Origin of the sequence: Mycobacterium hippophais (genome assembly GCF_027529605.1) — a bacterium.
Taxonomy (GTDB): domain Bacteria; phylum Actinomycetota; class Actinomycetes; order Mycobacteriales; family Mycobacteriaceae; genus Mycobacterium; species Mycobacterium arseniciresistens.
The window spans coordinates 57,672-171,823 of record NZ_JAPZPY010000006.1; the positions used below are offsets into that span (position 1 = coordinate 57,672).

Below are 114,152 nucleotides of genomic sequence, written 5' to 3' on the forward strand. Positions count from 1 at the left end.
GCGTCGTCGTCGGCGGTGCCGGTCTGTTCGAGCGTGACGTAGGCGATCAGGTGGGCGCCGGTGTCGCTGTGGTGCACGGTGGCGGCGGCCTGGGCGACCTGCGGGCAGGCCAGCAGGGTGTTCTCGATCTCGCCGAGTTCGATGCGTTGTCCGCGTAGTTTGACCTGGGTGTCGGCACGGCCGAGGTAGTCCAGCGCGCCCTCGGCGGTCCAGCGCACCAGGTCGCCGGTGCGGTACATGCGCTCGCCCGCGCCCCCGAAGGGGTTGGCCACGAAACGTTCCGAGGTGAGTTCGGTCCGGCCGACATAGCCGTGCGCCAGGGCGGGCCCGGTCAGGTACAGCTCGCCGACGACGCCGACGGCCGCCGGGTTCAGCCAGGTGTCGAGCACCAGCGCGCGCACCCCGGGGATGGGGGCGCCGATCCGGATCGGCTGTCCCGCCGCGAGCGGCGCACACGTCACCCAGATGGTCGTCTCGCTGGGTCCGTATCCGTTGAACATCCGCCTGCCCGGCGCCCAGGCGGCCACCAGTTCGTCGAGGCAGGCCTCGCCGACGGCGATCAGGGTGTCCAGCCGGTCCAGCCGGGACCGGTCCAGCGACCACAGCACGGTCGGCGTCAGGATGGCGGCGGTGACCTGGTGCCGCTCCAGCAGTGTCGTCAGCGCCTCGCCGGCGTACTCCTGCGACGGCGCAACCACCAGGGCCGCGCCCGCTTCCGCGGCCAGCAGGAGCTCACCGACCGACGCGTCGAAGGTCGGCGCGGCCACCATCAGCACCCGCGCGTCGGCGCCCAGGAGGAACGTACTGCCCTGTGCGGCAGCCCAACCGAGCATCCCGGCGTGGCTGACGGTGACCCCCTTGGGGGTGCCGGTGGATCCGGAGGTGAAGATGACGTAGGCGGTGTCGTCGGGCCGCAGCGGCGCGAGCCGATCGGCGTCGGTGATCGGTTCGCGGGAACGCTCGGACACGTCGGGACCGTCGACACGGACGACCGGCCGCGAGGCCGCCGCGGCGACGGGGTCGCTGCCTGCCACCAGCATGCACTGTGCGCCGACCGCGTCCAGCACGCTGGTGATCCGCTCGACCGGGTGGGCCAGGTCGACCGGCACATAGAATCCCCCGGCCTTGACCACCGCCCACCAGGCGACGACCAGTTCCAGGGAACGTTCCATCGCCACGCCCACCGCGCGCTCCGGCCCCACGCCGGCGTCGATCAGGGCCCGGGCCACCCGCGTGGACCACTCGTCGAGTTCCCGGTAGGACACCTGCCGCCCGCCGTCGATCACAGCCGTCGCTTCCGGGTCGGTGGCGACGGCCGCGGTCAACAGGTGCGGGGCCACGCCCACCGGCGCCGTCACACCGGCGCCGGACAGCCCGGACAGCACGAGGTCACGCTCACCGCGGTCGAGCAGATCGATCGACGACAGCCGCCGCGCCGGGTCCGCGGTCATCGCCGCGAGCACCCGCTGGAGGCGGTCGATGATCGCCTCGACGCGGGTCGCGTCGAACAGGTCGGTGTCGTACTCGACGCGCATGCCGATCTCGCGGCCCGGCATCGCCTCCACCGTCAGTGGGTAGTGGTTGTACTCACGGTTCGCGAATTCGGTGATCGTCCAGTCGTGTTCGCCCGCGAGCGCACTGGTGTCGATCGGATAGTTCTCGTAGACGAACAGCGTGTCGAAGAGCCGGTCGTGACCGGTGGCCCGGTGGATGTCGGTCAGCGCCAGGTGCTGGTGGTCGAGCAGGTCGTTGTGCGTGTTCTGCAGCTGGTCGAGCAGGTCCGCGGTGGTGGTCGACGCCGTGATGGTGGCACGCACCGGCACCGTGTTGATCAGCAGGCCGACCATCGCGTCGGCGTCGGCGATGTCGGCTTGGCCGACACGTGAGCGCGGGGTGCCGAAGGCGACGTCGGGATGGCCGGTCAGGGACGTCAGCAGCAGTGCCCATGCGCCCTGCAGGACGGTGCTGACGGTGGTGTGGCGGGCGCGCGCGAGCTCGCCCAGCGCGCCGGTGATCTGCTCGGGCACACCGAACGTGGCGACGCCGCGCCGCCCCACCCCGAACCGGTCCTGGGTGCCGACCAAGGTGGGGGTCTCGAAGCCGGACAGCGCCTTTCGCCACGCCTCGCGGGCGCCATCGAGGTCGCGATCGGCCAGCCAGGTGAGGAACCGGCGGTAGGAGCCGGGCGCCGACAGCGGATGCCCGTGGTAGATCGCGAAGATCTCACCCAGCAGGATGGGCAGCGACCAGCCGTCCACCACGATGTGGTGGAAGGTCAGCACCAACCGGTGCCGCTGCGGCCCGACCCGGATCAGCGCCACCCGGAACGCCGACTGATCGGCCAGGTCGCACACCGCGACGCGTTCGGCGGCGCACAGCCGGTCACCCTCCTCGGCATCCGCGTCCGTGAGATCCTCGTAGTGCCAGGCGGTCTCCGGATCACGGAGGATGACCTGCACCGGCTCGTCGAACTGGTCGCAGAACCGGGCCGCGAGGTGGGGGTGGCGGTTGACGACCCTGCCGACCGCGTCGCGCAACCGCTGCGGGTCCACCGGCCCCGCCACGGAGAAATCGAGTTGCACCGCGTACATGTCGTCGTTGGCGTGTGCGGAGTCGGCATGGAAGAGCAGGCCCTGCTGCAGCGGGGTCAGCGGCAGGATGTCGGCGACCTCGTACCTGCGCTGCACCTCGTCGAGTTCGTGCTGGGTCAACCGGGCAGGCGCGATGTCCGAGGGAGTGAGTCCGCCGCCGCCGCGTCGCACGTGTGCGCAGATGCCGGCCAGGGCCTCGAACCACAGTCGGCTCAGGCGCTCGATCAGCGCATGGTCGACCACCGACGGCGCCCATGTCCACGCCGCACGCAGACACGGGCCGTCATCGGTGTCCGTGGTCACGGCGTTCAATTCGACGGTGTGGGCCAGCGGTATCCCGATGGCGGCCGCGACCTCGGTCAGCGGCAGACTGTCCTGGCCGATGCGCCACAGCTCCTCGGACAGGGTGGCCGCTCCGGCCCCGAGGCGGCCGAGGTAGTTGAACCCGATGGCCGGGTCGGCGCCCGGGAGGGCAGCGTCCGGATTGAGGTACCGCAGCAGGCCGTAGGACAGACCGTCGGGCAGGGCACGCAGCTGTTCCTTGGCGTCCTTGACGATCGCGCCCAGCGCCGCGTCACCGGAGCTCACCTGTGCCCAGGACAGTCCGCCCATCGCGAGCGACACCGGGTACTTCGTGGTGAACCAGCCCACCGTGCGCGACAGGTCGACGTCGGCGCCCAACTCCTCGGCGCGGCCATGGCCCTCGACGTCGATGCCGACCGGCCCGGTGTCGGTGCCGAGCAACTCGGCGACCGCCAGACCGAAGGCGATGAGCAGGATGTCCTGCGCTCCGGCGTGGAATGCCGTCGGCACCTCACCCAGCAACCGGCGGGTGGTGTCGGCATCCAGGGTCGCCGTCAGGTGTCCGGCTGTGGCGTAGGTGTCGCGCACGGGATCCACCGCGGGCAACGCCGGCGGAATCGACGCCACCTGCCGCCAGGCGTCGAGCTGCTCCACGACCTCGGGCGCCACCGCATGCGCCTCGAGCCGCCTGGCCCACCGCGCGAACGACGTGCCGCCTGCGGGCAGCGCGACGGGCTGACCGCGGTGATGCTGCGCCCAGGCGATGTTGAGGTCTTCCAGCAGGATTCGCCACGACACACCGTCGACGACCAGGTGGTGGACGATCATCGCCAGCCGGCCGGTGCCGGGCGCCCACAGTGCACGCAGCGTCTCCCCGGTCGCCGGGTTCAGCCGCCGCCGCGCCTCCCGCACCGCGTCATCGGTCAGGTGGTCCACTGCCTGCAGGCAGTCACGGGCACGCACCGATCCCGGTTCGGGCACCAAGAGGGACCACTCGCCGGCTTCCCGAGTGCCCCACATCCGGAGCGCGGCATGGTGATCCAGCAGTGCCTGCAGCACGATCTCGACATCGTCGCGGGTGACCCCGGGCGGGGACTGCAGCACCATCGCCTGGTTGAACTGTTCGACCGGGCCGTCGACACCCGCCAACCACCGCATGATCGGGGTGGCGACCACCGGCCCGGTGCCCTCGTCGACCTCCCCGATCTCGTCGTCGGCGACCCGGGCGACCCTGGCCAGCCTGGCCACGGTCTGTTCGACGAAGACGTCGCGCGGCCGGCACACCACTCCTGCGGTCCGCGCGCGGGCCACCACCTGCATCGACAGGATGCTGTCGCCGCCCAGTTCGAAGAACGCGTCGTCGACACCGACCCGTTCGAGCCCGAGGACCTGTGCGTAGATGTCGGCGAGCACCTGCTCGACCGGGTCGGCCGGCGCGCGGTAGGACTCGGTGGCGTAGGCGGGTGCGGGCAGGCTACGGGTGTCCAGCTTTCCGTTCACCGTCAGCGGAACGGCGTCGATCACCACGATCGCGGCCGGCACCATGTAGCCCGGCAGCCGCTGGGCCAGTTGCGCCCGCAACTCGGTCGGATCAATGTCGCCGGAACGGGTTTCGGTGACGTAGCCGACGAGGCGCTTGTCGCCGGGACGGTCCTCGCGGGCGATCACCGCCGCCTGTCCGACACCGTCGAGGTCGGCCAGCGCCGCCTGGATCTCGCCGAGTTCGATGCGGTAGCCGCGGATCTTGACCTGCTCGTCGGAGCGGCCCACGTAGCGCAGTTGCCCGTCGTCACCCCAGCGCACCAGGTCGCCGGTGCGGTACATCCTCGAGCCCGGCGCCCCGAACGGGCACGCGATGAACCGCGATCCGGTCAGGGCGGTGCGGCCCACATACCCCATTCCGACACCGGAGCCGGCGACGTACAGTTCCCCGACCACGCCGGCGGGCACCGGCCGCAGCCAGTCGTCGCAGACGAACAGCGCCGCCCCTGCCGCCGGCGCGCCGATGGGCGCCGCACCCGATCCCGCCGTCAGCGGCCTGCTCATCGACGCGTAGATGGTGGTCTCGGTCGGGCCGTAGGCGTTGACCATCACCCGGCCCGGCGCCCACCGGTCCACCACCTCCGCCGGACATGCCTCACCGCCGACGAACAGCGCCGTCGACCCCACCGCCCGGGGCGAGAGCATTCCCGCCGCCGACGGGGTCTGGGTGAGCACGGTGACGTGCTCGGCCAGCAGGAGTGCCTCGAATTCCTGCGGTGACGCGGCGACCTCCTCGGGCACCACCACGAGCCGGCCACCGCCGAGCAGCGCACCCCAGATCTCCCAGACGGAGAAGTCGAAAGCGTACGAATGGCATTGCGACCACACCTGTCCGGGCGGCAGGCCGGCCTCCAGTGAGCCCACCAGCTGGGCGACGTTGGCGTGGGTGATCGCAACCCCCTTGGGCGTGCCCGTCGTACCGGAGGTGTAGATCACGTAGGCGACGTCGTCGGTCGCGGGCGCCGCAGGCGCTGTCTCCGTGACGTTTTCGGCAGCGGCTTCGTCGATGTCGATGACCTGCACAGCACAGCCGGCGATCCGGCCGGCGAGTTGCGAGGTGGTGAGAACCGCGATCGGACCGGCATCGCCGAGCACGAACGCGATGCGCGCGTCGGGGTGCATCGGGTCCATCGGGACATAGGCCGCGCCGGTCTTGAGTACCGCCACGATCGCCACGACCGCCTCGGCCGACCGCGGGAGCAGCAGCGCCACCGAACCGCCGGGTCCGACGCCTCGCCCGGCGAGGGCCCGAGCCAGACGGTCCGACTCCGCCTCGAGATCTCGATAGGACAGCCGGCGCTCACCGCAGCTGACCGCCACCGCATCCGGTGTCCGGTGGACCTGCGCGCTCAGCAGGTCCGGGACCGATACGGCCACAGGCGCCGGGCCGGCGGCCACGTCGCGCCGGCCCACCTCGTCCAGGTGCGCGGCTTCGCCGGCCCGCAACACGTCCATCGCGGACAACTGCAGGTCCGGGTCGTGGGACATCGCGACCAACATCCGCTGCATCCGCTCCGCAAGGTCTGCGACCTCGAAGTCGGCGAACGGTTGGCCGGCGCCCACGGTGCTGAGGTACTGCTGATCCCCGAAGCCGAGCAGGAAGAGCCCGAAGTGGCCGACCGGACCGAACGTCGTGTAACTCGCTGTCGCCGTCGCCCCGGCGAAGTCCATCGTGAGGCGGGCGGGGACGAAGTTGACGACCACCCGGTTGCGCGCCTGCCGGGAGTCGGCGTCACCGGCCAGCGTCTCCACGGGGAACTGCTGATGACGCAGCAGTTCCCGGGTGCGCGTGTCGACCTGCCTGCAGAAGTCGGCGACGGTGCTTCCGGGTGCCGTCTTCAGCACCAGCGGCACGATGCCGGCGAGCATGCCCGGTAGAAGCTTGGACTCGGGGCGCACGCGCCTGCTGACCGGGAAGTCCAGCACCAGCTCGTCGGAGTCGCCGCCGCCGAGCCCACGCACGAGGAGTGCGCACACCGCGGTCATGATCGACGAGCGGCGGACGCCGTACTGCTTCGCCAGTGTCTTGATCCGGCCGACGACGGCGGGGTCCATCTGTACCGGCGCCGACGGCCAGTACGTCTCGCTCTCGGTCTCCAGCGGCACCCCGAGATCCGGACCGCTGCCCGAGGGAAGGTTCTGACTCCAGTACTGCCGGTCGTCCTCGAACCCGGCGGACGCTTCGTAGGCCGATTCCCCGTCGACCAGGTCGCGCAGCGAGGCGAAGTAGGCCGGTGGAACGGAGCGGCCGGTGGCCAGCGCGGTGTAGATGGCGGCGATCCGTCGGCCGATCAGCGAGAGGCCGAGCCCGTCAAGGATGATGTGGTGACAGCAGGTGTACCAGATGTACTCGTCGGGACCCGTCTGCAGCAGTGAGAAGTTGATCAACGGGCCGTCCAGCGGCATCGGCGTCCGCTGGATCGCGGTCGCCAGCGCGCGGGCTTCCTGCTCGGGCTCCTTCGCGCCGGTGAAGTCGTGCCGGCGCAGCCGGGTGTCCGGGTCGTCGGCCACCCGCTGGAACACCTGGCCGTCCACCTCGAAGAAGTGGGCCCGCAGCGCGTCGGCTTCCAGCACCACCTGCCGCACCGCCTGCTCGAAGAGGTCGGTGTCGATCCCGCCCTCGATGTGCACGAGAACTCCGAGTTGCCACTCGGTGCTCTGCCGGCCGGTTTGCTGCGCCAGCCAGATGTCCATCTGGACGCGCGTCAACGGCAAGGCCCTGTCGTCCGGCTCCATGGAATTCACCGAGACCCCCCTGAACGTTCATGTCACATGTGTGGGACGCCGAGCCCTTTGCCGACTCGACGGAGCGCCTTCGGCCGGACATCGACGCACTTCTGATCGATCACGTCCAGGCCCCGGGTGCTGTCGTCCCCGCCGACGACAAAGTGCGAGGCGGCAGGCACGCCGGCGAGGGGAATCCGCGGACCGCGCTGAATCCTGATATTGACGTCAGCGAAATAACTGACCGGGCCGATCTTGGACCAATTCGTGGCCATGGCAGTAGCTGTAACACGCCTTATGTGTTGATCGCAAGGCTTTGCGAAATAAAAGCCATTAGTTGTCGTTAGTTAACGACTATCGCGGCTCGGGTGGCAGGCTTAATTTGCGAGTGCAACTATTTGCGGGAAGCTTCACGGCTGACGTTACAGCAGGCTCGAATGCTTTTTGTTGTTATACAACACCTTTAACGCATGAACGAACAGACGTCGGTCAAGCTTCAATCATTACCATCCCGGCTACCGATTTATCGTCCGTCCGACGGTGCAAATCGTAGAGGCGAACGAGCACTGCGTGTCGGTTTTGCCAAGGACACGCGTCGAGTTTCGGGGAACCAGCGGAAGACGACCGCGAGCCACGCTGCGCCGTCATTTGCTGTTCTTCGCCGTCGCTACGAAATGTCGAGAAGTTTTTGGTTGCAAGAAATGCTCGATGTCCGGCCGCGACCCGTACCGAGGGGCGCCCGTGGGACCCGTCCACACCCCGGCACCGGCGCCGAGGCGCAGGATCTCTCCGGTGGTCTGGTCGCCGGACGGGTTCCGCTAGGTATTGCTGCGACCCTTCGCGACTCCGTCTGTCCGCCGAAGCGGCTCTTGGGCGCCGACAGCCTGTCGCGCGCGGGACGCTGGCGTCACAGCGATCGACCGCCGATGATGCCACTTGGCGGTGGCGTTGCGGAGGTGTGTTTCGCCAGGTGATCGAAGGGCTTCAGTCGCTCCTCGGCCTGGCCTTGCGGCCCGTCGTCGACTGTCGGGCGTCGACAGCCGCGCCGAGCAGGATCTCGGCCAACCGGGCGGTCGCCGGGGTGCCGCGATCCACCGGCGGCGCTGCGAGGTACACCTTCCACGACACGGCGTCGGCCAGGTCGACGGCATGCAGATGTGTGAACTGCTGCGCCTCCGACAACGGCATGAAAGCCGTGCCCAGCCCGCTGCCCACCAGTTCGGCCATGGCGGTGAACCCGGCGGGGACCTCGTAGGACGTCCGCGCGGAGACGCCGGCAGCGTGGCAGGCGTCGTCCATCAGGCCGCGGACCCCGAATCCCGGCGGAAAGCCGACGAGGTCCTCCCCCGACACGTCTGCGAGGTGGAGTCGTCGGCGCCCGGCCATGGGATGGTCACGACGACACACGAAGACCATCGGATCCTCGAAGAGCAATCGCATGTCGAGTTGCGGTGGGAACCGGTTGGGCACCGACACCAGCGCGAGGTCAAGCGAGCCCTCCATGAGCGCAGCGAGGTACGCAGATGAGCCGGTTTGGCTGAGCCGCAGTCGAAGTCGCACGAACGGGTGTGCGCGATGGAACTCGCCGAGCGCACCGGGGACGTCCACCGGACCGTAGGAGACGAGTGATCCGAACTCGATGGTGCCGGCGAGTGCGCCGCGGTACTCGGCGACCGAATCGGTGGCGGCGCGGGTGACCTGCATGACGGCGTGCGCGTGTACACGGAACCGTTCACCGGCCGGGGTGAGGCTGATCCGCTGCCGTGTCCTGTCGAAGAGCTCGACCCCGAGCTCGCGTTCCAGCTTCGCGATCGACGTCGACAGTGCCGACTGCACGACGTGGACTCGCGCTGACGCCCGCGTGAAGCTCAACTCGGCGGCGACAGCGAGGAAGTGCTCGACCTGGCGCAACTCCACGCGGATCATCGTATCTGTTTGATAGATGTCATCAATTCATGACAATCGTTGGACGCGATGGCCGCCGTGGGGTCGGATGGTTCACATGAACGCTCTGAACAGACGGCACTTCGGTCGCCTCGCGACATTGGCCGCCGGGGCGACCGCGCTCGCGGCATGCACGTCCGCGCCGGCCGAGCCCGGTCCCCCAACTGCGCCGGCGCACCGGCTCGGCCCGGTCAAGCAGATCGACGCCGGCGATCTCGACATCGGATACGCCGAGGCCGGCCCTCCGGACGGGCGCCCCGTGATCCTGCTGCACGGCTGGCCGTACGACATCAACAGCTACGCCGACGTCTCCGCCCTGCTCGCCGGCCAAGGCTTCCGGGTCATCGTGCCGTACCTGCGCGGCTTCGGAAGCACCCGCTTCCTGTCCGCGGATACCGTTCGCAACGGTCAGCAGGCCGCGCTCGCGCACGACGTGATCAGCCTGATGGACGCCCTAGAGATTCCCGCCGCGATCCTCGGCGGCTACGACTGGGGCGGCCGCACCGCCAACGTCGTCGCGACGCTGTGGCCGCAACGGTGTGCGGGGCTCGTCGCCGTCAGCGGCTACATCACAGTGAATCTGGCGACGAACCGTGAACCGCTGCCGCCGAAGGCGGAGTACGGCTGGTGGTATCAGTACTACTTCGCGACACCTCGCGGAGAAGCCGGCTACCGCGAGAACGCCCACGACTTCAACAAGTTGATCTGGCAGCTCGCATCGCCGGAGTGGAAGTTCACCGACGCCACCTTCGACCTGTCCGCGGCCGCGTTCGACAATCCCGACCACGCCGACATCGTCATCCACAACTACCGCTGGCGGCTGAGCCTCGCACCCGGCGAGTCCCGGTTCGACGCCGACGAGTTCCGGCTGGCCGGCCGTCCTGCGGTCACGGTCCCGACCATCACCATCGCCAGCGACTTCGACGGCGCGGCCAAGGACGGCGCCGCCTATCGGGCGCTCTACACCGGCTGGTACCAGCACCGCATCCTCGACGGCATCGGCCACAACGTGCCCCAGGAGGCGCCGGAGGAGTTCGCCTCGGCGATTGCCGAGGTGGCCGGACAGCCCCGGTGAGACCCGGTCAACCGGCGACCGCCAGGTCTCGCCGCTGTGGCCGAACCGTGATCAATGCTTGACCGAATCATCAACGCGCGCCGCAATGTTCGACCGTTGACGCGCCCGTAAGATGGCAGCGTTCAAGATCGCGCGTGACGTCAGGGGTTCGAGTAGATGCGGGCAGTCGTCCAACTTGTCCTACCGGTGGTGGTGGCCGGCACGGCCGTGCTCGGGGGCACACCCGACGTCGAAACCGCAGCGATCAGTCTGCCCATGTCCAGTGCTGTCGAATCCGTCGCGCCGACCCGTGGCGCGCGCGTCGGAGTCGCGCACCCGGTGGTGGTGACCTTCGGTGGGCCGATCGCCGACCGCGCTGCCGCCGAGCGAGCACTGCGAATCACGTCGACGCCCGCCATGACCGGCAGGTTCGAGTGGCTCGACGACCATGTGGTGCAGTGGGTTCCAGAGCGGTTCTGGCCGGCACACAGCACGGTCGCCCTGTCGGTGAACGGGAAGCTGACCCAGTTCGAGACCGGTCCCGCCGTCGTCGGAGTCGCCGACCTCTCGGATCACACGTTCACCGTGACCGTCGACGGCTTGGCGGCGGGATCACCCATCGCACTGCCCGCGCCGCACCACCTGCCCCGCCTCGGCGAGGAGGGCGTGTTGCTGGCGACCATGGGCCGTCCGGAATACCCGACGCCGGTCGGCACCTACAGCGTGCTGGCCAAGGACGACGTGGTGGTCATGGACTCGAGCAGCGTCGGCATCCCCGTCACCGCTCCCGACGGCTACCTGCTCGAGGTGGAGGACGCCGTACGCTTCACCCGCCGCGGCCTTTTCGTGCACTCCGCGCCGTGGGCCGTCGCATCGTTGGGGCTGGAGAACGTCAGTCACGGCTGCATCAGCCTGGCGCCGGCTGCCGCGCAGTGGTACTTCGACACCGTCAACATCGGTGACCCGGTGATCGTGCAGGAGTAGCAATCCCGGGTCGGGGCGCCCGAACGTTCACATGCACAACGGAATCCGGGCCACATGGCGTGCACAGCACACCATGTGACCCGGGAGTGGGCGCGGCGACGCCGCGCTACCTGACGAGGACGGCCTTGTCCACAGGTGCTGCCTGGATCGGCGCACTCGCGGCGGTTTTTCCGGTAGGCACGCCCTTTCCGCCGAGACCGCCCATTTCGGTGAGCGGAGCGCCTCCGACCGCAGGTGCGGCGATCGGGGCGCCTGCCGGCACGGGCGGCACGACCGGCACCGGCGGAACCAGCGGGACGGGCGGGACCGGCGGAGCGACCGGAACGGGCGGGATGACCGGCGGTGCGACCGGCACCGGCGGAACGACGGGCACCGGCGGCGCCAACGGCGCGGCGGCCCCTGCGGCTTGAACCGCGGCAGCACTGCACACCGGCGCCGCGCCGGCAGCCGCCGGTGCTCCGGGTGCGCCGGCGGCCTGGTCCACACACTGATAACCGCCCGTCTTCAACGGGGCGGCTGCCGCGTGCGGGCTCAACGCCGCGGCCGCCACACATAGGCCTGCACCGGCAACTACTCTCACAGCAATCCGACCAAAGGTGCTCATCGCCGGGACTCCTTCAACTATGCTCAAAAATGACTGCGACGAAAATTTCCTGTGGCGCAACCGTAGAGCACACCGTAATGCCCGTCTACACAAGGCCAGAAGTGGTTGCGAGGTTGACGCCCAAGCGAGCTTCGCTTGTGACGGAGCCGTATCCGTGTCGTGATTCAGGCCAGCGGCCCGCCGATGTCCACACGGACACAGCTAACACATTTGCCCCGCTCAGCCGGTCGGGAGCGCCTCGGCCGCGGCCCGCCGGAACTCGCTCGGATTGACGCCGCGGACCCGTTTGAAGGCTGCGCTGAACCCGAACGGATCGGAGTACCCGACGGTGCCGGCGATGTCGGAGACGGTCGCCCCTCTCCGCTCGATCAGCAGGTCGGCCGCGAGCGTCATGCGCCAGCGGGTGAGGTAGGTCAACGGCGGCTCGCCCACCAGCTCGGCGAAGCGCTTGGCCAGCGTCGAGCGTGACACCCCGACACGGTCGGCCAGCGTGGCGACCGTCCACGGCGCGGCCGGGTCGGCATGCAGCAGGCGCAGCGCTTCGCCGGCCACCGGATCGCGCTGGGCCGCCCACCACGCCGGCGGCTCGCCGCCGGGCCGGTCGAACCACTCGCGCAGCGTGCACACCAGCATCCAGTCCAGCAGGCGGTCCAGCACCACCTGCTGGCCGGGGGCGTCGACGGCGACCTCCGCGGCGAGGTGATCCAGCACCGGGTCTCCCGTGCCGCCGGCCTCCACCCGCAGCACGACGGGCAGTGCGTCGAGAAGCCGCCGGCTGATCTCGCCGCGCACCGGATAGGCGCCGACGATCAGGGTCGTGCCGCCGTCGTCGCGGTTGTCGGACCAGCCGAGGCGGTGCCGGGTCCCGCCCTGTTCGGGCGTCGCGCAGTGCTCGCCGCACGCGATCGGCTCCGCCCCGGTGTCCAGCTCGTCGACGAACGTGAACGTTCCGGGACCCCGCACGACGACCGTCTCGTAGGCGTGGAGCGGCTCGGGCCGGCCGTCCTCGGGCACGATCCACCCCTGACCACCCAGGACGGTGCACAGGGTGAGCGGCGCGCCGTCCACGAAGTGCAGCGCCCATGGCGGCGACAGAGTGCTGCTGCCGAACAGGGACCCATGGGCCCGTACGCCGCGGAACAGGTCACCGAACGCGTCCATGATCGCGAGGTTAGACGATTGGACATGTATCTCGGCTTCGCACCCATGGAAGTGTCCGGCCGAGCGCCGTTCAATGGGCCACATGAGCATCGACACCACCCTCGTCCTCGGTGGAACCGGCAAGACCGGCCGGCGCATCGCCGCCCGGCTACGGTTGCGCGGCGCGCCCGTCCGTCCCGTGGCGAGGTCCACCGAGATCCCGTTCGACTGGTCCGACCCCGGCACCTGGGAAGCGGCCCTGCAGGGAGTGGCTGCCGCCTACATCGTCGCGCCGCCACTGCCGGACGGCGCTCCGGGACCCGCGCACGACTTCGTGGCCCGTGCCGAGGACGCAGGCGTGCAGCGCCTCGTTCTGCTGTCGGGTCGCGGCGCCGACAGCTGGGGCGACTCCACATTCGGGCTGGACATGCGCGACGCGGAGGACGCCGTGCGTGGTTCGTCGCTCGAGTGGACCGTGCTGCGACCCAACAACTTCGCCCAGAATTTCGACGAGGAGCTCTGGCACGCACCGCTTCTCACCGGCACCCTGGCGCTGCCGGCCGGCGAGGTGCCCGAGCCGTTCATCGACCTCGAGGACGTCGCCGACGCCGCAACCACGGTGTTGACCGAGCCGGGGCGGCACGCCGGACGGATCTACGAGCTCACGGGTCCGCGGTCGATCACCTTCGACGAGGCCGTGCAGATGATCTCCCGGGCGGCGGGTCTGCCGATCTCCTACAAGCAGATCTCCGCCGACGAGTACGCGGCGGGTCTGCTGGCAGAGGGCGTGAGCGAGGACGACGCCCACCACGTCGCCGAGATGTTCGTGCTGATGCAACGCGGCCTCCTCGCCGAGACGACGGACGGCGTCGCCACCGTGCTCGGCCGCCCGCCCCGCACCTTCGAGGACTACGTATTGCGAACGGCGGTGGCGGGGGCGTGGCGGCGATGAGCGCCGACAGGTTGACCATCGAGGATCGCGAGTTCCTCCGGCGCCCGCTCTACGGCTTCCTGTCGGTGGCCGCGGGACCGCGCCCACCCCAGCCTCGTCCGGTGTGGTTCGACGTCACCGACGACGGCACCGTGCAGCTGTTCACCGGACCCGACACCGCGAAGATGCGCCGACTGCAGGAGGATTCGCGCGCGTCGCTCGTCGTCGCCGCACCGGTGGGTGAGCGCGAACGTTGGGTGTCGGTCGCCGGCCCGGTCACGGTGGAGCCCGACGGAGCGCACGACCTCGCCGCCCGACTCGCCGCCCGTTACTGGGATCTCGAGGACGCCGGCCGGGCGGCCGACCTCGCCGAGATCCTCGCGCAGGACCAGGTGCGCCTCGTCATCCACCCGCAGAAGGTGAGTCGCTACTCGATGTGACCGCCACCGGCGACGGCGCCGGGCGGGTGAGGAGCACCCGGCCGGCCTCGTTCAGGGCTGCGGGCCCACGCGGTTGTTCGAAGAACACCTCGGCACGCCGGCCATCTGCCTCCATGGTGGCGATGGTGTTGCCGAACAGCGGCCCGCAGGTGTTCGTCCAGCTCACCGGGAGGTCCGGTAGGTCGCGGTGCCGGGCCCATCGCCGGGTGAGCCGGGCCACCGGCCGCGACCACCCGAGACGGAATCCCGGCTTCACCGCCGCGGGCACGTAGTTGTGCACCGGTGAGCAGACCAGTTGGTGCACGGTGGCGCCTCGCCCCGCCGGCAGGCCGGCCAGCTGTGCGCGCGCGGCGTAGCTGTGGTGGACATCGCCGGAGAGCACACTCACCGTCGCCGGCCCGGCGGGATCGCCGGCCACCCGTGTGATCAGCCCGGTCAGGCGCAGGAACGACTTCAGGAACGCCGCCCAGTGCTCGAGATCACCGGCACGGCGGATCTTCTCGGCGAGGGCGCCGCGTCTGCCAGGGCGGTTGGCGGCCTGCTCGTTCACCATCTGCAGATCGCTGATGACCGGCGGCAGCAGCCACGGCAGCGACGAAGCGATCAACAGGTGATCGACGTCGTCGAGGCGGTCGGTGGCTTCGCCCTCGAGCCAAGCGAATTCCCGTTCACCGATCATCATGCGGTTGCCCGACTCGAGGATCCGTCCGTTTCGCGAGTCGACCATGATCAAACGGGTGCGACCGAGATCCCACCGGTAACTGAAACGGACGCCTTTGCTGTCGTCGACCTCCTCGTCGGCACGGTCGGCGAGATCGGTCAGGAGCGGCCAGGTGTCGCCGTCCGCCGCGACCAGCTGCTGGTAGTCCGCATTGTCGGCGAGGTCGGCGGGGCTGAGATTGCCGAGGTGCTGGTACACCCAGTACGAGGCCAGCCCGGCGCGTATCCGGTCGCGCCACCAGGGCTTCTTCTTGATATCCGCCCGCCATGCCTCGGATGTGTTCCAGTCGTCGCGGATGTCGTGATCGTCGAAGATCATCGCGGTGGGCACGGTCGACATGAGCCAGCGGATCTCGGGGTCACCCCACGAATGGCGGTACAGCCGTTCGTATTCGGCGAAGCTCACGACTTCGTCTGGAGGGCGCTGGCCGTTCGACCTGCGCCGGGTGCGCTTGCCCGCCAGGTGTTGCCGCGATTCCGGCGTGAGCTCGTCGGCGTAGAGCTGATCGCCCAGCAGGATCAAGGCATCCGGCCAGGTCTCGATCGATTGTCCGGCCATGCGGGTCGCGTACGAGTCGAGGGCGTCGCGACCCAGCTTGGAGTCGACCTTGTCGTCCTCGGTCTTCGGGTACCGGCACGATCCGAAGATCGCGCGCACCCGCGGCGCGGATTCGGGGCCTCGCGTCCGGATGACGCTCGTCGGATACGGCGCGTCGTCGACCGGCCACACCTGCCGGCCGTCCACGTGTACCCGGTACTCGGTGACCGAGTCGGGGGTCAGGCCGGTCACCTGGACGAGGGCGTAGTGGTAGCCCTGCACGTTGAACGTCGGCGCCGAGCAGCCGAGGACGGTGACGGTGGCCGCATGCTCGGTCTGCACCCACACCGATGCGGTCGTCTCACCGACATGGCGGAGCGCGGGACCGAGCACGAGAGACACTCCTTCACCCTACGGACCGGCGGACCTCCGTCACATCGCTTGCGCACATCGGAAGCTGCGCGCGCAGAACTCCTCGAAGGTGCGCGCGGGGCGGCCGGTGACGTCCTCGACGGTGCAAGTGACGCGGTCTTCGGCGCCACCGGCGATGTCGACGTCGAGCGCGGAGAGTAACCGGGCGAATTCCAGCGGTATCCCGCTGGCGGCGACGTGTCCGGTGTGCTCCTCCGCCGACACCGATCGGTGCCGCACCGGGCGGCCGAGGTGTCGAGCGACGATCATCGCCGCCTCCTCGTAGCCCAGCGCCCGCGGGCCGGTGAGGATGTGTTCGGTGTTGTGCGCGACCGGGTCGGTGAGTGCGTGGGCGGCGACGGCCGCGATGTCGTCGGCATCGATGAACGCCACCCGGCCGTCGCCGGTGGCGGTCACGATCTCGCCGTCGCGCACTCCCTGCGCGACGAGGTGATCACCGGTGAAGTTCTGCATGAACCACGACGGGCGCAGGACGGCCCACTCGGGCATCGTCGATCGGACGAGTCGGTGCACCTCTCCCAGGCCGGGCGCTCCTTCGGGCAGCGCGGACGAACTGAGTTGCACGACGCGGCGCACGCCGCGCCTGCGCGCCTCCTCCAGGAACGGCTCGACCAGGGGCGCCGGATCGGCTTCGCCCGGCGGCGCGACCAGATACACGAGCCGGCGCCGTCGAGCGCCGACGCGTGAGTGGCGCGGTCGCCCCACTCGAATCGCACCTGACCCGGCGACGTCGGCGTCCGCGTCGCCGACCGGACGGGGACGCCGCGCGCTGTCAGGACGGCCGCCACCCGGCGACCGGTCGTCCCGCTCGCACCCAGTACCAGCACGTCGTTCATCGCCGCACGCCGCCGAATGACTCCAACTGTTCCGTGCCGCCCATCGCCTCGGCGGCGGCCAGTGGGCTCCAGTAGTCGCGGTAGCTCAGGATCCGGCCGTCGCGCACGGTGATCACGGCGATGTAGCGCATCCGGTACGGCGCCCCGGACGCGACGACGATGCCCGCCGCCTCGAACTCCACGATCACCACCGCTGGATCGACGGTCTCGTGGACGACCTTGTGCGGGAAGCCCTCGATCCGGAGCAGATCCGGATATCCGCGCATGTACTCCGCGACGGCTTCTCGGCCGACCACGCGCTCGGGATAGCCCGGCGCGGCGAAGGGGAATTCGATCACGCCGTCGTCGGCCCACAGGTCGGCGAAGCCGGCCATGTCCTGCTTCACCAGCAGGTCGAGTGCGCGTTCGACGAGTTCGACGGGTTGCATGTCAGACCTCCTCGGTATGGACGATACGGTACCGTCCCGACGCTTACGCTAGTCGGGACGGGACGGTATCGTCCAGTCCATGTCACGTCGCCCGCCCACCGGAGCCGCGGTGCTCCAGCCGACGGTCACCGCGTCGATCACCGAGGCCGTGCTGGACGAGCTGGCCGACCTCGGGTACGCGCGGTTGTCGATGGAGGCGGTCGCGAAACGGGCAGGTGTCGGGAAGAGCGCGCTGTACCGGCGGTGGTCGTCCAAGCAGGAGATGGCGCTGGCGGTGCTGGCCGAGTTCAGCATCGACCAGGCCCCGGCGCCCGACACCGGGTCGCTGCGCGGGGATCTCAGGGAGTCCCTCGACGCGGTGGCCCGCTGGCTGTCACACCCCCGCTTCTCCCGGATCCTGCCCGACCTGGTCGCCGAGATGGCCCGCAATCCGGAACTGAGCGACCTGGTGGAGGGCATGATCGGCCGGCCTCGCCGGGACCGCGGCGCGGTCATGCTGCAGCGGGCGATGCGCCGCGGTGAGCTGGCGCCCGACACCGACCTGGACATCGCCCTGGATCTGATCGGCGCCCCGGTGTACTGGCGGTTGACCGTCCGCGACGCCGACGCCGAGCCCGGTTACCTCGACAAGCTCGCCGACATGCTCGTGCGCGCACTCGCCGGGCCGTCCTGACCCCGCGCGCCGACGCCATCGGGCGTTAACGTCCACGGCGTCGGTCGTCCACGCGCGACTGCCACAATGCGGCAACCCCGCCAGCCACGACGAAGCCCGCACAGGAGCGCGATGACCGACCTCGTTCACACCCCGCAGCCGACTCCCACGTATAGCGTGCGCACCGGGATGGACGTGGATGCGCTCAAACAGTCTGTGCAGGACCACCTGCGGTACTCGATCGGCCGGCCGGCCGCCGCGCTGAAGCCGGAGCACTACTACCGGGCCCTGGCCCTGGCGGTGCGCGACCGCATGCAGGACAACCGCGTGGCCTCCACCCAGACGTCGATGGATCTCGGCAGGAAGGTGACGTGCTACCTGTCGGCCGAGTTCCTGATGGGTCCCCAGCTGGGCAGCAACCTGCTCAACCTCGGGATCGAGGAGGCGGCACGCGAGGCGCTGGGCATCCTGGGGCAGGACATCGACGAGGTGCTGGCATGCGAGGAGGAGCCCGGTCTCGGCAACGGCGGCCTGGGTCGGCTCGCCGCGTGCTACCTCGATTCGCTGGCCACCCTGGAGCGCCCGGCGATCGGCTACGGCATCCGCTACGAGTTCGGCATCTTCGACCAGGAGATCCACGACGGCTGGCAGGTCGAGAAGACCGACAACTGGCTCGTCAACGGAAACCCATGGGAGATCGCCAAACCCGACGTGAACTACCGGGTGAACTGGGGCGGGCACACCGAGCACTACACCGACGACGCGGGCCGCCACCGGGTGCGCTGGCTGCCGGACCGCGTGATCAAGGGCGTCGCCTACGACACACCCGTCCAGGGCCATGCGGTGAACACCTGCAATGTGCTCACGCTGTGGAGCGCGCGCGCTGTCGAGTCGTTCGCTCTGGAGGCGTTCAACACCGGCGACTACTACCGGGCGGTCGAGGAAGAGGTGACCTCCGAGACCGTCACCAAGATCCTCTACCCCAACGACGAGCCGGACATCGGCAAGCGGCTGCGACTGCTGCAGCAGTACTTCTTCGTGTCGTGCTCACTGCAGCACATCGTGCACATCGTCGAGGACCTCAGTGACCGCTCCGTGCACGACCTGCCGCAGCAGTTCGCCGTGCAGCTCAACGACACCCATCCGTCCATCGGAGTCGCCGAGCTCATGCGCATCCTGGTCGACGAACGACATCTCGACTGGGACGAGGCATGGGCGATCACCGTGGCCACCTTCGGCTACACGAACCACACGCTGCTCCCCGAGGCGCTGGAGACCTGGCCGCTGGCGCTGTTCGGCGAATCACTGCCCCGGCACCTGGAGATCATCTACGAGATCAACCACCGCTTCCTCGACGAAGTGCGCCTGCGCTTCCCCGGCGACGGTGACCGCGTCCGCCGGATGTCGCTGATCGACGAGGACGGCGGCAAGCGTGTGCGGATGGCTCACCTCGCCACGGTCGGCAGCCACGCCGTCAACGGTGTCGCGGCGCTGCACTCCGATCTGCTCAAGGCCAGTGTGCTGAAGGACTTCTACGAGCTCTGGCCGGAGCGGTTCACCAACGTCACCAACGGTGTGACACCGAGGCGGTTCCTTGCGCTCGCCAACCCGGGACTGCGCCGGCTGCTCGACGACACGATCGGCGCCGGCTGGATGTCGGACCTGAGCAGGCTGACCGAGGTGGAGCGCCACGTCGACGATCCGGCGTTCCAGCAGCGGTGGCGGGACATCAAGCGTGCGAACAAGTCCCGGCTCGCCGACTACATCAGGTCGACCTCCGGCGTGGACCTCGACCCGGGCTGGTTGTTCGACATCCAGGTCAAGCGGATCCACGAGTACAAGCGCCAGCACCTCAACGTGCTGCACATCGTCGCGCTGTACCACCGGCTCAAGCAGAATCCCGGCCTCGACATCGCCCCGCGCGCCTTCATCTTCGGCGGCAAGGCCGCGCCCGGTTACTTCATCGCGAAGCGGATCGTCAAGCTCATCAACGCCGTCGGCGAGATCGTGAACAACGACCCCGACGTCAACGACCACATCAAGGTGGCGTTCGTGCCGAACTTCAACGTCCAGAACGCCCACCTGATCTATCCGGCGGCCGACCTGTCGGAGCAGATCTCCACGGCGGGCAAGGAAGCGTCGGGCACCGGGAACATGAAGTTCATGATCAACGGTGCGTTGACCATCGGCACACTCGACGGCGCCAACGTCGAGATCCGCGAGGAGGCTGGGCCGGAGAACTTCTTCCTGTTCGGCTTGACGGTCGAGGAGGTGGAACGCGTCAAGGCGCAGGGATACCGGCCGGCAGACCACATCGAGGCCGACGAGGAGCTCCGGGCGGTCCTCTCACTGATCTCGAGTGGACACTTCTCGCACGGAGACACCGACGTGTTCCGGCCGCTGGTGGACTCACTGACCTACAGCGACCCGTTCCTCGTGCTGGCGGACTACGCGGCGTACGCGCAGTGCCAGCAGCGGGTGAGCGAGGCGTGGCAGGACACCGACGCATGGACGCGGATGTCGATCCTGAACTCGGCTCGCAGCGGAAAGTTCTCGTCGGACCGCGCCATCGCCCAGTACTGCGACGACATCTGGAACGTGGCGCCGGTGACCGTTCGGGTCTGACGCGCTACAGCCGGTCGACGATGTCCTTGGCGTCCTTGAGTCCCATACCGGTCTCGTCGACGAGGGCTTTGATCGCTTCGAGCTTCTTGCCGTCCATCGCGAGCTGGCGCACCTTCGGGCTGACCTGCGCCTCCGACGGCGCCCCTTCGTATGCGACGGGGATCGGGATGCCGTAGCCGCGTACCGCCCGCTCCAGCAACGCAACGCGATGCTCCAGTTGCGTGATGCGATCCCGCATTTCGTCGCCGCCGTCAGATGAGGAGAACATGCCCATGGCGACAGTCTGTCCTACCGGTAGCGCCTTGGGACAGTCCAGGGACGGCCGAACTCCAGGTCGAACGATTCGGGATCGAACGGGCTGTCACCTCCCGCGGGGAAGCTGGTGAGCTCACCGAAGACGATCCGCCCGTCGACGTCGTACACATCGACACGGACGAAGTCGGTACCGGCGCCCAGCCTTTCGGACAGATCGATCATCTCCGCCAGGCAGTCGGGCGCAACGGGCTCGGGATGTGCCCACGGCGGTCCGCCGCGCAACGATAGGTGCTGCCAGTCAGGTCGGAAGAAGTCCATCGTCCGCGAGCCGAACCGCCCGCCGTCGACCTGGACGAAGGCGCAGCGGCCGTGGAAGACGAAGAACTTGTAGTCGTCCGGGATGGCGCCGTCGGCGCCTGCGAGCATCTCCTCGACGATGATCCGCGGGGTGATCCGCCCGTACACCCATTCGCGGTTCGGACCCTGACCGTAGAGCTGTGCCACCCAGCCCTTCGCGATCCGGATGATGTGTTCCCGAGCCGCGGCCTCGGGCCTGACGTGGCGGTACACCCAACTCCCCGGCTCGGTCGGCAGACGCGCCTCGACAGGAGCGCTTCCGGAGACGACGACGGCGGCGCCGCTACCGTGCGTCGGCTTGACCACGTATGCGTCGGGCAGATCGAGGTCCCGTAACGCGGCCGGGTCGTCGACGATCGCGTACACCCGCGGAAGGTACCGCTCGCCCACGATCGACGCGACGTGGTCGCGTACCGCCGCCTTGTCCGCGAAGGTGACCACGAGCGCGCGGTGGTCGCGCAGCATCTTGTAGCGCACCTTCTCCCGGAAGGTCTGCGGGTTGCGGGTGCGCCAAAGACGCATCGCACGAACAAGTCTGCTGCGTTCGCGCCACCGGACGCCCTGGCGCCCCTCGAGGGGCTGCGGCACCGGCATCACCAGCTCAGGCTACGGCTGCGCGCAGGCCCTTCGCGCGGCGGACCACGCTCGTGACCGCGTGAGGCCATTTAGATCGCGCGATCTGATATCAGATCACCCCTTCTAATTCCGATTCGCGCGATCTACGGTCGGTACATGTCAACCGCTGCGCGGCCGGAGTCCTTCACCAGAACGGCGCGCAGGGCACAGATCGTCGGCTGCGCGATCGAGGTGATCGCCGAGGTCGGATATCCGCAGGCGTCGATCCGCAAGATCGCCGATCGGGTCGGGATCGCGATGAGCGCGGTCCTCTACCACTTCGGCAGCAAGGACAACCTCGTCGACGCCATCGTCGAGCACATGTACCGCACGATGCTCGCGATCGTCGTTCCGGCGGTGGATGCGGAATCCACGGCTGCGGGCAAGCTCGACGCTTACATCCGTTCCACCATCGGGTATTTCAGGACACACCGGGTGGCGCTCGTGGCGCTGACCTCCACGGCGACGAGCTTTCAGCCCGGTGACGGGCGCCGCGTCGAGGAGCTGGGGCTCAACGACGAGCTCGCCGAGCAGTTGGCCCGGCTGGACCCACTGTCGATCCTGCAGGCGGGTCAGCGGGCCGGCGAGTTCGGCGAGTTCCCCGCCGAGTCGATGGCGATCGCGCTGCGGGGCGCCGTCAACGCCGCCGTCGAGAAGATCCTGCGCGACCCCGGGTACGACGCCCGCGGATACGGCGAAGACCTGGTCGAGATCTTCGGCCGCGCCGTCGGCGGCTCGCGGTGAGCACTGTCGCGATCGCCGCGGTCGGCAGCCGGGGCGACGTCGCGCCCCTCACCGGTGTGGGGGTGCGCCTGCGGGCCGCCGGCCACCGAGTCGTGGTGTCCGCGTACACACCGTTCGCGGAGCTGGTCACCGGCTGCGGGCTGGAATTCCGCGAACTGCCCGCCGACTTCACCCCCGGCGCCGACCACGCCGACGCCACCTCGAGGGAGACCTTCGCCGCGGTGTTCGGACGGCGCGGGGTGCGGGACACGGGCCGGCTCGTCCTCGACGCCCTCGGCGACGTGCCGGCCGACATCCTGCTGCTCCCGCCGCTGGCCGAGTTGGCGGGCCATCCCCTCGCCGAGGCGAAGGGAATTCCGGCACTGGGAGTGCGACTGCAGCCGTTGTCGGCCACCGCGGCCTACCCGCCATCCGTGCTTGGCGCCTGGTCGGCGGGAAGACGAGGCAACCGGTTCGCCGCCGATGCCGGCGCGTGGGTGGTCGACCGCCTCTACGGCGGAGTCGTCACCGGGTTCCGCCGCGACCTCGGGCTGCCCGACATCGCGGCGCGGTCACTTCGACGCCACCGCACCGACACGCGATGGCCTGTGCTGCACGGTTATTCACCCACCGTTCTGCCACGGCCCGCCGACTGGCGACCCGGCCTGGAAACGGTGGGGTACTGGTGGCCGCCGCTCGATCCGGGCTGGCAGCCACCGCAGGCGCTCACCGACTTCCTGTCCGCGGGCCCGGCCCCGGTGTTCGTCGGCCTGGGCAGCACGGTGGTGACCGCGCCTCGCGCCCGAGAACTTGCCGAGATCATCACGCGCGCGCTGCGACAGGCAGGTGTGCGCGGCGTCGTCCAGTCCGGCTGGGCGGGTCTCGCGGTGCACGGCGACGATGTCCTGACGATCGGTGAAGCGCCCCACGAATGGCTCTTCCCGCAGATGAGAGCCGTCGTCCAGCACTGCGGCGCAGGAACCACCGCGGCCGCGCTCCGAGCAGGCGTTCCCACGATCGCCGTGCCGGGCCCCGTCGGCGATCAGCCGTTCTGGGCACGGCGGCTGGCCGAACTCGGCGCCAGCGCCGCGACGATCCCGCAGCGCACACTCACCGCGGACAACCTCGCTGCGGCGATCCGGATGGCTGTGAACGACCACGAATTGCGTGGCACCACAGCGCGACTCGCTGATCGCATCGCCGGCGAGGATGGCGCGGCGCGCGTGGTCTCTGTCGTCGAATCCCTGCTCGACCCGTCCACTCACCAGGAGAACACATGGCCGCAGACCCGGAACTCGTCCGAGCGATCATCACCGCGGGAGCACTCGCCGGAGGCGGGATCATGATGGCCGGCGGCGCCATCGGGGCCGGCATCGGCGACGGCATGGCGGGTGCGCAACTCGTCGCGGGCGTCGCACGCCAACCCGAAGCGCAGTCACGGATGTTCACGCCGTTCCTGATCACCGTCGGACTCGTGGAGGCCGCGTTCTTCATCAACGTCGCGTTCATGGCGCTGTTCGTATTCGCCACTCCGGGACTGTAGGCCGCGCAGCGACCTAGTTGGTCGACGGTGGTGGTTGGGGTTGGAATGGTGGGTACCACCACCAGTCGGCGCGTTCACCGGTGGGCCCGGGACAGGGTGCAACCCCCGGTGGGGATTTCGTGGGTGGGCGAGCCAGCGACGCCGAACTCAGTTGACGCCCATCGCAATCGGTGACGACCAGCTTGTCGGCGGGTCCGGTGATGGTGATGCCGCCTCGGTGATGCATCCGGTGGTGGTACGGGCAGACCAGGACGAGGTTGTCGAGTTCGGTGGCGCCGCCGTCTTCCCAGTGCCGGATGTGGTGGGCGTGCAGGCCGCGGGTGGCGCCGCATCCGGGGACCACGCAGCAGCGGTCGCGGTGTTCGAGCGCCCGGCGCAGCCGGCGGCTGATCTGGCGGGTGTCGCGCCCGGACCCGATGACCTGTCCGTGGCGTTCGAGCCACACCTCGAAGGTGGCGTCGCACAGCAGGAATCGGCGATCGGCGTCGACGAGTATCGGACCGAGGTGCAAAGAAGCCACCTGTTCCTTGACGTCCACGTGGGCGATCACGGTGGTGCGGTGTCCGTGCGGGCGCCGCGCCACCTCGGTATCCCAACCGGCATCCACGAGACTCATGAACGCATCGACCGTTGTGGGCATCGGCGGCGCCTGACCTGCAACGGCGTCGCCGGCCGCGTCGGCGTGGTCGTGTTTCCAGTCGGCGACCATCCCGTCGAGATGTGACTGTACGGCGGCGTCGAGTCTGGCCGCCTCCAGTCGCGGCAGGAAGATCCGATAGGTAGTGCCCTTGTCGTCGGTGGTCTTGCTGAACGACGGTGCGGGTTCCGGTTTGGGGTCGGGTTGCGGTTGCGGTGACGGTGGGGGTTCGAGCTTGATCGCGGTGCGTAACTGGTTCACCGTCGCGGCGGTGATCAACTGGGCGTAGTGCGCATCAGAGCCCGGCCCGGCCTTCTCGGCGATCACCCCGACCTGATCGAGTGACACCCGACCGTCGCGCAAGAGTTGGGTGCAGCGCGGCAATTCCTCCCACCGCTGCGCGACGGCGGTAACGACTTCAGCGTTCCTCGGCGACGAGCCGGTCTTCCACGCCACCATCGCCGCCACCGACCGCGCGCCCGTCATGCCCCACAACCCGTCGCGGTCGATCTCGGCGACGATCTCCACCAGCCGCCCGTCGATCGCATTGCGCTGACCGCACAGCTCCGCGATCTCATCGAACAACACCGCCAGCCGATCCTTCGGCCTCACCGAAGAAGCGAAAGCTGTTGCGCTCGACGACATGACCCCATCATCGCAGAGGGGTCCGACACGTCAGCCCGACAAGTCTCGGACTGCGCGGGTCTGCTGCGACCTAGTCGTCGCGCGCTTTCGACGGCGGGCCGGCAGATTCATCGTCCGCGGTCTGCGGTCGCTGTGCCAGCGCGCCCGGCGCGCCGAACGGGCCGGGCCGTCGGGGCGCAGCGTGACCGTGAACGCCTTCGGCATAGGCAGTTTCAGCGTGCTGAGACAGGTCGACGCCGGACGTCTCGTCCTCGGCGCTGATGCGGAAGCCCATCAATCGGTCGATCAGCTTGGCCAGCACGTAGGAGGCCACGAACGCATACACCGCGACCACCACGACGGCCATCGCCTGCTTCCCGAGCTGAGACAGACCGCCTCCGTAGAAGAGGCCGCGCGGACCACCGGTCATCACGTCGGTCGCGAGCAGACCGATCAGCAGCACACCGACCACACCGCCGACGAAGTGCACGCCCACGACGTCGAGTGAGTCGTCGTAGCCGAGGCGGAACTTGAGGCCGATCGCGAACGAGCACACGATGCCGGCGACCAAGCCGACCACGGCAGCACCGACGGTGTTCACCGTGCCGCAGGACGGAGTGATCGCGACCAGACCGGCGACCACCCCGGAGGCCGCTCCGAACGTGGTGGGCCTGCCGTCGCGGACCTGTTCCACCGTCAGCCAGCCCAGCATGCCCAGGCAGCCGGCGACCAGGGTGTTCAAGAAGACCGCGGCGGCCGTCCCGTTCGCGGCCAGCGCCGAGCCTGCATTGAATCCGAACCACCCGAACCACAGCAGTCCGACGCCGAGCAGCACGAACGGCAGGTTGTGCGGGCGCATCGCGTCCTTCTTGAAGCCGATCCGCGGCCCCAGCACCAGCGCCAGCGCCAGCGCGGACGCTCCCGAGACGATCTCCACGACGAGCCCGCCCGCGTAGTCGAGCACGCCGAGCTGGAACAGCCAGCCGTTCGGCGACCACACCCAGTGCGCCACAACGGCGTACACCACCACCGCCCATACCGGCACGAACACCGCCCAGGCGGCGAATTTCGCCCGATCGGCGATCGCGCCGCTGACCAGGGCCGCGGTGATGACCGCGAAGCTCAGCTGGAAGGTGACGAACAACAGCTCGGGGACCTGGCCGTGCAGGGTGTCCGGCCCGATGCCGCTCAGCCCGATGTGCGACAGGCCGCCGATCAGACCACCGGGGCCGTCACCGGTGAACGCCAGCGTGTAGCCGAACAGCAGCCACGACACCGTGACCAGCGGGATGGCGATGAAGCTCATCATGATCATGTTGAGCACACCGGTGGCGCGGACCATGCCGCCGTAGAAGATCGCCAGTCCCGGCGTCATCAGCAGTACGAGGGCGGTGCTGGCCAACAACCAGGCGGTTGCGGCGGGGTCGATCTGGTCCACTGTCCGGCTCCTTCGACGGTTCCGGACGAGAATGTCCGCCGCGCGTTTCATACAGGCGACGGCGATGTTTCCGGCGTGTTTCGGCAGGCGCGAAATCGTGCGCCCGCAGCGCGGCGGACGTGCTTCGCCTCAGCGGGTGAGACGCACCACCGCACTCCACGGCCTGTTGCCGGGCGGACGGTGAGGGTCGGGCTGGGGCAGGCGGGCCACCAGCCGAAGGAACCACGGCAGCCGGCGAAGCCGGTGCGCGACGACGAACACCGACTCGACCGCGCCCACCCGCCAACCGCGGGCCTCGAAGTAACCGATCCCCTCGGGCGGGGCGAACTTGAACGGCGCGTTGCGCAGCAGACCGCGGCTGTTCTCGTTCATCGCCTTCTTCAGCCCTGGGCCCGCGAGGTCGAGCATCCACCACGCGACCTCGGGGCGGGTCAAGGCCCGGGACAGGTCGTCCACGTCGGCCGGTTCGAGGTACATGAGCAGGCCCTCGGTGAGCACCAGTGCCTTCGTCGCGCCCGCCAGCGCCTCGATCAGGAACCGGTCCCGGGCTTCGGGGTCGGCGAGGTCCACGGGGTACCGCGTCAGATGGCACCTCGGCGTCTCACCGGCGAGCAGTTGCTCCTTCTCGGCGACCAGGCCCGGCAGATCGGCCTCGATCCACCGGAACTCGGCGGGCAGATCCAACCGGTAGGGCCGGGTGTCCAGCCCGGCGGCGAGATTGAGCACGCGGTCGCAACCGGCTCCAATCGCGTCGAAGATCAGGTCGTCGATGGTCTTGGTGCGCGCGACCATCCACCAACCCGAACGCATCATCCAGGGCACCGACGCGACGATCTGGCGTCCCCGCTCACCGGCGAGCCGATCGGCATGGGGGTCGTCGAACACCGCATCGGGGCGCGCCGACTCGACGGCGCGATACACGGCCACCCAGCGTGCGGTGTCGGAGACGTTCGAGACCGGTGTCGCCGATGCCCCGCCGAATTCGTCAGTGCCCACGTCGTCCGCCTCCCGGAGGTGTCGCCCTCCTCGTCCAGGAGCGTAATGGCGGCCGTACGATTCGCGCACCGCCGTTCGTACCTGCTCGAACCGGACACGAAAGAGGCAACCCGAGGCGTGAAGAACTCGTCCTATCCGCTCATCGCGTCGGGCGCCGCGCTCATCGCCTGCTGTTACGGGCTCGCACGCTTCGGATACGGATTGTTCACGCCGGTGCTCACCGACGAATTCGGTCTGACGTCGACCACGGTCGGCGTGATCGCGGCGGGAAGCTACGTCGGTTACTGCGCGGCGATCGCCGCGAGCGCCGCTGTCACCAACCGTGTCGGTCCGCGGCTGGTAGCGGTCGCCGCCGGTGTCGTCGCCACAGCCGGGATGTCGATGGTGGCGCTCGCGCCGTCGGCATGGGTCCTGGCCGCCGGCGTCCTCATCGCCGGGACCAGCACGGGTATCGCATCGCCCCCGCTGGCGGCCGCGGTGTCGCAACGCATCCACGGCGACGCCGGTGACCGCGCGCAAACCATCGTCAACGCCGGAACCGGTGTCGGCGTCGTCGTCTCCGGCCCCATCGCCTTCGCCTTGTTCGACCACTGGCGATTCGCGTGGGGCGTCTACGCCGTCATCGCCGCGGTCGTGACGCTGTGGGTGGCCGTCACCGTCCGTGGCACTCCGGACTCGGACACCGGCCCGGCCGTTCGCCGATGGCGCACCGGCAGCTGGGGTCTGGTGGCGGCGTCGTTGCTCACCGGCCTCGGCAGCATCGCGGTGTGGAGTTTCGGTCGCGACCTGATCAGCACGACCGGTTCGGCGAGCGTCGCCGTCGCGTCGATCGCGTGGACGGTCCTGGGCGCCGCAGGCATCGTCGGAGCGCTCGGCGGCGATGCCGCTCAGCGCATCGGCCTCCGGCGCGCGTGGGTGGTGACCACGCTGGCGATGTCGGTGGCGACGGTCGTCCTCGCGCTCGCACCGTCGAGCATCGCCGCCGTCATGGTCGCCGTCGCGGTCTTCGGGGCGGCCTACATCGGCCTCACCGGGCTCGTCCTGGTCTGGAGCACCCGCGTCTATCCAGATTCGACGTCCTTCGGCGTCGGCCTGGCGTTCTTCATGATCGCGTTCGGCCAGGCGCTCGGCGCTCCCGCCGCGGGAGCGCTGATCGAGGCATTCGGAGCCGCGAACACATTCGTCCTGATGGCCGTGCTGGGATCCGCCGCGGCGCTCGTCCGTCCCGCGACGGCTCCGGCGACGCACGATGCGCCAACTCGACGATCGTGATCCCTCCGGTCAGCGGACAGCGGTTCCATCGCGGGGCCTTTCGCGCGAAGATCGAGAACCATGACCGACATCAGCCGCCTACACCGTGAGCTCATCGCCCGCGTGCTCGGCAGCGACGCGACGGCGCCGCTCGAACTCCGCCGGGCTGCGTTCGACAACACGGGCCTGGAGGAACCGATGCGCTCGTTGGTCGACAAAGTGGCCGTGCACTCCGACGCGGTGACCGACGAGGACGTCTCCGCTGTCTGTGCCGCCGGACTGAGCGAGGACCAGGTCTTCGAGATCGTGGTGTGCGCGGCGATCGGCCAGGCGGACCGCCACTACAGCTGTGCTCTTGCCGCGCTCGCCGAGGCGACCGGTGAAGGAAGGGGCGGGCGATGAGACTCGAGATCCTCGATCGCGGACACCCATTCGGCACGAAGGCGCTGCTGGCGATGATCCGGCTGGTGTCGCGTCATCCGGTGGTCGACGCCGTCAAGCTGGCGCTGTACCGAAAGGATTTCTACGGAGCCGGGGATCTCACGCACGAGGCGATGCGGGGCACCTCGTCGTGGTCGATCGGGGATCGTGAGCTGATGGCCGCGGTCGTCGCCCAGGCCAATGCCTCCCCGTTCTGCGTCGCGGCGCACTCCACCACGTCGGGCATCTGGTTCGGCGATCCGGCGAGGGTCAGCGCCGTCCTGGCCGATCTGGACACGGCGCCGATAGAGGAGCCGCTGCGGGCGACGCTTCGCATGCTCGACAAGCTCGCTCGCGAGCACACCGTTGACGCGGACGACGTCCGAAAAGTGTTGGCGGCCGGGGTATCCGCGGAGCAGATCGAGGATGCGCTGGCGGTGTGTCTGGCGTTCGACATCACCGCCCGGCTGGCCAACGCGTTCGACTTCGCGATCGCACCGCCCGACGCCATGACGGCCGGTGCACGACATCTGCTCAAGCGCGGATACCGCTGAGCGCCTCGTCGAGAGTTCGGTGAACGCGGACGACGGCGTCCACTCCGGTGAGCGTCAGCGGCCGGCGGGTGGCGGGACCGTCGGCGACCACCGCGAAAGGTGTCGACGGTGGCATACCGCGATGGGTGACCAGGAGCAGATTCATTCCCGCCACCGCCAGGAAGTGCACTTCGGACAGGTCCACGATCAGGGCGTCGGGCGATTCGCGCAACGCGACGTCGATCGCCTCGCTCAGCGCCGGCGCGGTGAGCAAGTCCAGGTCTCCCGAAACGGTGATCACCGCGATGTGTTCGATCCACTCGCTGGTGAGGCCGAATCCGGCGCGTACAGCGTGCTGGCGGATCATGATTCCCCTTTCGACACGCTGATGGGTGTGCTCGTGCAGGTGCCGGGCACGCGAGATGCGAAGCGGCAGAGGCCGACCCCGGTCGCACCGGAGCCGGCCTCTTCGCCGGACTCAGTGCCTAGCGGTGGCTGACGGACTTGCGTCCGCCGACGCGCAGCCAGATCACCAGAACGATGACGGCGCCGATGACGGAGCCGATGAGGCCGGCCGGCTGCAGGAATCCGTCTGAACCGTCCTTGTGGAACAGCAGATACCCGAGGAATCCGCCGACGAACGAGCCGACGACGCCGAGCAGGATGGTCATCGGGATCGACAGGTTCTGCTTGCCCGGCACGAGCAGGCGCGCGAGGGCGCCCGCGATGAGTCCGATGACGACGACGGTGATGATGAGTCCGATCATGGCTGTCAGCCTTTCTGTTTCAGCGCGGTGCGCTGGGATCGGGCGGTCGGGCGGCTGCCTGACACTGCACTCAGTCGAACACCCCTAGGGGTGATGCAGATACACCCCTAGGTAGGTAATCTCAGGCTCATGGCATCGCCGTCGAAGTCACCGATCACCGTCGCGCTGGTCGACGACTACGACGTGGTGCTGATGGGGGTGGCCAACATGTTCGACCGGTACCGCGACCGAGTCGTCGTCGCCGAGATCGACGCGAACATGGGCCTGGAGGACGCCGTCGACATCGTGCTCTACGACTCCTTCGCCCAGCCCGAGTCCGACCACGAGGAGATCGGCCACCTGGTGGCGAATCCGCGTGCGCGCCGGGTCGTGGTCTACACCTGGAACTTTCACCCCGCCCTCATCGCGAGCGCCCGGGAACACGGCGCACACGGCTATCTCTCCAAGACCCTGCCCGCACGGGAACTCGTGGCCGCCCTCGAGGCGGTGCACGCCGGTGAGACGATCATCAGCGATCCCCCACCGCGGGTCCGGAGCGCGCCCGGGCTCGACTGGCCGGGCCGCGGCGAGGGGCTCAGCGACCGGGAGGCCGAGATCCTCGCGCTCATCACCCAGGGCAAGAGCAACGCCGACGTCGCGGCGCTGACCTATCTCAGCCCGAACACCATCAAGTCCTACATCCGCACGATCTACCGCAAGCTCGGCGTGGCCAGCCGCACCCAGGCGGTGCTGTGGGGGGTCAAACACGGCTTCACCCCGGACCACAACCGCATCGAACACTGGAAGGGCGGCCCCTGAAACGCGGGCCGGCTCCCCGCCGGCCTAGCGGCCCGCGTTGCTGGCCAGGTCGATCGCGAACTGGTTGACGAAGGTCCCGGCGCTCGGTGCGCCGCGGCACGAGCCGTCGGACTCACCGGGCCGTTTGACCCACAGGAAGGCATCGACCTGTGGATTGCCGGTCGCCGTGGTGGGCGGGACGCCCAACGCGCGGCCGCTGGGGTTGCACCAGTACAGATCGTCACCCTCCACCGGCCCGGCGCCGTTGCGTGAGGTGTCGATGACGAAGGGCTTGCCGCCCGTCATCCCCGAGATCGCTCCGCCGTACCCGAGGTTCTCCTCGGTGGTGAAGAAATTTGCGGTGTTGAGGCTGAAGCCCCGCGCCTTGGCCACCCCGACGTCGTTCAGCCGGGCGGCCATGACGTCGGCCGCCACCCAGCGCGGGTGACCGGCGTCCACGTACACCGCCGTGGCGGGGTTGCGGGTCAGCGTGTCGACGGCGTAGCGGATCAGGTCGTAGCGCTCCTGCTGCTGGTCGGGCGACAGGCAGTCGGCCATGGCGAGCGCGTCGGGTTCGAGGATCACCGCGGCCGGTCCGGATCCCACGGCGGCGGCGACGCCGTCGATCCAACCACGGTAGGAATCGGCGGATCCGAACCCGCCCGCGGCGAAGCTCCCGCAGTCGCGGTTCGGGATGCCGTAGAGCGCCAGAACCGGCACGGTGCCCGCGGCCTGCGCGGTGGCGATGTACTTGGCGTCCACCGAAGGGGTCGACAGATGATCCATCCAGTACGCCGTCGGCGTGTCGGCGATGGCGTTGAGCTGGGGGTTGGGCGGATCGACGCCGTCGGCGGCGCGTCTGGCCTTCGACGCCGGGTTGACGTAGAAGGCCTTCCCGCCCAGCGGGTTCGCATCACTGACCAGGCGCACCGCCAGCGCGGGCCCCACCGGTGCCGGGTCGGCGACCAGAGCCATCCCGGCGACGGCCGCCACTGCCAGGAAGGGGGTGAACCACCGCGCGAGCGCGCCAACAGCTGAGGACATCACTCCTGGGAAATTAGTGGTTCGAAACACTCAGCGCCAATCTCCCGTGCGCGGGCAGGCGGACGGCCTCGACGGGCCGTCGATAATGGTTCAGGTGACCGTTGCGCTGCTGATCGTGATCGCGCTCGAGACCGCCGGCCTGATCGCGCTCGGAATCGTGCTGATCGTGTCGCGGCGCAGCCTGTCAACGACGCGTCGGGCTCTTCGAGACCGGCAGCGGGAGGACGAGGCGCCCCGCCGCAGGAGCAAACCGGTGGGCGTCGGCCCCCTGGCGGTCAGGGCGGTGACGAACACGGTGCAGACCGCCGACGCGCTCCTCCGCAGAGGCATCGGGGGCCAGGTGCGCAGCTCGATCGAGGACCTCGCCGGCTGGGCGCGCGTCGAGCGACCCGAACTCGCGAAGATCACCGCCTCGGGGACGGTCGTCCTGGTGTTCTCCGACATCGAGGGCTCCACCCGGCGCAACGAGTCGATGGGCGACCGCGCGTGGGTGCAACTGCTCGAACGGCACAACAGGCTGATCGGAGGACTGGTCACCGACCACGGCGGCTACGTCGTCAAGAACCAGGGCGACGGGTTCATGATCGCCTTCGCCGAACCGGTCGACGCGGTGCGGTGCTGCATCGCCGTCCAGAAGGCCCTGACGCAGGACGGCCGGCGATGGGACGGCATCCGGGTGCGGATGGGCGCGCACGTCGGCACATCGGTGCGGCGCGGCGAGGACCTCTTCGGCCTCGACGTCGCCGTGGCGGCGCGCGTCGCCGATCTCGCCGACGGCGGCCAGATCCTGGTGACCGCCGCGCTGCAGGAGTCGGTCGGCGGAGCCGAGGGCTTCGAGTTCGGCGCGCCGCAGGAGGTGGAGTTCAAGGGAATCCGCGGCATGCAGACGGTCTATGCGGTGCGTCCCGCGGAGCAGGAACCGCGGCTCCTGCAGCGGTGAGCCGACCTCAGTGGCCCTTCGGGAAGTGGGGACGCAGCGCAGAGACGAGGACACGGTCGAGCGCGCGGTCGGGCAGGAACCGCACCATGCGGGTGATCAGCGCGGCGTCACGGCCGACGGTGTAGCGGGTGCGCGGCCTGCGCGCGGTCACTGCCTTCGCGATCACGCCGGCCGCCACACTCGCGGGCAGGCCGGACTCGGTCGACGAGGAGGCCTGTGCGTTGACGGCGTGCACCAGCCCGCCGTAGCGCCCGCGCTGCTCGGGCGTCATCGCCGACACCAGCTCGGCCGCGGTCTCGATCGCCCGGCCGAGCATCTCCGTGCGCACGGCGCCCGGTTCGACCACCACCACCCGGACGCCGGACGGGGCGAGTTCGCGCCGTAGGGAGTCACTGACCGCTTCGAGCGCGAACTTCGTTCCGGCGTACGGACCGTAGGTGGGCATCGCGACCCTGCCACCCACCGAGCTGATGTTGACCACGCGTCCCTTGCTGCGCAGGAGGGCGGGCAGCAGCGCCTGGGTCACCGCGACCTGACCGAAGAGGTTGACCTCGAACATGCGCCGCCACTCGTCGAGGGGGAACGCCTCGATCGGCACGTTGGCCTGGACCGCGGCGTTGTTCACCAGCGCCCGTAGCGTCCGGCGCTGCGGGTCGTCGCGCACCCGGGCCACCAGAGCCTGGATGTGCTCCGGGTCGGTGACGTCGATGATCACCGGCTCGACGCCCGGCGCCCGGATCGCGTCGGCGTCCCGCTCGCGCCGCACTCCGGCGAGGACGTGGAACCCTCGCCGTCCCATCTCGCGTGCCGTGGCCGCGCCGATGCCGGTGGACGCACCGGTGACGACGACGAGCTCGCCAACTTCAGATGACATTGTCATCTCAAGAACGTACCCGTCCAGATGACAATGTCAACATAAGCTGGGCGCACCATGAAGCGCGCCGAATCAGCCGCCGCCACGCGCCGCGCCCTCCTCGACGATGCCGCCGCACTGCTCGACGCCGGAGGCCCCGCCGCCGTGACACTGCGCGAGGTGGGCGCCCGCGCCGGCCTCAGCCGCGGTGCGCCCTACCGGCACTTCGCCGACAAGGAGAGCCTGCTGACCGCGGTCGCCGTCGAGGGCTGGGAGCACATCGGCGCCCACATGCACGCGCTGCGGAACGACCGGGGCCTCTCACCCGCCGACAGGCTGCGCGCCGCGCTCGTCGGCGTGATCACGCTCAGTCGTGAACATCCGCACCTGTATCGACTGATGTTCCGCCCGCCGGCCGGCGACCCCGCCGCGACGGCCCGCGCCGCGCAACGCATGTGCGAGGAGTTCCTCGCGATCGTCGCCGCGGTCGTCGGCGACGAGAATCCTCACCGGTACGCGGCCATCTTCCTCACCGGCGCACACGGCGCCGCCGGCCTCGACGGGAGTGGCCTCCTCAGCACGGACATGTGGCACACCTCCGCCGAGGAACTCGTCGACGCCCTCCTGGACATGGCGGCACAGGCCGGTCGTCCGGGCTGACCGGCCGGCGGTTGGTCACCTGACGAAATCCCGCAACGCTTCTGCCATCGCCTCGGGCTGGTCTTCGGGGATGAGTGTCCAGGAGTCGTCGACGATCACCTTGGTCGCGTCGGGGTACAGCTCGACCAGCCGGTCCGCATGCTCGAGCGGCATCATCAGGTCCTCGCGGGCCCAGACCACGAGCACCGGCCGCGTGAATGCCCGCATCTGCTCCGACATCTCGAGCAGACGCCGGCGCGAAGGAGCGCCCGTCGCGAACTTGACGAGGTCGCGCCTGATCGCGGCGTTCTGCACGACGGGGCGGAACCACTCGTCGTACAGCGCGTCGGGCAGTCCCTTCTTGCTCAGGGCGCCGTAGGCACGCCGGCTGTGCCGGAAGAAGCTGGTGCCGAACATCCTGCTGAGGACCCATCCGCCGCCGGGGAACCGGCACAGCATCGCGGCCGGGCGCGCCGGCTTTGGCGGGTAGTTGTCGAACGCCGTGCACGAGGCCAGCACGAGCCTGCCCACGCGCTTGTCCCGGCCTTCCGAAATGATGAATTGTCCTCCGCCCCAGTCATTGAGGACCAGGGTCACGTCGTCGAGGTCGAGGGCGTCGAGGAAGTCGGCGAGGATGCGGGCCATCCCGTCCTCGGTCAGCACCGCGTCGTCGTTCATCGGCGTCGTATGGGCGCCCATGGGAAGCGTGGGCGTGATGCAGCGGTAACCGGGAAGCAGTGGCAGCACCTTGCGCCACTGCCGGCCGTCCATGAGCAGGCCGTGGCAGAAGACCAGGACGGGACCCTGCCCACCGGTGTCTTCGTACGCGATGGGTCCGGCCGGTACGTCGACTGTGGGCATCCAGGGCCTCCTAGATAGATCGTTCTACTCAGGCCGACGATATGCTGTGCTCGGACGCTTGCGCAAGGAGGAGTTGTGATGGCCGATCTCGGCACCCGCGACCGGATACTGGAGGCGACGGCGGAGCTGTACCGGCGCCAGGGCATGTCGGCGACCGGCCTCAAGCAGATCTCCGGCGCGGCACGGGCGCCGTTCGGCTCGATCTACCACCACTTCCCCGGCGGCAAGGAATCGATCAGCGCCGAAGTCATTCGCAGCGAAGGGGTTCGGTACGGCGAATTCGTCGGCGCGCAGTTGGCGCAGACCGAACCGGCGACCGGCATCCCGCAGTTGTTCATCAACGCCGGACGACTCCTGCAGGCCCAGGACTACAGCGAGGCCTGCTCGATCGAGACCATCGCCCTGGAGGTGGCGAGCACCAACGAGCGGCTACGCCTGGAGGCCGCCGAGGTGTTCGAGAGCTGGCTGGCCGGGCTCGCGGACTGGTTCGGCCAACTCGACATCACCGGCGAACAGAGCAGGCGGTTCGCGCTCGTGACACTGACGGCCCTCGAAGGAGCATTCGTGCTGTGCCGCACCCTGCGCTCGATCGAACCGATGATCGCCGCGGGCGACGGGGTGCAGGCCGCCGTGAGTGCGGCACTCACGGAGGTGAGCGCGTAGGGATCGCCTGCACCGTCAGGTGGGCTTCGCTCCTGAGAGCTGGCGGATCACCCGGATCTCCTCCTCGTCATGGGGCCGCCCGTCGGGATAGAGCAGGTCGCTGAACCACCGCTCCGGGGGCTCGGCGTAGGGCTTCTTCCAGGAATCCCACGGCAAGTACGTCTGCGTCCGCCCGGCGATGAAACCCCAGTTGTAGGCGGCGACGTTGCGCCGCTTCGCGACCGGCAGCACACCTTCGACGGTACTGCCCAGGCCCCTCGCGAGGTATTCGGTGCACAGGATCGGCCGTCCGAGCGGCGCGAGTTCGTCGATGCGGGCCTCGAACTCGGCGGGATCGCCGTAGCTGTGGAAGCTGATGACGTCGGAGTGCTCGAGCTGGATGCTGCAGATCTTGCTGCGGCTGCCGGGATCCCTCCAGTGCCCCTGCCAGACGCCGCTGGTCAGCGGCTGCACCGGGTTGACGGCGCGGGTCCACTGGAACACGTGCGGGAGGAACGCGGCCACCAGTTCCTGCTTGTCCTGGTGTTCGACCTTGCGGTAGTCGCGGGCCGGATTGTCCGGCTCGTTCCACACGTCCCAGCCCAGCACGCGGGGATCGTTGGCGAACATGCCGACCACGCCGGTGACGTAGCTCTGCAGCACGCGGGTGTAGGCGGGGTCCCGCAGACGATGCGCCCCAGGACCCTGCACCCAGCCGGAGTTGTGCACGCCGGTGAGCGGCGGCCGCTGCTTACCCGGCTTGGGCAGCGGATCCCAGCACGAGTCGAACAGCACGAAGAGCGGCTTGATGCCGTTACTCGCCGCGATCCCGACGAACTGCGTCAGCCGGCGCTTGAACCCCTCCCGGTCGGTGGCCCACAGCTGATCGTGCAGGAACACCCGGACGGTGTTGAATCCGATGCGCTGCGCCAGCCGGAGTTCGGCGTTGATGCGGGTCGGATCGTAGGTGCCGGCCTGGAACATCTCGATCTGGTTCACGGCGGTCGAGGTGACGTAGTTGGCGCCGAGTAGCCAGCCCTGGGCTGCGTACCAGGCGTTGGCGCGATCAGCCGACCATCGAGGAGCCTCAGCAGAAGCGAGAGGCACTCTGGTCAGCGTCGCAGCTGCTGCGAGGTACAGCGGGAGCTTGAGAGCAGTTCGCCGTTGCACGTCGTGACTCTAGTGTTCGGCTCGGCGCCGACGGCCGCCAGAATGCGTCCTGCAACACAACGGATTTCGAATCGTTATCCATCTCCGTCCGGAGGCGGTCCGCGACCGCCGCTAGCCGGGTCGGATCATCGTGAAGACGCTGTCGGGGCCGATCTCGGAGTAGGCGGCCGGTCCGCCGGCCCGCAGGATCGGCCGCGGACCGGGTGTGTCGTAGATCCCGTCGACCAACCACTGCTGGTCGATGTGCACGGCAACCACCTGCCCGAGCACCAGCCATGTCTCGACCGCATCGCCCTCGGTGTCCTGGAGCTGGACGAGCTGTGTCAGGCGGCACTCGAAGTTGACCGGGCTCTCCAACACCCGCGGCGACGCGACGAGGGTCGACGACACCGGTGTCAGCCCGCTCCGGGTGAACTCGTCCTGGTCGGACGGCAGCGTGGCGGAGGTCTCGTTCATCGCGGCCGCCAGTTCGCGGGTCGCCAGGTTCCACACGAGCTCGCCGGTGGCGTCGATGTTGGAGACGCTGTCCTTCCAGCCGATCGAGGCGAACCCGACGATCGGGGGATGGTAGTTGAACCCGTTGAAGAAGCTGTACGGCGCGAGGTTGCGCACGCCGTGCGCATCCTGGGTGGAGATCCAGCCGATCGGGCGCGGTCCGACGATGGCGTTGAACGGATCGTGCGGCAGCCCCGTTCCGTCGGCGGTCCGGTAGTAGTGGGCTCCTGTCCCGGCCATGACACCTCATTCTGATCGCACGACTTCTGATCGCACGTCGTTGTCGAGGAGCGTCAGACTGCCACGCTGCCGTCACCGGCGCAGCGCAGCGGTGTGAACGGCGCCGGACCCGGCGCGTTAGTGTGCTGTGTCGGCCTCAGCGACCAAGCCGATGGAAGAGTTGAGCACATTCATGACCGCAGCAGCAGAACCTTCGCCGCTCGAGGCGCGGGTCGGCCACTACTACCAGATGGACGGCACCTACCTGGTGGGCCGCGAGACGTTACGCGACTACGCCCGCGCGGTGCAGGACTATCACCCCGCGCACTGGGACGTCGCCGCCGCCGAGAAGCTCGGTTATCCCGACCTGGTGGCGCCGCTGACCTTCACCTCGACTCCGGGCATGAAGTGCAATCGCCACATGTTCGAGCAGGTCGTCGTCGGTTACGACACCTACATGCAGACCGAAGAGGTCTTCGAGCAGCACCGGCCCATCGTGGCCGGAGACGAGCTGCACATCGACGTCGAATTGACCTCGGTGCGCAGGATCGCCGGTAGGGACCTCATCACCGTGACCAACACGTTCACCGACGCGGCCGGCGAGCGGGTGCACACGCTGCACACCACCGTCGTTGGCGTCACCGCCGAGGATCTCAACCCGGAGATCAAGTCCGCGGTCAACAACGCGATGATGCACGACGTCAACATCTTCGGGGTCGGCGAAGAGGAGTACCGCAAGACCGTGCGCCCCGACGGCGAGGTCCGGATCTCCACCCGCGACGCCGACCGCACGCCCGGGACACCCTCCTTCGACGACGTCAAGGTCGGCGACGAGCTCCCGGTGCAGCACGCCCGGCTGTCGCGCGGTGATCTGGTGAACTACGCGGGTGTGGCCGGGGACGCCAACCCGATCCACTGGGACGAGGCCATCGCAAAGCTGGCAGGGCTCCCCGACGTGATCGCCCACGGGATGCTGACCATGGGACTGGGGGCCGGCTTCGCCTCCGCGTGGTCGGGCGATCCGGGCGCGGTCACCCGCTATGCGATCCGGCTGTCCGCACCCGCGGTCGTGTCGGCCGCAGAAGGCGCGGACATCGAGTTCAGCGGCCGGGTCAAGTCACTGGACCCGGCGACCCGCTCAGGCACCGTCATCGTCGGCGCGAAATCGGGCGGCCGGAAGATCTTCGGTCTGGCGACCTTGGACGTCCGCTTTCGCTGAGACGGTGATCCCCGCGATTTCGGCGTGATTGCGCGCGCTGACCGCGCGTGATCACGCCGAAATCACCAGATGGTCAGGTGTTGAAGTCGGGTGGGGTGGCGACGGGTTGCTCGGGCGGGTCCTGCGTCTGGGTGTCCTCGTCGAGCGCCTGCTGCTGGACTTCCGCGGCGTGACGCAGATTGTCTCCGGTGTTCTCCGCGTGGTCGGGCGTGCTCATAGGGGGTTCCTTCCCGTCGAACCCATGGCTTACCCGGATGGCGGCAGGCTTCACACCTCCGTGACCCGGCCGCCGTCCACCCGCCACGACCGGTCCAGCCGGACGTTCTGAAGCATCCGGCGGTCGTGGGTCACCAGCAACAGCGCACCGTCGAAGGTGTCGAGCGCCTGCTCCAGCTGCTCGATGGCCGCGAGGTCGAGATGATTGGTCGGCTCATCGAGCACCAGCACGTTCGTGCAACATGCCTGCAGCAGCGCGAGGCCGGCGCGGGTCCGCTCTCCGGGCGAGAGCGCGTCGACCGGGCGTTCCACGTGATCGGCGCGCAGCCCGAACTTCGCGAGCAACGTCCGCACGTCGGCGGTCGACCATGAGGGCACCCGCTCCTCGAAGCGGTCGACGAGTCGCCCGGATCCGGTGAAATCTGCTCGCGCCTGGTCGATCTCGCCGACCGCGACGTTGGCGCCGAGACTCGCACGGCCCTGATCGGGACGCCGCCGACCGAGAAGCAGTCGCAACAACGTCGATTTCCCCGCGCCGTTGGGGCCGGTGATACCGATCCGCTCACCGGCATCGACCTGTAGCGACACCGGCCCGAGCACGAAATCGCCCTGCCGCACCACGGCTTCGTCGAGTGTCGCCACGACCGAACTCGACCGCGGCGCAGCGCCGATGGTGAACTCGAGCGTCCACTCCTTGCGGGGCTCGGCGACCTCCTCGAGGCGTGCGATCCGGCTCTCCATCTGGCGGACCTTCTGCGCCTGCTTCTCGCTGGACTCGGTGGCGGCGCGGCGCCGGTTCTTGTCGTTGTCGGGGGCCTTGCGCATCGCGTTGCGTACACCTTGGCTCGACCACTCCCGCTGAATGCGTGCGCGCGCCACCAGATCGGCCTTCTTGTCCGCGAACTCGTCGTACTGCTCGCGCCGGTGCCTGCGGGCGACCTCACGCTCCTCGAGGTAGCTCTCGTAGCCACCGCCGAAGACGGTGGTGGTGTTCTGCGCCAGATCCAGCTCCAGGACGCGGGTCACCGTGCGGGCGAGGAACTCCCGGTCATGACTCACCAGCACCACACCGCCGCGAAGATCACGGACGAACTGCTCGAGGCGGGCCAGCCCGTCCAGGTCGAGATCGTTGGTCGGCTCGTCGAGCAGGACGACGTCGAAACGCGACAGCATCAGCGCCGCGAGCCCCACCCGCGCCGCCTGCCCGCCGGACAGTGCGGTCATCGGTGTCGTCTCGGGTCGCACCGCGTCGGAGTCGAGCCCGAGGTCGGCCAGCACGGCAGGCACCCGCTCGTCGAGGTCCGCGGCGCCGGTGACGAGCCAATGATCCAGCGCCGCAGAGTAGACAGCGGCCGGATCGGCGTGCGCAGGGTCCGGATCCGCCAGGGCCGCGGCCGCCTCCTCCATGGCCCGCGTGGCGTCGGTGCAGCCGGTACGGCGCGCGATGTACCCGGCGACCGTCTCCCCCGGGACCCGCTCGTGCTCCTGCGGCAGCCACCCGACGAACGCGTCGGCCGGGGCGATGCTCACCGCACCGTCGAGCGGTTCGAGATCGCCGGCCAGGATCCTCAGGAGCGTGCTCTTCCCGGCACCGTTGGCGCCGACGACTCCGACGACGTCACCGGGAGCGACGGTGACATCGAGCCCCTCGAAGAGGGTGCGATGGGCGAATCCGCCCGCCACGTTCTTCGCGACGAGCGTTGCGGTCATGGGGTCCATCGTTGCATCACCGGGTCGCGGGATTGGCGCGCAACCGAATCGACCCCCAACGCGCACCATGCGATCGGGTGGCATGTGTCGCCGGTCACGTTCGGGGGTATTCCGTGCGCCATGGCAAACCGAATCGTCGTCGCGGCGGCCCTGCTGGCGGCACCCCTCGCTGTGCTCGGCGGATGCCGCTCAGCCGATCAGACCGATGAGAACGCGACCGATCCGGCGCCCGCCGGGACCGAGAGATTGACCACGCAGCTGAGGACGGCCGACGGAACGGCGGTCGCCAACGCGACCCTCGACTTCGCGAACGGCTTCGCGAGGATCACCGTGGAGACCGTCGAGAGCGGGATCTTGAGCGCCGGCTTCCACGGAATGCACATCCATTCCGTCGGCAAATGCGAAGCCGATTCGGTGGCCCCCACCGGCGGAGACCCGGGCGACTTCCTCTCCGCGGGCGGCCACTTTCAGGCTCCGGGCCACACGGGGCATCCCGCGAGCGGGGATCTGACCTCGCTCGAGGTGCGCTCGGACGGCTCGGCCGAGCTCGTCACGACCACCGACGCGTTCACCGCCCAGGATCTCCTGGACGGAGCGGGCACCGCGTTGATGATCCACGAGGACGAGGACAACTTTGGGCACATCCCGGATCGCTACAGCCAACCGGACGGGACCGCGGGCCCGGATCAGAACACGCTCGCCACCGGCGATGCGGGCGGACGCATCGCCTGCGGCGTGATCGAGGCGGTGTCGGACACGACATCGACCACGACCACCACCACGACCACGACGACCACCACCACTCCGAGTACCGTCACCGAGACGACGGTGATCAACCCGACGGTGATCGTGCCGCCGCCGGTCACCGAGACGGTGATCCCGAGCACCACCACCACCGTCACGACGCCGGCCACGACGACTGTGACGACGACTCAGACACTGCCGCCGCCTGGCTAGAGCGGCCTGAGTGCCGCGAAGCACCGGTCACATGCGCTTCACCGCGCGGACACCCAGTGGTCCGTTAGAGGTGCTACACATCGTCGCTGTGCGCATCCGTCACGTCACCGCCCTGCTCGCCGTCCCTGTGTTCGTCGCCGCCACCGCGACGTCGTGTTCGTCACCCAGCGGCACCGATGACGGCTCCGGCGGTCCCGAGCTCTCGACGAGTGCAGGGCAGCAGTTGACCCTCTCGCCTGCCCAACTGCTGGCCGCGACCGGCGGCAAGACCCCGGTCGCCTACGCCGAGCCGGCGCACGGACGCCTCGAGTACGCCGCGGGCGGCGCCGTGACCTACACACCGGACGAGGGATTCACCGGCACCGACGAGTTCACGGTGACCACCACCGACGCGGTCAAGACCTACGCCGCCGACAGTCCGCCGATCACCACCGTCGGCGACATCGCGGTACAGAGCAGCGCCTACGGCTCGGCCATCGCCGCCGTTCCCGGAGACGCCGACGCGGTCTACGGCCTCACCGATCGCGGACCCAACGTCGACGGACGCACCGACGACGAAAAGGTACTGCCGAAGCCGGACTTCCACCCGCAGATCGGACTCCTGCGCCTGCGCGACGGCACCGCCACACTCGAGAAGTCGATCACGCTGGCCGGACGCGACGGTGAGCCGCTGGTGGGTCTCGTCGATCCCACGGCCAATACCGGCGAGAAGCTGGTGACGATCGACGGCGCACCACTTCCGACCTCCGACCACGGGTTGGACACCGAGGGATTGGTCGCGCTGCCCGACGGCACTTTCTGGGTGTCAGATGAGTACGGACCGTTCGTCGTTCACTTCGATGCGAACGGCAAGGAGTTGGAACGGCTGTCACCCTTCGACGGCACCTTGCCACGCGAGCTGTCGCTGCGCGGCCCAAATCAGGGCATGGAGGGCCTGACCGTCACGCCCGACGGTTCGACACTCGTCGGCATCATGCAGTCGGCGATCAAGACGCCGGGGTTGCAGGGGCCGGCGAAATCCGTCCCGGTCACCCGAATCGTCGCTATCGACCTGGCGACCAAGGCTGTGAGGGAGTACCTCTACCCGTTGGCGAATCCGGGTGAAACCAAGGTGGCGGTCTCCGAAATCACCGCGCTCAGCAACACGACTTTCCTGATCGACGAACGAGACGGGGAGCTGCAACCGGGCGGCGACAAGAAGATCTACATCGCCGACATCGCGAGGGCCACCGACGTCGGCCCGGCCGCGAAGGTCGCCGGCGCCACGTATCTCGCCGACGCCGGCGGTCTGCAGATCGACGGGAAGGCCATCGAAACGGCCGTCGGTGTCACCGACGACGCGGCCGCTGTCGCGAAACTGGCGTCCCTGGGCATCACGCCGGCGAGCAAGGAGCTCGAGCTCGACATCGGTGAGCTGGTCACCTCCCTCAATGACAAGGGCGAATTCTTCGGCCACGACAAGATCGAAGGAATCGCCACACCCGACGGCGGGACGACACTGATCATCGCCAATGACAGCGACTTCGGACTCGCCGGAATCGATTCCGGGCAGCCGCCGCTCAAACTCAAGGCGAAGACGCTGGCCAACGGCCGACCGGACACCGGCGAACTCCTCGTCGTCGACACCTCGAAACTGCCCGCGACGACGAGCCAGACCACCGTGTCCATTCGGGTGGGCTCGTCCTGAGACGGTGCGCGACTACGAGTCGGATGCGTACGACGCTCGCGGCACGTCGTCGTGCGGTTCCTCCCCCGCAGGACCGAACTTCGACCCCGTCTTGCGCAGCCGGCGTTCGAACAGTCGCTGCAGCGGGGTGGCGAGGAACGTGGTGATGATCGTCATCAGCGCCAGGATCGTGTAGAGCTTCCCCGAGATCAATCCGGCTTCGAGACCGATGTTGAGCAGGATGAGTTCCATCAGACCTCGGGCGTTGGCCAGGGCTCCCATCGAACCGGCCTCGTACCAGCTCATCCCCTGCGAGCGCGCCGCCAGGCCGATGGCACCGAACTTGGCGGCGAAGGACACCACCAGCACGAGTCCCGCCATCAGCAGCGTCGAGGGGTCGAGGATCAGGGTGAGCTGCGTGTTCAGCCCCGAATAGATGAAGAACGCGGGCAACAGCAGGTATCCCACCAGCGGCTCGAAGCGCTCCCGGATCGTGTCGAGCAGCGCACCGCGCGGCATGACGGCGCCGGCCACGAAAGCGCCGAACACGGAATAGATCCCGACCACGTCGGTGAACCAGCTGGCCATCAGCACGACGATGAGAATGATGCTCAACTGGGCGATCGGCAGCCCGCCGGTGCGTTCGACGTCACCGCGGGGCGGCGTCCACGTCTCCAGTTTCGCGAGCAGTGGGCGGCCCAGATAGGCCATGAACAGCAGATAGGCCAGCCCGCCGCCGATGGCGAGGAACGCGCCGAACAGGCTTCCCTTGGTCGTCGCCACGACGGTCGCCAGCAGCACCCAGGCGCACGCGTCGTCGACCGCGGCGCAGGACAGCGCCATCGTCCCGAGCCTGGTGTTGAGCAGGCCGGAGTCGTAGATGATCCACGCCAGCATCGGGAACGCGGTGATGGCGACGGCGGCCGCGACGAACAGACCGCCCTGCCAGTGCACCACCTTGTCGGTGAAGTATCCGCCGAGGCCGACCATCCACCATCCGACGAGCCCGCCGAGAACCAGCGGGACGCCGATGCCCGCGGCCGCGGTGACACCCGCCTGCCGCACGTGTGCGCCGAGGATGTCCAGCTTGAACGACGCCCCGACCAGGAACATGTAGAGCACGAGCCCGAGTTGGCCGACAACATAGATGGCGGTGAGGTTCGGGTGGGTGAACGTCTCGGCCCCGATGGTGAGCTTGGTCGGGAAGAGCCACTGCTGCGCGGCGGGCCACAGCCAGCCCAGAACCGAGGGGCCGAGCAGGAATCCGGCCACCATGATCGCGACCACCTGCACCTGGGCGAGTCGGCGGAACAGCGGCCAGAGCAGGCGGTAGGTCAGCAGGATGACGGCGACCTGCAGGAAGAAGTGGGCGGTGATCGAGAGCAGAGAGGGCAACGGGGTTCCTAACGCCGATCCGACCAACGGAACACGGACAGGCACGCGAGTAGACCGGCGATGCTCCACGCCGCGAGCACCAGGAAGATTCGCCCGTGTTCCCAGTTGCCTGCGGGCTCGAAGGCGACCATGTCAGGAGGCAGCAGCACCGACCGGAATCCCTGCGCCATCCACTTGACGGGGAAAATCGATCCGGCGATCAACATCCAGGTCGGCAACACCATGAGCGGTACGTAGGTCCCTGACAGGAACTGCAGGCCGACAGCCGGGCCGTTGGTCATCACAGCAGCCGAGAGGGCGTTGTTGACGAGGTTGCTGACGAAGATGCCCAGCAGTGAGCAGCTGATGATGCCGAGGACGAAGACCCATGCCAGGGTGAGCCACCCGGACACGTCGGCGGGAAGGTGGAGTCCGAAGACCAGTACTCCCACCGCCAACAGGATCACGGCCTCGGCGAGGCTCACGATGGCGACGAGCATGATCTTCCCGACGAAGTACGACGACGCGGTGGCCGGTGTGCCGCGCAGTCGCCGCAAGGCTCCCGTCTCACGATCGGCGGCGATGCCGACGCCCAGGTTGACGAACGATGTCGAGAGGATTCCGTAGGCGAGCATGCTGGCCGCGATGACGGCGCCCGTACTCGTCTGCGTGCCGGGCAATTTCGCCGTGAAGATCGATCCCAGCAGCAGGCAGATCACCGCAGGCATCGAGAACGTCAGGACCACTTGTTCGGGCCTGCGGTAGAACATCTTCAATTCGGGCACCACACGTGAGAATCCGATGCGCACCGCCGAGGGCAGCGCCGGCTCCGGGTTCGTCGCGCGGTGGCGCGGCGGTGTGGTCCCGGTCATGTGCTCGAGGGACATCACGCGTGGCCGATCAGATGCAGGTAGGCGTCTTCCAGCGTCGGCCGGGTGATGGTCAGCTGGGCCAGCTCCACCCCGTCCGCACTGTGCCGCCGGACCAGTTCGGTCGGGAAATCCGTTGTCTCTTCCCGGAGCTCGCCGTCCTCCACCCACCGGACCGTCGCCGCCGAGCTGACGTGCTCGGTCAGCATCACCGGCGAGTCGACGGCCACCACCCTGCCGCCCGCGATCACCGCGACACGATCCGCGAGCGCGGCGGCCTCCTCGAGATAGTGGGTGGTCAGCAGGACGGTGGTGCCGTCGGCCGCTAGAAGCTTGATGAGTTGCCAGAATTGGCGTCGCGCCTCCGGGTCGAATCCGGTCGTCGGCTCGTCCAGAAACAGGAGCTCGGGCCTGCCGATGATGCCGAGGGCGACGTCGAGGCGGCGGCGTTGCCCGCCGGAGAGCGCCCGCACCCGTGAACCGGCGACGGCGCCGAGGCCGACGAGTTCGAGCACCTCTGCGGGGTCGCGCGCGGTGCCGTAACAGCTCGTGAACATGCGGACGGTTTCGATCACCGTGAGCATCCCGGCGTCGCTGACCTCCTGCAGCACGATGCCGATCCTGGCCCGCCAGCTCCGGCCCGCGGTTTCCGGGTCCACCCCGAGCACGCGGACGGCACCCGAATCGCGGGTTCGGTTGCCCTCCATGATCTCGATGGTCGTGGACTTCCCGGCGCCGTTGGGGCCGAGGATGGCGAAGACCTCGCCGTAGCCGACGTCGAGATCCAGGTCCCGCACCGCCTGGGTGCGTCCGTAGGCCTTGGACAGCCCACGGACGTGTATCGCGGTCGCGTTCGCCGCTGTCACGGGGCGGCGCCACCCTCGAGTTCGGCCAGCAGTTCGCGCAGTTCGGCGTCCGACAGCTCGTCGAGCAGCCGGTTGACGTCATCGTCCGTCGACGTCTCCGACGGAGCTTCGGTGGCCGCCGTGGGTGTTTCACCCGCCGCGGTTGCCGCGGGCGCCTCGCCGTGGATCGACCGCAGCTCGGCGAGCACGCGATCGGCCAGTGAATAGACACTCACCCCCTTGAGGATCTCGAGCACCGGGAGGTCGATCGAGAACGTGGTGTTGATCCTGACCCTGAAGTCCATGGCCATCATCGAGTCCAGGCCGATGTCGTCGAGCATGTCGTCGTTCTCGAAGTCGGTGACCGCACAGTCGAACACGGCGGCGACGAGGCGCTCGACCTGGCCGACGACCACCCCGAGGCGCTCGGGCTCCGGCGTGCTCGCGAGCACGTCGAGTATCGAGCCGTCCGATCCGGTGTGCCCGGCGGAGGCGATGGCGGCGTCGAGGTCGGCGAACATCTTCGGCAGGTGTCCGCCCAGGAGTTGCCGTGCCCGGCTCCAGTCCGCGCTGATCGCGATGATGTTCGGTGTCGCCTGGTTGATGAGGCGGTCGAGGATCCGGGCGCCCGCCGAGGGCGTGATCAGCTCGATCCCCCGCATGGCGTAGACGTTCTCGAGGTTGAGCTCTTCGACCATGCCCACCGACCACGGTCCCCACCCGATGGTGAGCGCAGGCAGGCCGTTGGCCTGCCGCTGGTGGGCGAAGGCGTCGAGGAAGGCGTTGGCGGCGGCGTAGTTGCCCTGGCCGGGCGAGGCGACCACCGATCCGGCGGACCCGAACATCACGAAGAAGTCGAGGTCGTGCTCGGCGAACGCGGAGTGCAGCGCCCGGGTTCCGGTGATCTTGGGAGCCAGCACCTTGAGGAAGTCGTCTTCGCTCACGTTGACGAGGAGCTGGTCGTGCACCGATCCCGCGGCGTGGATGACTCCGCGGACCGGCCTGCCGCCCTCGCGGTCGAGCTCGGTGAGCCAGGTGTTCAGCTCGTCGGCGTCGGTGATGTCGACGCCGGCGATGCTCACCGTCGCACCGAGACGTTCGATCGCCCTGATGGTGTCGACGGTGGCGAAGTGCCGGTCGCCCTGGGTCAGGTCGGGCCAGCGATCCCGCGGCGGGAGCCCGCTGCGGCTGAGCAGCGCGATGTGTCTCGCGCCGCGTTCGGCGAGGAAGGTGGCGACGGTGCGGCCGAGCGCTCCGGTGCCGCCGGTGACGACATAGGTCGCGTCCGGGGAGAGCTTGGTGGGGAACGGCTTCGTCAGTGTTGTGCTGACGCGCAGTCGGGGGACGAGCGTGACCTCGCCGCGGATCGCGACCTGGTCCTCGGATTCGGGGTCGAGGATGTGCCGGCAGACGCGTGTCGCGGTGTCGTCGAGGTCGTCGGCGACGTCGATGTCGACGAGTCCGCCCCAGCGTTCCACGAACTCCTGATGGCCGATGACCCGGCCGAGCCCCCAGACCGCGGCCTGGTCGACGGCCAGCGGTTCGGTTGCCGGTGCCGGTTGAGCGTTGGCGGTGATCAGGTATAGCCGCGGTGTGACGGTGTCGTGTGCGGCGAGGGCCTTGGTCAGGCGCAGAACCGTGAGGACCCCCAACTGGTGGCTCATCTCGGGGGTGTCGGCGTCGACGTCCACCGGCCAGCAGTCGACGACGCCGCCGAGGCCGCCCTCGCGCTCGAGGTGCAGGTCGAACAGCCGGGCCAGCTGCTCGGGACTGCGCGGGTCGATCGCGTAGCCGCCGTCGATCTCGGTGAGCGCCTCGACATTCCGGTGTGCGACGGTGTGCACGCGGTGGCCGCTGCGCCGCAGTCGGTCGGCGATGCCCGCGCCGACGTCGAGGCCGTCGACGAACACCAGCCAGGACGCCGGCTCGACCGGGTCGGGGTGCTCGGGACTCTCGGGCAGCGGTTCCCACTGCAGTTCGTAGAGACCCTTGTCGATGCGCTCGGGCGACATGCGGGACGAGGCGCTCAGCGATGCCACCGTGAAGCCCTCGAAGACGGCGACCAACTCGCCGCGGTGGTCGCAGATCGTGATGTCGCTCGCGATCTCCTCCGCGGTCGCCGACACCACGCGCAGATGCACGGTCATGTCGCCCGTGGCCGGGCCGTACACGGCGCTGTGCCGGATCCGGCTGGGCAGGTAGGTGCTGCCGTCGGCGTCGCGGCCGGGAAGCGGTGTGCCGAAGAGTGTCTGGAAGGCGGCGTCGACGAGCGTGGGATGGAGCCGGTAGTCGTCGACTTCGCCCGCGACAGCCGGCGGAATGCTGATGTCGGCGACCGCCCAGCCGTCGCCGGCGGTGAGTCCCGTGATCGACCGGAACGCGTCGCCGTAGTCGAATCCGACCGCCCGGGTGAGGGCGTAGAAGTCGTCGCCGCTCATGGTGCTCGCCGGCTGCCCGCCGGTCCCGAGATCGCGGCGACGCGCAGATCTAGGGAGCGTGTTGAGTTCCGCGGTCGCGGTGATCGTCCACTTGAGTTCGCCGTCGGCCGTCGCGGTGAACGCGGCCAATTCCAGGCCGCCGGTGTCCTGGTTGAGGGTCGTCCGCAGGATGGGGTCGCACGTGTCGTCGAGGATGAGCGCCCGGTGCAGCACGAGGTCGTCGACGCCGAGGTCGGTGCCGTAGGTCTCCCGCGCCGCGGCCATCGCCATCTCGATGTACACCGCCGCGGGCACGACGACGCTGCCCTGCACCCGGTGATCGGCGAGGAACGGGATGAGGCGCGTACTCAACTCGACTTCCCAGGTCGGATGCACGGCGCTCACCGGCTGCCCCAGCAGCGGGTGAACGGGGTGGTAGTGCAGAGATTCGGCCGCTTCCTGGGTCTCGTTCCAGAACCGGCGGGACTGCCAGGGGTAGGACGGCAGCTTGAGCAGCCGTGCGTCGGTGCGCGGATGCAGTGCTGCCCAATCGATCTCGTGGCCGTGGTCGTGCAGCGCGCCGACCCCGGCCAGGAACGTGCGCACGTCGTCGTCGTTGCGCCGCTGGGTCGCCAGCACCACGGCCTTCTCGCTTCCGGCGATCTCGAAGATCGACGCCGCGAGCACCGGATGCGGGCCCAGTTCGATGAAGTGGGTGTAGCCGTCCTCCATCATGGCGCGCATCGCCGGCTCGAAAAGCACTGTGGCGCGGGTGTTCTGCCACCAGTAGGCGGCGCCGGCGTCGTACTTGTCCAGGCGTTCGCCGGTGACTGTCGAGTACAGCGGGACGGTCGCCGGGTCCGAGGACATCCCCTCGAAGGCGTCGTACAGGTCTTCCTTGATCGCCTCCATGTAATGGGTGTGGTACGGCACCTTGCCGGTGAGGAACCGGTTGAAGATCTCGTTCTCGTCGAGGCGGCGGGCGATGTCGTCGAGGACCTCGCCGTCGCCGGCGATGGTCACCGCGGACGGGCTGTTGATCGCCGCCACGGACACCCGCCGGCCGAACTCCTCGCGTGTCCTGTCATCGAGTGCCGCCAAAAGGGATTCGGCGTCGAGACCGACGGCGAGCATCCGCCCGAGGCCGCTGGTGCGCTGCTGGAGCCTGCTGCGGTGATAGATCACCTCGACGGACTGCTCGAAGTTCAGCAGGCCCGAGAGGTGGTGGGCGGCCACTTCTCCGGCACTGTGGCCGATGATCGCGTCGGGTGTGATCCCGACCTGCTCGAGTTGCGCGGCGAGCGCGACCTGGACGGCGAAGTTGGCGGGTTGTGCGAACTCGGTCTCGCCCATGCGGGAGGTGGTTTCGTCGCGGCGGAGCTCCTCGAGCAGCGACCAGTCGGCGTAGCGAGCGAGTTCGCGGTCGGTTCTGGCGATGCTGTCGGCGAAGGCCGGCAGGACGTCGAGCAGGTCGCGGCACATCCGCCACCACTGGGGTCCCATCCCGGTGCAGACGAACGCCAGCTTGGGCGTCGCGGAAGCTGCTCGCGCCGAGGCGATCTGCCCGCCATCGGCGAGCGCCCGGAGTTGTTCTCGAGCGTCGGAGACGTCGGACGCGACCAGGGTGTGGCGGTGGTTGAGGTGGGCGCGTCGTTGCGACAGCGTGTAGCCGAGATCGTGCAGTGTGACGTCGCTGTGCGCGCTCAGGTGGTCGGCCAACTGGCGGGATGTCGCCACCAGGGCCTCCTCGCTGCGCGCCGAGATCGGCAGCAGGGTGAGCGGGAGGCCGTGGAGGGGCTTCGAGGGGGGCGCAACGAGGGGCGCGGGCGGTTCGGCGAGCACGACGTGGGCGTTGGTGCCGCCGAAACCGAACGAGTTGACCCCGGCGATGCGTCGTTCCCGGCTGGGGAAGGGGCGGCCCGTTCGTGGTACGTCGAGCCTGAGCTCCGTGAGGGAGACCTGGCTGCTCGGATTCTGCAGGTTCAGGTGGGCCGGGATGTAGCCGTGCTTGAGCACCAGCGCCGTCTTGATCAACCCGGCCACCCCGGCGCCCGCCTCCAGGTGGCCGATGTTGGTCTTGACCGATCCGATCAGCAGCGGGTCGGTCGGGGCCCGGTCCGAGGTCAGCGCGGCGGCGAGTGCCCGCATCTCCACCGGGTCGCCGACGGGCGTTCCGGTGCCGTGCGCCTCCACGTAGCCGACGTCGCCGGCGTGGACGCCCGCCCGCCGCAGCGCCGACCCGATCGCGGCGGCCTGCGCCTCGGCGCGGGGCACGGTGATGCCGTCGGTGCGGCCGTCCTGTGACACCGCGGTCCCGAGGATCTGCGCGTAGATGTCGTCGCCGTCGCGGAGCGCCTGCTCGAGTGGCTTGATGACAACGACCGCGCCGCCCTCTCCCCGCGCGTACCCGTCGGCGGACTCGTCGAACGCCTTGCAACGGCCGTCCGGGCTGAGGAATCCGCTCTTGGACTCCGCGATCGCCGTGTTCGGCCCGATCATGATGTTCACGCCGCCGGCCAGGGCGAGGTCGCTTTCGCCGTTCCAGATGCTCTGCGCCGCCAGGTGCACGGCCACCAACGAACTCGAGCACGCCGTGTCGACGGTCATGCTCGGTCCGCGGAAGTCGAAGGCGAACGAGATCCGGTTCGCCAGCATCGTCATCATCATCCCGGCGGCGGAATGGGTCTTGAACTGGTAGCGACTGCTGCGGCCCTGGTTCTGCAGGAGTTGGTAGTCGAGGGTGAAGCCGCCGATGAACACCCCGACGTCGGTTCCGGCCAGCCGGTCGGGAGGTATCCCCGCGTCTTCGAGCGACTCCCACGTGGTCTGCAGCATCAGCCGCTGCTGCGGGTCGATCGAGTGCGCCTCGCGCGGCGAGATCCCGAAGAACTGAGGATCGAATTGGTCGATGTCGGCGAGGAAGCCACCTCGCCGGGTGACCATCTTGCCGACCTTCGCCGGATTCGGGTCGTGGAAACGTGCGGCGTTCCACCGTGATTCGGGAACATCACCGGTGGCGTCGGTGCCACTGGTCAGCAGGCTCCAGTAGCCGTCCGGGGAATCGGCGCCACCGGGTAGGCGGCACCCGATTCCGACCACCGCCAACGGCGCCGGCGTCCCTCGGTCACTGAGCATCTCCATGCGTGCCCTCCACGCCTCGTCGTGAAACACGGTGGACGCGCCGATGCGAGCCGCGACTCAACTCGGTCGGAGCTCGGGGACGGCGGTGTGGATCCACTCCGTGCTGATCGGGTTCTCCTGTTGTTCGCGGCGGTAGACGGAGCGCAGTTCCCGCAGCAGGGAGTCGCGCTGCCACGCCTGCACCTGCGCGACCGCGGCGTCGTCGGTGAACACCCCGGACTTGGCCGCGAGGACGGTCTCGACGAGCTGGCCTGCCATCTGACGCAGCAGCCGGCCGTTGGCGTCGAACTGCTGGGCGAAATTCTGAGCCGTTCCCATCATGGCCGTGTGCAACGCCACCATGAAGTTCAGCGGCGCGTACAGGTCGACGAACTGCACCGGCGACCCGCCGCCCTCCACCGCAGCCCATTCACGGAAGAACCGTTGGACCCGGTTGCTGAGTGCGATCAGGCCTTCGAGGTGGGGCACCACCGCGGGATCGTCGGCGACAGAGACGAACCGGCCGTTCTGGTAGAGCAGGCCGACGAATCCCCAGTAGAAGGCGACATCCCAGATGATCTTCGCCGACATCACCGTCGGCGTGCCCATCAGCGTGTACTGATCCTGATACACCGCGAGCCACATGTCGGTGAGTGACCGGAACAGGGAGTCGCTGATCCCCGACCTCGCGACGACGTCCTCGCCGTCGAGGTCGCGGGTGATCATGTCGGTGATGAGGCCGTTGCCGATCGCGACCAGATCCAGTCCGGATGAGTACAGCGGGTCGAGGAAGATCGCCGCGTCCCCGGTGATGCCCCAGCGCTCCCGGCCGTCGAACACCTTGGTGGCGCCGTGGCTGTAGTGCTTCATCACCCTGAAGTCCTTGATCAGGTCGTCGTGCTTGGCGAGTTCGTCGGCGCACTGCGGCTCGTGTTCGCGGATCCAGGCCTTGGCCTTGGCGAGGGTGTTGAAGTCGTCGAAGGCGTGGAACCGGGGGTCGGCGACGATGCCGACGCTGGTGGCACCGGAGGCGAGACGGATGAGCCAGACCCAGTAGCCCTCGCCCATGAGGTGGTTCGTGGACATCGCCCGGTCACCCTCGACCAGGCGCGACTGCCAGCTCGGGTCGTCGCTCCACTTGCCGACGTCGAGCTCGACCGCGACCCGGAACCAGGCGGCGTTGCAGTGGTGCTCGGTGGCCCGTTTCAGGTCCAGCTGCCGCGGCAGTGTCCGGTTCCGTCCCGAGGCGTCGACCACCCAGCGTGCGGTGGTGCGGGCGGTCTGGTCGCCGTCCTGGAAGGTGACCGTGTGCGGGCGGCCGTCGCCGCCGAACTCGACGTTGCGGACCCGGCCGCGGGCGATGTCGACCCCGGCCGCCAGGCAGCGGCGGGCGAGTTCGTTCTCCAACCTGCCGCGGTCGATCTGGTAGGTCACCTGCGGCACGAACGAGGAGCTGCCCAGCTCCACCCGGCGCGCGATGTCGGTGTTCCCGTCGTGTGAGAAGAACATCCGCAGCCCCATCTTGCGGAGCTGCGCGGTGCTGAGGTGGTCGCCCAGACCGAGCCGGTCGCGCAGGTAGTGCGCGGAGACCTCGACGGTCGACTCGCCCACGGTGTGGGTGATCTCGGGGACGGGATGCGCGGACGGCTCGATGATCCGGATCCGTGTCCTGGGACGCGCGGAGCGGATCTCCAGCGCCAGCGTGAGCGCTGCGACGCCGCCTCCGACGATGACGAGATCGTGGTCGGCGGCGGTGTCGCCGTCATCGGACAGCTGAGACCGGATCCGGCGGGCCAGTGCCGCCCGTGTCTCGGAGTCCAGCCGCGACAGCTGCGCTCGCACCTCCACGCGTCACCTTCCTTTCGCCGCCGGAGGAGAAGAGTTACCCCACCGTCAGCGACGCTACACAGCAATTCTCGGTCGAAAAGCCTGGTGAGCGGCTTCGTCACGAAGACGTCAGTTCCTCGCGCGGCAGCACAGTGGGCTCCCCCGACTGCCGGCCGACGGGCCTCCTACGTCCGCGTCGGGCTCTGCAGGACCGCGCCGATGAGGCCGGTCAGCGCGTCGACCGCGGCGGCGACCGAGGTCCCCCCTCGGTTCATCTCGGCGGCGATCGCCTCGGCTGCCCCCAGGATGCCCACGCAGCGCAGGCGAAGCGCACCGGGCCGAAGGCTCGAGTGCGGTTTCAGTGCGCTGACCATCAGGTCCGTGTAGCTGTCGAGCATGTCGTGCTGCAAGGCCTCCATCTCCGGGTCGCCCTTCAGCGCGGCGGAGATCACGGTGAACTCCGGCGCCTCGGTGGCGCAGGAGAAGTACGCGGTGCTCATCACCCGTGCGATCTCGCCGGGACTGTCTCCGGCGTCCTGCAGCGCCCGCTGCGTCGCGGCTCGGTGTCGTTCGTCGAGCTCGCGGTACAGCGCGAGCAGGAGGCCGGGGCGGGTCTCGAAGTGCAGGTAGACGATGGGCCTGCTCACCCCGGCTGCCTGCGCGAGGGTCAGCAGCGTCAGGTCGTCGGTCCCGCGGTCCCGCACGATCGCCAGCGCCGTGTCGAGCAGCTGTCGCCGCCTCTCCTGCTTCGACAGCCGGCCGGTCATCGACGGCGCTCCTTCCCTCTACCTACACTTTGTAACTTACAGAGTGTAACTTCCCGTAGGACGCATCGCACCACCGAACACTCAGGAGAGACACATGAAGATGGCGTGGTACATAAAGCCCGGCAACAAGGTGATCGTGGCCCTGTCGCGACTCGGATTGAGCTTCGGCGACAAGGGTCCGGTGGTGCTGACGGTGACCGGGCGCAAATCGGGGGCGGCACGTTCGACGCCGGTGACACCGATGACCGTCGACGGGAAACGGTACGTCGCCGGCGTCCCGGGAGCCGACTGGATCGCCAACGCGCGTGCGGCGGGCCGGGCCACGCTGCAGCGCGGTCGCCGAACCGAGCAGGTCCGGGTCGTCGAGCTCGCCGAGCAGGAGGCTCGACCGCTGCTCCGGCAGCTGCCGGAGTTGGTGCCGGGCTGGGTCGGGTTTCTTCGCAAGGGAGGCCTCGTCACCGACGGAACCCCCGATGAGTTCGAGGCTCTGGTCGGCGCCATGCCGATCTTCCGCCTCGACCCGCTGCCGTGACGGGTCGGTGACACTCCGTCGTGCTCACGGCATGCCGGGCATCGCACTGAATTGACGAAACCGCAATGCTTTTCACGCATCCCGCATAGCATCCGGCCCGGGTCACATTCGGTCGGAGGGGGATTCATGAGGCGGGTTTCGGCATGGGTGGGGGCCGGCGTGTTGACAGCCGGCGTCTCGGCGGCGATGTTCGCCGGGGCGGGCGCGGCGAACGCCGACGAAGGCGGATCGGATCCCAAGGACACCGCGACCTCGGCGACCAGCGACGCCCCATCGGAGACGACGGCTTCGGCCGAACACCGGAAACGCCCCGTCCTCGGTGAACGGGATTCCGGCGCAGCGAAGGAGCCGCGCCGCGCCGGCCACCTCCGGCGTGGCGAGGCTTTGGCCCGCGACAGAGTTCGCGGTGATCGCGACCAGGGTGCCGATGAAGCCGTATCCGCCGATCGGGAGACCGCCCGGACAGCCGGAATCGACAAGAAGCGCCGCGGCGTCGTCGAGCCCGACGCACGGGCCGCCACCGAATCCGGCATCGAGTCCGTGACGACACCGAGCGTCACGACGAAGGAGCCGGCCACCCGCACCGGACTTTCCGACATCCGCCGCGAGATCACTGCGCGCCTGACGCCGCGCATCCCGGACCGGGCGGCCGCCGATCCGGACAAGATCGTCGACGCCGGGCCGGTGACCGACGCCGTGACGACGCTGCAGGCTCCCGCGCCCATCGCCGCCGAGGACACCGCACCGGCCGACGCGCCGCGCAAGATCCCGGTGATCGGCGACATCCTCGGGCCGGACCAACCGAATTACCCGCCGCTGGTCAGGGCCGTCGGTTCGGCGATCTTCAACCTGCTCGGCGCCGTGGTGCAGGCCGTCGACGGCCCGCCCCAGGTGCCGCAGGAGTTGCGGGACTCGGTCCAGGTCAGCAGCTCAATGCTGGTCGTCTCGCCCGGAAACGAGATCGCGGCCGACTGGTACTTCCCCGCCGAGGCCGATCCGGCGAAACCTCCGCAACGGATCATCTACCTCCAGCACGGCATCCTCGCGAGCGGACCGATGTACAGCCACACCGCGTCCTATCTGGCGCAGCGCACCAACAGCGTCGTCGTCGTGACCACGGTGACGTCGAACCCGTTCGCCGACGACGGCATGTGGCTGGGCGGCGACAACATGCACAAGGCCGTCGCCCAGCTGTTCCTCGACGACGACCGTGCGGCGCTGAACGCGAGCCTGACGACGGCCACGCTCAAGGCCGACGCTCCGATAATGACCGTGCCCAAGGACTTCGTGCTCGTCGGTCACTCGCTCGGCGGCGGCTTCGTGCCGGGCGTCGCCGGTCACTACGCCGAGGGCCTGGTGACCCGCCGCGACGACCCGGCGAACGCCGAGGACGAGGTTAATCACCTGGCCGGAGTAGTGATGCTCGACGCGGTGCCGTTCCACCCGATCATGCCGCGGGCGATGGACCGCCTGAAAACCCTTGAGTCCAGCGGTGATCCCGCCGACTACGTGCCGATGTACGAGATCGGTGCGCCGACCAACCTGTTGAACGCGTTCAGTTCGGTGAACGACGAACTCACCGAGGCACGGCCCGGGAAGTTCAACGGCGTGGTCATCAACGGCGGTGTCCACATGGACGGGATGCTCGGCGGGAACCCGCTGATCCAGGCGGCGGCCTATCTCGTCGCCGGCATCCCGCAACCGCAGAATCCGCCGGCTGTGCAGTGGCTGATGGCCGGGTGGGTCAACGACATGTTCGAGGGCACTGTCGACCCGACGACAGGTCGTTGCCTCGGCGACGACTGCCACGGCATCTACGGGGATGTCGGCAGCACGATCCGGATCCCGACCGAGAAGGGTGAGGCGTCGGCCGTGGTGATCGACTCCGGCGAGCTGCATGCCGACGCGCGGCTGACCGACCGTTTCGAGCCGCGGGACGCGTCCTCGGCGGATGTGCCGCGGGGCCGGCAGTACTGGATTCCCCTGCACATCGCGGCCTGATGGCCGCCGGCATCACGGTCTCCTGAGGCGCCAGCCCACGTAGGTCACGCCGATGCCCACGGCCGCGATCAGCGGCCCGGCGATCGACCACGTCGTCGTGTTGCTCATCGGACTGCCGCCCACCAACCCGATCCCCTGCAGGGTGAACAACACACCCGCCAGGGTCACCAGGATTCCGACCGCCACCAGCAAGACGCTTCTCACCAGGCCACCGTATCCCGTCGATGCTCTCGACCGGGTTGGGCTCCGCGTAGCCACGCGCACCCGGACCGTGCTCGATTTGTGACGCCCCCGTCAGTTCAGCCATGCCAACTCGATTCCTGACCTAGTGTTCAAAAGATGCCGACCGGCACGTTCGTGTCGCACGGCCGAGGCTGGCCCGAGCCGCAGTGCACCCTCTCGCCGCCCCGCATACCGGCAGAAGTTGACCCGCCGTCAGGACCGCGTCTTCACCGTGACGCGAGCTCGACCAAAGAGAAGAGAGCCCGGTCATGACATCGACACCATTCGAAGGCGTCATCAAGCTCGACGTCCGGGACTCCGTACCCGACTGGACGCCTTACATCCCCACCCAGGCGCCCGCTGGCGCACCCAATGTCCTGTTCGTGCTGTATGACGACACAGGTCTGGCCGCGTGGTCCCCTTACGGTGGACGTATCAACATGCCGACCCTGCAGAGGTTGGCGGACAACGGCTTGATGTATTCGCAGTGGCACACGGCCGCGCTCTGCTCACCCACCCGTTCGATGCTCCTGACCGGACGCAACCACCACCTGAACGGCATGGCCAGCATCACCGAGGGTGCACAGGGCTTTCCCGGCCAACACGCCCGCATCCCTGACGAATGCGCCACCATCGGTCAACTCCTCCAGGACGGTGGCTGGAGCACTTTCTGGGTGGGCAAGAACCACAACGTCCCCGAGACCGACCTCGCTTCGGGAGCGAGCAAGAAGCAGTGGCCGCTGCAGAAGGGCTTCGACCGCTTCTACGGGTTCATCGGCGGCGAGACCAACCAGTGGTATCCCGATCTGGTCGAGGACAATCGGTACATCGAGCCGCCCGCCACCCCGGAAGAGGGCTATCACCTCTCCAAGGACATGGCGGATCAGGCCCTGCAGATGATCAAGGACCAGAAGGCGGGCAACCCGTCCAAGCCCTGGTATATGTGGTTCTGCCCCGGCGCCAACCATGCACCACACCACGCACCACAGGAATACATCGACAAGTACAAGGGCATGTTCGACGATGGCTACGAGGCCTACCGGGAATGGGTCCTGCCCCGCATGATCGAGAGGGGCGTGCTGCCCGAAGGCACTACTCTCACCCCGCTGAATCCGATGTCGGAAGCCATGGCGAACGCCGGCGACTTCGTTCGTCCCTGGGATTCACTCAACGCCGATGAGAAGAAGCTGTTCTCACGCCTGATGGAGGTGTATGCCGGGTTCTCCGAATACACAGACGCCCAAGTCGGCCGCATCGTGGACTACCTGGAGAAAACCGGGCAACTGGAGAACACGATCATCTTGTACGCCGCCGACAACGGCGCCTCCGGCGAGGGCAGCCCCAACGGATCGGTGAACGAGAACAAATTCTTCAACGGCTACCCGGATGAGCTGTCCGAGAACATGAAACTCATCGACCGGCTCGGCTCGCCGGACACCTACGAGCACTTCCCGACCGGATGGGCAGCGGCGACATCAGCGCCGTTCAAGATGTTCAAACGCTACGCCGAATATGCGGGCGGAACGTGCGACCCGATGGTGATCTCCTGGCCTGAGGGCATCAAGGCCCGGGGTGAGGTCCGCAACCAGTACCACCACTGCACCGACGTCGTCCCGACCCTCCTGGAGATCTGCGGTCTGCAGATGCCCGAGGTCTACAAGGGCGTCGCGCAGTACCCGCTGTCCGGGGTGTCGATGCGCTACAGCTTCGACGCACAGCCGGACGCGCCCACTCAGAAGAAGCGCCAGTACTACGCGATGCTCGGCACCCGCGGCATTTGGGAGGACGGTTGGAAAGCAGCGGCCGTCCACGCCCCGCTCACCGGCAAGGGCCACTTCGACAAGGACGAGTGGGAGCTCTACAACGTCGACGTCGACCGCGCCGAGATGACCAACCTGGCCGCTGATCACCCCGAGAGGCTCGAGTCGCTGATCAGCGCCTGGTTCGAGGAGGCGGAGACGAATCTCGTACTTCCCCTTGATGATCGCAGCGCCATGGAACAGGCCAACATCGAGCGGCCCTCCGAGGAACCGCCCCGGGAGCGGTATGTCTACTATCCCGGCACCGCGGCGGTGCCCGAGAGCGTTGCCGTGAACGTGCGCGGACGTTCCTACAAGATCCTCGCCGACGTCGAAATCCTCGAACCCGACTGTGCCGGTGTCATCTTCGCCCACGGCTCACGCTTCGGCGGCCACACCTTGTTCATCAAGGACAAGAAGCTGTACTACGTCTACAACTTCCTGGGAATCAAGCCCGAACAGAAATTCGTCTCCCCGGAGCTCTCTCCCGGAAAGTACACCCTGGGTGTGGACTTCAGCCGGGAGAGCGCGGGGCCGCACCTCGAGTCCATCGGCACGACAAAGCTGTACGTCGACGACGAGGCAGTTGCCGAAGGGCCGATGCGTGCACAGGTCGGCAAGTTCACGCTGTGTGGCGACGGCCTCTGTGTCGGCTACGACAGCGCCGACGCCGTGAGTGAGGAGTATCAAGGATCCTCACCGTTCACCGGCGGGACGATTCTCGGCGTCGCCGTATCGGTTGAGGAGGCTCAGTATCTCGACCTCGAGATGCTGGCGAGAGCGGCGTTCGCCGTCGACTGATCGCGACTCGGTAGAGCTGTCGCGGCATGTCCATTGATCCGCGCCACTAGCCGCCGGCGCCGATCGCTCCGCCGGCAAGGACGATCGCCCCGGCCAGCAGTGCGTTGCCCATGAGTTCGTCAGTGGCCATCCCACACCTCCTGCGTTGGTCGAGCGTCCAGTTGTGCCGCGATGATCCCGACGGCGGTGGCGGCGCCGTCCTCGTCGGCGAGTAGCCGCGAAAGGTGCTGTGCCTTCTGGCGGTACGTCGCCGACCTCGTCGCCGCGGTGATCGTCGCGGCGAGATCCTCAGCGGTGAGCGCATTCCGGCGCAATGGCCGCGTGGCGGCGCCGAGGTGGTGCAGGCGGTGCGACCAGAACGGCTGGTCGACGATCCCGGCCACCGATACCGACGGCACTCCGGCGCGCAGGGCGGCAGCAGTCGTGCCTGCGCCACCGTGATGGACGACCGCGGCCATCCGGGGAAACAGCCAGGCGTGCGGGACGTCCTCGATGGTGAGGATGTCCTCGCCGGCGCAGTGCAGCCGCGCCCACCCGGACTGCACCACGCCCCGCACCCCCGCGGTGCGCAGCGCCTGCGAGATCGTCCGGGACAGTGCGTCGCCGTGAGCGGTCGCGGTACTGCCGAATCCCACGTAAACCGGAGGCGGCCCGGCTTCGAGGAAGTCGACCAGCTGGGCCGGCGGCCGCCAGCCCGGGCTGTCCGCCGGCCACCAATAGCCGGTGACGTCCAGGCCCGGTCGCCAGTCCCGCGGCCGCGGCACCACGTGTGCGCTGAACCCGTAGAGGATCGGCCACCGTGCTGCGCGTTGCGCCTGATACGCACGCCGCGGCCGTCGCGGAACACCGAGGGCCCGCCGCAGGTCGTCGATCAGCGGTGTGTAGACCTTCTCGCCGACGCCGGCCATGTGCCACGCCAATCGATTGCCCACTCGCCCGAAGGATCGGGCCGTCAACGGTGGAGGGGCGAAGTCTGATGTCGCACTGGCGGGCTGGAAGAAGACGCCCAGGCTCGGAACATCCAGCGCCTCCGCGACGTGATAGCCGAGCAGGGACCCGACAGGTCCGCCGAGGAGCAGCAGGTCGGCGTCGCGGCCGGCGTCCGCCATCGCCTCCCCCACGCCGGAGAGATCGTCGCGCATCGCCGCCAGCATCTCCTTCGACGGGCGCATGCGTGCGCCGTCGACGAGCGCCTGCCCGTAACCGGATGTCCGGGTGGCGTGTTCGGTGTCCCTGGGGAGCCACCGGAACTCCAGACCGGCGTCGGTGACCATGTCCTCATAGGGTCGCTGCGCGGCGATCGCCACGTCGACCCCGAGGTCGTCGCGCAACCGGGCGCCGAGGCCGGTGAGCGGCGCAACGTCACCACGTGTGCCGAACGCCTCGATCACGATTCGCGTCATCTCCGCGCCCTCGTTGCCAGTTCGAACACAGTCACGAGCTCCTCGCCGTAGGCGACGACGTCGTAGTCCGGGTCGCGCGCGGCCTCCCACACCGCTCCGTCCAGCGCTGCGCGCAACGCGTTCTTCATGAACATCACTGACAGCTCCCGAAACTCACCGCTGCCCACTCCTTCGGCGAAGATCGCCGCCGGATCGAGCAGCGCCAGATCGGCGGTGGGCGGATCGTCGCCGGCCGGCTTCGCGGCAGCCTGGTCGAACCGCAAGCCGTCACTCGACCGATAACTGGTGACGATGTCGAGCATCGCGACCGCCGGGATGCGGTTCGCGGCGATGAATGCGGCGTTCGCCCGGATGTACGCGGCGAGCTTGCCCGTCGCGGTGTGTTCGGTGCGCACGGCGGAGACGATCGCGGTGGCGGCCTGCGTCATCACGGTCGCCACCGCTGCCTCGATGATGTCGGACTTCGTTGTGAAGTGGTACAGCACAACACTTTTTGCGATACCGATGTGGTCGGCGATCTTGGCCACGGACGCCTGCCCGTAGCCGCCCGCCGCGATGATCTCGAGCGCCGCGGCGACGATCTGATCCCGCCGCGCGCGCTCGGTGAACGTCGACTCGCCGTTAGACCGCATGGTCAGATATTAGACCGATCGGTCAGATGCCCGCAAGCGCCCGGACCCGGGCGTGCGTTACTCACGGTGCGCGACTTCTACCGCACTGCGCGACCGCACACACCCGAGTCGTCGTGACACATGCAGTCGAGCGTCACCCGGCGAGCTTGAGGACCTTCCGCCAGCTCCACCCCGTCATCCCACGGACCACAGCACCAGGCTGATCGCGAACGCGCTGAGCCCGAGGGTCGTCTCCAGCACGGTCCAGGTCTTGAACGTCGTCTTGACGTCCATCTCGAAAAATCGGCTGACCAACCAGAAGCCCGAGTCGTTGACGTGGGAGAGCACCGTCGCGCCTGCGGCGATGGCGAAGACCAGCGCGCTGAGTTGCAGATTGCTGAGGTCGGCCTCGGCGACCGCCGCGGCCAGTAGACCGGCGGTGGTCGTCAACGCCACCGTGGCCGATCCCTGCGCGACGCGGAGCAACGTCGAGATCAGGAACGCCTGCAGGATCAGCGAGATCCCGAGGCTGGAGAGCGAGCCGCTCAGCGCGTCGCCGATGCCACTGAGACGCAGCACGCCGCCGAACATGCCGCCGGCGCCGGTGATCAGGATGATCGCGCAGATCGGTCCGAGGGCCTTGTCGAGGATGGTGGTGACGTCGGCCATCGAGCCTTCGCGCCTGCCCAGTACGAAGATGGCGACGATGACGGTGATCAGCAGCGCGACGCTCGTGTTGCCGAGCAACCGCAGGAACTGCGCCCAGGTGGCGTCTTCGCTGATCACCTTTGCGGTCATCAGCGTGTTGAGGACGGTGTTGAACGAGATGAGGACGAACGGCAACATCAGCACGCCCAGGACGACGCCGAAGGACGGTGCGGTGCGGGCTTTCGTCTGGGTCACCGAACCGCCACCTGGCGCCCCACCAGTCGCACCGGCGTCGCCGACGGCGGTGTCCTCCGTCGTGCCGCCATTGTTGATCTCGCCGAACAATGCAGTCGGGACGTCGACGTAGAACCGGCGGCCGAGGAACTGAGAGATGAGGAACGCTCCGAGATACCACGCCACGAACGCAACCGGGACGCCGACGAGCAAGGTGAGCCCGATGCTCGCGCCGAGCGCTTCAGCGGCTGCAACCGGTCCGGGATGTGGCGGCACCAGCGCGTGCATGGAAGCGAAGGCGCCGGCAGCGGGCAGCGCGTAGAGCAGGACCGATCCTCCGAAGCGGCGGGCGACCGTCATGATGATCGGCAGGAACACGACCAGACCCGCGTCGAAGAAGATCGGGAAGCCGAAGATCAACGCCGCGATACCGAGAGCGAATGGGGCCCGCTTCTCACCGAAGCGGCCGATGAGCGTGTCGGCGAGCACCTGCGCACCACCGGTGACCTCCAGGAGCCGGCCGATCATCACGCCGAAACCGACGAGGAGGGCCACCGAGCCGAGGGTGTTGGAGAACCCGTACGACAGCGCATCGGGGATGTCGCCGATGGGGATGCCTGCGGCCAGCGCCGTCAACGCGCTCACCAAGACCAGGGCGATGAAGGCATGCAACTTGACCTTCATGATCAAGAACAGCAGGACCGCAACGGCCACCGCTGCGATCAGCAGCAGGATGCCGGAGCTGTATACCGGCTCGATTGCTTCCACGATGCCTCCGAATTGTCAGCGCCGGCTCGGGCCGGACGTCTCTGGTTACTCAGAACTTGGTGCTCGGGTCACGCCCACCCCCGGCCTCAACGGTTCTCCGCCTCGGCGTCCGGATCGGTTGCGGCGATGAATGTCTCGATGATGGAGTCGATGTCCTGGCCGACATCGATGGCGATTCCGCGCTCGTCGGGATCCAGCGGTTCGAGCGTGCTGAATTGAGATGCCAGGAGCGTTGCCGGCATGAAGTGACCGGGTCGGCTGGCTTGCCGCCGGCCGATGACCTCGGGCGACCCGGCCAGATGTAAGAACTCGACGTCGGCGCGGTGCCGGCGCATCTGGTCCCGGTACCGGCGTTTGAGCGCCGAGCAACTCATCACTCCACCGGCCTGCCGCGCAGCGAGCCACTCCCCGATGGCCTCGAGCCAGGGATAGCGGTCGTCGTCGTCGAGTGGATGCCCGGCGGTCATCTTGGCGATATTGGCCGGCGGATGGAAATCATCGGCATCGGCGAACGGGACCCGCAGCCGTTGCGCGAGTGCAGCTCCGACCGTCGACTTGCCGGACCCCGAAACTCCCATGACGACGATGGGTGCCACCATCTGCCTCACCTATCCGTTGTGCTGAACATCACACACCATGCCGAATTAGGCTTACGATTGCAAGCAGATGTCCGGAAGATATGACTACTCGCGCCAGATCTCCGTTATGTCAGGATGAGTCCATGTCGGATCGGCGAAACGTCGGTGCCCTGCACGGCAGTTTGCTCGCGGCATTGGGCAGGGCCATTGTCTCCGGCACGCACCGGCCCGGTGACGTGCTGACTCTCGACGCGGTGAGCGTCGAGCACGGCGTGTCCCGCAGCGTCGCCCGCGAGGCGATCCGCGTCTTGGAATCGATGGGCATGGTGGGGTCCAGGCGCCGGGTGGGCATCACGATCCGGCCCGCGGATGAATGGAACGTCTTCGATCCCCTACTGGTCCGCTGGCGGCTCGACTCCGGGGACCGTGCCGCTCAACTGGCTTCGCTGTCGGAACTGCGACAGGGGATCGAGCCGGCCGCGGCAGCTCTGGCTGCGCAGCGGGCGGACGCACACCAGTGCCGGATCATGGCGGCCGCCGTATCGGACATGGTGGTACACGGACGGTCGGGCGACCTCGACGCGTACCTGCAGGCGGACAAGGTGTTTCACCGGACTCTGCTGGAAGCCAGCGGCAACGAGATGTTCCGGGCCCTGAATGTCATCGTCGCCGAAGTGCTCACCGGCCGAACCCAACACGGCATGATGCCCGCGACACCGAATCCGGCCGCCATCGCGTTGCACGACGACGTCGCGCGCGCCATCAGGACGGGTGATGAAGCGGGCGCCGAGCGAGCGATGCGCGCGATCATCGACGAATCCGCATCGGCAATGAACGACGTTCCCGTCCAGGACAATTCATGACGTGAACCGCGCACACGTCGGTCAGGGATCTCGCAGCACGGGCTGATCGATCTGTTCGCGGAGGATGTCGCCGTGACCGGCATGCCGGGCGAACTCTTCGATCATCGAAAGCAGCGTCCATCGCATGCTGACCGTTCCCTCGAGGGGATTGTCCTTGGTGTCGTCGAGGTCGAAGCGGGCGGCGATCTGACGTGATCGCGCACTGGCGCGCTCGAACTCGGCGATGACGTCGGCCACCGACTCGTCGTCGGCCACCGCGAAGGTGCCCTCGTCCCGGTTCGAGTATCCGTCGCATTCGGAAGCGTCCAGTTCCGCCCAGAATCGCTGGAACCAGATCCGTTCGGCGGCGGCGGCGTGCTTGATCAGCGAGATCGGTGTGGTCAACGACGCCACGAGTCGCCGGCGGGCGTCCGCGTCGGACAGTCCCTGCGCGGTCGCGCTGAGCGCAAGGCGGTTGCGGTCGAGCATGTTCTCGATCAGCGTTCGCTCGGCACCGCTGGTGATTCTGTCGATGGGCATGTTTCTTCGCTCCGATCCGTTGCAGTTGGGCCACGCCACAGGTCGCGGTGATTGTGTAGGCGGCTGAGAGGCCGAACCAGGAAGATGGCGACGCATCACGCGCCGCGGGACGGGCGGCGATCGCCGCTCCGGCCGGTCAGGGACGACTGCCCCCCCGAGGAGACTATGTCACGGGTTTCGGTGCCTCACGCCGTGATGCGCATCTCGGCACCCGGGTGCGAGCTGAGCGTGATCACCACCGTGCCGCTGCCCGTTCCGAACGTGGTGTTGGCATAGCCGATGAAACCGTAGTGCCCGTCGATCGTCGACACCGCGGTGATCGGAGCGCTTCCGGCGGCCCCCGTGTCGAGATTCTCCCAACGGGCGGTGACGGTGAGCGCACAACGTCCGTCGTAGACGCCGGCGTCGTAGTGGATCGCGACGCGGACACCGTCCTCTACCCGACCGTCGACCTGCACCGACGCCACCTGAGCCTCGGCGCGGACGTTCCCGGCACAGGTCGGAGACGCCACCACGGGGACCCGATCGAGTTGGGCGAAGGGCTCGGCCTGCGCGGCAGCCACCGACCACCAGGGCGCAGCGAGCGCGACGGCGAGCACGCCGGCAGTGCGGAGCGGGGTCATGCCTTTGTATCGGCAGCCGTGGCGACGGCGTTAGCACTGGTCGACGAAACAGGTCCGCATGCACGACGGATGAACCACAATGTGTCTCTCAGCCGGCCCACGAACAACCTGGCAGGACCAGCGTGGCACGTGACGTGATCGCCTTCGACACGACGCTGGGTCACTCATGCCCGGATATCTGGCGAATCCTGCAGGAACCCGACTGGTACCCGCGGTTCTTCCACGGCGTCGGTTCGTGCGAGCAGCTTCCCGGCGCTGCCCGCGACTTCGAGGTTCGGCTGTCCACTCCCCGCGGCGCCGTCGTCGTGCACGGGATGCGTCAGACCGTCCGGCGGTCGGGCCTGGAGGTGCGGCTGGAGTCGACACAGGTCAGTCGCAGCTTCGTCTCGATCCGGTTGAACCCCGAGGGGGACGGCACCCGGATCGCGGTGCGGATCTTCGCGGTCGCTCTGCTGCACCCCGACATCGCGAAAGCCAGTGACAGCGCGGTCCAGAACTGGGTCCGGGAAGGTCTGGCGCGCATCTCGGACTTCCTCGATCGCAAGCCGTCATCGTTGCTGGCCAACATGGGTGACGGCCGTTCGCTGCACCTGAGCATCGTCAAGACGATGCTCGTGAGCGGAGTGGTCCGCGCGTCCCGGCCCGATCGTGGCGTACGACAGCTCAATTCACTCGCCCGATGGGGATTCACCCTCGCCGGCGGCCTCGGGGCGGCTGCGGCGCGGTCACCGCAGAACACGGCGTCGATCGACCGGTACGGGAGGTCGACCTACGAGGACATGGCCCGGCGGACCACATGCCTGGTGTCGGGCCTCGTCGGTGAGGGCTTCACCAAGGACAGCAAGTTCGCGGTGCTCGCGCGCAATCACTCGGCGATGGTCGAGTGCATGGTCGCGGCAAGCAAGTTGGGCGCCGACCTGGTGTTGCTCAACACGGGCCTGGCGGCGCGCACGATCGAAGACATCGTCCGTGACCACGCGGTCGACGCCATTTTCGTCGACGACGACTTCGATCCGCAGGTGCGCTACCTCCCCCCGGAGATCTCACGAATCTCGACACACCGCGACTCTGTTGTGCCGCAGCGACGCTCGATCGAGGAGCTCATCACCGCCGGCGCCGGTGCGAAACCGGTGGCGCCACCGAAGCAACCCGGCAGACTCATCGTCCTCACCTCCGGCACCACCGGCACACCCAAGGGCGCACGGCGCCCGACCCCACCCGGTTTCGGCGCCATCGCCGCGATGTTGTCGCGGATGCCGCTGCGTCGCGACGAGGTGATGTTGCTGGCCGCGCCGCTGTTTCACGCATGGGGTCTCGCCGCCCTACAGGTGAGTACTCCTCTGCTCGCCACGGTGGTGTTGATGGAACGCTTCGACGCAGAGGAGTGCCTGAGGAACATCGAGCAGCACCGCTGCACCGCCATGGTCCTGGTGCCGGTGATGTTGCAACGCATACTCGAGTTGCCGGCCGCCGTGCTCGACCGATACAACACGTCGTCGCTGAAGGTGGTCGCGAGCAGCGGCTCACCGATCCCCGGTGCGGCCGCCGTCAAGTTCATGGACACCTTCGGCGATGTTCTGTACAACTTCTACGGATCCACCGAGGTGTCGTGGGCGACGATCGCCGATCCCACGGATCTGCGACTCGCTCCGACCACGGCCGGTCGACCACCGCTCGGTACCCGGATCGCCATCCTCGATCAGCGCGGTGTTCCATTGCCGGTCGGCGCCGTGGGACGCATCTTCGTCGGCAACGACATGTTGTTCGAGGGCTACACCAACGCGGATTCCCCGGCCGTCGAAGATCAGCTGATGGACACCGGCGATCTGGGTTACCTCGATGCCGGCGGGCGGCTCTTCGTCGCCGGCCGCGACGACGACATGATCATCTCCGGCGGTGAGAACGTTTTCCCGCGGCCGGTGGAAGAAGCGCTCGCCGTCCTGCCGCAGATCGCCGACGTGGCCGTCGTCGGCGTCCCGGATCCGGAGTTCGGTCAACGCCTCTCCGCGTTCGTCGTCCGCGCCGAGGGGGCGTCACTGGACGAGGAGATGGTCAAGACCTACGTCCGGAATCGCCTGAGCCGCTTCTCGATTCCACGCGACGTCAGGTTCGTCGCTCAGCTCCCGCGCACCACGACGGGGAAGGTGATGAAGCGCCATCTGGTCGACGGACAGTTCCCGCTGGGGACGGATTGGCCGGGCGGCTAGCGGCCGGCCCGGTCTTCGCGACGCAACCACTGCTGCGAGCCTGCGCCTACCAGGAACGAGCCAACTCGTCCTGCGGACCCGGACTTCCACGCACCCCCACGGCGTTCCGATGAGCATGGTCGAGAGAAGGAACAGAACCATGACACCCACACAGTCGGACGCAGACCCGGTCATCCGCGCCGTCATGGACGAGTGGCAGTCCGCCATCGACGCCCATGACGCGTCCCGGGTCGCCGCCGTGTTCACCGAAGACGCCGTCTTCCAGGGGCTGCGCCCCTACGGAGTGGGCCGCGACGCCGTCGCTGCGTACTACGAGTCGCAGCCTGCCGGCATGGCTGTCACCTATCGCATCCTCGAAACGCGCAGTCCATCGGCGGATGTCGTGCTGGGCTATCTGGTCGCGACCTTCACCTACCCCGACCGGCCTTCGGCGGAGCTGGCCATCGGCGTGGTGCTCACCCGCGACAGCCGGCGGTGGCAGGTTGCGCAGTACCAGGCGTCCAGGCTGTAGAGCGACGCGGCAACGAGACGTGCGCTGCCGATGAGTTTGGGCGCGGCTTCCCGTCTGTATCGGTAGGCAGCCGAAACACACCCACTCGAGGAGAGCCGTGACCGCCACTTACACCTTTGACGTCTTCTCCAGCCTCGACGGCTTCGGCGGCGTCAGCAGCGGCGACTGGGGCGGTTACTGGGGCAAGCAGGGCCCCGAACTGCTCGACCACCGCCTCGCGCTGTATCGGCCGGAGCAGCGAATGGTTATCGGACGCACCACTTATCAGATGTTCGCGGAAATGCTGGCCTCGGGCACCGAGCAGGCGGTGCTCGACCCATGGGTGACACGAATGAGGAATCTGCCGGCGACGGTGGTGTCGACCACCCTGGTCGGGCCTCTCGACTGGCCGGACGCGACCATCGTGAGCGGTGACGCGGTCGACGTCGTCACCCGCCTCAAACAGGAGTCCGCGGTGCCGTTGCGCTCGCACGGCAGCCTGTCGATGAACCGGGCGCTGATGGCCGCCGGCTTGGTCGACCGGCTCCAGGTGACGATCTTCCCCGTGATCACCGGTCAGACCGGCGACGATCCGATCTTTGCGGGCGCGGCGGACTTCGACCTGGAACTCATCGAAAGCCGGACGCTGGACGGCGGCATCCAGGAGCTCATCTACCGGCCAACCCTGCATGCCTCGATATCGTCGTCGGACGAGCACTGAGGGCGCCCGCGATGCGGACGCCCTCATGGCGAAGTGATCGATCAGTTGCGCACGGAGGTGTCGACGTGCGGCACTTTCACCGACGGGTACAGCTGATCGAGCCAGGGGTAATAGTCATCGCGGTCGTACCCGAAGTGATAACCGCGGTCACCGTGATGTCCATTGAATCCGTGGTCGTGGTCGTCGGCCTGCGCCGGACCGGCGAAACCGATCACGGCTGCAGACAACGCGCCTGCGACAATTCCTGCCAGTCCGAATTTCTTCATCGGTCCCGCCTTCTTCCCTCTGTACAGCTCCGTCGACGGGCCGAACGCCCGGGACTCTCTTTGTAACGGCAGGATCCGACCGTTGATTCCATCGGCCGATCGCCACCGGCATGCCAGACCTTGGTGAATGTTCCGTGAACGCCTGGTGACTGATCCATGACCACAAAGGACACAACGTTGACCGTTCAAACGAGCTGGATGCAGGATGAATGCATGACTCAGTTGAGCGAACAGCAAGTCATCGATCAGATCACCGACCGGTTGACCGGCAGGTATGCGGCCGTTCCAGTCGAGACGGTCACCAAGGTGGTACACGACAAGCACGTCCAGTTCGACGGGCGGCCGATCCGCGATTTCGTCCCCCTCCTGGTGGAGCGGCACGCCCTCGCTGAACTCTCCAAGCTCGGCGAATAGACCGGCGTCACGGCGCTTGTGCGACGGCTCGAAGATTCCTTCGCGCGCCGCACGCGTCGGTCAGTCCTCGTCCTCGGCCTTCTCGACGACGTCACTGTCTTCGGCGTGTACGCCGAAGCCCGGAGCGCTCGGCACGCCCTGTCCCGGGTCGGCGGCGGCGGGAGATGGATCCTCGTTCATCGGTCCTGTCATGTCGCTCGAATACCCTGCTTTCCGCTCGCTACGCCGCGGCCGTCTCAACCTGCCGGACGCCCGTCTTCTGCGCGCAGTCCGTGGGGTGCGCTAGTTTCGCAATGACGATCGGGTCGACTGACCGTTCGACACTGCGAAGGGACCACCATGGCGTCTTCGTCCTCCCGTCCGGTTCACGGCGGGCGCGGCCGCACACCATCCGATTCCGTTGTCCCGAGGGCGGCGTCGGCGGGCGCAGCGGTTCTCGGTGTCGCCGGATTCCTTCTGCACACCGCGCCGGTGTACGGCGGCGGCGCCGCGGCGGCGCTGGCCGCGCAACCGGCCACGACGTGGGTCGGTGCGGGCGGCTTCGCGCTGTTGCTGGGCGGTCTTCTCGCCGCCGCCTCGCTGATGAGGGCCGTACGGCTGCACCGTGATCACGCCGCGGTGTTCTCGGTGCTCGGAACCCTGGCTGTGGTGGTCGGACTGCTCGATCCGCCAGTGGGTACGACAGCGGGCTGGGCGCTGATCGTCATCACGGTGCTGGCCGTCCTGCAAAGTGTGCTGGCGATCGTGGCAGTGCTGCGACCGGAACCGGAAGCCGTTCAGGATCAAGATGTTCGGCGACCGGTTCAGCAGCCGCCGGCACCGCCGGCCCCCCAGACGATCCCCGCCGGACGGGTAGTCGACACAGCCGACGTCGCAGCGCAGGGCCACGGCCAGGCCACTGCCGCTGGTCACGCAGCCGGCATCAACCAGGCGCACCACACAGCGCCGCCATGGGTGGAACAGCCGCGCCATGCCGAACCCGCGGACCGGCCCACTGCACCGGTGTATGTTCCCTCAGCGTCGCCGGCCGCCACGGGTGCGCAACCGATCGCAGCGTCCGGCGCCGCCGGCCCTGCCGGCGCATGGGGCGTGCGGGCACAGCAGGCGGGCGAGCAGCGGGCCGGCGGCTCCGGCCACGCTCCGGAAGGATTCACACCCGGGCGTCAGTGACGCCCCGTCAGCGCGCTGATACCGGTGCGATGAATCTCATCTCGTCGTCGGTGGCCACCATCGTGACGACGGCGGACACCGACCGCGTGGTGACCTCCACCGATGTCGTGTCCTCCCGGCGTTGCCGCAGCGTGACGTCTGCAGGGCCCGACACCGCCGCACCGGGCGCGGTGACCACGATGGCCGTCATGCCGACCCGCGTGGTCGATTCGGGCACCCCGTCGAACACCATGACCGAGAAGTTGCGGTCGGATCCGGCCTGCAGTGCCCCGCGGTTGAAGTCGGCCACCCACAGCAGCCGGCTGTCGTCGACGTTGGTGACCAAATCGCGCCAGCGCGCTGAACGGTTGGTGTGAACCAGGATCCGGGCCCCGATGGCCAGCGCGCGAAGAACCACCTGCTGCACGAGCTGCAGCGATCCGGCGATCTCGACCCGGTCGATCTGCGGACCGAACACCGGCAATGCGACCGCACGACCGTGCGCGTCGGCGCCGATCACCTGGCCGCATCCGGCGGCGGGGATGTGGATGCCGGCGAAGTCGGCGCTGTCACCGGCGTAGAACCAGGGTGTGAGATCTCGGGCGGGCCGAGGGAAGGGCAGGCTCGCCAGGATCGCGCGGAACTGCCGCCCGGGCAGCGCGGACAACCCTGACAGGCGATCCGGGTCGATCTCCCCGAAGGTGTCGAACCGGGCGACACCGGTGACGGCGATGGAGCCCGTCCCGCCATTGCGCATCGTCAGGGCGATGGTCGTCGAGTAACTCGGCACCGTCCACACTCGGCCCAGCGCGTGAGTGCTCAGCATGGTGCCGTCGAGGGCAAAGCTCGTCAGCCGGAAGTTGCCGTCGGCGCAGTGTGTCCATTCCTCACGCAGATTCGACAGGTTGACCCCGTCGCACAGCTGACCGACCGCACGGCCGATGTCGGCGGCGGACAACACCTGCACCCGGAGTCCGGACTCGGTGAGTCGGTTCGCCACCCGCCGCGTGGCCACCATCGCGGTGCGCACGAGGCCGGCCCTGCCACCGCCACGCAGCGCGACCGCGCGCGGGCACCGAGACGGGTCCAGTCGCACCACCACCCGCACCGTGCGATGCGCGATCGCCGGAAGCGGACCGAGCACCGCGTCGTAGACCGCGGCCACCGGCGTGTGTCCGTGGGACCTTGCCCCGTGGCTGATCAGGTCGATCGAATCGAGGTCGATGTCGAACTGGGTGAGGCAGTCGGCGAGGATGTCCAAGGGCACCATCGCCCCGGACACGGTCTTGCCGGCGTCCAGGATCGTCAGGTCGTCGGGGACGTCGTCGATCTCGAGGACGGTGAGCAGCGTCCGGCCGTCCCAGCGGAACCCATAGCGCTGCTCGTCTGATCCGAAGTGGTCGAAGGCGTGGGGTACGTCGAGCTGATCGCGGCGCCGACGACGCTGCCGCCGATGATCGAGCCGGGCGGCGACCGCACCAGGCAGCGTGGTTCCGTGCCATCTGCCGACCGTGGCCACGCACCCGACGACGACGCCCAGCGCGCACGCCCACCACGGCCAACCGCTGCGCTGCCACACCACCAAGCCGGCGGTCGCCAGCACCTGCGTGACCAGCAGATGGCTCAGCGGCAGCCGGCGCTGCGGCCCGATCCGGCGTGATGCGCGCAGTGGCGGCGGGGTGTCGGGGGTCGTCGGCCGAGCGGAAGGCGCGACTGCGGTTGCCACCGTCTGAGTGTAAAGTCGTTGCGCAAGCGAGTAATTGACGGGGGGCAGTCGAGTGCCGGCGCCGATCACCACGCGCGCCCAGGTCAACGGGTATCGATTCCTGTTGCGGCGCCTGGAACATGCGTTGATCCGGGGTGACTCCCGGATGATCCACGACCCGATGCGCGGCCAGAAACGTTCACTTCTCGTTGGTCTGGTGTTGGGGATCGTCATCGTCGGCGCCTGCGCCATCCTCGCGTTCTTCAAACCGCAGCCCTCGGTGGGCGATGCACAGATCCTGTTGAGCGAGTCGAACGGCGCGCTCTTCGTGCGAATCGGCGATCGGGCACATCCCGCACTGAATCTGGCGTCGGCCCGATTGATCGCAGGGAGCAGCGACAAACCCGCCGCAGTGGACGACAGGAAACTCAGTGCCCTCGAGCGCGGTCCGCTCGTCGGCATCGTGGGCGCACCGACCACGATCGCCGGCGGCGACGACATGGCGACATCGCACTGGACGGTGTGTGACACCACGACGTCGCCGGCGGCGGTCGACAGCACGGGCAGCCGCGCGATGTCCACCACGGTGCTGGCCAATCCTCCGGTGCTGTCGGGCGAGGTACACGCGGCCGGTGACGAGGAGGCCGTGCTGGTCGAGGCCGATGGTGCGGCCTACCTGCTGTACGGCGGCGTGCGTGCCCCGGTCGACCTCGCCGATCCTGTTCTCGTCGCGGCATTGCACCTCACCGGGGCCGAACCCCGATCCATCTCACCCGGATTGCTCAACGCCTTCTCGTTGGTGCCGCCGGTGACGGCGGTCACCGTGCCCGGCGCAGGCGCTCCTGCGCCGGCGCCGCTGCCCGAGTCGGTGCGGGTGGGATCGGTGATCCGGACCACCGAGACCTCGGGCGAACGGCTGTTCGTGGTACTCGCCGACGGGATCCAGCCGGTGACACCAGCGACGGCGGACATCATCCGCTACGGCGATCCGACGGCCGAGGACGAGCCGGAAGCGGTGTCGCCGGCCCTGTTGACCGGATTGCCCCAGGTGTCTGGCCTTGCGGTGGCGCACTATCCGGAACGGACCCCCGAGCTGGCCGCCGTCGACGCCGCACCGGTGGTGTGCTTCGGATGGGCGCGGGGCAACACCGAGGGCACGGCAAGGGCCGCCCTGCTGGTGGGACGCCGATTGCCGATCCCCGACCGGGCCACCACCGTGCCGCTGGCTACGGGCGACGGAAGCGGCCCGGCAACCGACGCGGTGTATCTGAAGGCGGGAACGGGCGAGTACATCCGTGCCGTCGGTGGTGAACCGGACGCCGGTGCGATGGGCCAGCTCTTCTACGTCACCGACACCGGCCAGCGTTACCACATCAGGGACGCCGGCGCCGCGAAATCTCTTGGAGTGCAGGGCGTCGCCGACCCCACAGCGCCTCCAGGCGATGCCACACTGCCCCAGCTCGCGCCCTGGCCGGTGCTCTCGCTGCTACCGCCGGGACCCGAGCTGTCCCAGCAGGCGGCCCTGATCGCCCACGACGGCATCGCGGCCGACCCGCGCGGACGCGGGCTCAACCCGCCGTCGAACTGAGCCGCTCGCGTCAGAGCCGCAGGCCGCGCATGTACGCGTACAGCCCCACGATCCAGAAACAGAGCGGGAAAACCAGCCCGATCGCCAGCCACTCCAGGATCTCCACCCAGCGTCGCATCACCGGGGAGAATTCGCGGCGGGGCGCCACCAGTCCGCACAGCAACGCGACAACCACCAGCGAGACGAGGACCAGCGCGGAACGGATCGGCCACCCGTGCACCGAAGCCGCCACCTCGACCACCGAGACGATCGCTATGCACAGCCCCGCACCGATCATCGTGGCCGACTGGACGAGGTCGTGATGGCTGCGTCCGCGCAGGCACAGCACGGCCGCGGTGACCACCGCGAAGAGCGAACCCTGCCAGTAGAACCCCTCGGAGGTGTCGACCGCGAGATGGCAGCCGACTACCGCCGTCACCGCGACGGCCGCCAGGATCCCGGTGAGGTACTGGTTGGCTCGCCGAACCCGGTGCAGAAGGCCCTCTTCGGTGGGGATCACCTGCAGGCCGACCGCGCCGACCCCCTCGACCGTGGTGCCGCCGTCCATCTCGATGTCGTCGAGTGGTTCACCGGCCGTCGGGACGCGCGGCACGGGCAGCTTGGCCATCATGATGGTCGCGCGCGGGGCGAGGTAAAGCACGATCACCGACACGGTGGCCAACACCGCACCGACGGCACGCTCGCGCGGCTCCCACCAGTTCACCGACGCTGCCGTGAGACCACCGAGCGCCGAGATCACGAACACGAAGGTGTGCCAGGCGTGCCCGGTGCGACTGATCTGAAGAGTCAACTGCGCCGACAGGGCGAGCACCGCGAAGGCCATCGAAAGCGACGCCGAGTCAACGTTATTGGGAATCACCGTCAACGCTCCGGTGAACATCAGGGGAACTGACAGCACCGACAGCGCCACTGACGTCACCTGACCGTGGCGGCCACGTGACGACAGGCATGCCGCCGCGGCCGCCACCGCCCCCACCGCCAATGTCGCCGCCGCGGCGGCTGTTCCGGCGAAGTGCCGCGGCATCAGCCACGCCCAGCCAAGTGCGGCGGCCACCGCTACGGCGAACGCGGCGACGGCGACCTGGTGAGCCGACCACCAACGCGACCCCGGTGAGACGCTCGCGGCGCCGACGTCGTCGAACAGGATCGGCACCACCGGGGCGCTGCTCGGCGCCATCACCAGCACGTCTCCGTCGTACACGCCGGCCGCCGAGAGCGTGGCGCCGACGTCGAGCGTCACACCTCCCAACGTCGCGAGAGTCCACCGGTCCCCGGTGGTGTCGAATCGGGTGTGCACACGGTCTGCGGCGAGCTGAGCGTTCGCGATGTCGAGCAACTCGCCGACGTAGGAGCCGATTTCGGTGTCCCCAGGCAGCGCGACGTCGAGTCGCAGACCGTCGAGGAGCACGGAGACCCGGGTCAGGCCCGGGTCGTTTCCGGAGGGGGTTTCGAGATCCTGGAGCGAAGGAGGCAAGGTCATCGTCGGCAGGCACCCATCAGTAAGGTGATGTACGAAAAGCTATCAGCCGTCGGGACGGCGGCGGCTGTCGGGGGAACTCGAGGGGAACGCCAGTGGGCACGCAGGGCTTCGTCCGGCGGACACGCGTTGCAGCACCCAGAATGCCGGGCGGCGAGGTGAATCTCCAGGCGCCGCCCGAGGTGCCGCGCGTGATCCCCGCCAATCTGATGATCCGGTTGATGCCGGTGGTGATGGTCATCGCGGTCGTCGGGATGATCGCGTTGATGGTCACCGTCGGCGGCCGCAACATGGCCAGCAATCCGATGATGATGATGTTCCCGATGATGCTGCTGATGTCGATGGGCGGGATGCTGATCGGTGGCGGCGGGCGGTCCGGCAAGGCGGCGGCCGAGCTCAACGAGGAACGCAAGGACTATTTCCGGTACCTGGCCGATCTGCGGGACGACGCCGAACGCACCGGCGACAGTCAACGCGCCGCGCTGGAGTGGAGTCATCCCGACCCGCGGGTGCTCGCCGATGTCGTCGGCACCCGACGGATGTGGGAACGCCGGCCAACCGACGGCGACTTCTGTCACGTCCGCGTCGGCGTCGGCACGCACCGGTTGGCCACCCGCCTGCTGGCGCCCGAGACGGGGCCCGCCGAGGACCTGGAACCGGTGTCCACCGTGGCGCTGCGACGGTTCGTGCACACCCATTCGGTGGCCCACGCCATGCCGACCGCGGTCTCACTGCGCGCATTCCCCAGCATCGACTTCGACGGTGACCCGGCTCGTGTCCGCCAACTGGTGCGCTCGATGCTGCTGGAACTGGCGGTCTTCCACGGACCCGACCACCTGCAGATCGCGGTGGTGACGCGCAACCCCGACGGCCCGGAGTGGTCCTGGCTGAAGTGGCTGCCGCAGGTTCAGCACCCGGGCGCAGTCGACGGTGTCGGCCACACGCGGATGATCTTCTCGTCACTGCGCGACCTCGAGGCGGACCTCGCCGCCGAACTCGGCCGGCGTGGCGGCTACACCCGCGGCCTGCCCGTCAGCCAGGGCGTGGCGCATCTGGTCGTCGTCCTCGACGACGGCTACATCGCAGGTGACGAACGGCTGGCGACGGAATCCGGGGTCGAGAACACCACGCTGCTCGACCTGGACGCGCCGGCGGAGCGGCTCGCCGCGCGGAACGGCCTGCACCTGGTGGTCAGCGGCGAGTCGATCGCGGCACGCACCGCCGTCGGACACGAACGCTTCGCCACCCCCGATTCGTTGTCGATCGCCGAGGCCGAGGCGGCCGCGCGTCGCATCGGCCGTTACCGGCCGGCCAACGCCGCCCACATCGTCAGCCTCGAAGCCGAGAGCCGGGCCACCGATCCCGGCCTGATGAACCTGCTGAAGATCCCGGATGCGGCCGAGATCGTGCCCGAGGAGATCTGGCGCAGGCGCTCCCCCAGGGAACGCCTTCGGGTGCCGATCGGCTACACCCCGAACGGCCTGCCACTCGAACTCGACATCAAGGAGTCCGCCGAGGGCGGGATGGGCCCGCACGGACTGTGCATCGGCGCCACCGGATCCGGCAAGTCGGAGTTCCTGCGCACACTGGTGCTGTCGCTGGTCACCACGCATTCACCCGAGGCGCTCAACCTGGTGCTGGTCGACTTCAAGGGCGGTGCCACGTTCCTGGGCCTCGATTCCGCGCCGCACGTCGCGGCGGTGATCACCAACCTCGAGGACGAGCTCACCCTGGTCGACCGCATGCAGGACGCACTGGCCGGCGAGATGAACCGGCGCCAGGAGTTGCTGCGTGCCGCGGGCAATTTCCCCAACGTCACCGAGTACGAACGCGCCCGCGCGAACGGCGCCGACCTGGACCCGCTGCCCGCGCTGTTCATCGTCGTCGACGAGTTCTCCGAGCTGCTCTCGCAGAAGCCGGATTTCGCAGAGCTGTTCGTGATGATCGGCCGGCTGGGCCGCTCGCTGCACATCCACCTGCTGCTCGCCTCGCAGCGCCTCGAGGAGGGCAAGCTGCGCGGCCTCGATTCGCACCTGTCCTACCGCATCGGTCTGAAGACCTTCTCGGCCGGCGAATCCCGCAGTGTGCTCGGCGTTCCCGACGCCTACCACCTGCCGAACGTCCCGGGTTCGGCATACCTGAAGTGCGACGCCGACGAGCCGACCCGGTTCAACACCTGCTACGTGTCGGGTGAGTACGTGAAGCCGCGCGGACCGGGGCGCAGTGTGGTGACCCTCAGGGCCGGCGCACGCCCGAAGCTGTTCACCGCCGCGCCGATCGCCAAGGATCCGGATCCACCCGCCACGTTCGCCGATCTCCCTTCGGAGGAGACGTCCGACGAGGCGCCCACCGCATCGGCGACGCTGCTCGACGTCGTCGTCGGCCGGCTGACCGGCCACGGCAGGCCGGCCCACGAGGTGTGGCTGCCACCGCTGGGCGAGAGTCCGGCGGTCAACGAGTTGCTGCCCGCCGGCGGGTGGCAGATGCCGGGCGGTCCGAGCGGCGACCTGACCATGCCGCTGGGTGTGGTGGACCGGCCCTACGATCAGCGGCGCGACGTGCTCACCGTCGATCTGGCCGGCGCAGAGGGCAATTTCGTCGTGGTCGGCGGTCCCCAGTCGGGCAAGTCGACAACCCTGCGCACCCTGGTGATGGCGGGCGCCGCCACGCACACCCCCGAGCAGTTGCAGTTCTACTGCCTCGACTTCGGTGGCGGCACGCTGGGCAGCCTCGGCCGACTGCCGCATGTCGGATCGGTGGCCGGCCGGATGGACTCCGACCGGGTCCGGCGCACCGTTGCCGAGGTCGCCGGCCTGTTGCGGCGGCGCGAGGTGCTCTTCCGGGAGGCCGGCGTCGAGTCGATGCGGGAATTCCGCCGCCGCAAGGCGACGTTGGCGACACTGCCGCAGGCCGAGGCGGCCGCAGACCCACTGTCCGAGGACCCGTTCGGTGACGTGGTGCTGGTCATCGACGGCTGGAGCTCCATCCGCAGCGATTTCGAGGCGCTCGAGCCGGCGTTGCAGTCGATCGCGGTGCAGGGGCTGTCCTACGGCATCCACCTCGCGGTGTCGGCGACGCGCTGGATGGAGATGCGCCCCGCGGTGAAGGACATGCTCGGGACCCGGGTGGAGCTGCGGCTCGGTGATCCCGTCGACAGCGAGATGGGCCGCAAGGTCGCCGAACTCGTCCCGATGCGGTCCCCGGGCCGGGGCATCGGGCGGGAGAAGCTGCATCTGATGATCGCACTGCCGCGGCTCGACTCGCGGTCCACCGTGGACGATCTTCCCGACGGCGTCGTGCAGGCCGCCGCCATGTTGAGCGAGCACTACGGTGACCGCGCCGCCCCGGCGGTGCGGATGTTGCCATTCGAACTGGACCGCGACGTCACGGTGGCCGCCGCCCGGGAGCGCGGTCTGCTCGGCCGTTCCCGGGTCGCCATCGGTATCGACGAGGCCGAATTGGCGCCTGTTGTGGTCGATTTCGGTGTTCAGCCACATTTCGTGGCGCTCGCCGACGTCGAGGGCGGCAAAACGAACTTCCTGCGCGTCGTCGCCGCCGGGGTGATCGAGAACCACACCCCCGACGAGGCGCAGGTGTTCCTGGTGGATTACCGCCGCTCGCTGCTCGGCGCGGTGGAGACCGGCCACCTCGGTGGCTACGCGACCTCGGCCCAGTCCTGTGGCGAGATGCTGATGCAGGTCGCACGCACGCTCCACGAGCGGCTTCCACCTCCCGACGTCACCCAGCAGCAGCTGCGGGACAGGTCGTGGTGGTCGGGGCCCGACCTGTACGTGCTGATCGACGATTACGACCTCGTTGCGGTGGGCACGATGAACAATCCGCTCGCACCGATCGTCGAATTCCTCACCCAGGCGCGCGACGTCGGTCTGCGGGTCGTCGTCACCCGGCGCACCGGCGGTGCCGGCCGTGCCATCTTCGACCCGTTCATCGGCCGGCTCAAGGATCTGGCCTGCAATGCACTGGTGATGAGCGGTTCGCGGGAGGAAGGCGCACTGTTCGGCGGGGTGAAGGCCGCGTCGATGCCGCCGGGCCGCGGGTACCTGGTGTCACGCACCATGTCCGACGGGGTGATCCAACTGGCGAAGGCTCCCGGACTGTGACCGCCGCTCCGACGACGCAAGCGGTCCAACCGCGCACCGAGCCGACGGGCGTGCGCGAGCTCAGCGCACCGCGGGTGAGCTCCCCGGTGCCCGAGCGCTTCCGCGTCTCAGTGATCGGCGGGGACATCCAGATGGACGTCTCGCTGCCCGGCGACGCCCTGGTCGCGGATCTGCTGCCTTACCTCGCCGGCTTGATCGCCCAGCGGGAGAGCGAAGGGCAGGACCCCGCGACGCTGCGCGGGGAGTCCACTGAGCGTCACCTGTTGACCCGTGAGCGCGACGGCGAACGTCTGGCGCCGGAGCGGTCGCTGCGGGCCGCGGGTGTCCGCTCGGGCGACCTGCTCCATGTGCACACCGAGCGGACGCTGCGCCCGCCCACCCGCTACGACGACGTGGTGGACGCGGCGGCGCAACTCAACCGCACCGCGTATGCGGGGTGGAGTCCGGCGTCGGCCGCGGTGATGTCCTGCGTGGCGCTGTATGCCGGGGTGGCGGTGCTGATCTGGATGGCGTTGGACGGGCGGTTCGCCGGCGACCGCACCGCCGTCGTCGGCATCCAGGCGGGCGTCGTGGTGGCACTGCTGTCGGCGGCCACCGCGGCGAGCAGGTTTCAGGGCGCGCGCCGCGCCGCTGCGATGTTCGCCTGGGCGGCAATGCCGTTGATCGCCGCGATCGCATGGGTCGTCCTGTCGCCGTGGCGGCCGTGGGGAGCCGTGGTGGCCTGCGTGGTCGTCGTCGCGGCGAGTCATGCGGCGTACCGACTGGTGGGTGCCGCACGCTGGGGATTCCTGGCGGTCGCGGTACTGGCGGGTGCTCTCGGCATCATGGCCCTCGGCCTCGCAGCGGGTCTCGATGCCGGGTCGGTGGCGGCGGTCTCGACGACGGTGCTGATCCTGGCGACGGGACTGGTGCCACGCCACCGGGTTCGACGGCCACGGGCGGGCCGGGATCATGACCGTGGGCCGGACACCGGGCGTGACGACGTGTTCACCGACCCGTTCGGCACCGCCCGCGACGAACCCCCGCCCGACGTGCGCTCCACCCTGCCCACCGCGGAGCGTGTGCTGGCGCAGACCCGCGCCGCGGCCACGGTGCGGTCCGCGCTGCACTCCGGACTGAGCGCGGCGGTGGTGGCCGGCATCGTGCTGCTCCTGCGGTCGGGGCCGGAACCGGCGTGGGTGGACCTCGCCTTCGCCGTCTGCTGCGGAGCCGCGCTCGGTCTGCGGACGCGGTTCTGCCGCAGCGTCATCGAACGGGCCGCTCCGATGACCGGTGCCGTCGCGGTCGTCATGTCGGCCTGCGCTGCGGCGCTGTCCGGGCCGACGCCGGTTGCGGCCGCCGGTGCGGGCGTGCTGTTGCTCATGGCGCTGGGCGCCGTCCGGATCGGCCTCGCCCCGGCCGCTCGCCGGGACGCCGGTGTCCGCCACGCACTGCTCGACTACGCGGACTACATCGCCGTCGGCGCGCTGATCCCGTTGACGCTCGGGGTGATCGGGCTCTACGCGCACCTCGACGGCATCCGATGACTTGGCGCTGGGCCGCGCGGTCGACCATGTGTCTGGCAGCGGCGGCGGCGTTGACCTGCGGGCCGGCCACGGCGCCTGCGGCCGCCGTCGAGCCGCCCGCGGTGCCGCCGGGGCCGCCGCCTGCCGGTCCCGTCGCCCCGCCCGATCCGACCGAGCAGAAGACGGTGTGCGCTGTGCCCGGCGTCCGCCCTGGCACCGACTTCACCATCGCGCCGGTCGCCGCGCAGATGCTGCGGTACCAGGACGCCTGGGCTTATTCCCGGGGCGCGGGACAGAAGATCGCCGTGATCGACACCGGTGTGAACCGCAATGCGCGGTTGCCCGCCCTCGAGCCCGGCGGTGACTACGTGTCGGGCACCGACGGGCTCAGTGACTGTGACGCGCACGGGACCCTGGTGGCCGGCATCCTGGCCGCGCAACCGTCCCCGGACGACGCGTTCGCCGGGGTGGCGCCGGATGCCGCGATCCTGTCGATCCGGCAGAACAGCCTGTCGTTCGCGGTGAAGGGTGGATCTGCGCAGTGGGATCCGAACGCCGTCTCCTCCGGTGCCGGTCCGGCCGGGTACGGCAGCACGCGAACACTGGCGCTGGCCGTGGTGCGGGCGGTCGACCTGGGTGCGACGGTGCTCAACCTGTCCGAGTTGGCCTGCGCGCCGGTTTCCGTCGGTATCGACGACGCCGAACTCGGCCGCGCGGTGCGCTACGCGTTCGAGCGCAACGTGGTGGTGGTGGCCGCGGCGGGCAATGTCGACGAGCGGGGCGCCTGCCGTGTGCAGAACGTGTCCGCCGACCCCAATCTCCCCGCCGAAACCGCGTGGTCCACCGTGCAGACACTGGCCAGCCCCGCGTGGTTCGACGACTATGTGCTGACTGTCGGCGCGCTGTCCCCGCACGGTGAGCCTTCGGACTTCAGCCTGCGCGGGCCGTGGGTCGACGTCGCGGCGCCCGGTGAGCACGCGGTGTCGCTCAGCCCGGACGGTGTGGGTCTGGTCAACGGGATCCAGGGCCAGCAGGGTCTGGCGCCGGTCAACGGAACAAGCTACGCCGCACCGTATGTGGCGGGGCTGGCGGCACTGGTGCGGGCCCGCTTCCCGGAACTGACCGCTGCGCAGGTGATGGAGCGCATCGAGCGGACCGCGCGGACGCCGGAGTCGGGTCCGAACATCGCCACCGGCCATGGCGCCATCGATCCGGTGGCCGCGCTGACGGCGACGCTGCCCGGCGAACCCGCGGCGCGCGGCGCCGGTACTCCGATCGCCCCGCCGCCCGCGCCCGACCCGGCGAGCACCGCTGCGCGCGACACCGCCTTCGCCGTGGCGGGCGCGTGTGTGGCTGCGATGGTGTTCGGCGGGGCGATGACGGCGGCCTACCGACGACGGAACACACTGCCGCGGAACGAGTCCTGATCACACAGCGGGGCGCCCGGAACCCTGTGTCCCGGACGCCCCGCCGTGCGTGTCGCGCCCGTCAGAACTCGGCGGCGTTGGCGCGGTCCATCGCGGCCATCGTCTCCTGCTGTTCCCTGGCCCTGCGGTTGACGTCGGACATGTCGGAGACCGCGATGTCCATCAGGTCGGCGATGTTCTGGTGCGCGGCCTGCAGCGCCAGCGCGCCGTCACCCTCGTAGACGCTGTACAGGATCTTGAACACGTTGTTCACCTCGGCCTGCAGCGCCAATGCGTCGTTGAGACCGCTGTCGAGGGTGTCCAGGAACTGGTGGTTCGAATTGAAGTCGTACTTGATGGTGCTGCCGTCGAAACTGCCCATGATTGTTCCTTCCTAGCCTTCGTCGGTGGTCGAGATGCGCTGGATGTGGGTCTTGCCCTTCTCGGCGACGTCGGTGAGCGTCTGGATCAGGACGTTGTAGTCGTCGTGGTTGGCGGTCTGCGTGTTGCCGAACTTGCCGGCCGAGACGCCGTGCCAGCTGGAGCCGAGCATGGTGTCGGTCTCGCTCTGCAGCTTGGCGACGAGACTGCGGGCGCGAGCCATGCTCTCGTCGATCGCCACGATCTTGGCGGCCGCTTCCTGCGGTGTGAGCTGTAGTGCCATGGTGGATCTACTCCTCGTGGATGGCGAATTCTTGGATGTCGTCGATGAAGTCGTCGTTGGTGTCGCTGGTTCCCACTCCGGCTACTGGATGCCCTCCTCCCATCCCTTCGGCGCGAATTCGGCGAGTTGCGAGACGGCCTGCGCGACGCGGTGATCCGAGCCCGGCTTGAGGGTGGTCCACAATTGGCCGGCCGGTGACATGCTCGGGGCGGCCACCAAACGACCCCGCCCGGTGTAGAAGACGGCGACGGCGGCGGGCGCTGTGACGATGCGGTCGGATTCGGAGTTCAGCCAATGGCAGACGATTTCGGCGAACGCCTGCCGGGCGGCGAACGCGGCGCCGAGCGCCGTCGCCACCTGCGCCGCAGCGCCAAGCGCCCGCAACCGATCCGCAATCGCTGACATCGCGTGGGTACCTGTGAGGCATTCGGCCAGTGCCGCGGTGGGCGCACCGAAGGGGTCGACGGCCAGCGGTGCCGCCACGGGTAGCTCACTCAGCAACAGCCGCACCGCGCCGTCGAGGCCGCAGCGCTGCCCGCCCTCGCGCAGCGCGATCTCGTTGCCCACCCGGCGGGCCAGCACCCACCCCGACCCGTGCGGCACCACGATGACGCGGGCGGTGCCGTCGGGGGTGACCAGTCGCAGAGCTAGCGACCGGGCGGGCCTGCGCAACGCCTGTGTCATGGCGGCCAGTTCCTGATGCACCGCGCCGTCGGTGATCAGACGACCCGCTGTCAATCGCTGCACCGCGCACTCCGTCGCGCGATCCAGCGATTCGACGTCACCATGCCGTGGCCGCAGGGCCAGCACCGTCGGGAAGTCGGTGACGCCGACGCGCGCACCGACGGCGCGCAACTCGTCGTCGGTGAGGGTGAACGCGGCGGCGGGCGGGGCGGTCATTCGTCCTCCGATCCGCCGCCGAGGACCGCGGGTGAGACCCAGCGGTCAGACAGCGGTTCCAAAGTGCGCGGCGATTCGACCTCGGTCGCATCGGCTCCGGAGTCGGCCAATCCGTCGAACACACCGGTGTCCGGGGCCCAGCTGACGCTGTCGACCATCGCCGGGGCGTCGTTGATCTGCGCGGCGGGCAGCCACGTCGGGCCCTGCGCGGAGAGTCCCGCGCCGGTCTCGCCGCCGCCGGCCAACGTCGTCGGCGGGCGCGCGGATTCGTACTCGCGGTCACCATCCATGCCGCGGGCCATGGGCGCGAACGGCGCATAGGGCACGCCACCCACACCCGTCCCCGCCGCCGACACGTAGGACACCCGCCGCGGTTGGTGCTCACGGTCGGTCGATCTGATGTCCGACGCGGTGCGGGCGCCCAGCGGAGTCGGGGGCACGGCAACGCCGCCGCCTCCGCCTGCCGCGGCGGCGGCACCGCCCGCACCGGCAGCCGCCTGCTCGGCACGCTGCGCGGACCCGTTGACGACGTGCGGGGGCGGCGGTTCCGGCCACGGCGTCGCGAGTGGTTCGACCGCTGCCTCGTACTGCGCCATCACGGCGGCGGCATTGGCCTGGTCGGCCGTGGCGGCGGCGTCGAACTCGGCGAAGGTACCGGTGAGGATCGCACCGTTGTACGCAGCCAGCGACGCCATCATGTCGTGCTGCGCCTTCGCCTCAACCGCTTCCCCGACGGTGGGCATGGCGAGGATGGCGACGGTGGCGGCGACGGCGGCCGACTCGGCGCGCTGGCCGTTGGCCGCGGCGTTGAGCGCCTTGGCGTGCAGCCACTCACCGAGCTCTTGGAGTCTGGCCACCACCTCCGGTGAATGTGCGCTGTCCCAGGCCGAGCGCACACGGTCGAGCACCAGGCGGTAATCGTCGGCCGCCGCGGTGAAGCCGTTCGCGATGCGCTGCCAGGAAGCACCTGCCTCACCGATCGGCGCGGGTCCCGGACCGTCGGTGAGGTCGCGCGCGAGCTGCTCGGTGGTGCGGGATTCCCACACCACACCGGTGTAACCCACGGTCAACCATCCCCCTCTTCGTCGGCGCTACAGAGCGAAGTCCGCGTCGACGCCGGCGATGTTGTCGGCGCCGGCCCGCAGCGCGGCGGCGATCTCGCGGAGCTCGGCGACCCCGTCGGCCGAGGACTTCAGGTACTGCCCCTGCACCTCGGCGAGGGTGCCCGCGGCGCGCACCGACACTTCGTCGCGGCCGACCGCGGCGGGGCTCAGATGCGGCGCTTCGGCTTTCAGCAGCGCGTCGAGTCGGTCGGCGAGCTCGTCGATCCTCTTGGCGGTGTCGGCGAGTTCGCCGGTGTTGACGGTCAATCCGTGCGGACTGGACATGGTTTTCCCCTCGGTGGTGTCGGACCTCTGCTGCTAGGTGGCTCGCTTCTGTACCTTCGGTGCCTCGGTCTCGCCGAGCACCGGAGGCGCGGCGGTGCCGAGGTCGCCGACGATCTCGCGGCCGTTCTCGGCGGTGTGCAGGAAGTCGGCCGGGTTGTGATCACCCCCGCCGGGGCGTCCGCCCTGCGCCCCGGCCATCGGGGCGCCCATCATTCCGGGCGGGTACATTCCGGCGCCGGAGCCGCCTGGCCGCGCACCGCCTGCCGGCGTCGTCCGCGCGACGTCCTCGCTGACCGCGGGCATCGGGGGCGCCGACCTCGCTGACAGCGTGTTGGCGCCGCCGCCACCTCCACCGCCGCCACCCATGCCACCCGACGTTCCCGCGCTCGAGCCGCCTGCCTTCGACAGCGGCGCGGATGCCGGCGCAGCGCCTGCCATGGCGGACGCCGGCGAATCGGCAGCTGCACCACCGAGGCTCGAGGCCATGTCGGTGGCGGTCTGCACCCCTGACTGCGCCCCCTTGCTGAGCGCACCGACGAGCTGGCTCATCATGTCGGAGCCGGCCTGCGGCGCCTCGGTGACGGCCACCGGCGCGCCCGCCCTGCTGACGGAGGCGGACTCACCCGCCAGCATGGCCTGCAATTCGGTCATCGTCTCCGTGGCTCGGGTCACCGCCTCGGTCGCCGCCGCGATCAGGGTGGCTTGGCCCCACGGGAAGATGATGTTCGGCCCGATGGCTGAGACCGTGGCCTGGAAGCGGGCGATGATCTCGAGGAGCCGGACCTCGGCCTGCTTGACGGCGGCGGTGGCCGTCGCGACGGAGTTGCGGATGTCGGTCGCCTGCGCGGCGACCTGTTCCCCGTTTCGCAGCGCCGCGGCGGTCTTGACGGTGGCGGCGTCGGCGCCTGCACCTTCCCAATTGCCCCCCAACCCATTCAGGGCTGGTGCGACGGTCGAGCTCGAGGAGTCGACGGCCTTGGCGATGCCGGAGAACATCTGCGTCGGGTCCAGAGCCTCGAACATTCCGGTTCCGAGCGTGCCGAGCGCATCGGTCACCGGTTTGATGAGAGCCCCGGGATCCAGCGGCGCGCCCGCCGGCGGCGGTGGCGGCTCCGCATTCGGAGGTACGGTGGCCGGTGGCGGCGGGAACGGCGGATAGCCGAGTTGAGCGAGGATCTCCTGCACCGGCCGGTTCAAGTACTCCGCGAGCCCGTGCTCCTGCGCGGCGATGATGCTCGCCGGGTCGAGGGCCGGACCCGGTTGCACCGGAGCGACGGCGGGACTGGCCGCCGACGGTTCCGGTGGCTGGATGAGAGCAGCCACCACGGGTTCCTAGGCGGAGAACGCGGAGTCGACCGAGGTGAGCCCGGTGGATGCGGAGCGGGTTGCAGCGCTCACGCCGGCATGGACGCCGCCGACGAGCAGAGTGCCGGTCAGGTTGGCGTGCTGCGCATTCGCGTATGCGGCGAGGTAGCCGGCGCCGATCGGTCCGATGGCGGCCACTGTGGCCATGAACATCGCCATCGCGTCCGCCGAGCCTGCTGCCGTCAGGAGTTCGGCGGCGGATTCATTCGCCGTGGCGAATGCCTGCATGCCGACGGGCACCGCCGTCAGGTCAGCACTCATCAGGAAACCCCCAAAGTCGTTTCGGCGCAACGCCGCGACAATGCCGCGACGACGTCAGACGTAAGACCCGATCCGAAGTCTAGACCGCATCGAGCGCGCCAGCGACACAGATGATTTCGTGCGGCTTGCCGCTGGAATTCGCTGTGCGTGCGTCATTTGTGTCGAAAGCGCAGGCGATACGGTCTTTTTGAGTCCGCGTCAATTTTCAGGCGGGCGAAACGGAACTTCCGTCCCACATTTCCAGCTCGCGGTTCTGAGCGGCGAGAAAGCGCCGGTTGAACTGCTCGGTCAGCTGACGGCGGCGGTCGAACGCGGCGGCGGCAGCTGTTTGCGCAGTGTTCACAATCAATTCAGCAAGCGTGTCGGCGGCCATCCGGCCGGCCACCGGCCGCAACGTGAGCGCCGTCATCGCACCCGTCCCGTCGACCACGACGGTGACGGCACGGTCGCGGCTGGTGGCCCGGACCGAGATGGCACTGCACCGATCATTCAAGTCCTGCAGCAGGTCACGCTGTTCGGCGAGCCGTGCGACCACCGAATCGGCGAGCCCGCTCACAGCGAGCGCAGCCAGCTCGTGGGCAGCACGTCCGCTCCACGGGCCACCGCCTCCTCGGCCTGCGTCAGGTCTTCCTCGGTCGCCAACCGCAGATCACGCAGTACTGCAGCATCGGCGTGCGCCGCGGTGAGTTCACGACGACGCATCACCTGCGCGCGAACCGCAGAGAGCCGGCACAGTGCCATGATCTGCTCGGCCAGTTCCTGGGGAGGTTTCTGCAGCTCCACGTCTTCGATGCGGATCGCGACGGGCAGCCCGTTCTCGGTGGTCGACACCGCGACACCGCCGTCGAATGACCGGGCTGTTGATTGTGCGTCCATGGCGGCTCCTCGAACCCAGCTCCGGCGCAACTCAATTCGGCAGGACCCCGAACGGCCACGAGTCGTGCGCGCCGCAATCTTCGCTACCATACCAACCAGGTCTCGATTGTCGAGCAGGGGAAGGACCCGGGACGTGGTGGACCACCGAGGGGCTCCGGCACAGCCGCCGTGGCTGAGTGGACCTCGCGACCTGGGAGGGTCAGAGGACCTCTCCGCTCCCCCACGCAACGGCTCCACCTCCACACCGGACAACGGTGGCGACAATGAATCAACCGACACCGCAGGTATTTTGCCGGGACGGCACCGCCTGGGCACGGAGAACGGGACCAACGGATTTGCCCATCACGCGCCACCGGAACCCACGCAGCCGCCGGATCCGCTCGCCACTTGGGGTGAGGGGTGGAGCGCGCCACCACCCGTGCGGAGTCATTTCGTAACCGGCGCGCCGGATCACCTACACCGGGAAGACGTTAGCCGCGAGCAGAATTCACCGGCGCTTCACGCAGTGGAGCCGTACCTCGACGACGACCCCGTCGAGCTCCGCGCGCAGGCGCTGCTCCGGATGCTCGGTGCGCACCACCAGGACGGCGGGGTCGACGAGCCGCCCTCCACTTCGGCCGGCACAGACGGCGTCGACCCGCCGGGCCCTCCGCCTGCGGCATCCCCGCCGTGGCCGGACCGCCCCGGTCCACCGGGCCACGGCTTCCACGGTGACGTCCTCAACGAGTCCGCACCGTCACAGCGGCCCGTCTTCGAGCCGTACCGCGCACCGGCGCCACTCGACGAGGCAGCGATCGCCAACCGGAGCCGCTTCGCCCCCCAGTCCGGTTGGCGCCGCGCGGTGTACCGGGCCACCGGGGGGAAGGTCAACCCGGGCGACTCACTCAAGGATCGTCAGCGCGAGGACCTGCTGGCCCGAATCCGCCAGCCGATCCGGGGCGATTTCCGGATCGCCGTGCTCTCCATCAAGGGCGGCGTCGGCAAGACCACGACCACACTCGGCCTCGGTTCCGCGTTCGCCACCATCCGCACCGACCGCGTGATCGCCGTCGACGCCAACCCCGACCGCGGGACACTGGCGCAGCGGGTCGCGGACCCGTCACAGGCGACGGTGTCGGATCTGCTCGCCGACCGCGGCATCAACCGTTACTCCGACGTCCGCTATCACACGCGGATGGCCGCGAGCAGGCTGGAGGTGCTCGGAAGCCCGCTGGACCCCGCCGTTTCCGAGGCGTTCGGCGAGCGCGACTACCGCAGGACGATAGACATCCTGCAGAACTACTACAACGTCATCCTCACCGACTGTGGAACGGGCATCATGCACTCGGCGATGGCGGGCGTGCTCGATCTGGCACATGCCATCGTGCTGGTGAGCTCGCCGGCACTGGACGCCGCACGCAGCGCTTCGGCAACGCTGGAGTGGCTGTCCAACCACGGCTACAGCGGGCTGGTCCGTGAGGCGCACGTGGTGCTCAGCGCGTCCGGACCCGGTGCGGCGGCGGTGCGCATGGAAAAGCTCTACGAACACTTCGGCGCGCGATGCCGGTCGGTTCACCTGATCCCGTTCGACTCGCACCTCGCCGAGGGCGGGGAGGTCGACATCGAGCTCCTCAAACCGTCGACGTTCGAGGCCTACATCGACGTCGCGGGCGCGATCGCGGAGAAGTTCGCGCGCCTGCGGCCCACCACCTGATCAACGACAGACGGGGACGCACATGAGCGAACGCACACGAGACGCGCGCCGGGTGTTCGACGCGGGCGTGCTGTCGCTGGGCATCCCGATCAACGGTGTCGAAGCCGAACGCGACGTCGAATACGCCCGTCTCGCATTTCAGCGGGCCACGGAGTACGACCCGGACATGTGCGATGCCTGGCTCGGCCGGATTGCGGCCGGTGACAACGGCCCACAGACCATCTACCACCTCTGGCGCACCAGCACCACGACGCTGTTCCGTGAGCAGCGCCGACTCGGCCTTTCGCCCCGCGCGCTGAGCGGCCGTTTCCAGACGCACCTCTACCTCGACTACGACCTCAGCTCGTTCACCGAGATATGGCTGGCCTACGCCAGCAGTCTGATCGACGGGAAGGATTTCGGAGAAGCGGAGAAGACGCTCGACGAACTCGACCGGATCCGGACACGGATGGCGGGCGGTGACGCGCAGTCCGCCGAGATCTGCGCCTACATGCGCGGCGTCCTGAATTTCGTCACACAGCGCTGGCCCGATGTGCTGACCGCGCTGGCCACCTCGCCGGAGTTCGCCGACCCCTACATCGGCGCCGGCGCGAACCTGATGGTGGGAACCGCCTGCGCCCAGATCGGGCTGTTCGGCGAGGCGATCCGCAGGCTCGAGCGTGCCGCCGAGGGGCCGATCCCGGGCGCGCGGCAGGCCGCCGACTTCTGCCGCGGCCTGACGCTGCGCGAAATGGGCAGGGAGGACGACGCGCGGGCGCTGTTCGAGCGGCTCTACAGCGAGGACCCGGAGTTCTCGGCGAATGCGCTGGCATTGCGCGACCCGAAGTATCGGCTCGTCATCACCGACAAGGAGACCATCGACTCGCGCACGGACAGGTGGGATCCGGCGTCGGCGCGGCCTCGCTCGGAGATCGAGAGGGAGGAGCGCGACGAGCGCAACGTCGACTTCCTGCGGGACGCGCAGGAGGAACTCGACCGGCAGGTCGGCCTTGCCGACGTGAAGAAGCAGGTGGCCAAGCTGCGTTCGACGGCCAAACTCGAGAAGGTGCGTGAGGACAAGGGGCTCAGCGCGTCGCCGCGCAGTCTGCACCTGGCCTTCACCGGCCCTCCCGGTACGGGCAAGACCACCATCGCGCGCGTCATCGCCAAGATCTACTGCGGGCTTGGCCTGCTGAAGACGCCGACCGTGGTTGAAGCGACGCGCGCCGACTTCGTCGGCCAGCATCTGGGCAGCACCGCCATCAAGACCTCCGAACTCATCGACCGGGCCCTGGACGGTGTGCTGTTCATCGATGAGGCGTACACCTTGATCCAGTCGGGTCTGTCCGGCGGTGACGCGTTCGGCCGCGAGGCCGTCGACACGCTGCTGGCCCGGATGGAGGACGACCGGGACCGTCTGGTGGTCATCATCGCCGGCTACGACAACGAGATCGACCGGTTCCTGGCGGCCAACGAGGGGCTGTCATCCCGCTTCTCGCGGCGGATCCGATTCAGGTCCTACGGGCCGACCGAGCTGGGCGACATCGCCCGGGTGATCGCCAAGCGCAGGGATTCCGACTTCACCGAGGCCGCCTACCAGGAACTGGTGGCAGCCTGCGCAGGGCTGTGTGAGACGGAGTCCGTCGACATGACCGGAGCACGCCGGAGCAACATCGACATCGCGGGGAACGGCCGGTTCGTACGCAACGTCGTCGAGTCGGCGGAGGAGGAGCGCGCGTTCCGGCTCGGCGAGGACCCCGACGTGGACCTCGAGGCGCTCACCGAGGAGATGCTGCGACGCATCGAGGTGACCGACGTCCAAGCCGGGCTGCGCAACGTGCTCGAGATGCACCGGGCCGCCGGATGATGCCGCCCGATCCGAACTTCCAGCCGCCCCCCGCTAAACCGCCTCCACCGCCTCCGCCGCCGTACGGCTACGGATCACAGCCCGCGCCGCCGCAGCAGCCGGTGATACCGGGACTGATCACCCCGGCGCAGCGCAAGCCGGCAGCGGGCTGGCGTCGCGCCGTCTACTCGGCGACAGGCGGCGCCGTGAACCCGGGCGACTCCGCCGATGATCGCCAGCGGCGGGCGTTGATCCGCCGGATCAACTACCCGGTGCGCGGTGACTACCGCATCGCAGTGCTCTCGCTGAAGGGCGGGGTCGGCAAGACCACGACCACGGTGGGGCTCGGCGCCACGCTCGCCGCCGCGCGAGGGGACCGGGTGATTGCCGTGGACGCCAACCCCGACTTCGGCACGCTCGCCCAGCGCGGACCCGACCAGACCCGGTCCACCGTGCGTGACCTGCTCGCCGATTTGTCGATCCGGCGCTACTCCGACATCCGGGCGCACACCTCGCAGAGCGAGAGCCGGCTGGAGATCGTCGCCTCGGAGCGCGATCCCGCGGTCTCCGAGACGTTTTCGGAACAGGACTACCGCCAGGTGATCGGTCTGCTGCAGCGGTTCTACAACATCATCCTGACCGACTGCGGCACCGGCCTGATGCACTCGGCGATGAAGGGTGTGCTCGACGAAGCGAATGCGATCGTGCTCGTCACCTCGCCTGCCATGGACGGTGCGCTGAGCGCGACGGCGACGCTGGACTGGCTGACCTATCACGGCTACGAGCACCTGGTGCGATACGCCACCGTGGTGGTCAGTTCCTCGCGGCCCGGTGCCACGTCGGTGGACATCGGCCAGCTCATACAACATTTCCGAAATCGTTCACGTGCAGTTCATTTCATCCCGTACGACGACCACCTCGCCGAAGGCGCCGAAGTGGTGTTGGGCCTGATGAGCCGCAGGACCCAGGACGCGTTCCTCGGTCTTGCCGCGTCGATCGCGGACGGCTTCGCACACACCGAGCACCGGCCTCACATCGCACACCACGGACGAGGCCAGCAGTGATCTATTGCACCACAACTGAATCGGGAATTACGGTGTTCACCGGCACGCTGCGTGCGACGGAGCTGCAGCGGAATCATTCGCTCAAAGGGGGTCAGCTGTGACGTTGCAAGCCGATTTGGATCAGTTGCGCAGTGTGGGTGGATATCTGCAGGGCCTGGGCGCAGAGGTCACCGCGCTGAAGTTCGGGCCGATGATGACAGGAACCGACTCGGCGGCGTTGAAGACCTTTGGCGCCATGTCGCACATCCAGTACGACGTACTGAACACCACCCTGATCCCGTCGTGCTCCGAACGCCTCAGCGAGACCGGCGACGTCATGATCAACGTCGCGGACAAGTTCAAGAACGCCGACGACAGCAAGATCCTCGACGTGGCGAGCACGTTCAGCAAGGCGACCGGAACCTGGGGCGAGTGACATGGGGTTCACCAAGTCGCAGGTGCAGAACATGGATCCCAACGTGATCGCCAACATCGCGAGCGGCTGGGACAAGCTGGGCACCAACATCGAGCAGAAGTTCGACTCCTACGTATCCCGCGTGGCGAACACCACCAGCGGCTACTGGGAGGGCAAGGCGGCCGAGGCTGCACAGTCCCGCGCCGACGGCGACCGACGGGTTGCGGTCAAACTGGTCGACGAGCTGCAGTCGGCGGCCGAGACCGCCCGCGGGATCTGCACCGACATTGGGACCAAGCGCACCAACGTGCTGAACAAGGTGTCGGCCATCGAAGCACTCGGCTTCTCGGTCGGTGAGAACTGGTCGCTCACCGACATCCGACCGGTGCAGGACACCGGTGAGCGGGCCGCATTGCGGCAGCGCCTGGCCGGCGAACTGACCGTCGAGGTCAACAACCTCGTCACGGCCGACGACAACGGCGCCGCCACCATCAACGGCCTGGCAGGCACGCTGATCGCCAAGTTCACCAACCCGGCGTCACTGAGCGGCCAACAGGGCACGGGCGACGGTCAGGCACTCACCGACCTCGCCGACGGCAACGGGTCACTCACACCCGACCAGGTACAGCGGCTGATCGAGGCGGGCTCGCTGACCCCGGAGCAGATGGAGGCGTTGCGGTCCGGTCAGCCGGTCGAGATCTCGGCCTCGCAGATGGAATACCTGAACGCGCTGCAGAACTCGCTCGACGGCATGTCGCCCGAGCAGATCGAGACCATCCTCAACACCCTGCCGCCGGAGGCCAGGACCGGCCTCGCCAACACCTTCCAGCTAGTGTCCAATCAGCGGGTGACCGCGACGGTCGAGGGCAATTCCGATGTGCCCACCAACGGCGGGTTCGGGCTGCTGCCTCAGAAGATCCAGGACTCGATGAACCGCAGCGACCTGGTGGAGAACGGCACGTTCATCGCCCGGGGCGGCATGGCCCCTGCCATCGTGTACGACACCATCAACGTCAACGGCGTCGGCACCAATCAGGCGATCGCCCGCATCGCCGGCATGAGCTCCGCCGACATGCGCGCGGGCTCGGACCTCGACGGCAAGGTGCTCGACGTCGCAGGCAAGTACCTGGACGCCCAGGTGCGCGCCGAGGCCGGCGGCGACCAGATGATGTTCTCGGTCGACGACCGCGGCGCCGATCCCAAGGAAGTGCAGATCACCGAGCCGATGTTCCAGGCGGTGGCCGACGACAAGTTCGCCGTGTCCGCGGCCCTCACCGACCCGAACGACGGTAAGAGGCTGATCGGCAACATCTTCCAGCACGAGTGGCAGGACGACGGCCGGACCGTGTCGGCGCTGACCCAGACGACGGCCGATGACGCGGTCGCCGCCCCGGGCGATCCCGCCGACGCGCTCAAGGCCCGCCAGCACGGCGACATCGCCGAGGCGGTCGCCGACTACATGTCGGAGAACAAGGACAACCTGATGCGGCTGCCCGGGTACGAGGACAAGATCTCGGCCGGCGAGCTCAACCCGGTGCTGATGCAGAATCTCGCCGAGGACCTGTCGCCGTACTACAGCACCTTCGCCGGAGGTGAGACGATTCCCGATGTCGGCCACTTCGAGAACACCGACAAGCTGGCCAACATGTACTCGGTACTGGCCACCGACCCGACGGCGGGCGTCACCGCAGCCACGAACACCTATGCGCAGGAACGGATGCTCGCGGTGCAGTACGGCAGTGGCGAGGCTCCCGCCACGCACGCCCAGGTCGCCGGCAGGATGCACGACGCGCTGCTGACCGGCACCGCCAACGCGCAGGCGTCGCTGGACAAGAACGACATCTACAACGCGCAGTGGGACGCCGCGGTGGCAAGTGCTCAATGGGACACCGCGAAGTCGGTGGCCACCACGGTGTTCGACAACATCCCCGGGGCCAAGGCCGGCAAGTATCTCGTCGACATATTCAGTCCCGGCGCCAAGCTCGAGGTGCAGGGCATCGTCGATCAGGCCGCGGTGGTCGATCCTCAGAACGGTGTGCCCAGTCGCGAGTCGCGGGGGCTGATGAACACCGACGAGGGGCTGCAGTCGGTGGTGGACGGCCTGGTGAGCCGCGACCCGTCGATCGTCAACGACCCGGCCTTCACCGAGCTGCGGGAGACCGACCCCCAGGGCAACGTGCGCCTGGTCGTGGACGGGTTGAACGACCAGGCACTCGTCGAGCAACTCGACGAACGGTACGGCCTCGATGTCGGGCAGTGGCAGCAGCAGTTCGACAACGGCATGCATCCCGGTCAGATCGTGACGCCGTCGGGTAGGTGAGGGCTTTCACGCGGACGGCGGCGACGATCGCGGCCGCCGCCGTCGTGGTGTCGGGTTGTCAATCCCCGCAGCAGAAGGACTCGCCGACCGCGCCCCCCGACCTGCGGGGCCGGACACACTTCTCCATCGTCTGGAGCGACCCCGCGGGCCTCGACCTGATGTCGGCCGAGGGCACCTATGTGCGCGCGAGTGTCGAGTCACTGAGCCTCGCCGCCGTGAACGGTGACCGCGATGCGGCGTATCCGGGTTTCTGGCGGAGTCTCGCCGAGCCGGCGGCGAAGTACGCCGAGGGCTACTACGGTCTCGGTCCCGATGATTCGTTGTTCGGGATCAGCCGCTTCGAGGTGGTCGACGTCGCCCGCGACGCACACCGTTCGACGGTCGGCGTGTGCTCCTACGAGCGGCAACTCGGCGTCGAGAATCTCGATCCGCAGACTGTGCGCCCCGATGGCCGGTACCGCTTCGACCGGCAAGGCAGCTACTACTGGACACTCGTCGTGGCCCGGACCGGTCCGGTTGCGCCTCCGGCGGGCCAGCGTGGCCGTGATGCGCACCCCCGGGCGGTGATGTTCGGGACGTGGCGCACCGCCGAGTGGCGCCGGCCGCATCACGACGGGGCCAACCCGTGCCGCGGCCGGCTGACGCCCGGTGTCGGTCCGGATTCGTGGCCTGCTCTGATGCCCGGCAGCGAGCCCTATGTCGCCGATGCGGCGCCGACGGCCCCGAGCTATCCCGGTTGGTCGAACGACGCCCTGTGACGGCTCGCGTGCTCATCACACGGAATACTCGGGCGCATGTCGAATCCCATCGACGCCGACCCGCGGCGGCGGAAGCCGGGAGACGTCGCCGGAACGGTGGCGCTGCTGGTGCTGCATGTCCTGTTGGCGCTGCTGTTGTTCGTGCTCAGCTTCGGCATCGCGATGAGCATTGATTCGTGCGCGTATGTCGAGTGCGGCGACGAGAAGTGGATCGGCGTCGCGATGTTCCTCGCGATCTACGGCAACGTGGCGGTCCTACTCGTCGACGTCGTCGTGACGACGGTGTTTCTGGCCAAGCGGCGCAGGACGGTCGCCGTTCCCGCGCTGGGCTGCGTCGTCCACGCGGCGCTCATCATCGCGGCCTTCCAGTTCGCCGCTCTGGCGGGACCGGTCAGCGGGTCCTGACATTGCGCCGAGCCTTCAGCGCGGGAGGAATGTCAGTCCTTGCCGCGCGGCGGTGGTTCCACCGCAACGCCACTCGACTTGTGTTCGGGTCCGGCGTCGGGATGCTCGGCAGGTACCCGCTCGCGGAACCGACTGGCTTCGCTCGGACCCTGCGGCCCGGCCCGTCGCTCGCCGCTGCGGTATGGGCCGGGCTTCGGCCTCGGCTTCCCGCCGGGGAACGCGAGCCGGAAGATGGTGCGGTGCACCGTGAACCACTGCTTGCCGAATCGTCCTGAGTTGTAGGGCAATTCGTAGCGCTCGCAGATGTCCTTGATCTTCGGCGCGATCTCGGAGTACCGGCTGCTCGGCATGTCCGGGTACAGGTGGTGTTCCACCTGGTAGCCCAAGTTGCCGCTGATGACATGGAACAGCGGGCTGCCCTCGATGTTCGCCGCGCCGATCAGTTGGCGGACGTACCACCCGCCGCGGGTCTCGTTCTCCACTTCCTCTTCGCTGAAAGTGTAGGTCTGGTCCGGGAAATGGCCGCAGAAGATGATGGCGTGAGCCCACACGTTGCGGATGAGGTTGGCCAGCGCGTCTGCCGCCAGGGTTCGCAGGAAGGTGCTCTCGACGCCGGGCAGCAGCCGGTCGGCCGTCGCCGCGGCGGCGCCCATCCGGCCCTTGCTGGAGATCTGGCGGAGCCGACGTCCGAGACGGGAGTGGGTGGGCTGGTCGATCCGGTCACCCAGCGCCAGCTTGGCCAACGCGAATGCGCCGGCGCTCACTGCGGGCCAGCCGATGTAGTCCTTGATGATCTGCAGGCGCGCCTTGCCGGCGATACTCTTGAAGTCCTCCTTGAGGTCGGCCATCGTCTTCTCGCCTCGCCACAGCGCTTCCACGTCGGTGTCGTGCATCGCGACGCCCCATTCGAACAGAAGGGTGAGCAGCAGGTTGTAGAAGGGCTGGCCGAGGTTGGCGGGGCGCCACACCTGGTTGGGGTCGATCCGCATGATCTCGTAGCCGAGATCCTTGTCCTTGCCCCGAATATTGGTATAGGTGTGATGGATGTAGTTGTGCGAGTGCTTCCACGCCTGCGCCGAGGATGCGGTGTCCCAGTCCCAGACCGAGGAATGGATGTCGGGATCGTTCATCCAATCCCATTGGCCGTGCAGGATGTTGTGGCCGAGCTCCATGTTCTCCAGGATCTTGGCCATCCCGAGGCAGGCGGTGCCGAGTACCCACGCCGTTCGTGAGCGCGACCCGAGCAGCAGCACGCGACCCGCGACGACGATCTGGCGCTGCACCGAGATCACCGTCTTGATGTAGTGCCGGTCGCGGTCACCGAGTTCGGCGAAGATCTCGTCGTGGATCGCGTCCAGTTCTTTGGCGAGCTTCTCCAGGTCCTGCTCGCTGAGGCGGGTGAGTGGGCTCTCGACGGTTGCGGTCACGGTTGACTCCTTCACGGTCACAGTGCGAACTCCACGTCACCCTCTGCGGCGTGGATGCAGATCCTCACGTCCTGGTCGACCGGCTCGGTGACCTCGCCGGAGCGCAGATCGCGGACCTTCCCCGATTTCAGGGTGCCAACGCAGGTGTGGCAGATGCCGATTCGGCAACCGAACGCCAGTTCCAGGCCGGCCTGCTCGCCGGCCTCCAGGATGGGTGTGCCACCGTCGCACTCGGCGGTCGTGTCGCTGTTGAGGAACGTGACCTGCCCGCCGTCGCCTTCGGCGGCGTCGGCGTCGATCTTCGGCTGGAATCGCTCGAAGCGGAGCCGGTCCGGGTCGCCGTTCTGCTCCCAGTGTTCGATCATCGCGTCGAGGAGTTCGCTCGGGCCTGAGCAGAACGCGTCGCGTTCGCGCCAGTCCGGGCAGATCTCGTCGAGGTCGTCGGCCGACATGCGGCCGCGATCAGCCGTGAGCCGCAGGTCCAACCGCAAGCCGTCGTGGCGTTGGTCGAGGCCTTCCAGGTCCTCCAGGAACATGACCTGGTCGCGGGTGCGGGCCGAGTGGAGCACCACCACGTCTCCGATCTCGCCCCGATGGTCGAGGTTGCGCAGCATGCTGATGATCGGTGTGATGCCGCTGCCTGCGCTGATGAAGAGCATCTTGGCGGGCACCGGTTCGGGCAGCGTGAAGACGCCTTCCACCTCACCGAGCCGCACCAGTTCGCCCGGCTGGATCTTCTCCACCAGGTATGGCGACACCACGCCCTCGTCGACCTTTTTGGGCGTGACGCTGATCAAGCCGTCCTCCGGCTCCGGGTCAGAGGTGAGCGAGTACGCGCGCCAGTGGTACCGACCATCGATGACCAGTCCCAGCCGGACGTACTGGCCGGGCTTGTGACCTGGCCACTCGTATCCCGGACGGATCAGCACGCTGACCGCTTCCGACCCCTGCTGCTCGACGCGCTCGACCTTGCCGCGCAACTCTTTGGTGGTCCAGAGCGGATTCACCATCTCGAGGTAGTCGTCCGGGCGCAGCGGATTGAACAGGTAACGAACCGCGCGAAGGAACAGCCGACGGCCCCGCGGGACGGGAGGTTCAGCACCGCGTTCCGCCATGTTCCCCCGCTTCTCGTGTCCGACTCGGTGAGAATCGACCCAGCGGCCGACTCAGCACCCTGTGTTACCGCTCCGATGTGATCTGAAACACTAATACGGGGAGGTTGACTATCTGTGTCAGATCGGGAAACGAATCGGTCGGGTCCAGTGCCCGCAGATGTCATCCGGGCCACGCTGCGTTCCGCGGAACGCCTCGGCCGCGACGTCGCCGATGTGCCGATCGTGGTGATCGCGCATGCCCTCGGGGTGTCGCGCAGCACACTGTTGCGCCAGCTCGGGGGCTCACGTCGCCCCCTCGATGATGCGGTACGCGACATCGGGGTCGACCCCGGCGGGCGCCCGCCGGTGAAGGTGCGCGCAGTCGAATCGGCGGCCGCACTCATCGGCGCCGGCGGCGTGTCGTCCGCCACCCTCGAGGCGATCGCCGAGGATGCGGGGTGTTCGGTGCACAGCCTGTATGCGGCGTTCGGCGGCCGCGAAGGTCTGTTACGTGCGGTCTATGACCGCTATATCCCGGCGCTGAACATGGAAGACGTCATCGGATCGCCGAACACCAACCTGACGCAGATGGTCCGCGCCATTCACCGAACCCTCGCCGATCTGTACCTGCGAGAGCCGCGAGTGCTGGCCGCGGTGCTCGGTGAGACGCTGGCCCGTCCGGCGGGCGCCGGCGCGGGCGCACTGATCGAGCACGGCGCCCTGCGCCTCATCGCGGTCCTCGAAAGGTGGCTGGACGGCGAAGTCGCCGCCGGCCGCATCCGGGATCTGCCGCGCTCCCTGCTCATCCAACAGCTGATCAGCCCGATGTCCGTGCACGCCATCATGCGGCCCGGACTGGTCAACTTCCCACAGGTCGCCCTGCCTGAACTGGAGGCGACGTGCGACTTCTTCGCGGACGCATTCGTGCGCGCAGTCGCAATCGATGGGACGGCTGCCAGGTGATGCAACCCGGCCCGGCTGACTAGCCTGGTCGACCATGGCCGATGTCTTGTGGGCTGCCGCGACGCGGCATCCGTTCCTCCATGCGGTTCGTGACGGCACGATCACGGACTCGGCATTCGACAGCTGGCTCGCTCAAGATGCACTCTTCGTCGCCGACCTGCTGAGCTTTCAGGCGCGCCTGCTTGCACGGGCGCCACGGCCGGCGCAAGGCGTACTCGCCGCAGGCTGTGCCGCGCTTGTCGCCGAACTCGACTGGTTCGAGGACAAGGCGTCGCAGCGGGGCATCGACCTCGACCAGCCGGCACTGCCGGCGACTGTCGCCTACGGCGAACTACTGACGCGACTAGAGGATTCGCCTACCGACGCAGCGTTGACGGCGCTGTGGGTCATCGAGCGGGTGTACCTGATGGCATGGACTTCCGCATCATCACCTGCGTCGCCCTTCAAGGAATTCGTCGACCACTGGACAGATTCCGACTTCGTGGCCTACGTCGAGGCGCTCCGCGATGTCGCCGACCCGGTGGAGTACGCATCGTTGGTCGACGAGGTGCTCGCGCACGAAATCGAGTTCTGGGACATGGCCCTCGCCTGAAGTCCGAGGACTCGGGGTGGTCTGCGAAACACCACACGGGGAGCGCGTACCGCGAGAGAGTGAGGTGGTGACCGCGCCGGACCCGCTGCCGATCGAGAACTTCTCCCACCTCTGTGTCGGGGTGTCGGACCTGGACGCCTCGCTGGCGTTCTACACCGGTGTGCTCGGCATGGATGTCGTCTTCGACGTCGAATTGGCCGGTGCGGGACTAGAGGAGGTCACCGGTACCGCAGGCGCCGCAGGACGCATGGTCGGCGGCCTGATCGGTGCCACCATGATCGAACTCCTGTCGCTCGGCGACGTACCGGCCGTCGTGGACGGCCCGCATCTCGGCTACACCAACATGTCGTTCCGGGTGAGGGATCTCGATGCGGCGCATGAGGCACTGGGCCGGCACGTGGGGGTGCGCTACACCCCACCCACCGACATCGGCGGCGTGCGGATGCTATTCGTTCACGATCCTGACGGCACGCCCATCGAGTTGATCGAACTGCCCGGGGGTCTTACCAGCACCGTTCAGATGTGGCGCGGCGCTTGAGGCCGCACGCCTCAACGGCTCTTGGGCGGCACCGGTGGGCCGGACACGCCGGCGCAATCACCCCTACCTGATCTCCTTCTCCGCGTCAGCCAGCGCCGCGAACTCCTCGTCGGGCGAGTTCGCCACGAGGTGGTGGCGGCTGTAGAGCCCGAAATACGCCATGAGCGCGGCGAAGACGACCAGGCACCAGGTGGCCGCCGTGCTGTCCACCAGGAAGGTGGCCACCACCGACAGCGCCGCGATCACCAGCGCGAAGCCCGTGGTGACGATGCCGCCCGGCGTGCGGTAGGGCCGCGGCATGTCCGGTTCGCGCACCCTGAGCACGATGTGGCTGATCATCATCAGCACGTAGGACAGGGCGGCGCCGAACACCGCCATGTTGAGCAGCATCGCGCCCTGGCCGGTCAGTGACAGGACGAAGCCGATGATGCCGGGCACGATCAGCGCCAGCGTCGGCGCCTTACGGGAATTGGTCAGCGACAGGCGCTTCGGCAGGTAGCCGGCGCGCGACAGGGCGAACAGCTGACGGGAGTAGGCGTAGATGATCGAGAAGAAGCTGGCGATCAGTCCGGCCAGGCCGATGTAGTTGACCACCTTGGCCATCGTCGAGTCTCCCAGCGCCTCCACCAGGGGATTGCCGGATGCGCTGATCACCTCGGCGCCACCGGCACCGGCGGCGAGCACCAGCACCGTGGCTCCGGTGACCACCAGGACGGCCATCGCGGCGATGATGCCGCGGGGCACGTTGCGGGCCGGGTCCTTGGCCTCCTCGGCGGCGAGCGGCACGCCTTCGATGGCGAGGAAGAACCAGATCGCGAAGGGGACTGCCGCCCATATCCCGAGGTAACCGAAGGGGAGGAACGACGAGGCGCCGGCCGCATCGGTGGGCGCGATGTCGGTGAGGTTCGCGGTGTCGAAGCTGCCGATCGCCGCGATGGCGAAGATGAGCAGACCGGCGAGGGCGATGGCCGTGATGACGAACATGACCTTGAGCGCCTCGCCGACGCCGCTGAGGTGGATGCCGATGAACAGCAGGTACACGGCCAGGTACACCCACCAGCCGTCGGTGATGCCGAAGAGGCCGAGGGACTCGACGTAGGCCCCGATGAAGGTGGCGATCGCCGCGGGTGCAATCGCATACTCGATCAGAATGGCTGTGCCGGTTGCGAATCCACCCCACGGGCCGAGTGCCCGACGGGCGAATGTGTAGCCGCCGCCCGCGGCAGGCAGCGCGGAGGACATCTCCGCCATCCCCAGCACCATGGCCAGGTACATGCCCGCGATCAGGACGCCGGCGATCAGCAATCCGCCGAACCCTCCCTCGGCGAGCCCGAAATTCCATCCCGAGTAATCGCCCGAGATCACATACCCGACGCCGAGACCGGCGAGGAGTAGCCATCCCGCGGTGCCTTGCTTGAGGGTGCGCTTGGCGAGGTACTCGTTGGACTCAGATGTGGTCTCCACCCGCTGATGCTAGATCGCGATCGCCGTCGGCGTCGGTTAACTTGGAGTCTGCGAGGGCGACCGTGAGTTCCGCAATGGATCGCGGATCCTGCAGCCGCTCACCGTAGGCGTCGCGGAGCTGGCGGAGCCGATATCGCACGGTGGAGGGCGACACGTGGAGGTCGGCGGCGATGTCGTCACGGCGGCCGTGATGCAACAGCCATGAGCGCAGCGTGGCCGCGAGCCGGGCGGCGGTCACAGCGGGCAGTCCGTGCAGGGGCGCCAGCGCGCGTGCCCGCAGGTCGGCCAATGCCTCGGCATCGGCACTGACCACCAGCTCCACGAGGATCTGGTCGGTGTCGAGTACGGCCGTTGATTGCGCAGGCTGGAACTCTGCTGCACGCATGACGCGGCGAACCGAAGAGTGCGCCTGCATCCACGGGCGGGCGGGCCCTACGACCGCGCCTGTCGCGCCGATCGATTCGAGGAACGATGCCCGCGCCTTCCCGCCGACGGCGGAGACCAGGAACATCCGCATCCCGTGCGGCAACTCGACCGCGTCGTCGGGCACCTCGAGGGTGCGCGAGTCGGCCGTGATGAGCCCGCCACTCTCGTGGTGCCGGTTGGGAAGTGCCACCGCGGTCAGCGTCTGCGACGGCGTCCAGGACGCCTCTTCCGCGGCCCGGCGCAGTTCGTCGGCCGACCCATCCCGCAGCAGAGCCCGCACCAGCCGCTCACGGTGTCTCTCCCGCACCAGCCCCAGTCGGGCGACTTCGTCCGCGTGGCCCGCGACGCCCGCTGCCGAGATCCGATCGAGGTAGGCGAACGACGTCTCGGCGAAGACGCTCACCTCGTCGCTTCCCACGCCGTGCCCGACGGCCAACGCCGACCACTCGCGCCAGATCTCACGGACCCCGATCCGATAGGCCGCCAGCTGCACTTCGGTGGGCCGGCCCTGGCGCGCTTCCCGTCGGCCGAAACCGTAAGCGGTGTCGAGCACTTCCTGCATCGACGTCGCAGAGCTCCGGGGATCGGCCGCACCGCGCAGCTGCTCGATCAGCGCGGTCAGCAGTTGATCAGCCGATGCGTAGATCACCGGCCGCCACGACTCCTGCGCGGCCAGCGCGAATGCGGGCACCTCGGCGATCACCGCCTCGACCATCCTGTCGGTCAGCGCCGGCAGCCCCGCGCGCATCGCCTCCAGCGTCTGTGGTGGCAGCTGGGGAAGTCTCGCCGCGGCGGGCGGCCCTTTCGACATAGTCCGTGATGATAGGCCGCGCGCCGGCATCCGACTGTCCGGAGAGGTCAGGTTCGTGCGGAATCTTGGCCCGTACGAGGCGAGAAACTGTCCGAAGAAGTCGCCATGATGGTGTCATCAGGTCGCGCGGCATGCGCGTCGGCCTTGCGGACACGCCTCCGTCGTCGAAAGAGGACTTCATGACTGCATCTGCTTCGTTCACCGCGCCCGGCCGGGAGGACTTCGCCCTTCGCCTGCTCAAGGGTTCGGCCAAGAAGTCATACGAGCCGATCGTCGACATCAATTGGGACGCTCCGCTTCCCGACGACAAGTACTTCCTGCCCCCGCAGATGTTGAGCTTGTACGGCGCCCCGCTGTGGGAGCGCATGAGCGATCGGCAACGCATCGACCTGTCCCGGCAGGAGTTCGTCAACTACATCTCCATGGGTATCTGGTTCGAGAACATGCTCAACCAGTCCCTGCTGCGCGCGATGATGCACTCCTCCCCCACGTCGCACAGCACCTTCTACGAGCTCACGGAGTTGGGCGACGAGGCGCGCCACATGTTGATGTTCGGGAAGGCCATCGAACGGGTGGGCGTCGAGCCGTTCTGGCCGACCAAGGGCGGCGCACGCAGGGTCAACACGATGGCGCTGATCTTCCGCGGACCGATGCTGTGGATCGGCGCCCTGGTCGGTGAGGAGCTCTTCGATGCGGTGCAACGCCAGATCCTCGACGACGCCGACGAAATCCAGCCGCTGGTCCAACGCGTGATGCGCATTCACGTCACCGAGGAAGCCCGCCACATTCAGTTCGCACGCGACGGCATCCGCCGCGACGTCGGCGAGCTGTCACGCGCGACGCGCCTGGCCATCTCGAATCTGCACGGCCTCGGCGCCTCGCTCTACTTCGGCCATTTCACCCGCCGCGCCCTCTACGACCGGATCGGCCTCGACGGGGGCGAGGCGCAACGCCAAGCTCGCGCCAACCCACAATTCCACGCGACGCTGCGAGCCGGGTTCGAGCCGCTGGCCGCCTTCCTCGACGAGGTCGGCCTGATGGGTCCGATCGCCCGCCGCATGTGGACGAGGTGCCACTTCCTGTGACCATCGGATCCGACGACGGCGTCTACGACGGGCCGGCCAGTCTCGTGGTCGGCGAGAAGCGCCATCCCGTCCGCATCCGTGCCACCGGACATCTCAACCCGTTCGACGGCCATTACCACTGGCAGGGCACCGTGCTCGACGCACCAGCCCAGATCAAGGCCGGTGGAGCGGTCGTGCTGTGCGTCGGCGATCGTGACGCCACCGCACGACTGGTCGAGCACACCGCCGCCGGGGACCTCATGATCAGCGGCACGGGCCGTCCGCCGTTCTGGCCGTGACTGTTGCAGGTTCAGATCTTGCCGACGAACGCACGCAGCTCGTCGGCGACGTTCCCATCAGCTTCGACGTCGAGCACGGACATCGGGCGACGGCCGGCGAGCCAGCCGACCACATCGGCCGCCGACCCCGTCAGGACGGCGATGGGCTGATCGGCAGCCCCGAATGACCACTCATGATCCTCGTTGGTACGCAACATGATCCTGGCGGTGGGCAGTCGCTTGGCGTGATACCGGACCAACGGCGGAATTGCTCTGGCGAGGTGAACCGACGCTCCCGCCGGATGATCCCCTCCACAAACTGCGGCTTGGGATGCAAATGAACTCCTCGCGCAGCCAGCGCTCGCACCCCGAAAGCGAGCGCTCCTGCCACGCGATCTGCCGCGACGACGTGCGCCGCGAGGTCGAACGCAGTCCAAGCGCCGCACGCGGTTTCGGCATCGGGGGCAACGGACTCCAGCGAGTCAGCCAGCATGGCGCGCTCAGCGTCCACATCGTCGCCGATCGTGATGCCTTCTGCGTCTCGACTCACCATCGCCATCCCCTTCAACGCACTTAGCGTTCTCTCAGCGTACCTTAGAGTTGTCTTACTTTTCTTAGAGTTGTGTTAACGTCGCTGAGCGGGTGAACCGCGGAGGCGGAGAGCGACGTGACTGACCAAGCTGTAGTCCTCGGCGGAGGAATCGCCGGATTGCTCAGTGCTGCCGTGATGGCCGGCGAATTCGACGAGGTCGCTGTTGTGGAGCGAGACCGGTTGCCCGACAGCCCTATCGGTCGGCGTGGCATACCTCAGGGACCGCACCTGCACAGCGTGCTGGCCAAGGGGTGGCAGGTCATCGAGGATCTGCTGCCGGGCTTCCGCGCGGACCTCGCCGCCGCCGGCGCGGTGATGCTCGACGACGAAAGCTTCGGCACCCGGGTGCACATGCAGAACGGCCCGTACACCTTCAACCGCACCGATCCGATATCGGATCCTGCCGCGCTGGCTCTGTACCTGGCGACCCGCCCCATGGTCGAATTCCAATTGCGTCGACGGGTCGCCGCGCTACCCAACGTGACCGTCAGGGATGGACATGATGTCTGCGATTTCGTAGCGGCACAACCCCATCGGATCACCGGCGTCAGCGTCCGCGACCGCCAGAGCGGCGTCGGCAGCACCCTGAGGGCCGATCTCGTCGTCGACGCCACCGGGCGCGCGTCCCGCACACCCCGACTGCTCGAGAATCTCGGCTACACCCGTCCGCCACACCGGTCCTTCACCGTCCGCGGCGTGTACTACAGCCAGCAGATCACCATCCCGGACCAGGACACGTTCCCCGAACGGCTGATCCTGGTCCTTCCGCAGGGCAGCACCGGCCGCGGCGGACTCGTCGCCGGCGAGAACGACACCTGGACGCTGACTGCCGCCGGACGCACTCACGACGGGGTCGCGGCGCCGTCGTCATTCGCCGACATGCTCGCCCTCGCTGCGCAATTCGTACCGCCGCACATCCTGCCGGCACTGAAGCGCGCACGCCCGCTGACCGATGTGGCGGTCTACCACTATCCCGGCGGCATCTGGCACCGCTACGAGCAGCAGGCCCACCATCCCGACGGCCTGCTCGTGGTCGGCGACGCGCTGTGCTGTCTGGATCCGGTCTTCGGCCAGGGCATCACGATGGCGGCCTTGCACGCCGCTGCGTTGCGCGCCGAGCTGCGCGGCGGCACGTCTGTCGGGCCCGAACGCTTCCACCGCTCACTCGCCTCTGTCATCGCGCCGGTGTGGGCTGCGAATCAACCCGCTGGCAGGACTCCGGCGCGCAGTTCGAGACACAGGGTGCAGCGGCGGGTCATCGACTGGAGTCAGCGAATGATTCTCGAATCGGCGGACGACATCGTCGTGACCGAGCGGCTCTACCGCGTGGGGAACATGATCGACCCACCACAGCGTCTCCTCGAGCCGGCGCTACTCGCGCGGGTGGCGGCCCACCACACCCGGCGACCATGGATCCGCTTGCGGCGTCGAAGAGGCGCGCCGAAGCGATCGAAGGAATGGTGACGCGGGCGCGCTGCCGATGCGGTCGATGCGGCCAGGAATCTGTACTGCCCTAGGCTCCTGATCATGAATTTCGGAGGGAAAGTCGCTTTGATCACCGGCGCGACAAGCGGAATCGGCGAGGTCACCGCGACGCTGTTGGCCCGCCATGGAGCGCACGTCTTGGTCTCAGGCCGTGACCAGCAGCGTGGAAACCGAGTCGTTGAGACCATCCGCGCGGCGGGGGGCAGCGCCGACTTCCTCAGTGCAGCGCTGGTCGATGCGCAGGGCTGCCGGGCACTTGCCGCCGCCGCGTCCGAAATCGCCGGGCGCGTGGACATCTTGATCAACAACGCCGCCGTCGGAACATTCGGTCGCACCGAGAAGATCGCTGAGACAGACTTCGACTACTGCTACGCCGTCAACGTCAAGGCACCCTTCTACCTGGTTGGCGCGCTCGCTCCGGCGATGGCCGCCCGCGGAGACGGTGTGATCGTCAATGTGTCGACCATGGTTGCTTCGTTCGGCACCGCGGGATCCGCGGTCTATGCGTCCAGTAAGGCCGCGCTGAACCACCTGACCAAGTGTTGGGCCGCCGAGTACGGACCCAGAGGTGTTCGCGTCAATGCCGTCGCTCCCGGCCCCACCCTGACCGATAACGCCGTCGCCCAGTTCGGCGAGGATGGGCTGGCGCAGATGATGAGTCACGCCCCGGCGCGACGAGCAGCGGCTCCCCACGAAATAGCCTCGGCGATAGCGTTTCTCGCCAGCGATGAGGCGCGCTTCGTCCACGGGGCCATTCTCCCGGCGGACGGAGGCCGCAGCGCTTCGTGACACCGCATACTTCCGGTGACAGCGTTTGCTGCTCCCTATTTGAATTGTCTAAGCCCAGAAAGTGGTCACCGGGTTGCGGCATGTAGATTGCGATCAAAATGGGCCCGTGTGCATATAGCGCACGCAATTCGGTAGGCTCGGTCAAGGCAGTCGAGACGATGAATTCCGCTAGGTCAGGAGCAGCGCGCGCGGATGGACACTGAACGCGAAGAGTACTGGCGTGTCACTGAATACGTGCTCGACCTCAGTCGCGATCTGATTCTTCGACGTGAAATCGCGATGCGCACCCGTATAGCGCTTCTAGCGACATTCTGCCCAGAAGTGCTCACCCGGGTCATCAATAACATCGGTGCCGTGGGTTGCATTCAGCTTGACGAGACATATGAGCTCAATGTGTCCGGTCAGCCGGGGGTTGTTCGTTCCCTCCAGCCGTTCGATGTTCTTTCGGGTGCCAATTCTGCCGATTCGTTGATCGAGGCGCTCGAGGAAACTGCACTTGCGCTCCGGCGTGTGTTCGGCGCGGCCGGTGACCGGGTGCACAGCCTCCCCGCCGCCGCCATGAAATCACCGAGCACCGAGGTGTTGCAGAGCACGATGCCGGTGGTCGCATCGCTGATCAGCACCTGTGTGTCGCTCGAGCCGTTGTCTGCATTCTCCACGCCGGCCTTGGAGGCGAAGCTGGCAATCGTCCTCGGGTTCATCCGCTGCCGGCACAAGTCTCTGGTCGACGTCGATTAGAGCCACTGCTCCCGCCCGTCCGTCCCTGAAGAGCTCAGACGAGGTAGGTGCCGTGCCCCTCACGCACCAACGCGCCGTCGAAGACGAGGACTTCGTTGACGAGTCCACCGCGCTGGTTGCGGTAGTTGATCACCAGGAGCGATTCGCCGCGATACACGCCGAGGATCTCGAAGTGCAGGTCCGCCATGCCGGCCAGCGCCGTTGTCCAGTATTCGCGCAAGGCCTGCTTTCCGCGGACCACTCCGCCGCTTCCCGGCACCACTCGCGCGGCGATCGGAGAGGTGAACAGCACATCGTCGTGGAAGTGCGCCAGCACCGCCTCGACGTCGTGCGCATTCCACGCAAGCACCCACTCTTCGGCGAACGCTTGCGGATCCGGTGTGGACATCGGCACAACCTCCAGCCATCAGCGGGTCAGCGCCGCACAGTGATGGGACCATTGTCCCGTGCGCGTTTCGCGCATCGAGAACCGCCCACGGGCCAACAGCCGCAGGCCTGACTCTGCTCCGGTGAGGAAACCACTGTGTTCACTGGCCTCAGCGCCTTCCCGCTGACTCCCCTGCGTGACGGTGCGGTTGACGAAGCGGCATTCACGAAGCTGGTCGCCCGCCTCGCCACTGCGCGGGTCGATTCGATCTCCGCACTGGGGTCAACAGGCTCCTATGCGTATCTGACTCGCGGGGAACGCGCACGTGTCGCCCGCCTCGCTGTCGAGCACGCCGCCGACGTTCCGGTGATCATCGGAGTGGGCGCGCTCCGTACCGAGCACGTTCTCGAGCTCGTCGAGGACGCACAAGAGGCAGGAGCCTCGGGCGTGTTGCTCGCCCCGCTCTCCTACCAGGCCCTCACCGCGGACGACGTGTACGGATTGTACGAAGACGTGACGCGCGCGCTCACCGTGCCGCTGGTCGTCTACGACAATCCAGGCACCACGCACTTCACCTTCACCGACGACCTCTACCGGGCGATCGCCGCCCTCCCCCACGTCGCATCGCTCAAGATCCCCGGAGTCCCCACTGACCCGGCGCGAGCGGCCATCCGTGTTGCGCGATTGCGCGACCTGTTGCCGGCCGGAACAGCACTCGGAGTGTCGGGCGATGCGTTCGGGGCCACCGGGCTCAACGCGGGCTGCGACTCCTGGTACTCGGCCGTCGGCGGCACGCTGCCCCGCCTGGCACTGGACATCACGCGCGCAGCGCAGGCCGGCGACCGTGTAGGCGCCTCCAGCCACTCCGAACGTCTTGCGCCCCTGTGGAATCTCTTCGCCAAGCACGGCAGTCTCCGAGTCACCGCCGCTGTCGCGGAGCACCTCGGCCTGGCTCCACCCCACAGCCTCCCGCTGCCCATTCGCGGTCTGGCAGCGGCCGACCGGGCTGACGTCGTCGAGGTGTGCACGAAACTCGGTCTGACGATGTGAAGGACGACGGCAGGTCGCGGATCACGTGCTCCGTTTGGCCGCCTTCTTCGCCGGCGCTGTGCCGGTCGCCTTCGCCGCCTGCTTGGCCGCCTTTGACGCCGCCTTCTTGACCGGCGCCGCCGCCTTCTTGGCCGGCGTCGCCGCCTTCTTGGCCGGCGTCGACGCCTTCTTGGCCGGCGCCGCCGCCGCCCCCGCCGCCGCCTGCCCTGTTGCCTTCTTGGCGGGACTGGGCGCGCGCTTCGCTGCTGCCTTCTTCGCCGGCGTGGCCTTCGCCGGGGTGGGTGTCGACGTCGACGAAGCAGCGGTCTTGGGCGCTGACTTCTTCGCCGCCGAGGCCGTCCTGGGTGCTGACTTCTTGGCCGGCGGTGAGGCAGCCTTCTTCGCGGGAGCAACATTCGCGGGACTCGCGGCTGGGGTCGTCGGCGCCTTCTTCGCCGTGCGCGCGGCGGACTTCGTCACGGGCGCGGCTTTCCGGGCCTGTGATGCAGCCGCCTTGGCCTTGCCCGCCGTGCTCGGCGGCTTCGGTTTCTCAGCGGTCGACGCGCCGTCACCCTTCGACGTTGCGCGACCGGCCCGCTTCGCGGCTGAGCCGATGGTGCTGTTGACTACGTCGACGGTCGCTTTGACGGCTTGTTCTGCTCCCTGCCGCAGCCTGCGCCCGATGCCCGGACTGTCCTTGGTCATACGCACCTCACCCCTGTTCCTTTGCACTCAGGTACCTACTTTTATCCGGAAACAAACGCGCCGGCTCATCGACACGCTCAGCGGTCAGGAGCCAGATCGAGACCGGCTGCGGTTCGCCTTTGGCCGGGCTGCGGCGGGTTTCATCGGCGAGGCGAAGACACCGGCTGCCACGGCGGCCAGCGCCGCGTCCGCGGCCCGGATGGCGTCGCGCTCGGTGAGACGTCGGGTGCTGGTCAAGAATTGGTAATAGAGCGGCGCTGACACATGCCGGATCACCGCCGCGGAGTCGGTGCCAAGGGGTGCCTCCCCCCTGGCTTCTGCGTCGTCGACACACGTCGACCACTCGGCGATCCGGCGGGCATAGAACTCCGACAGCGCCTCCGCGGTGCGGTCGTCGTAGGTGGCGGCGGCAATGATCGCCTTGAACAACCGTCCCTGGCGACCGGACGACAGAGTGCGACGGACGAGTGCCGCGTTGGCGCGGAGATCGCCGCGGAGCGACCCGGTGTCCGCGCGCGGCACCGACGTCTCGGCCATATCGGCCAGGAGGTCGGCCATCAACGCGGCCACCGATCCCCACCGCCGGTAGACGGTCGACCGCCCGACGCCTGCACGATCGGCGACGGCAGTGAGCTCGACGGCATCCAGACCGACTTCGACCAGCAGGTCGGTTGTCGCGCCCAGGACCGCCGTCCGTACCGCGGCACTCCGCCCACCAGGCCGTGACATTCCGGTCATGCCGCCCATGCTAACGGGAATGCGTTCCCGATAACGCTTGTTGTTGACGATGGCCGTTTAAAGAGAACATCGTCTTGTTAAGGAGCGACATGGAGTATCGACGAGTAGGCGATTCCGGCCTGGTGGTGTCCGAGATCGGCTTCGGTGCCGCCACCTTCGGCGGAGTCGGTGAGTTCTTCGGCGCCTGGGGTGACACCGACGTCGAGGCGGCCCGGCGCATCGTCAAGCGATGCCTCGACGCCGGAGTCACGCTGTTCGACAGTGCCGACGTGTATTCCGACGGCGCATCGGAGGAGGTGCTGGGGGCGGCGTTGCGCGGAATCCGCGACGAGGTCGTGATCTCGACCAAGGCTGCGTTGCCCACCTCGCCGGACGACTGGGGCACCTCCCGATCTCGGCTGCTGCGGGCGGTCGAGTCCGCGCTGCGCCGCCTGAACACCGATCGCATCGACCTGTTCCAGCTGCACGGCTATGACGCCTTCACGCCGATCGACGAGGTGCTGCAGACACTGGAGACACTCGTCACGCAGGGCAAGATCCGCTACGTGGGAGCATCGAACTTCGCGGGATGGCAATTGATGAAGTCACTCGCACAGGCGGATTCCGGCAATCGCCCGCGGTACGTGGCACACCAGGTCTACTACTCGCTCGCCGGCCGCGACTATGAGTGGGAGTTGATGCCGCTGGCTCGGGAGGAGGGCGTCGGCGCGCTGGTGTGGAGTCCGCTCGGGTGGGGGCGGCTGACCGGCAAGATCCGTCGAGGCGCACCGCTACCCGAGCGCAGTCGCCTGCACACCACCGCTGACGCGGGACCGCCCGTCGACGACGAGCGATTGTTCACGATCGTCGACGCACTGGAGATCGTCGCCGAGGAGTCCGAGCACACGGTCGCGCAGGTCGCGCTCAACTGGCTGCTCGGCCGGCCGACGGTGTCGTCGGTCCTCATCGGCGCCCGCGACGAGGCCCAATTGGTTCAGAACCTCGGGGCAGCCGGATGGCGGCTGACCGCCGAGCAGGTCGGACAGCTGGACCGGGCCAGCGCGGTCGACGCGCCGTATCCCTACTTCCCCTACTACCGGCAGGAAGGTTTCGCGACGCTCAACCCTCCCATGGTCTGACGCTCATGTCCGCATGACTGCAGCTGCAAGCCCTTTGGCATTCGTCGCGATGCGTCGCTTGCTCATCTTCAAGTCGCGGCGCTGATATGCGTAGAG

The 114,152-nt window shown here is 68.4% G+C and carries 106 protein-coding genes and 1 pseudogene (2 of these 107 cut by a window edge); 49 read left to right on the forward strand and 58 right to left on the reverse strand.

Annotated elements, in window-relative coordinates; all coding sequences use genetic code 11:
• The 3 genes from O6P37_RS14700 to O6P37_RS14710 form a co-directional block, all read right to left on the reverse strand.
• Window positions 1-7,172: the 5' portion of a non-ribosomal peptide synthase/polyketide synthase gene (locus O6P37_RS14700; protein ID WP_269894781.1), read on the reverse strand. It extends 24,052 nt beyond the left edge of the window; 7,172 of the gene's 31,224 nt are visible here — the first part of the coding sequence; it begins with the start codon at window positions 7,170-7,172; its stop codon lies off the left edge, out of view.
• A 32-nt stretch (window positions 7,173-7,204) separates the two neighbouring features.
• Entirely contained in the window at window positions 7,205-7,435 is a 231-nt protein-coding gene (locus O6P37_RS14705; protein ID WP_269894782.1) for a hypothetical protein, read from the reverse strand.
• A gap of 709 nt (window positions 7,436-8,144) precedes the next feature.
• On the reverse strand, window positions 8,145-9,077 hold the full coding sequence (locus O6P37_RS14710) for a LysR family transcriptional regulator (protein WP_269894783.1): 933 nt from the start codon (window positions 9,075-9,077) through the stop codon (window positions 8,145-8,147).
• An 85-nt stretch (window positions 9,078-9,162) separates the two neighbouring features.
• On the opposite strand from O6P37_RS14710, the gene O6P37_RS14715 reads away from it, so the two are divergent.
• Together O6P37_RS14715 and O6P37_RS14720 are read left to right on the forward strand one after the other, a co-directional pair.
• Window positions 9,163-10,179: an alpha/beta fold hydrolase gene (locus O6P37_RS14715; RefSeq protein ID WP_269894784.1), complete on the forward strand. Its 1,017-nt coding sequence runs from the start codon at window positions 9,163-9,165 to the stop codon at window positions 10,177-10,179.
• Window positions 10,180-10,335: 156 nt separating this feature from the next.
• Window positions 10,336-11,142 carry a L,D-transpeptidase gene (locus O6P37_RS14720; RefSeq protein WP_269894785.1) on the forward strand — a complete coding sequence of 269 codons (807 nt, stop codon included), beginning with the start codon at window positions 10,336-10,338 and terminating at the stop codon, window positions 11,140-11,142.
• 106 nt (window positions 11,143-11,248) lie between these two features.
• Here the strand turns inward: O6P37_RS14720 and O6P37_RS14725 are convergent, their stop codons facing one another.
• Both O6P37_RS14725 and O6P37_RS14730 read right to left on the reverse strand, forming a co-directional pair.
• Window positions 11,249-11,626: a hypothetical protein gene (locus O6P37_RS14725; protein WP_269894786.1), complete on the reverse strand. Its 378-nt coding sequence runs from the start codon at window positions 11,624-11,626 to the stop codon at window positions 11,249-11,251.
• Window positions 11,627-11,965: 339 nt separating this feature from the next.
• Window positions 11,966-12,907, reverse strand: coding sequence for a cupin domain-containing protein (locus O6P37_RS14730; protein WP_269894787.1), 942 nt, complete (start codon window positions 12,905-12,907; stop codon window positions 11,966-11,968).
• 82 nt (window positions 12,908-12,989) lie between these two features.
• On the opposite strand from O6P37_RS14730, the gene O6P37_RS14735 reads away from it, so the two are divergent.
• Both O6P37_RS14735 and O6P37_RS14740 read left to right on the forward strand, forming a co-directional pair.
• On the forward strand, window positions 12,990-13,838 hold the full coding sequence (locus O6P37_RS14735) for an NAD(P)H-binding protein (protein WP_269894788.1): 849 nt from the start codon (window positions 12,990-12,992) through the stop codon (window positions 13,836-13,838).
• Window positions 13,835-14,257: a pyridoxamine 5'-phosphate oxidase family protein gene (locus O6P37_RS14740; protein WP_269894789.1), complete on the forward strand. Its 423-nt coding sequence runs from the start codon at window positions 13,835-13,837 to the stop codon at window positions 14,255-14,257. The genes O6P37_RS14735 and O6P37_RS14740 overlap by 4 nt, the downstream gene beginning before the upstream one ends.
• Here the strand turns inward: O6P37_RS14740 and O6P37_RS14745 are convergent.
• The 3 genes from O6P37_RS14745 to O6P37_RS14755 form a co-directional block, all read right to left on the reverse strand.
• Window positions 14,220-15,917, reverse strand: coding sequence for an alkaline phosphatase D family protein (locus O6P37_RS14745; RefSeq protein WP_269894790.1), 1,698 nt, complete (start codon window positions 15,915-15,917; stop codon window positions 14,220-14,222). The two genes, O6P37_RS14740 and O6P37_RS14745, sit on opposite strands and share 38 nt — an antisense overlap.
• 30 nt (window positions 15,918-15,947) lie before the next feature.
• Window positions 15,948-16,652, reverse strand: coding sequence for an NmrA family NAD(P)-binding protein (locus O6P37_RS14750; RefSeq protein ID WP_269894791.1), 705 nt, complete (start codon window positions 16,650-16,652; stop codon window positions 15,948-15,950).
• A 127-nt stretch (window positions 16,653-16,779) separates the two neighbouring features.
• Window positions 16,780-17,211 carry a nuclear transport factor 2 family protein gene (locus O6P37_RS14755; RefSeq protein ID WP_269894792.1) on the reverse strand — a complete coding sequence of 144 codons (432 nt, stop codon included), beginning with the start codon at window positions 17,209-17,211 and terminating at the stop codon, window positions 16,780-16,782.
• Window positions 17,212-17,290: 79 nt separating this feature from the next.
• Between O6P37_RS14755 and O6P37_RS14760 the strand changes: the two genes are divergently transcribed.
• Both O6P37_RS14760 and O6P37_RS14765 read left to right on the forward strand, forming a co-directional pair.
• Window positions 17,291-17,884, forward strand: coding sequence for a TetR/AcrR family transcriptional regulator (locus tag O6P37_RS14760; RefSeq protein ID WP_269894793.1), 594 nt, complete (start codon window positions 17,291-17,293; stop codon window positions 17,882-17,884).
• A gap of 111 nt (window positions 17,885-17,995) precedes the next feature.
• Window positions 17,996-20,488, forward strand: a complete 2,493-nt coding sequence (locus tag O6P37_RS14765) for a glycogen/starch/alpha-glucan phosphorylase (RefSeq protein WP_269894794.1) — start codon at window positions 17,996-17,998, stop codon at window positions 20,486-20,488.
• A gap of 4 nt (window positions 20,489-20,492) precedes the next feature.
• Here O6P37_RS14765 and O6P37_RS14770 read toward each other — a convergent pair whose 3' ends face one another.
• The gene (locus O6P37_RS14770; protein WP_269894795.1) at window positions 20,493-20,762 is read right to left on the reverse strand and encodes a 50S ribosomal protein L12; all 270 of its coding nucleotides are present in this window, start codon (window positions 20,760-20,762) and stop codon (window positions 20,493-20,495) included.
• A 14-nt stretch (window positions 20,763-20,776) separates the two neighbouring features.
• Window positions 20,777-21,622: an ATP-grasp fold amidoligase family protein gene (locus O6P37_RS14775; RefSeq protein WP_269894796.1), complete on the reverse strand. Its 846-nt coding sequence runs from the start codon at window positions 21,620-21,622 to the stop codon at window positions 20,777-20,779.
• Window positions 21,623-21,832: 210 nt separating this feature from the next.
• Between O6P37_RS14775 and O6P37_RS14780 the strand changes: the two genes are divergently transcribed.
• From O6P37_RS14780 to O6P37_RS14790, 3 genes are read left to right on the forward strand one after another with little or no spacing between them, the layout of a single operon-like run.
• Complete coding sequence (locus O6P37_RS14780; protein WP_269894797.1) at window positions 21,833-22,459, forward strand: TetR/AcrR family transcriptional regulator; 627 nt, start codon at window positions 21,833-21,835, stop codon at window positions 22,457-22,459.
• On the forward strand, window positions 22,456-23,784 hold the full coding sequence (locus tag O6P37_RS14785) for a glycosyltransferase (protein ID WP_269894798.1): 1,329 nt from the start codon (window positions 22,456-22,458) through the stop codon (window positions 23,782-23,784). Before O6P37_RS14780 ends, O6P37_RS14785 begins: the two co-directional genes overlap by 4 nt.
• Complete coding sequence (locus O6P37_RS14790; RefSeq protein WP_264012553.1) at window positions 23,715-23,981, forward strand: F0F1 ATP synthase subunit C; 267 nt, start codon at window positions 23,715-23,717, stop codon at window positions 23,979-23,981. The genes O6P37_RS14785 and O6P37_RS14790 overlap by 70 nt, the downstream gene beginning before the upstream one ends.
• 13 nt (window positions 23,982-23,994) lie before the next feature.
• On the opposite strand, the gene O6P37_RS14795 is transcribed toward O6P37_RS14790, so the two are convergent.
• The 3 genes from O6P37_RS14795 to O6P37_RS14805 form a co-directional block, all read right to left on the reverse strand.
• Complete coding sequence (locus O6P37_RS14795) at window positions 23,995-25,263, reverse strand: HNH endonuclease signature motif containing protein (RefSeq protein ID WP_269894799.1); 1,269 nt, start codon at window positions 25,261-25,263, stop codon at window positions 23,995-23,997.
• Window positions 25,264-25,333: 70 nt separating this feature from the next.
• Entirely contained in the window at window positions 25,334-26,680 is a 1,347-nt protein-coding gene (locus O6P37_RS14800) for an ammonium transporter (protein WP_269894800.1), read from the reverse strand.
• Between the two features lie 129 nt (window positions 26,681-26,809).
• Window positions 26,810-27,676 (reverse strand): class I SAM-dependent methyltransferase, encoded by an 867-nt coding sequence (locus O6P37_RS14805; RefSeq protein WP_269894801.1) that lies wholly within the window; start codon window positions 27,674-27,676, stop codon window positions 26,810-26,812.
• Between the two features lie 45 nt (window positions 27,677-27,721).
• On the opposite strand from O6P37_RS14805, the gene O6P37_RS14810 reads away from it, so the two are divergent.
• The 3 genes from O6P37_RS14810 to O6P37_RS14820 are packed head-to-tail and all read left to right on the forward strand — an operon-like array spanning window position 27,722 to window position 29,901.
• Complete coding sequence (locus O6P37_RS14810) at window positions 27,722-28,948, forward strand: MFS transporter (RefSeq protein ID WP_269894802.1); 1,227 nt, start codon at window positions 27,722-27,724, stop codon at window positions 28,946-28,948.
• Between the two features lie 60 nt (window positions 28,949-29,008).
• Window positions 29,009-29,329 (forward strand): hypothetical protein, encoded by a 321-nt coding sequence (locus O6P37_RS14815; protein WP_269894803.1) that lies wholly within the window; start codon window positions 29,009-29,011, stop codon window positions 29,327-29,329.
• Window positions 29,326-29,901 (forward strand): carboxymuconolactone decarboxylase family protein, encoded by a 576-nt coding sequence (locus tag O6P37_RS14820; RefSeq protein ID WP_269894804.1) that lies wholly within the window; start codon window positions 29,326-29,328, stop codon window positions 29,899-29,901. Before O6P37_RS14815 ends, O6P37_RS14820 begins: the two co-directional genes overlap by 4 nt.
• On the opposite strand, the gene O6P37_RS14825 is transcribed toward O6P37_RS14820, so the two are convergent.
• Together O6P37_RS14825 and O6P37_RS14830 are read right to left on the reverse strand one after the other, a co-directional pair.
• On the reverse strand, window positions 29,882-30,247 hold the full coding sequence (locus O6P37_RS14825) for an STAS domain-containing protein (protein ID WP_269894805.1): 366 nt from the start codon (window positions 30,245-30,247) through the stop codon (window positions 29,882-29,884). The genes O6P37_RS14820 and O6P37_RS14825 overlap by 20 nt on opposite strands.
• A gap of 118 nt (window positions 30,248-30,365) precedes the next feature.
• Entirely contained in the window at window positions 30,366-30,647 is a 282-nt protein-coding gene (locus tag O6P37_RS14830) for a GlsB/YeaQ/YmgE family stress response membrane protein (RefSeq protein ID WP_264012560.1), read from the reverse strand.
• Between the two features lie 129 nt (window positions 30,648-30,776).
• Between O6P37_RS14830 and O6P37_RS14835 the strand changes: the two genes are divergently transcribed.
• Window positions 30,777-31,445, forward strand: coding sequence for a response regulator transcription factor (locus O6P37_RS14835; protein ID WP_269894806.1), 669 nt, complete (start codon window positions 30,777-30,779; stop codon window positions 31,443-31,445).
• 24 nt (window positions 31,446-31,469) lie between these two features.
• Here the strand turns inward: O6P37_RS14835 and O6P37_RS14840 are convergent, their stop codons facing one another.
• Window positions 31,470-32,468, reverse strand: a complete 999-nt coding sequence (locus tag O6P37_RS14840; RefSeq protein WP_269894807.1) for a glycoside hydrolase family 6 protein — start codon at window positions 32,466-32,468, stop codon at window positions 31,470-31,472.
• An 85-nt stretch (window positions 32,469-32,553) separates the two neighbouring features.
• Here O6P37_RS14840 and O6P37_RS14845 point away from each other — a divergent pair, with 85 nt between their 5' ends.
• A complete protein-coding gene (locus O6P37_RS14845) occupies window positions 32,554-33,408 on the forward strand; it encodes an adenylate/guanylate cyclase domain-containing protein (RefSeq protein WP_269894986.1) in 855 nt (284 codons plus the stop codon).
• Window positions 33,409-33,415: 7 nt separating this feature from the next.
• Here the strand turns inward: O6P37_RS14845 and O6P37_RS14850 are convergent, their stop codons facing one another.
• On the reverse strand, window positions 33,416-34,288 hold the full coding sequence (locus O6P37_RS14850) for an SDR family oxidoreductase (protein WP_269894808.1): 873 nt from the start codon (window positions 34,286-34,288) through the stop codon (window positions 33,416-33,418).
• Between the two features lie 51 nt (window positions 34,289-34,339).
• Between O6P37_RS14850 and O6P37_RS14855 the strand changes: the two genes are divergently transcribed.
• Window positions 34,340-34,921, forward strand: coding sequence for a TetR/AcrR family transcriptional regulator (locus O6P37_RS14855; RefSeq protein ID WP_269894809.1), 582 nt, complete (start codon window positions 34,340-34,342; stop codon window positions 34,919-34,921).
• A gap of 15 nt (window positions 34,922-34,936) precedes the next feature.
• Here O6P37_RS14855 and O6P37_RS14860 read toward each other — a convergent pair whose 3' ends face one another.
• Window positions 34,937-35,761, reverse strand: coding sequence for an alpha/beta fold hydrolase (locus tag O6P37_RS14860; protein WP_269894810.1), 825 nt, complete (start codon window positions 35,759-35,761; stop codon window positions 34,937-34,939).
• 78 nt (window positions 35,762-35,839) lie between these two features.
• Here O6P37_RS14860 and O6P37_RS14865 point away from each other — a divergent pair, with 78 nt between their 5' ends.
• Window positions 35,840-36,424 (forward strand): TetR/AcrR family transcriptional regulator, encoded by a 585-nt coding sequence (locus O6P37_RS14865; RefSeq protein ID WP_269894811.1) that lies wholly within the window; start codon window positions 35,840-35,842, stop codon window positions 36,422-36,424.
• A gap of 15 nt (window positions 36,425-36,439) precedes the next feature.
• On the opposite strand, the gene O6P37_RS14870 is transcribed toward O6P37_RS14865, so the two are convergent.
• Together O6P37_RS14870 and O6P37_RS14875 are read right to left on the reverse strand one after the other, a co-directional pair.
• The gene (locus O6P37_RS14870; protein WP_269894812.1) at window positions 36,440-37,573 is read right to left on the reverse strand and encodes a cellulase family glycosylhydrolase; all 1,134 of its coding nucleotides are present in this window, start codon (window positions 37,571-37,573) and stop codon (window positions 36,440-36,442) included.
• 111 nt (window positions 37,574-37,684) lie between these two features.
• On the reverse strand, window positions 37,685-38,308 hold the full coding sequence (locus O6P37_RS14875; RefSeq protein WP_269894813.1) for a flavin reductase family protein: 624 nt from the start codon (window positions 38,306-38,308) through the stop codon (window positions 37,685-37,687).
• A 172-nt stretch (window positions 38,309-38,480) separates the two neighbouring features.
• Here O6P37_RS14875 and O6P37_RS14880 point away from each other — a divergent pair, with 172 nt between their 5' ends.
• The gene (locus O6P37_RS14880; RefSeq protein ID WP_269894814.1) at window positions 38,481-39,506 is read left to right on the forward strand and encodes a fused (3R)-hydroxyacyl-ACP dehydratase subunits HadA/HadB; all 1,026 of its coding nucleotides are present in this window, start codon (window positions 38,481-38,483) and stop codon (window positions 39,504-39,506) included.
• Between the two features lie 73 nt (window positions 39,507-39,579).
• On the opposite strand, the gene O6P37_RS14885 is transcribed toward O6P37_RS14880, so the two are convergent.
• Together O6P37_RS14885 and O6P37_RS14890 are read right to left on the reverse strand one after the other, a co-directional pair.
• On the reverse strand, window positions 39,580-39,723 hold the full coding sequence (locus O6P37_RS14885; protein ID WP_264012577.1) for a hypothetical protein: 144 nt from the start codon (window positions 39,721-39,723) through the stop codon (window positions 39,580-39,582).
• A 50-nt stretch (window positions 39,724-39,773) separates the two neighbouring features.
• On the reverse strand, window positions 39,774-41,432 hold the full coding sequence (locus O6P37_RS14890; RefSeq protein WP_269894815.1) for an ABC-F family ATP-binding cassette domain-containing protein: 1,659 nt from the start codon (window positions 41,430-41,432) through the stop codon (window positions 39,774-39,776).
• Between the two features lie 120 nt (window positions 41,433-41,552).
• Between O6P37_RS14890 and sodC the strand changes: the two genes are divergently transcribed.
• Both sodC and O6P37_RS14900 read left to right on the forward strand, forming a co-directional pair.
• The gene (sodC, locus tag O6P37_RS14895; RefSeq protein ID WP_269894816.1) at window positions 41,553-42,389 is read left to right on the forward strand and encodes a superoxide dismutase[Cu-Zn]; all 837 of its coding nucleotides are present in this window, start codon (window positions 41,553-41,555) and stop codon (window positions 42,387-42,389) included.
• An 88-nt stretch (window positions 42,390-42,477) separates the two neighbouring features.
• The gene (locus tag O6P37_RS14900; RefSeq protein ID WP_269894817.1) at window positions 42,478-44,076 is read left to right on the forward strand and encodes an esterase-like activity of phytase family protein; all 1,599 of its coding nucleotides are present in this window, start codon (window positions 42,478-42,480) and stop codon (window positions 44,074-44,076) included.
• Window positions 44,077-44,088: 12 nt separating this feature from the next.
• Here O6P37_RS14900 and O6P37_RS14905 read toward each other — a convergent pair whose 3' ends face one another.
• The 6 genes from O6P37_RS14905 to O6P37_RS14930 form a co-directional block, all read right to left on the reverse strand.
• Window positions 44,089-45,450, reverse strand: coding sequence for a cation:proton antiporter (locus tag O6P37_RS14905; RefSeq protein ID WP_269894818.1), 1,362 nt, complete (start codon window positions 45,448-45,450; stop codon window positions 44,089-44,091).
• Between the two features lie 8 nt (window positions 45,451-45,458).
• Window positions 45,459-46,301, reverse strand: a complete 843-nt coding sequence (locus tag O6P37_RS14910; RefSeq protein WP_269894819.1) for an ABC transporter permease — start codon at window positions 46,299-46,301, stop codon at window positions 45,459-45,461.
• Between the two features lie 14 nt (window positions 46,302-46,315).
• Complete coding sequence (locus tag O6P37_RS14915) at window positions 46,316-47,164, reverse strand: ABC transporter ATP-binding protein (protein ID WP_269894820.1); 849 nt, start codon at window positions 47,162-47,164, stop codon at window positions 46,316-46,318.
• The gene (locus O6P37_RS14920; protein WP_332909794.1) at window positions 47,161-52,701 is read right to left on the reverse strand and encodes a type I polyketide synthase; all 5,541 of its coding nucleotides are present in this window, start codon (window positions 52,699-52,701) and stop codon (window positions 47,161-47,163) included. The genes O6P37_RS14915 and O6P37_RS14920 overlap by 4 nt, the downstream gene beginning before the upstream one ends.
• Window positions 52,702-52,758: 57 nt before the next feature.
• Complete coding sequence (locus tag O6P37_RS14925) at window positions 52,759-54,522, reverse strand: NAD(P)/FAD-dependent oxidoreductase (RefSeq protein WP_408633182.1); 1,764 nt, start codon at window positions 54,520-54,522, stop codon at window positions 52,759-52,761.
• 170 nt (window positions 54,523-54,692) lie between these two features.
• On the reverse strand, window positions 54,693-55,274 hold the full coding sequence (locus O6P37_RS14930; RefSeq protein ID WP_269894822.1) for a TetR/AcrR family transcriptional regulator: 582 nt from the start codon (window positions 55,272-55,274) through the stop codon (window positions 54,693-54,695).
• 94 nt (window positions 55,275-55,368) lie between these two features.
• Between O6P37_RS14930 and O6P37_RS14935 the strand changes: the two genes are divergently transcribed.
• Both O6P37_RS14935 and O6P37_RS14940 read left to right on the forward strand, forming a co-directional pair.
• The gene (locus O6P37_RS14935) at window positions 55,369-55,806 is read left to right on the forward strand and encodes a nitroreductase family deazaflavin-dependent oxidoreductase (RefSeq protein ID WP_269894823.1); all 438 of its coding nucleotides are present in this window, start codon (window positions 55,369-55,371) and stop codon (window positions 55,804-55,806) included.
• A gap of 126 nt (window positions 55,807-55,932) precedes the next feature.
• The gene (locus tag O6P37_RS14940) at window positions 55,933-57,807 is read left to right on the forward strand and encodes an alpha/beta hydrolase (RefSeq protein WP_269894824.1); all 1,875 of its coding nucleotides are present in this window, start codon (window positions 55,933-55,935) and stop codon (window positions 57,805-57,807) included.
• A 12-nt stretch (window positions 57,808-57,819) separates the two neighbouring features.
• Here the strand turns inward: O6P37_RS14940 and O6P37_RS14945 are convergent, their stop codons facing one another.
• The gene (locus tag O6P37_RS14945; RefSeq protein ID WP_269894825.1) at window positions 57,820-58,011 is read right to left on the reverse strand and encodes a hypothetical protein; all 192 of its coding nucleotides are present in this window, start codon (window positions 58,009-58,011) and stop codon (window positions 57,820-57,822) included.
• A gap of 287 nt (window positions 58,012-58,298) precedes the next feature.
• Here O6P37_RS14945 and O6P37_RS14950 point away from each other — a divergent pair, with 287 nt between their 5' ends.
• Complete coding sequence (locus O6P37_RS14950; protein WP_269894826.1) at window positions 58,299-60,629, forward strand: arylsulfatase; 2,331 nt, start codon at window positions 58,299-58,301, stop codon at window positions 60,627-60,629.
• Window positions 60,630-60,748: 119 nt separating this feature from the next.
• Here the strand turns inward: O6P37_RS14950 and O6P37_RS14955 are convergent, their stop codons facing one another.
• The 4 genes from O6P37_RS14955 to O6P37_RS14970 form a co-directional block, all read right to left on the reverse strand.
• Entirely contained in the window at window positions 60,749-62,032 is a 1,284-nt protein-coding gene (locus tag O6P37_RS14955) for a glycosyltransferase (protein ID WP_269894827.1), read from the reverse strand.
• Window positions 62,029-62,664 carry a TetR/AcrR family transcriptional regulator gene (locus O6P37_RS14960; protein ID WP_269894828.1) on the reverse strand — a complete coding sequence of 212 codons (636 nt, stop codon included), beginning with the start codon at window positions 62,662-62,664 and terminating at the stop codon, window positions 62,029-62,031. The genes O6P37_RS14955 and O6P37_RS14960 overlap by 4 nt, the downstream gene beginning before the upstream one ends.
• A 174-nt stretch (window positions 62,665-62,838) precedes the next feature.
• Window positions 62,839-64,293, reverse strand: a complete 1,455-nt coding sequence (locus tag O6P37_RS14965; protein WP_269894829.1) for a GntP family permease — start codon at window positions 64,291-64,293, stop codon at window positions 62,839-62,841.
• Window positions 64,294-64,379: 86 nt separating this feature from the next.
• Window positions 64,380-64,892, reverse strand: coding sequence for a gluconokinase (locus tag O6P37_RS14970; protein WP_269894830.1), 513 nt, complete (start codon window positions 64,890-64,892; stop codon window positions 64,380-64,382).
• Between the two features lie 122 nt (window positions 64,893-65,014).
• Between O6P37_RS14970 and O6P37_RS14975 the strand changes: the two genes are divergently transcribed.
• Window positions 65,015-65,734, forward strand: coding sequence for a FadR/GntR family transcriptional regulator (locus O6P37_RS14975; protein WP_269894831.1), 720 nt, complete (start codon window positions 65,015-65,017; stop codon window positions 65,732-65,734).
• 21 nt (window positions 65,735-65,755) lie between these two features.
• On the opposite strand, the gene O6P37_RS14980 is transcribed toward O6P37_RS14975, so the two are convergent.
• A complete protein-coding gene (locus tag O6P37_RS14980) occupies window positions 65,756-66,253 on the reverse strand; it encodes a DinB family protein (RefSeq protein ID WP_269894832.1) in 498 nt (165 codons plus the stop codon).
• A 185-nt stretch (window positions 66,254-66,438) separates the two neighbouring features.
• A complete protein-coding gene (locus O6P37_RS14985) occupies window positions 66,439-66,876 on the reverse strand; it encodes a hypothetical protein (protein ID WP_269894833.1) in 438 nt (145 codons plus the stop codon).
• Window positions 66,877-66,998: 122 nt separating this feature from the next.
• Between O6P37_RS14985 and O6P37_RS14990 the strand changes: the two genes are divergently transcribed.
• The 3 genes from O6P37_RS14990 (at window position 66,999) to O6P37_RS15000 (ending at window position 70,294) form a co-directional block, all read left to right on the forward strand.
• The gene (locus tag O6P37_RS14990; RefSeq protein WP_408633175.1) at window positions 66,999-69,083 is read left to right on the forward strand and encodes an AMP-binding protein; all 2,085 of its coding nucleotides are present in this window, start codon (window positions 66,999-67,001) and stop codon (window positions 69,081-69,083) included.
• A 139-nt stretch (window positions 69,084-69,222) separates the two neighbouring features.
• Window positions 69,223-69,594 (forward strand): SgcJ/EcaC family oxidoreductase, encoded by a 372-nt coding sequence (locus tag O6P37_RS14995; protein WP_269894834.1) that lies wholly within the window; start codon window positions 69,223-69,225, stop codon window positions 69,592-69,594.
• A 97-nt stretch (window positions 69,595-69,691) separates the two neighbouring features.
• Window positions 69,692-70,294 carry a dihydrofolate reductase family protein gene (locus O6P37_RS15000; RefSeq protein WP_269894835.1) on the forward strand — a complete coding sequence of 201 codons (603 nt, stop codon included), beginning with the start codon at window positions 69,692-69,694 and terminating at the stop codon, window positions 70,292-70,294.
• Window positions 70,295-70,335: 41 nt separating this feature from the next.
• Here O6P37_RS15000 and O6P37_RS15005 read toward each other — a convergent pair whose 3' ends face one another.
• Window positions 70,336-70,560, reverse strand: coding sequence for a hypothetical protein (locus tag O6P37_RS15005; RefSeq protein ID WP_269894836.1), 225 nt, complete (start codon window positions 70,558-70,560; stop codon window positions 70,336-70,338).
• Window positions 70,561-70,773: 213 nt separating this feature from the next.
• On the opposite strand from O6P37_RS15005, the gene O6P37_RS15010 reads away from it, so the two are divergent.
• The gene (locus tag O6P37_RS15010) at window positions 70,774-70,974 is read left to right on the forward strand and encodes a three-helix bundle dimerization domain-containing protein (RefSeq protein ID WP_269894837.1); all 201 of its coding nucleotides are present in this window, start codon (window positions 70,774-70,776) and stop codon (window positions 70,972-70,974) included.
• Between the two features lie 60 nt (window positions 70,975-71,034).
• Here O6P37_RS15010 and O6P37_RS15015 read toward each other — a convergent pair whose 3' ends face one another.
• Window positions 71,035-71,166 (reverse strand): hypothetical protein, encoded by a 132-nt coding sequence (locus tag O6P37_RS15015; RefSeq protein ID WP_269894838.1) that lies wholly within the window; start codon window positions 71,164-71,166, stop codon window positions 71,035-71,037.
• A 147-nt stretch (window positions 71,167-71,313) separates the two neighbouring features.
• Between O6P37_RS15015 and O6P37_RS15020 the strand changes: the two genes are divergently transcribed.
• On the forward strand, window positions 71,314-72,144 hold the full coding sequence (locus tag O6P37_RS15020) for a DUF5336 domain-containing protein (protein ID WP_269894839.1): 831 nt from the start codon (window positions 71,314-71,316) through the stop codon (window positions 72,142-72,144).
• A 7-nt stretch (window positions 72,145-72,151) separates the two neighbouring features.
• Here the strand turns inward: O6P37_RS15020 and eccE are convergent, their stop codons facing one another.
• Window positions 72,152-73,849 (reverse strand): type VII secretion protein EccE, encoded by a 1,698-nt coding sequence (eccE, locus tag O6P37_RS15025; RefSeq protein WP_269894840.1) that lies wholly within the window; start codon window positions 73,847-73,849, stop codon window positions 72,152-72,154.
• A 52-nt stretch (window positions 73,850-73,901) separates the two neighbouring features.
• On the opposite strand from eccE, the gene eccB reads away from it, so the two are divergent.
• Window positions 73,902-75,416 (forward strand): type VII secretion protein EccB, encoded by a 1,515-nt coding sequence (gene eccB / locus O6P37_RS15030; protein ID WP_269894841.1) that lies wholly within the window; start codon window positions 73,902-73,904, stop codon window positions 75,414-75,416.
• A 10-nt stretch (window positions 75,417-75,426) separates the two neighbouring features.
• Here the strand turns inward: eccB and eccD (O6P37_RS15035) are convergent, their stop codons facing one another.
• A complete protein-coding gene (gene eccD / locus O6P37_RS15035; RefSeq protein ID WP_269894842.1) occupies window positions 75,427-76,896 on the reverse strand; it encodes a type VII secretion integral membrane protein EccD in 1,470 nt (489 codons plus the stop codon).
• Window positions 76,897-76,988: 92 nt separating this feature from the next.
• Between eccD (O6P37_RS15035) and eccCa the strand changes: the two genes are divergently transcribed.
• The 3 genes from eccCa to mycP are packed head-to-tail and all read left to right on the forward strand — an operon-like array spanning window position 76,989 to window position 83,946.
• On the forward strand, window positions 76,989-81,014 hold the full coding sequence (eccCa, locus tag O6P37_RS15040; RefSeq protein ID WP_269894843.1) for a type VII secretion protein EccCa: 4,026 nt from the start codon (window positions 76,989-76,991) through the stop codon (window positions 81,012-81,014).
• Window positions 81,011-82,540 carry a type VII secretion integral membrane protein EccD gene (eccD, locus tag O6P37_RS15045; RefSeq protein WP_269894844.1) on the forward strand — a complete coding sequence of 510 codons (1,530 nt, stop codon included), beginning with the start codon at window positions 81,011-81,013 and terminating at the stop codon, window positions 82,538-82,540. Before eccCa ends, eccD (O6P37_RS15045) begins: the two co-directional genes overlap by 4 nt.
• Window positions 82,537-83,946, forward strand: coding sequence for a type VII secretion-associated serine protease mycosin (gene mycP / locus O6P37_RS15050; protein WP_269894845.1), 1,410 nt, complete (start codon window positions 82,537-82,539; stop codon window positions 83,944-83,946). The genes eccD (O6P37_RS15045) and mycP overlap by 4 nt, the downstream gene beginning before the upstream one ends.
• A 61-nt stretch (window positions 83,947-84,007) precedes the next feature.
• Here mycP and O6P37_RS15055 read toward each other — a convergent pair whose 3' ends face one another.
• From O6P37_RS15055 to O6P37_RS15095, 9 genes are all read right to left on the reverse strand, one after another.
• On the reverse strand, window positions 84,008-84,307 hold the full coding sequence (locus O6P37_RS15055) for a hypothetical protein (protein WP_269894846.1): 300 nt from the start codon (window positions 84,305-84,307) through the stop codon (window positions 84,008-84,010).
• Between the two features lie 12 nt (window positions 84,308-84,319).
• The gene (locus O6P37_RS15060; protein ID WP_269894847.1) at window positions 84,320-84,589 is read right to left on the reverse strand and encodes a WXG100 family type VII secretion target; all 270 of its coding nucleotides are present in this window, start codon (window positions 84,587-84,589) and stop codon (window positions 84,320-84,322) included.
• 81 nt (window positions 84,590-84,670) lie between these two features.
• Entirely contained in the window at window positions 84,671-85,489 is an 819-nt protein-coding gene (locus O6P37_RS15065; RefSeq protein ID WP_269894848.1) for an ESX secretion-associated protein EspG, read from the reverse strand.
• Window positions 85,486-86,553: a PPE domain-containing protein gene (locus tag O6P37_RS15070; protein ID WP_269894849.1), complete on the reverse strand. Its 1,068-nt coding sequence runs from the start codon at window positions 86,551-86,553 to the stop codon at window positions 85,486-85,488. The genes O6P37_RS15065 and O6P37_RS15070 overlap by 4 nt, the downstream gene beginning before the upstream one ends.
• A gap of 27 nt (window positions 86,554-86,580) precedes the next feature.
• A complete protein-coding gene (locus tag O6P37_RS15075) occupies window positions 86,581-86,877 on the reverse strand; it encodes a PE family protein (protein WP_269894850.1) in 297 nt (98 codons plus the stop codon).
• A 33-nt stretch (window positions 86,878-86,910) separates the two neighbouring features.
• Window positions 86,911-88,200, reverse strand: a complete 1,290-nt coding sequence (locus O6P37_RS15080) for a hypothetical protein (protein ID WP_269894851.1) — start codon at window positions 88,198-88,200, stop codon at window positions 86,911-86,913.
• A gap of 9 nt (window positions 88,201-88,209) precedes the next feature.
• Window positions 88,210-88,503, reverse strand: a complete 294-nt coding sequence (locus O6P37_RS15085) for a hypothetical protein (RefSeq protein WP_269894852.1) — start codon at window positions 88,501-88,503, stop codon at window positions 88,210-88,212.
• Window positions 88,504-88,708: 205 nt separating this feature from the next.
• A complete protein-coding gene (locus tag O6P37_RS15090) occupies window positions 88,709-89,059 on the reverse strand; it encodes a YbaB/EbfC family nucleoid-associated protein (protein WP_269894853.1) in 351 nt (116 codons plus the stop codon).
• On the reverse strand, window positions 89,056-89,379 hold the full coding sequence (locus O6P37_RS15095; RefSeq protein WP_269894854.1) for a hypothetical protein: 324 nt from the start codon (window positions 89,377-89,379) through the stop codon (window positions 89,056-89,058). The genes O6P37_RS15090 and O6P37_RS15095 overlap by 4 nt, the downstream gene beginning before the upstream one ends.
• A gap of 637 nt (window positions 89,380-90,016) precedes the next feature.
• Here O6P37_RS15095 and O6P37_RS15100 point away from each other — a divergent pair.
• The 7 genes and pseudogenes from O6P37_RS15100 to O6P37_RS15130 all read left to right on the forward strand — a co-directional run.
• Window positions 90,017-91,072, forward strand: a pseudogene (locus tag O6P37_RS15100) (nucleotide-binding protein); the annotation flags it as partial.
• Window positions 91,073-91,094: 22 nt separating this feature from the next.
• Window positions 91,095-92,918: a type VII secretion AAA-ATPase EccA gene (gene eccA / locus O6P37_RS15105; protein ID WP_269894855.1), complete on the forward strand. Its 1,824-nt coding sequence runs from the start codon at window positions 91,095-91,097 to the stop codon at window positions 92,916-92,918.
• Complete coding sequence (locus O6P37_RS15110; RefSeq protein ID WP_408633176.1) at window positions 92,915-93,961, forward strand: MinD/ParA family ATP-binding protein; 1,047 nt, start codon at window positions 92,915-92,917, stop codon at window positions 93,959-93,961. Before eccA ends, O6P37_RS15110 begins: the two co-directional genes overlap by 4 nt.
• Window positions 93,962-94,058: 97 nt before the next feature.
• Window positions 94,059-94,376 carry a hypothetical protein gene (locus O6P37_RS15115; RefSeq protein ID WP_269894856.1) on the forward strand — a complete coding sequence of 106 codons (318 nt, stop codon included), beginning with the start codon at window positions 94,059-94,061 and terminating at the stop codon, window positions 94,374-94,376.
• A 1-nt stretch (window position 94,377) separates the two neighbouring features.
• The gene (locus O6P37_RS15120) at window positions 94,378-96,675 is read left to right on the forward strand and encodes a TPR repeat region-containing protein (RefSeq protein WP_269894857.1); all 2,298 of its coding nucleotides are present in this window, start codon (window positions 94,378-94,380) and stop codon (window positions 96,673-96,675) included.
• Window positions 96,672-97,433: a hypothetical protein gene (locus tag O6P37_RS15125; RefSeq protein WP_269894858.1), complete on the forward strand. Its 762-nt coding sequence runs from the start codon at window positions 96,672-96,674 to the stop codon at window positions 97,431-97,433. The genes O6P37_RS15120 and O6P37_RS15125 overlap by 4 nt, the downstream gene beginning before the upstream one ends.
• Before the next feature lie 36 nt (window positions 97,434-97,469).
• Window positions 97,470-97,838, forward strand: coding sequence for a hypothetical protein (locus O6P37_RS15130; RefSeq protein WP_269894859.1), 369 nt, complete (start codon window positions 97,470-97,472; stop codon window positions 97,836-97,838).
• 32 nt (window positions 97,839-97,870) lie between these two features.
• On the opposite strand, the gene O6P37_RS15135 is transcribed toward O6P37_RS15130, so the two are convergent.
• A complete protein-coding gene (locus tag O6P37_RS15135; protein WP_269894860.1) occupies window positions 97,871-99,265 on the reverse strand; it encodes a fatty acid desaturase family protein in 1,395 nt (464 codons plus the stop codon).
• A 17-nt stretch (window positions 99,266-99,282) separates the two neighbouring features.
• Complete coding sequence (locus tag O6P37_RS15140; RefSeq protein ID WP_269894861.1) at window positions 99,283-100,380, reverse strand: ferredoxin reductase; 1,098 nt, start codon at window positions 100,378-100,380, stop codon at window positions 99,283-99,285.
• Between the two features lie 147 nt (window positions 100,381-100,527).
• On the opposite strand from O6P37_RS15140, the gene O6P37_RS15145 reads away from it, so the two are divergent.
• The 3 genes from O6P37_RS15145 (at window position 100,528) to O6P37_RS15155 (ending at window position 102,452) form a co-directional block, all read left to right on the forward strand.
• Window positions 100,528-101,322: a TetR/AcrR family transcriptional regulator gene (locus O6P37_RS15145; protein ID WP_269894862.1), complete on the forward strand. Its 795-nt coding sequence runs from the start codon at window positions 100,528-100,530 to the stop codon at window positions 101,320-101,322.
• A 34-nt stretch (window positions 101,323-101,356) separates the two neighbouring features.
• The gene (locus tag O6P37_RS15150; protein ID WP_269894863.1) at window positions 101,357-101,914 is read left to right on the forward strand and encodes a thiaminase II/PqqC family protein; all 558 of its coding nucleotides are present in this window, start codon (window positions 101,357-101,359) and stop codon (window positions 101,912-101,914) included.
• 67 nt (window positions 101,915-101,981) lie between these two features.
• Window positions 101,982-102,452: a VOC family protein gene (locus O6P37_RS15155; protein ID WP_269894864.1), complete on the forward strand. Its 471-nt coding sequence runs from the start codon at window positions 101,982-101,984 to the stop codon at window positions 102,450-102,452.
• 63 nt (window positions 102,453-102,515) lie between these two features.
• Here the strand turns inward: O6P37_RS15155 and eat are convergent, their stop codons facing one another.
• Together eat and O6P37_RS15165 are read right to left on the reverse strand one after the other, a co-directional pair.
• Entirely contained in the window at window positions 102,516-103,916 is a 1,401-nt protein-coding gene (gene eat, locus O6P37_RS15160) for an ethanolamine permease (protein WP_269894865.1), read from the reverse strand.
• A complete protein-coding gene (locus O6P37_RS15165; RefSeq protein ID WP_269894866.1) occupies window positions 103,900-105,153 on the reverse strand; it encodes a PucR family transcriptional regulator in 1,254 nt (417 codons plus the stop codon). Before O6P37_RS15165 ends, eat begins: the two co-directional genes overlap by 17 nt.
• A gap of 179 nt (window positions 105,154-105,332) precedes the next feature.
• Between O6P37_RS15165 and O6P37_RS15170 the strand changes: the two genes are divergently transcribed.
• Entirely contained in the window at window positions 105,333-106,238 is a 906-nt protein-coding gene (locus O6P37_RS15170) for an AurF N-oxygenase family protein (RefSeq protein ID WP_269894867.1), read from the forward strand.
• Window positions 106,235-106,516 carry a DUF4873 domain-containing protein gene (locus O6P37_RS15175; protein WP_264012617.1) on the forward strand — a complete coding sequence of 94 codons (282 nt, stop codon included), beginning with the start codon at window positions 106,235-106,237 and terminating at the stop codon, window positions 106,514-106,516. The genes O6P37_RS15170 and O6P37_RS15175 overlap by 4 nt, the downstream gene beginning before the upstream one ends.
• A gap of 11 nt (window positions 106,517-106,527) precedes the next feature.
• Here the strand turns inward: O6P37_RS15175 and O6P37_RS28545 are convergent, their stop codons facing one another.
• Both O6P37_RS28545 and O6P37_RS28550 read right to left on the reverse strand, forming a co-directional pair.
• Complete coding sequence (locus O6P37_RS28545; protein ID WP_269894868.1) at window positions 106,528-106,713, reverse strand: hypothetical protein; 186 nt, start codon at window positions 106,711-106,713, stop codon at window positions 106,528-106,530.
• Entirely contained in the window at window positions 106,647-107,054 is a 408-nt protein-coding gene (locus tag O6P37_RS28550) for a maleylpyruvate isomerase N-terminal domain-containing protein (RefSeq protein WP_408633177.1), read from the reverse strand. Before O6P37_RS28550 ends, O6P37_RS28545 begins: the two co-directional genes overlap by 67 nt.
• Before the next feature lie 108 nt (window positions 107,055-107,162).
• On the opposite strand from O6P37_RS28550, the gene O6P37_RS15185 reads away from it, so the two are divergent.
• The 3 genes from O6P37_RS15185 (at window position 107,163) to O6P37_RS15195 (ending at window position 110,099) form a co-directional block, all read left to right on the forward strand.
• Entirely contained in the window at window positions 107,163-108,551 is a 1,389-nt protein-coding gene (locus O6P37_RS15185) for an FAD-dependent oxidoreductase (protein WP_269894869.1), read from the forward strand.
• Between the two features lie 63 nt (window positions 108,552-108,614).
• Complete coding sequence (locus O6P37_RS15190) at window positions 108,615-109,361, forward strand: SDR family NAD(P)-dependent oxidoreductase (RefSeq protein ID WP_269894870.1); 747 nt, start codon at window positions 108,615-108,617, stop codon at window positions 109,359-109,361.
• Window positions 109,362-109,553: 192 nt separating this feature from the next.
• Entirely contained in the window at window positions 109,554-110,099 is a 546-nt protein-coding gene (locus O6P37_RS15195; RefSeq protein ID WP_269894871.1) for a hypothetical protein, read from the forward strand.
• 34 nt (window positions 110,100-110,133) lie between these two features.
• Here O6P37_RS15195 and O6P37_RS15200 read toward each other — a convergent pair whose 3' ends face one another.
• Window positions 110,134-110,487, reverse strand: a complete 354-nt coding sequence (locus O6P37_RS15200) for a nuclear transport factor 2 family protein (RefSeq protein WP_269894872.1) — start codon at window positions 110,485-110,487, stop codon at window positions 110,134-110,136.
• A gap of 135 nt (window positions 110,488-110,622) precedes the next feature.
• Between O6P37_RS15200 and O6P37_RS15205 the strand changes: the two genes are divergently transcribed.
• Window positions 110,623-111,516, forward strand: a complete 894-nt coding sequence (locus O6P37_RS15205; protein ID WP_269894873.1) for a dihydrodipicolinate synthase family protein — start codon at window positions 110,623-110,625, stop codon at window positions 111,514-111,516.
• A 21-nt stretch (window positions 111,517-111,537) separates the two neighbouring features.
• Here the strand turns inward: O6P37_RS15205 and O6P37_RS15210 are convergent, their stop codons facing one another.
• Both O6P37_RS15210 and O6P37_RS15215 read right to left on the reverse strand, forming a co-directional pair.
• The gene (locus tag O6P37_RS15210; RefSeq protein WP_269894874.1) at window positions 111,538-112,200 is read right to left on the reverse strand and encodes a DNA-binding protein; all 663 of its coding nucleotides are present in this window, start codon (window positions 112,198-112,200) and stop codon (window positions 111,538-111,540) included.
• 84 nt (window positions 112,201-112,284) lie between these two features.
• Complete coding sequence (locus tag O6P37_RS15215) at window positions 112,285-112,938, reverse strand: TetR/AcrR family transcriptional regulator (RefSeq protein WP_269894875.1); 654 nt, start codon at window positions 112,936-112,938, stop codon at window positions 112,285-112,287.
• Between the two features lie 89 nt (window positions 112,939-113,027).
• Here O6P37_RS15215 and O6P37_RS15220 point away from each other — a divergent pair, with 89 nt between their 5' ends.
• Window positions 113,028-114,056: an aldo/keto reductase gene (locus O6P37_RS15220; protein WP_269894876.1), complete on the forward strand. Its 1,029-nt coding sequence runs from the start codon at window positions 113,028-113,030 to the stop codon at window positions 114,054-114,056.
• A gap of 3 nt (window positions 114,057-114,059) precedes the next feature.
• On the opposite strand, the gene O6P37_RS15225 is transcribed toward O6P37_RS15220, so the two are convergent.
• Window positions 114,060-114,152: the 3' portion of a TetR/AcrR family transcriptional regulator gene (locus O6P37_RS15225; RefSeq protein WP_269894877.1), read on the reverse strand. Its footprint extends 564 nt past the window's final position; only the last 93 of its 657 coding nucleotides appear in the window; its start codon lies off the right edge, out of view; the stop codon is at window positions 114,060-114,062.

Coding starts and splice junctions, on each gene's coding strand:
- O6P37_RS14705 (WP_269894782.1), bottom strand. CDS start 7,435: ATGGCCACGAATTGGTCCAAGATCGGCCCGGTCAGTTATTTCGCTGAC.
- O6P37_RS14715 (WP_269894784.1), top strand. CDS start 9,163: ATGAACGCTCTGAACAGACGGCACTTCGGTCGCCTCGCGACATTGGCC.
- O6P37_RS14720 (WP_269894785.1), top strand. CDS start 10,336: ATGCGGGCAGTCGTCCAACTTGTCCTACCGGTGGTGGTGGCCGGCACG.
- O6P37_RS14730 (WP_269894787.1), bottom strand. CDS start 12,907: ATGGACGCGTTCGGTGACCTGTTCCGCGGCGTACGGGCCCATGGGTCC.
- O6P37_RS14735 (WP_269894788.1), top strand. CDS start 12,990: ATGAGCATCGACACCACCCTCGTCCTCGGTGGAACCGGCAAGACCGGC.
- O6P37_RS14740 (WP_269894789.1), top strand. CDS start 13,835: ATGAGCGCCGACAGGTTGACCATCGAGGATCGCGAGTTCCTCCGGCGC.
- O6P37_RS14755 (WP_269894792.1), bottom strand. CDS start 17,211: ATGCAACCCGTCGAACTCGTCGAACGCGCACTCGACCTGCTGGTGAAG.
- O6P37_RS14760 (WP_269894793.1), top strand. CDS start 17,291: ATGTCACGTCGCCCGCCCACCGGAGCCGCGGTGCTCCAGCCGACGGTC.
- O6P37_RS14765 (WP_269894794.1), top strand. CDS start 17,996: ATGACCGACCTCGTTCACACCCCGCAGCCGACTCCCACGTATAGCGTG.
- O6P37_RS14770 (WP_269894795.1), bottom strand. CDS start 20,762: ATGGGCATGTTCTCCTCATCTGACGGCGGCGACGAAATGCGGGATCGC.
- O6P37_RS14775 (WP_269894796.1), bottom strand. CDS start 21,622: ATGCGTCTTTGGCGCACCCGCAACCCGCAGACCTTCCGGGAGAAGGTG.
- O6P37_RS14780 (WP_269894797.1), top strand. CDS start 21,833: ATGTCAACCGCTGCGCGGCCGGAGTCCTTCACCAGAACGGCGCGCAGG.
- O6P37_RS14790 (WP_264012553.1), top strand. CDS start 23,715: ATGGCCGCAGACCCGGAACTCGTCCGAGCGATCATCACCGCGGGAGCA.
- O6P37_RS14795 (WP_269894799.1), bottom strand. CDS start 25,263: ATGTCGTCGAGCGCAACAGCTTTCGCTTCTTCGGTGAGGCCGAAGGAT.
- O6P37_RS14810 (WP_269894802.1), top strand. CDS start 27,722: ATGGCGGCCGTACGATTCGCGCACCGCCGTTCGTACCTGCTCGAACCG.
- O6P37_RS14815 (WP_269894803.1), top strand. CDS start 29,009: ATGACCGACATCAGCCGCCTACACCGTGAGCTCATCGCCCGCGTGCTC.
- O6P37_RS14820 (WP_269894804.1), top strand. CDS start 29,326: ATGAGACTCGAGATCCTCGATCGCGGACACCCATTCGGCACGAAGGCG.
- O6P37_RS14825 (WP_269894805.1), bottom strand. CDS start 30,247: ATGATCCGCCAGCACGCTGTACGCGCCGGATTCGGCCTCACCAGCGAG.
- O6P37_RS14830 (WP_264012560.1), bottom strand. CDS start 30,647: ATGATCGGACTCATCATCACCGTCGTCGTCATCGGACTCATCGCGGGC.
- O6P37_RS14835 (WP_269894806.1), top strand. CDS start 30,777: ATGGCATCGCCGTCGAAGTCACCGATCACCGTCGCGCTGGTCGACGAC.
- O6P37_RS14840 (WP_269894807.1), bottom strand. CDS start 32,468: ATGTCCTCAGCTGTTGGCGCGCTCGCGCGGTGGTTCACCCCCTTCCTG.
- O6P37_RS14845 (WP_269894986.1), top strand. CDS start 32,554: ATGGTTCAGGTGACCGTTGCGCTGCTGATCGTGATCGCGCTCGAGACC.
- O6P37_RS14850 (WP_269894808.1), bottom strand. CDS start 34,288: ATGACAATGTCATCTGAAGTTGGCGAGCTCGTCGTCGTCACCGGTGCG.
- O6P37_RS14855 (WP_269894809.1), top strand. CDS start 34,340: ATGAAGCGCGCCGAATCAGCCGCCGCCACGCGCCGCGCCCTCCTCGAC.
- O6P37_RS14860 (WP_269894810.1), bottom strand. CDS start 35,761: ATGCCCACAGTCGACGTACCGGCCGGACCCATCGCGTACGAAGACACC.
- O6P37_RS14865 (WP_269894811.1), top strand. CDS start 35,840: ATGGCCGATCTCGGCACCCGCGACCGGATACTGGAGGCGACGGCGGAG.
- O6P37_RS14875 (WP_269894813.1), bottom strand. CDS start 38,308: ATGGCCGGGACAGGAGCCCACTACTACCGGACCGCCGACGGAACGGGG.
- O6P37_RS14880 (WP_269894814.1), top strand. CDS start 38,481: ATGACCGCAGCAGCAGAACCTTCGCCGCTCGAGGCGCGGGTCGGCCAC.
- O6P37_RS14885 (WP_264012577.1), bottom strand. CDS start 39,723: ATGAGCACGCCCGACCACGCGGAGAACACCGGAGACAATCTGCGTCAC.
- O6P37_RS14890 (WP_269894815.1), bottom strand. CDS start 41,432: ATGACCGCAACGCTCGTCGCGAAGAACGTGGCGGGCGGATTCGCCCAT.
- sodC (WP_269894816.1), top strand. CDS start 41,553: ATGGCAAACCGAATCGTCGTCGCGGCGGCCCTGCTGGCGGCACCCCTC.
- O6P37_RS14910 (WP_269894819.1), bottom strand. CDS start 46,301: ATGACCGGGACCACACCGCCGCGCCACCGCGCGACGAACCCGGAGCCG.
- O6P37_RS14920 (WP_332909794.1), bottom strand. CDS start 52,701: ATGGAGATGCTCAGTGACCGAGGGACGCCGGCGCCGTTGGCGGTGGTC.
- O6P37_RS14930 (WP_269894822.1), bottom strand. CDS start 55,274: ATGACCGGCCGGCTGTCGAAGCAGGAGAGGCGGCGACAGCTGCTCGAC.
- O6P37_RS14935 (WP_269894823.1), top strand. CDS start 55,369: ATGAAGATGGCGTGGTACATAAAGCCCGGCAACAAGGTGATCGTGGCC.
- O6P37_RS14940 (WP_269894824.1), top strand. CDS start 55,933: ATGAGGCGGGTTTCGGCATGGGTGGGGGCCGGCGTGTTGACAGCCGGC.
- O6P37_RS14950 (WP_269894826.1), top strand. CDS start 58,299: ATGACATCGACACCATTCGAAGGCGTCATCAAGCTCGACGTCCGGGAC.
- O6P37_RS14955 (WP_269894827.1), bottom strand. CDS start 62,032: ATGACGCGAATCGTGATCGAGGCGTTCGGCACACGTGGTGACGTTGCG.
- O6P37_RS14960 (WP_269894828.1), bottom strand. CDS start 62,664: ATGCGGTCTAACGGCGAGTCGACGTTCACCGAGCGCGCGCGGCGGGAT.
- O6P37_RS14970 (WP_269894830.1), bottom strand. CDS start 64,892: ATGGTGGCACCCATCGTCGTCATGGGAGTTTCGGGGTCCGGCAAGTCG.
- O6P37_RS14975 (WP_269894831.1), top strand. CDS start 65,015: ATGTCGGATCGGCGAAACGTCGGTGCCCTGCACGGCAGTTTGCTCGCG.
- O6P37_RS14980 (WP_269894832.1), bottom strand. CDS start 66,253: ATGCCCATCGACAGAATCACCAGCGGTGCCGAGCGAACGCTGATCGAG.
- O6P37_RS14985 (WP_269894833.1), bottom strand. CDS start 66,876: ATGACCCCGCTCCGCACTGCCGGCGTGCTCGCCGTCGCGCTCGCTGCG.
- O6P37_RS14995 (WP_269894834.1), top strand. CDS start 69,223: ATGACACCCACACAGTCGGACGCAGACCCGGTCATCCGCGCCGTCATG.
- O6P37_RS15005 (WP_269894836.1), bottom strand. CDS start 70,560: ATGAAGAAATTCGGACTGGCAGGAATTGTCGCAGGCGCGTTGTCTGCA.
- O6P37_RS15010 (WP_269894837.1), top strand. CDS start 70,774: ATGACTCAGTTGAGCGAACAGCAAGTCATCGATCAGATCACCGACCGG.
- O6P37_RS15015 (WP_269894838.1), bottom strand. CDS start 71,166: ATGACAGGACCGATGAACGAGGATCCATCTCCCGCCGCCGCCGACCCG.
- O6P37_RS15020 (WP_269894839.1), top strand. CDS start 71,314: ATGGCGTCTTCGTCCTCCCGTCCGGTTCACGGCGGGCGCGGCCGCACA.
- eccD (WP_269894842.1), bottom strand. CDS start 76,896: ATGACCTTGCCTCCTTCGCTCCAGGATCTCGAAACCCCCTCCGGAAAC.
- mycP (WP_269894845.1), top strand. CDS start 82,537: ATGACTTGGCGCTGGGCCGCGCGGTCGACCATGTGTCTGGCAGCGGCG.
- O6P37_RS15055 (WP_269894846.1), bottom strand. CDS start 84,307: ATGGGCAGTTTCGACGGCAGCACCATCAAGTACGACTTCAATTCGAAC.
- O6P37_RS15060 (WP_269894847.1), bottom strand. CDS start 84,589: ATGGCACTACAGCTCACACCGCAGGAAGCGGCCGCCAAGATCGTGGCG.
- O6P37_RS15065 (WP_269894848.1), bottom strand. CDS start 85,489: ATGACCGCCCCGCCCGCCGCCGCGTTCACCCTCACCGACGACGAGTTG.
- O6P37_RS15075 (WP_269894850.1), bottom strand. CDS start 86,877: ATGTCCAGTCCGCACGGATTGACCGTCAACACCGGCGAACTCGCCGAC.
- O6P37_RS15085 (WP_269894852.1), bottom strand. CDS start 88,503: ATGAGTGCTGACCTGACGGCGGTGCCCGTCGGCATGCAGGCATTCGCC.
- O6P37_RS15095 (WP_269894854.1), bottom strand. CDS start 89,379: ATGGACGCACAATCAACAGCCCGGTCATTCGACGGCGGTGTCGCGGTG.
- eccA (WP_269894855.1), top strand. CDS start 91,095: ATGAGCGAACGCACACGAGACGCGCGCCGGGTGTTCGACGCGGGCGTG.
- O6P37_RS15110 (WP_408633176.1), top strand. CDS start 92,915: ATGATGCCGCCCGATCCGAACTTCCAGCCGCCCCCCGCTAAACCGCCT.
- O6P37_RS15120 (WP_269894857.1), top strand. CDS start 94,378: ATGGGGTTCACCAAGTCGCAGGTGCAGAACATGGATCCCAACGTGATC.
- O6P37_RS15130 (WP_269894859.1), top strand. CDS start 97,470: ATGTCGAATCCCATCGACGCCGACCCGCGGCGGCGGAAGCCGGGAGAC.
- O6P37_RS15140 (WP_269894861.1), bottom strand. CDS start 100,380: ATGGCGGAACGCGGTGCTGAACCTCCCGTCCCGCGGGGCCGTCGGCTG.
- O6P37_RS15150 (WP_269894863.1), top strand. CDS start 101,357: ATGGCCGATGTCTTGTGGGCTGCCGCGACGCGGCATCCGTTCCTCCAT.
- O6P37_RS15165 (WP_269894866.1), bottom strand. CDS start 105,153: ATGTCGAAAGGGCCGCCCGCCGCGGCGAGACTTCCCCAGCTGCCACCA.
- O6P37_RS15170 (WP_269894867.1), top strand. CDS start 105,333: ATGACTGCATCTGCTTCGTTCACCGCGCCCGGCCGGGAGGACTTCGCC.
- O6P37_RS28545 (WP_269894868.1), bottom strand. CDS start 106,713: ATGTTGCGTACCAACGAGGATCATGAGTGGTCATTCGGGGCTGCCGAT.
- O6P37_RS28550 (WP_408633177.1), bottom strand. CDS start 107,054: ATGGCGATGGTGAGTCGAGACGCAGAAGGCATCACGATCGGCGACGAT.
- O6P37_RS15190 (WP_269894870.1), top strand. CDS start 108,615: ATGAATTTCGGAGGGAAAGTCGCTTTGATCACCGGCGCGACAAGCGGA.
- O6P37_RS15195 (WP_269894871.1), top strand. CDS start 109,554: ATGGACACTGAACGCGAAGAGTACTGGCGTGTCACTGAATACGTGCTC.
- O6P37_RS15200 (WP_269894872.1), bottom strand. CDS start 110,487: ATGTCCACACCGGATCCGCAAGCGTTCGCCGAAGAGTGGGTGCTTGCG.
- O6P37_RS15210 (WP_269894874.1), bottom strand. CDS start 112,200: ATGACCAAGGACAGTCCGGGCATCGGGCGCAGGCTGCGGCAGGGAGCA.
- O6P37_RS15215 (WP_269894875.1), bottom strand. CDS start 112,938: ATGACCGGAATGTCACGGCCTGGTGGGCGGAGTGCCGCGGTACGGACG.
- O6P37_RS15220 (WP_269894876.1), top strand. CDS start 113,028: ATGGAGTATCGACGAGTAGGCGATTCCGGCCTGGTGGTGTCCGAGATC.